This is a genomic window from Streptomyces sp. NPDC001157, assembly GCF_053598255.1.
Genome location: NZ_JBSFJW010000003.1, coordinates 380,879 through 475,049 on the forward strand (window position 1 = coordinate 380,879; position 94,171 = coordinate 475,049).

Genomic DNA, 94,171 nt, shown 5'->3' on the forward strand with positions numbered 1-94,171 from the left:
GGGGATGGTCCCGGCGCGTTCGTCTCTGCAGCGTCCTCGGCCAACTGCTCCCCGCCCCTGCGGAGATGGTCCCCGGCGCGAATTCGTCGACGCCACCCGGCTGCCCTGCTCCCTCGGGGACGGTCCCTGGGAGCGAAGTTCACGGGGCTTGAGCTATTTCTGCTCCCCGCACTCGCGGTACGGTTCCCAAGGACCGTCATAGGGCCCAATTGGCACCGACCGCTCCCCGCGCCCGCGGGGGATGATCCCACCGTGCAGACGGCTTACGACAAGCGTTTCGACTGCTCCCGGCGACCGCGGCGATGGTCGCACGAGTGCTTCGTCTTCCAGCAGCCCGTAGACCTGCTCCCCGCACCCGCGGGGTTGGTCCCGACGTCGGCCGGTTCCTGGGCACGGTGTTCAACTGCTCCCCGCACCGACGGGGATGATCCTGCGGGGATGTGGTTCGGGATGGCGCTGGATCTCTGCTCCCCGCACCCGCGGGGATGGCCCCAAGCGCGGGTAACTCGGCAGGCCGCCGGGTCACTGTTCCCCGCGCTCGCGGGGATGGTCCCCGCTCAACGTGGATCGCCATGGAGGGTGCCAACTACTCCGCGCGCCCGCGGAGATGGTGGGTGGGATCGCCGCCCTTTGCGCAGTGCCTGCTCCCCCGCGTCCGCGGGGTTGGCCCTTACTCTTGCGCCATTGCAACTCGGCATTGCGCTGCTCCCCGCGCTCGCGGGGATGGTCCCTCGACAAGGTCGCTGAGGATGCCCTTGATCTTCTGCTCCCCACACCCGCGGGGATGGTCCCAGCAGCTCCTCCAGGGCGTCGAACACGGTCGACTGCTCCCCGCACCCGCGGGGATGGTCCCCCCGCCTTCAGCACGTCCGCGGTCTTACGCCCGTGCTCCCCGCACCCGCCGGGATGGTCCCGGGTGGTCGATCGGGTCGAACTCCACCGTGGCCTGCTCCCCGCGCCCGCGGGGATGGTCCCAGGGCTTTGGCCGTCTGGACGACGGCGTCGGCCTGCTCCCAGCGCCAGTAGGGATGGCCCTCACCCGGAGGCCGAACTCTGGATCGCCGACCTCTGCTCCCCGCATCCGCGAGAATTGTCCCTTGGCGGGGTCACCCACGATCGGCACCACGTCCTGCTCCCCGCACCCGCGGGGATGGTCCCAGGGCTATGCCGTCGACGATGGGCTTGCCCGTCTGCTCCCCGCACCCGCGAGGATGATCCCACCGTGCAGACGGCGTACGACAAGCGTTTCGACTGCTCCCGGTGACCGCGGGGATGGTCCCGTGGCGGGCACGGCGAGCGCGGTGTAGCGCACCTGCTCCCCGCACCCGCGGGGATGGTCCCGCGAACGACATCTCGTCCATGTCGCCGCGCTCGTGCTCCCCGCACCCGCGGGGGTGGTCCCTGGGCGGACCCCGTTTACATCGTGCTCGACGAGTGCTCCGCGCCCACGGGGATGGTCCCCAGGAGATCGGCACCCCGGACATGGTGGCCTCGTGCTCCCCGCACACGCGGGGATGTTCCCGACGACACGACGACTTCGTGCCCAAGGGACTGGTACTCCCCGCACCGGCGAGGATGGTCCCAACCTCGGCGTACTCGAAAAGAAGCAGGAGCACTGCTCCCCGTGCCCCCGGGGATGGTCCCGGCCGCGTACGCAGTCACCTCACCCCCGACGGCTGCTCCCCGCGCCAGCGGGGATGGTCCCGAGGTCCTCGGTGCGATGGCCACGATGACCGCGTGCTTCCCGCACTCGCGGGGATGGCCCCTCGATCGCCGCGAATCGATCGCCGCGAACGTGATCTCGAGGAACGACTGCTCCCCGCACTCGCGGCAATGGCCCCACGCAGGTCAGCGCGGGGGAACCGGCCCGGAACTGCTCCCCGCACCCGCGGGGATGGCCTCCAGCCGATCATTACGGCGCGGCCTTGAGGGTTGCGCTCCCCGCGCCCGCGGGGATGGGTCCTCGGCCAACGCGGTCGCGCCGGCGCTCACGGTCTGCTCCCCGCGCCCGCGGGGATGGTCCCGGAAAGGCCGAGCAGAGCATGGCTGCACAGCCCTGCTCCTCGCGCCCGCGGGGATGGTCCCAGCTGGTACCAGCCCATGCCGATCTGGAACTTCTGCTCCCCGCGCCCGCGGGGATATGGGCCCCGCAGTCACCCCGCGCCGCGAAGGAGCCGAAGCTACTCAATCGCCCCAGGGGGATGGTCCCTCGGCGAGGTAGACGCCAGAGTGGTGGGCGAGTTACTCCCCGCGCCTGCGGGGTTGGTCCCCGGGTGTTCCCATCCGTGTTGGCCTCATTGGGGTGCTCCCCGCACCCGCGGGGATGGTCCCGTCGCGCGCGGCGAATCCTTCTCCGCCCGCAAGTGCTCCTCGCACACGCGAGGATGGTCCCACGTAGTGGAGCACTGCCCAGATTCCGAGGATGTGCTCCCCGCGCCTGCGGGGATGGTCCCAACCTCGACGTGCTGGAGAAGAAGCAGGAGCAGTGCTCCCCGCACCCGTGGGGGACGGTCCCACCGACCGCAACTACCGGTCCCAGCGCGGCATGTGCTCCCCGCGCCCGCGAGGATGGTCCCCGGATCGGTGTGGTTATGGACGCGCCGTATCGGTGCTCCCCGCACCCGCGGGGATGCTCCCAGCCCGCGAGAGGTCGCCGCGCGGCTCGCCGCGTGCTCCCCGCACCCGCGGGGGGGGTCCCAGCAGTGCACGGGCGTCCGGACCGCCGTACACCTGCTCCCCGCACCCGCGGGGATGGCCCCCTGCGCGCCACCTTCGGGGCGTCCCTGTCCATCTGCTCCCCGCACCCGCGGGGATGGCCCCTCGCGGCCGTCGCCGGTCTCGATGCCCTCCACCCGCTCCCCGCACCCACGGGGATGGTCCCTCCACGATCTCGGTGGTCATGGCTCTCCGTTCCTGCTCCCCGCACCCGCGGGGATGGTCCCGCGGCCGGATCCGGCGCGGGCATCGTCACCGTCTGCTCCCCGCACCCGCGGGGATGGTCCCCCGGGCGCATCCCTCGTCGACGAACTGCTCGGCTGCTCCCCGCACCCGCGGGGATGGTCCCGTGTCGGCCGCCGCGGTGCCGGTGTCGGCCGGCTGCTCCCCGCACCCGCGGGGATGGTCCCGTGTCGGCCGCCGCGGTGCCGGTGTCGGCCGGCTGCTCCCCGCACCCGCGGGGATGGTCCCTGCTGCCACGGGTCGAGGGTCAGTCCGGCACGCTGCTCCCCGCACCCGCGGGGATGGTCCCCGCTCAACGTGGATCGCCATGGAGGGTGCCAACTGCTCCGGGCGCCCGCGGAGATGGTTGGTCGGTTCGCCGCCCTTTGCGCAGTGCCTGCTCCCCGCGTCCGCGGGGTTGGCCCTTACTCTTGCGCCATTGCAACTCGGCATTGCGCTGTTCCCCGCCCGCGGGGATGGCCCCGAGCCCCGTCCGGTACGTAGTTCAGAGTGTGGCTGCTCCCCGCACCCGCAGCGATGGTCCCACCGGCCGTTCCTCGATGCCCTGATGACTGTCGTGCTCCCCACACCCGTGGGGATGGCCCCTTCATGGCCGGCGTGCTGGCGTTCCTCGTCATGTGCTCCCCGCAACCGCGGGGATGGTCCCGGCTCATGCGTTGAAATCGCCGAACCCGCGCCGGGCTCCCGGCATCCGCTGGGATGGTCCCACCGACCTGCGGTTTCAGGCCTACTTCCTGCACTGCTCCCCGCGCCTGAGGGGGTGGTCCCGAGTCCGAGATCGCGCGCCGCATTGGCGTCGCCTGCTCCCCGCACGCGCGGGGATGGTCCCCTCGCCATGCAGGCCCGCCTCTACGGCCGCCACTGCTCCCCGTACCCGCAGGGATTGCCCCCCCCCGCAACGCGCGGGGCTATCGGCCATGCTCTGCCGAGACTTCTGTCGAGCTCGTGGACCGCACCGAGTTGAGTGAAGCTGAGTTACTGGCGAGAACATCAAGGACACGCCAGGGCTCCTTCTCCGGCACGGTGCCCTGCTGCACCATGCGGTCGATCACTGCCCGTATGGCGACCGCCGTTTCCACTGGGATCACCCGTACTCCGAACACCGTCTCCAGAGGTGCCGTGCCATTACGGCTTGGCTCACCGGAGGCCGCATCGAACCAGCCATCGGCGAGCTGATCCAAATGCCGTTCGAACACAGCGAGGATCACTCCGAGCGCCGTCGCACTGTTGCCGATCTTGTACGCGGCCCGCGAGGTCTCCAGCGCATCAAGCACCGGCTCGTACTGCTCCAGCCCAGCCACCCACCGCTGGTCCGCCGCCGCCGTCGACCTAGCCGCGTCGAACGCGGCCTCCGCCTGCTCCAGTTCATCGGGCAGGAACATGAACTGCACGCTGGCGAAGTCGAGGTTCGCTTCGCCCAGGGAAGCGACATCGACCTTCTCCAGCAGATCCAGGGTCTTGTCGTCCAGGCCTGTGTACTGGCGCCACTCCACTGACTCCAACTCGTCGTACAGCTCCTTGAGGATCGCCGGATCGTCCTGGCCCGCGATGGCGTTGTGCGAGAGCTGGAGCGCGATCTGCCGCTGGCGAGGCAGCGGCTCGTCGATCTGCATCCACCAGATCTGCTCCAGGCCGGCCTCGATCGCAGCGAGCGTCCGGTGATTGCCCGACAGCACCACCAGCCGCCCCGACGCGGTGTCGTTCCACACCAGCGGCGTCGAGGTCAGGCAGCCGTCGCGCTCGATGTTCACCACGAGCTGCCGGAACTGCTCATGCGGCAGGAACCTCGCGTTGACGTCGAGCAGAGTCAGCGTGCGCGGGTCCCCCTGCACCATCTGCGGCGGGGCGAGGCGGTTGGTGTCCTCCATAGTCAGACTCCCGTCTTCGTCGTCGGGGCGCCCCACCGCTTCGCCCATATCTCCAGGACTTCGGCCAACGTGTGCTGGCCCATGGCTCCCTGGTACTGGAGCTGGAACTTCCAGCCCTCCTCGTTCGACGGGCTGCGCTTATTCAGCCGCAGCAGCCCGCGGTACTTCATCGACACCGGGTTGTTGCTGAACGCCGTCGTCGCCACCCGCCGGATCCGCCGCGAGAACGCCCGCTGACACAGCAACTGCGCCTCCGCACTCGTGGCCGCCAGCACGATCAGCTTCGACAACCGCGGGTAGTCGGTCGGCGCGACAGCGAAGTCCGAGAGCAGGTACGCCTCGTCCGGCGTGAACGTGCTGGGCGCCATGGCGAACACGCCGAGGAGCCTCCCGCCGCCGTCCCGGACCGCGACCGCCAAGTTGGCGGCGCCGGGCGCGATTCTCGGGTTGAGGTACCGGGAGCGCAGGGCATTGAACTGGCCGGGCTTGAGCAGCGACAGGGTGAGCGGGCCCACCAGTTCGTCGCCCTCCCGCAGGCGAGGAGCCTTCACCGGTTCGATCGGCTGGCGCGGGGCGACGATCCGGGTCCGTGCTTCGCTGGCATACACGTAGAAGGGAGCGGCACGCGGCGTCGCCTTGATCACCCCGCGCAAGTACGGGTGCAGCTCGGGCACGTCGTGGTTAGAGGCCGTCAGCCAGTACGGCCGGTCCGTGATCGCGCCGAGCACACCGACCACATCCGCGTCCGACAACGGCTCATACTCCGGTGCGTCCCAGGTGAAGTGGGCTTCCAGCGGCTCATACAGCTTCTCGTACCCGCCGCCGTAGAAGGGAGGAAAGCTGCACACTGGAGCCTCGCGGGGCACCCTCTGCAGCCAGGACCGCACGTCCCCCACTTCGTAGGAGGCGAGTTCGATGTCTGAGCCAGACAGCCGCTCAACCGTCTCCGCGTGCTTGGCCTTCCACTGGTCCCGGTAGGAGCGCACTACCCGTTCGTGCCACAGGCCGTCGCGGCCGACGCTGGCGAGGAACCGGGTGCCGAGCATGAGTGTGGCGACGGTTCCGACGCCGTCGTCCAAGGAGTCCGCGAGCCATGCGAGTTCACCTCGGCTCTCCTCGCGGAGCCGGATGCCGACCGGCTGCCGGGTGAGCCACCGGCCGACCGCGCTCGTGTAGATCGAGACGTCCGAGGAGTGCAGCTCGAAGCCCATGCCGGCCAGGGAGCGTTCGATGGTGAAGTTGCCGCAGCACGGCACGTACACCGGGCCGCGCGGCCAACTACCCGCGGTTTCCCGCACGATGGAGCGCATGGGGCCGGGGATTGTGCCCTGGAACATCTCGCCTCCTGCACGAACGACAACGCCCGGACCGGCGGGGTGCCGGGCCGGGCGCTGCGCTGAGATCCAACACGAGGAGCATGCAGCCCCTTGAAATAATGTCACCTATCTTGCCGGAAAGGTTCACCCTTGCCAGTCACTGGGTTCGGGTTGGGGTGGCCGGGCGCTCGCTCCAGCACGAGATGGCGTTCTCACACCCCGACACCCGGTCGTGCGACCAGGCGGCCCGTTTACAACAGCCTCCCCTGCTCGTAGGGGCCAGCGACCGTTCCCAGTTCGCGCACCTCGTCTCCGGTGACGTCCTTCCACCAGGTGGCGAAGATCCGCCGGTGGCACCATTGCTGGGGGTCGGAGAGGTCCTCGAAGCAGAGCAGGACCAGCCGGTGGTCCTGCTCTGCGTTCACGATCTCCCGGAGCCGCTCGGCGATCCTTGCCGGGCCGAGCTGGTCGAGGTCGGCCCGGTATGCCGCGGTGAACTCGGGCAGCGGCTTGCTGAAATACCGCTTTTGCGGTGCGAGTTCACGGACCGAATGGGTGAGGGTGTAGGGGAGTTTGAATCGTGGGGCCCCGAGGGTGATGCGGACGGGCACTCCTTGCGCCGGCTGGAATTGCTGGTACCGGTTCGTGAAGAGGGTGAGCAAGCTGCTTCCTTTCGTGGGTTGCACATCATGCGTCAACGCCCGGAATTCTCCGGGCGTTGATTGCTGAAGGAGTTGAGGGAACCGATATCCAGCCCCTCAGCCCTCCTTACTTGCCGGCCGGGGCGGCGGTCTTCTTGGCCGCCGGGGTGGCGGGCTCAGCCTGCTTCTGGGCGGGGGCCTTGCGGGCAGGGGGCTTGGCCGCTGCCGCGGTCTTGGACCGAGGAGTTGCGGGCTTCGGCGCCGCCTTCTTGGCCGCGCCCTCGGGCTTGGCTCCGCTTTCGGGCTTGGCCGTCTTCTGCTGTGCGGCCTCCTGCTGTACCTCGGTCGCCGCCTTGTTGAACTCGGCCGCCATGGCCCGCTGGACGCCCTGGGCCTTGCTCAGCAGGTTCCGCACCTGCTGCACCTGGCTGTAGATCTTGCCGACGACGCGCACGTAGCGGTCGAGGTCGGTGCCGAGGATGACGGCCAGGTCCTCAGGCTTCTTCGCGCCCAATTCCTCAAAGAGGGGAATCAGAATGTCCTCGGCCTTACCCAAGCCGTCCTTGGCCTTCGCCCTGGCCTTCTTCCGCTGCTCCTGCACCTCCTCGCTGGGCGGCTCCTCGTTGGTGAGGGAGGTCTGCTTCTCCATCATCTTCAGCCCGTTGGCGAAGTGCTGGGCCTCGGCCTCACTGTCGAAGTCGCCGCGCACGTACCGCATGGCCGCCACCATTTGATTGGCCGGGCTGAGCTGGGCGATGTGCCAGGCCAGGTTGTTCTTGATCTGGCCCTCGTCGACCATCTTGGCGACCTCGGGGCGCAGGGTGAGCAGGCCGAGGCGCCAGGTGATGTGGGTCTCCGTCTTGCCGAACTGCTTGGCAATCTTGGCTGGGGTCCAGCCGGCCGCCTTGAGGTCGGCGTACGCACCGGCCTCCTCCATGATCGTCATGTCCTCGCGGTTAACGTTCTCAGCGATGCTGAGGACGTACGCCTTCTCCTCGCCAGCGTCCTTGATGACCTTGGCCGGGATGGTCTCCAGGCCGGCCTCCTTGCAGGACCGCCACCGCCGCTCGCCCGCGATCAGCACGTAGGGAGCCTCGGCGCTCTCGGTCGGGCGGACGACGACCGGCTGCAGGAGGCCGTTCTCCTTGATGCTGCCGGCCAGCTCCTTCAGCTTCGCCTCGTCGAAGAACTTGCGGGGCTGGTCGGGGTTGGGGACGATCTCCGAGATCTTGAGGTTGACGAACATTTCCCACGCCTTTCCGAATTCGAAGGAAAGCCGCCCTTTTTGGCTTCCCCTTTTTCCTTGCACTTATATCTTAATCGCATACACCCCTAAAGCAAGTGGGTAATTCTTTTTGATTCGAGGAATTCAATTCGGAATTCGCGAACTTGATTTCCCCGAGCGGGAGCCCGTGCGAGCAGCCGCACCAAAAGGCGTCACCCGGCGCGGCGCCAGAAAACGGAGCGAGCCCGCCGCGGCCTTGCGACCGCGACGGGCTCCGCTCCCATCCGCACACCCCGATGGCCGCGCCGATGCGGCCGCTCCTCGCGGGCGGGGCGCGGGGGGTCGGCCACCCGCGAGGAGCAGGGAAGGACGCCACTCGCGCGACGCCGCCGATACAGGGTTCCTGCGACTGCTGGGCCCGTTCGGCACGCCTGAACATACATGAACACTTCAACAATGTCATCTATCTCTGGAGGTAGGTGAACCAGCAGGAAGTTCGAGGGTGTCACTCGTCACGCAACTCGCCGTCCAGATCCTGACGGCCGATCGCCGCTTGAGCCTCCAGCACCCTGCGCGCTTCCGTCACCGCCTTCGCACTCACCCCGCCCCGCAGCACCTGTGGCGGCCTCTTGGCCAACTCGGCGATCCGCCGCTCGTCCAGCTCGGACATGAAATTCCTCCCGTAAACGGCGAACACGCCGCCATGACCCCGCGATCGGGCCTTCCCGCGCGGCCGTGAGCGGCGGGCGGCGAGGAGTGGATGGGGCGCCCACCCCGCCCACCTCACTCCTTCACGGAAACCATCCAGCAAACCGCATAACCCATCCGACCTGCGATGTACTGTAAATGTCAAGCGGTTACTATGCGTTGAGCATATGCCGGAGAGGGGAGCGGGGACATGGCAGACACCTCGGGTTCGCACGAACTCATGAGCCTGAGCGCGAAGTTGATGGCCTTGTTCCGTCTGCGCCGCGACCCGGACGGGTTCATCCCCAGCGCCCACGACGTTGCAAAGGCGACGTCAAAGCCCCGGCCCGGCAAACCAGTTGTGTCCCACGGGCAGGTCAACAGCCTTCTGAACGGCTCTAGTTGCAACCCCCGGTCCTCCACCGTCACCGCACTCTCCCTGGCGCTCGACGCCCCGGCCGCTTTCCTGCTGCCGGGAACCGAATGGGACGACCTCACCGCGCTGACCGTCTACCGGCAGCGACCTGAGGCGCGTGAAGTACTGCGCTTAATGCAGGACCTCGAAGTGCAGGACATCGTTGAAATCATGTCGATGCTCAGGAAGATGCGCCGGGATGCAGGACTGTCCGAAGACGTCCCGGCGCTCCCCCCTCCACCTCCTGGTGTCGACCAACCTCGCGAGGGCCGGCCACGCCGCCGCCTGAGCCTGAACGAAGCCGCTGAGAGGGCAGCGGCCGACCTGGAAGGACGCTGAACCCTTGGACACCCCCCTCTTCAGCGCGAGCGCCCTGCTCATCGCACTCGCCACGGCCACCTACCTCACCTACGCTCCCCACCCCCCACACGGGGAGCCGGACCCCGCAGCCCTCCGCGCGCGCGTCGTGCTGTGTGCGAGTGCCTTCGCCAGTGCCTTCCTGCTGGTTCCCCCCGTCGCCGAAGCCGTGGACGAGGTGACCGGCCACGGCGGTGCGGGCGCTCTCCTATGGGCTCTGACCAGCGGACTGACCATTCTCAGCATGCAACTTGTGACGGTGAGCTGGTGGCTGCCCACCATCGGCGTGCGCAGAGCCGTTGTGGCCCACATCATCTTCTTCTGCTGCGTCATGGCCGTGCTGGTCTGGGAGTTCCAGTACATCCGCGCCTCATCCGCCCAGCTGTTCTCCGCACCCCAGGGCGACGGCATGGAGGCCGCCTTCGTGCTGACGCACCTCGGCTTCCTGGACGTCATGGCCATCGCTGTCAGCCTGCAATACATCCTCCTGGCCTACGCCGCCTGGCGGCGCAGACCCGTCGCAGCTGCCGGCCTCGCCGTCACTGCCGTGGGATCCGTGCTGGGTCTGGCCTACTCCGGCACCCGCACAGGCATCACCATCGCCCACCTCGCGGGATGGACATGGCCGTCCATCGTGGAAACGCACATCGTGCCCATCACCGGCGCCCTGGCGGCGCTCTTCGTCACCGTGGGAATCACGCTGCCCACGGTCGCGAAGCGGGTTCTGCCGCCGCGCGTCAGATCGGCAACGGACAGGGGCGTGAAGGACAGAGCCGTCAGGCGGATTGCTCTTCCGTAGAAGGCGCCGAGTCCCACGTCCGCCACTTCAAGGTCACCCGGTCGTCGTCCACGGTGCGCGAGCCCCTGGACGCGGCCGGGTACACAAGCACCTGCTCCAGCATCAGGGCCACCACACCCTGCTTCGCCACCAGCGGGGCGTGCTTCCACCAGCGCACCAGATCCGGCACGACCCCCACTGGCACGTGCTTGACCCGCTCCAGGACCCGCGCCCGCGCCCGGAGCGCGTTGCCCTGCGCCGCCAGCTCCTTGTCGGCCGCCTTGAACGCGCTCAGCGACAAACCTGAGGAGCGGGCGTAGTCCTCGCCCAGCTGCGTCTGCCGACGTTTGACGTCATCCGCCTTCTCACGCAGCTCTACCGCCTCGGCCAGCAGCTGGTCGCGTGCCTGCTCGATCAGCGCGCTGACCTCCGGCTTGGCCAGCTCAGCCAGCACATGCTCGGCGACGTACTCCTCCAGCAGGTCCGCTTTGATCCGTACCCGCCCGCAGCCGCCGGGATGCTGCCTGGTGCTGGGCTTGCAGCGGTAGCCGCGGCTGCCCGCGTTGGAGGGAGAGGCACCAAGAGGGTGCGCGCACAATCCGCACGAAGAGTTCTCGCCGCTGAGCAGGTACTCCTGCTGCGGCGCCCGGCTCGCCTCTGATTGGTATTTGGGCCGCATCTGGCGGATCGTCCGGAATTGAGCGGGCGGGATCAGCTCCGGGCCCCCGGAGGGCAGCAGGTTGCCCTCCTCGTCCTCGTAGAGCCCGGCGATGGACGGGTTGTCCAGGACATTGGCCAGGCCGACCGGATTCCACTCATTGCCCAGGGTCGTGCGGTGCCCCTCCGCGTTCAGCCAAGTCGTGATCGCCTCGTAGGGCTGGCCAGCCTCCCGCCGGTTCGCAGCCTCCTGCAGCGACGGCACTTCGTCGCCCTTCGGCCTTCTGCATGCCGCATCCGCGAACCCGTACAACCTCGGCACAGAATCTCCCCAGCCTTCTCCGACCCCGATGCACCTCGCATGCTAACGAAGATAGGTCACTTTGTTGCAAAGGGCATACCTATACCAGCAAGCCGACGCGCGCACCCGAGCCCCGAGACACCGGCTACGCCTGGGTGCTCTCAACGCCGAGGAGCTTCCACAGCTCCGCCGTCGGCACCCGGGTCTTCCCGCCCAGCGCAAGCGTCCGGACCGGGAAAGTCCCGTTGCGGATCAACTCGTACGCCTTGTCCCGGCCGATCCCGAGGGCACGGCTGGCCGTCACCACGTTGACCGTGGCCGGAAGAGACAGCAGCTCCTCCAGGCCCATCGCCCCGGCAGAAACCTGCCCGCCCGCTTCCTGAGCAGTCATGTCGTTGGTCGCAATCTCCCCCGCGCCAACGTGCAGGCGACTTTACCTCAGTGTCCGACAACCCCGGCAAGATCAAAAAAGAGCACGCAAGACACGTACACACACGCACAACAACGACTGGTTGCGGGCCAGTCGACAGCAGGGGGTCGGATGTTCGAGCCGAGCTACTACCGGCGATGCCAGTGCAAGGGGCCACTCAAAGACAAGGACGGCAAGCCCAAACTCAACCCAGACGGCTCCCCCAAGATCGGATCCATCGGCACCACCTGCCCAAAACTCGGGCCGAAGCACGGCACATGGGCCTTCTACTTCGAACTCGAACCCGACGAGAACGGCGACCGGCAGCGCGTACGCCGCGGAGGCTTCGCCAAGAAGGACGACGCCAAGGCGAAAGCGAAGGAACTCTACGACGCCGCCATGGCCGGCACCGATGTGCTCTCCGACGAGACGTGCGGCACCTTCTTCCTGCGCTGGATCAAAGCGAAGAAGTCCCTTGCCCGCACAACCCGCCACGGCTACGAGGAGCACATCAACAACTACCTCCTCCCCTACCTCGGACACATCAAGCGCCGCGACCTCAAGGTCCGCCACCTCGACCGCATGTACGACGCGATCGAGAAGGACAACGCCGAGCGGATCCTGCACCGCCTGCGAGTCCAGGAACTTCAGCAGGCCCGCGACGAGGCCCACCGGGCCTGGGCCAGAACCGCCGGCTACGCCAAGAGGGAAGAGCGGCGCGACAAGCGCAAGGCCTACCTCGAAGCCAACAAAGCCCTGCGCGAGGGCCGTAAGGGCCTGCGCAAGGTCACCTCCCCCGCGACCATGCACCGCATCAACGACACGCTGTCCTCAGCCCTCTCCTGGGGCATCAAGAGCGAGCAGGCCTTCGCCAAGAACTGGGCACAGCTCGTAGAGCTCCCCCCGGTCACCCGGCCCAAGCCCCTGGTCTGGACGCCCGAGCGCATCGAGCACTGGAAGCGCACCGGCGACAAGCCCGGCCCGGTCATGGTCTGGACGCCAGAACTGACCGGCCAGTTCCTCGACTTCGTCAAGAACGACTGGCTCTACGAGCTCTGGCACACGTTCATCTTCGTCGGCCCCCGCCGCGGCGAGATGGCCGCGCTGCCCTGGACGGAGGTCAGCACCGATGCGCTCTGGATGCGGATCTCCCAGCAGATCGTGGAAGTCGCCTACCAGCTGTACGGCGAAACACCGAAGGCCGACAGCGTCCGCACCGTCACCCTGAGCCTGGAGTCCGGCGAGAACCTCGCCGCCTTCCGCGCCAAGCAGCAACGCATGCGCCGCGAGTGGCACGACGCCTACGTCGAATCAGGCCGCGTGTGGACGCACGAGAACGGCGAGGCACTCCACCCCGACTGGATATCCCGACGCTTCACCCGCCTCGTCGAGCTGTCCGGCCTGCCCCCGGTCCGCCTCCACGACCTGCGCCACCTCGCCGCCACCCTGTCCCTGCTCGCCGGCAACGACATCAAGGTCGTCCAGGAGAAACTCGGCCACTCCTCACGCCAGATCACCTCCGACACCTACACCAGCGTGCTGCCCGAAATGATGCGCGCCGAGGCCGAGTCCGTCATGGCCGTCGTTCCCCGCGACATCCCCTTCGACGTTCGCACCCCTCTGCTGGTCCCCGAGACGGCCTGGCAGGACGGCCTTGCCACCCTCTTCGCACACGGCGCACGCCAGTCGGGCAACACCTGGGCCGTCGGAGCACGGACCCGGCCGGACTCCGACCTCCTCGGCATGGTCACGCTCACCGGCCGCGGCCAGGACGACGCCGCCAACGCGGCCGTGCGGTGGATACGCGATCACTGCGTCGCGAACGGCCTCGAGCTGATCCGAGTCGAGAACTTCAACGACCGCTACCCGCCGGAGCAGCAGGCGGACTTCTCGCTCACACGCTTCACGGTCGGCCGCCCCGACTCCCCCGACGCGGAGGGCTGGGCCCTGCCGACGGGCCTGCCGACGGGCCTGCCGACGGAAGGCACACGGGTCGGCCGCCGGTCGCGCAAGAGAGCTCAGAAGGCCGCCTGATGGCCACCTCGTCCACTGATCCTGCTCCGCGTCCACTGTGCGTCCACTGGATCTTGATCTGAACGTATGAACGGGGGTCACCACCCTGGAGTGGCGACCCCCGCTCGTACGTTTGTGCAGGTAGAAACGGTTCTGCCCGCGTAGCGACTGGTGGGGCGGGTGGGACTCGAACCCACGGCCGACGGATTATGAGTCCGCTGCTCTAACCGGCTGAGCTACCGCCCCATAGCGGCGTGTCGCGCACATTTGTGCGCGCCGTCTGCCGCAGCATAGCCGCTCATACGATCTCCTGCTTCGGATGGTCGACTTCGCACGCCCATGGAGACTGCACCGCCGCCTGCGCGGTTCCCGCCCACATGAAAAAGGACCCCAAGGGGGTCCTCTTCTTGTGCTCCCCCGACTGGACTCGAACCAGTAACCTGCCGGTTAACAGCCGGCTGCTCTGCCAATTGAGCTACGGAGGACCGAGCTCCCCCGACTGGACTCGAACCAGTAACCTGCCGGTTAACAGCCGGCTGCTCTGCCAATTGAGCTACGGAGGAATGCCTCGTTGCATCGAACGTACCTACCTGGGTATTCGCCAGGGGGCGGGCGCTCGCTGCGACACATACATTAGCGCAAGCAGGGGGGTGCTCCGCCAATCGGTACTCCCCAGGGACGGAAGGGTGGCTCCGCCATGCGCTACAAGCTCACGTTCGTCGTCGGACTGGCTCTGGGTTACGTCCTGGGCACACGTGCCGGTCGCGAGCGCTACGAGCAGCTGAAGAAGTCCGCACGTCAGGTCGCGGAGAACCCGGCCGTCCGCAACACCGCGGAGTCGGCCGCCCAGCAGAGCCGCGAGTTCGCCGGCAAGGCGTACCACGTGGTGAGCGACAAGGTCGGCGACCACGTTCCCGCCTCGGTGGCCCAGCGGGTCCGCTCCCTGCGGGAGCGCAACACCAACGGCGCAGCACAGGACGACTGGGGCACCAGCAACACGTGACAGCTCACCTGCCACGACGCGCCCGCACACGGCGAAGCGCACACACCCCTGCGGCGCAGGGCCCATAGAATTTTCGCCATGGGGATAGTCGCCGGGTTGGACAGTGCGCCCGATTTCACTCGCATCGTCGTCTGCGACACGGACACGGGCACCGTGCTGAGGCAGGGCTATGCCCCGCATCCGGTGGACGGCGACCGGCCCGCCGACGTCGACCCGCAGGCCTGGCTGCTGTCCCTCGGCGAAGCGGCCGGCGGCGGGCTCCTCGAGGGCGTGCAGGCCATCGGCGTGTCGGCGCAGCAGAACGCGGTCGTGCCGCTGGACGCGCAGGGCGGCACGGTCCGCCCCGCGATGGTCGGCGGCGACAAGCGCGCGCAGGTCGCGGCGGCCGATCTGATCGACGCCCTCGGCGGGCGTGAAGCCTGGGCGCAGGCGGTGGGCTGTGTGCCGCAGGCCGCGCAGCCGGTGACGAAGCTGCGGTGGCTCGCGAAGAACGAACCCGATGCCGCCCTGCGCACCGCGATGTTGATGCAGGCGCACGACTGGCTGGTGTGGCAGTTGCTGGGGAGGCCGGTCAGACGGACCACCGACCGGGGCGGCGCCTCCGGCACCGGGTACTGGTCGGCGGCGACCGGCAGCTACCGTTCCGATCTCGTCGAGCTGGCGCTCGGCCACCAGGCGATGCTGCCGGAGGTGATCGGACCGGCGGACGCCGCGGGTACGACCCCCGAGGGGCTGCTGATCTCCGCCGGGACCGGGGAGACCATGTCCGCCGCCTTCGGGCTTGGCATCGGGCTCGGTGACGCGGTGGTGTCGCTCGGCGCCTCCGGGTCCGTCATGGCCGTACACCCCGAGGCCCTCGTCGACAGCACCGGGATGATCACGTCCCTCGCGGACGCGACCGGCATGCATCTGCCGGTCGTCACCACGCTGAACGCCGTACGGACCCTGCGCGGGACCGCCGAACTGCTCGGGCTGCCCGATCTGGAGAGCCTGTCCGAGCTGGCGATGAAGTCGACCCCGGGCGCCCACGGGCTCGTACTCCTGCCGTATCTGGAGGGTGAGCGGACGCCGAACCTGCCGCACACGGCGGGGTCGATCGCGGGGCTGCGGCGGGAGTCGATGAAGGCCGAGCATCTGGCGCGGGCGGCGTTCGAGGGCATGCTGTGCGGGCTCGCGGACGCGCTGGACGTGCTGCGCGGCCGGGGTGTCGAGGTGCGGCGGATCTTCCTCCTGGGGGCCGCCGCCGAACTGCCCGCCGTGCAGGCGGCGGCGCCCATGCTCTTCGGGGCGCAGGTCGTGGTGCCGCGGCCCGCGGACTACGCGGCGATCGGTGCCGCCCGGCAGGCCGCCTGGGCGCTCGGCGTCTCGCAGGGCACGCTCGATCCGCGCAACCCTCCCATCTGGCAGGGCGCGACCGGACAGGTGCTGGAGCCCGGCGACGAGCTGGCGGTGGGACAGGCGGTCAGGCAGCAGTTCGTCTCCGTCCGGGAGCAGACGCACCCCGGCGCTTTCCGCCCATAAGGCGGTAAGGAGCACTGCTGTCGGCTTAATCGGTTGAGGTAACACGGGTGGAGTGCCCGACGATAGGAGCCTGGGGCATCAAGCCCGCCCCGCCGCCGACTCCGAGAGACGTAGCGTGCTCATACGACTTCTGCGGTCCTACCTCAGGCCCTACAAGAAACCCATCATCCTGCTGGTGCTGCTGCAGTTCCTGCAGACCTGCGCCACCCTCTACCTGCCCACGCTGAACGCGCACATCATCGACAACGGTGTCGTGAAGGGTGACACCGGCTACATCCTCTCCTTCGGCGCCCTGATGATCGGCATCTCGCTGGCGCAGGTCGTCTGCAACATCGGCGCCGTGTACTACGGCGCCAAGACCGCCTCCGCGGTCGGCCGGGACATCCGGGGGGCGGTGTTCGACCGGGTGCAGTCCTTCTCGGCGCGGGAGGTCGGGCAGTTCGGGGCGCCCTCGCTGATCACCCGTACGACCAACGACGTACAACAGGTCCAGATGCTGGCCCTGATGACGTTCACGCTGATGGCGTCGGCGCCGATCATGTGCGTGGGCGGGATCGTGCTGGCACTCGGCCTGGACGTGCCGCTGTCCGGGGTGCTGGTCGCCGTGGTGCCGACGCTGGGCATCTGCGTGACGCTGATCGTACGGCGGCTGCGGCCGCTGTTCCGGTCCATGCAGGTGCGGCTCGACACGGTGAACCGGGTGCTGCGGGAGCAGATCACCGGCAACCGTGTGATCCGGGCGTTCGTACGGGACGACTACGAGAAGGATCGTTTCCGTAAGGCGAACACCGACCTCACCGAGATGCAGCTGGCCACCGGCAACATGCTCGCGCTGATGTTCCCGATCGTGATGACGGTGGTGAACCTGTCGTCGATCGCGGTGGTGTGGTTCGGCGCCCATCGCATCGACAGCGGGGGGATGGCGATCGGTGACCTGACCGCGTTCCTCGCCTATCTGATGCAGATCGTGATGTCCGTGATGATGGCCACCTTCATGTTCATGATGGTGCCGCGCGCGGAGGTCTGCGCCGAGCGGATCGAGGAGGTCCTGGGGACCTCGTCGAGCGTGGTGCCGCCCGTCGCGCCGGTCACGGAGCTGCGCCGGCACGGGCATCTGGAGATCCGGGGCGCCGGGTTCCGCTATCCGGGCGCCGAGGAGCCCGTGCTCAAGGGCATCGACATGGTGGCGCGACCCGGTGAGGTGACCGCCGTCATCGGCTCGACCGGCAGCGGCAAGTCCACGCTGCTCGGGCTGGTACCCCGCCTGTTCGACGCGACGGACGGGGAGGTCCTCGTCGACGGGACGGACGTGACGACCATCGAACCGAAGCTGCTGGCGAAGACGGTCGGGTTGGTGCCGCAGAAGCCGTACCTGTTCGCGGGGACGGTGGCGACCAATCTGCGCTACGGCAATCCGGACGCCACGGACGAGGAGCTGTGGCACGCGCTGGAGGTGGCACAGGCCAAGGAGTTCGTCGAGCGGCTGGAGAACGGCCTCGACTCCCCCATCGCACAGGGCGGCACCAACGTCTCCGGTGGTCAGCGGCAGCGCCTCGCGATCGCACGGACGCTGGTGCAGCGCCCCGAGATCTACCTCTTCGACGACTCCTTCTCGGCCCTCGACTACGCGACCGACGCGGCGCTGCGGGCCGCGCTCGCGCAGGAGACCGCGGAGGCGACCGTCGTGATCGTCGCCCAGCGGGTGGCGACCATCCGGGACGCGGACCGGATCGTCGTACTCGACGAAGGACGCGTCGTCGGGACCGGCAAACATCACGAGCTGATGGCGGACAACGAGACCTACCGGGAGATCGTGCTCTCCCAGCTGACGGAAGCGGAGGCTGCCTGATGGCCGGGCCCATGGCGCGGATGATGGGTCAGGGCGGAGGCCCCGACAGCCGTTCGATGGACTTCAAGGTGTCGGGCAAACGCCTGATCTCCCAGTTCAAGCCGGAGCGGCTGACCATCTACGTACTGCTGCTCTGCGTGGTCGTGAGCGTCGGTCTGAACGTGATCGGGCCGAAGATCCTCGGCAAGGCCACCGACCTGGTCTTCGCCGGCATCATCGGGCGGCAGATGCCGGCCGGGGCCACGAAGGACGAGGTCCTCGCTTCCATGCGGGAGCGAGGGCAGGGCCAGGTCGCCGACATGCTCCGCGGCACCGACTTCACTCCGGGCAAGGGCATCGACTTCGGCGCGGTGGGTGACGTACTGCTGCTCGCGCTGGGCACGTTCTTCGTCGCCGGTCTGCTGATGGCGGTGGCGACACGGCTGGTGAACCGGGCCGTGAACCGGACCATGTACCGGCTGCGCGAGGACGTGCAGGCGAAGCTGTCGCGGCTGCCGCTGTCGTACTTCGACAAGCGGCAGCGCGGTGAGGTGCTGTCCCGGGCGACCAACGACATCGACAACATCGGGCAGACGCTGCAGCAGTCGATGGGCCAGCTCATCAACTCGCTGCTGACGATCATCGGTGTGCTGGCGGTGATGTTCTGGGTGTCATGGCTGCTCGCGCTGGTGGCGCTCGCCACCGTGCCGCTGTCGTTCGTGGTCGCCACGCGCGTCGGCAAGCGGTCGCAGCCGCACTTCGTTCAGCAGTGGCGCACCACCGGCAAGCTGAACGCCCACATCGAGGAGATGTACACCGGCCACACCCTGGTGAAGGTGTTCGGGCGGCAGGAGGAGTCGGCGAAGCAGTTCGCCGAGCAGAACGACGCGCTGTACGAGGCCGGGTTCAAGGCGCAGTTCAACAGCGGGGTCATGCAGCCGCTGATGATGTTCGTGTCGAACCTCAACTATGTGCTGGTGGCGGTGGTCGGCGGCCTTCGGGTCGCGTCCGGCGCGCTGTCGATCGGTGATGTGCAGGCCTTCATCCAGTACTCGCGGCAGTTCTCGATGCCGCTGACGCAGGTCGCGTCGATGGCGAACCTGGTGCAGTCGGGTGTCGCCTCGGCCGAGCGGATCTTCGAACTCCTGGACGCGGAGGAGCAGGAGGCGGATCCGGTGCGGGGCGAGCGGCCCGAGGAGCTCAGGGGACGGGTGGAGCTGGAGAGCATCTCCTTCCGCTACGACCCCGAGAAGCCACTGATCGAGAACCTGTCCCTGAAGGCGGAACCCGGACACACGGTCGCGATCGTCGGCCCGACGGGAGCGGGCAAGACCACACTGGTCAACCTGCTCATGCGGTTCTACGAGGTCTCCGGCGGGCGGATCACCCTCGACGGCGTCGACATCGCGACGATGTCCCGGGACGAACTGCGGGCCGGGATCGGCATGGTGCTGCAGGACACCTGGCTGTTCGGCGGCACGATCGCGGAGAACATCGCGTACGGCGCCTCGCGGGACGTCACGCGCGGCGAGATCGAGGAGGCGGCGCGGGCGGCCCACGCGGACCGGTTCATCCGGACGCTTCCCGACGGGTACGACACCGTGATCGACGACGAGGGCACGGGCGTCAGCGCCGGTGAGAAGCAGCTCATCACCATCGCTCGGGCGTTCCTGTCCGACCCGACGATCCTGGTGCTGGACGAGGCGACCTCTTCGGTGGACACCCGGACCGAGGTGCTGATCCAGAAGGCGATGGCGAAGCTGGCGCACGGGCGTACGTCGTTCGTGATCGCGCACCGGTTGTCGACCATCCGGGACGCGGACACGATCCTGGTGATGGAGAACGGGTCGATCGTGGAACAGGGCGCGCATGCGGAGCTGCTGGCCGCGGACGGGGCGTATGCGCGGTTGTACAAGGCGCAGTTCGCGCAGGCGGTGGCCGAGGTGGACTGAGCGGGCCGCCCCACGTCGGGGCTGAGGCCGGGTGGGTGCGCTTGCCCGCGCTCGCGGGGTGCCGCTCTCTTTGGGACGGGCGGCGCCCCTAGCGGCACGACTGCCCGCAGCTAGCGGCGGCTGCAGCGGCTTTTGAGGGGCGCGGGGAACTGCGCGACCAGCCCCCCACCGGCCCGCAGACGGCGTCAGTCCAGATAGCCCCTCAGCTGGTCCGCAAAAGCATGGTCCCGCAGCTTGTTCAGGGTCTTCGACTCGATCTGACGGATGCGTTCCCGGGTCACGCCGAAGATACGGCCTATCTCCTCCAGTGTGCGGGGACGCCCGTCCACCAGCCCGTAGCGCAGCTGCACAACCTTCCGCTCACGCTCGCCGAGCGTCGAAAGCACCGCCTCCAGATGCTCACGCAGCAGCAGGAACGCCGCCGACTCCACCGGCGAGGTGGCGTCGCCGTCCTCGATGAGGTCACCGAGGGCCACGTCGTCCTCCTCGCCCACCGGGGCGTGCAGGGAGACGGGTTCCTGGGCCAGGCGGAGGACCTCGCTGACTCGCTCGGGGGGCAGGTCGAGGTGGTCGGCGACCTCTTCCGGCGTGGGCTCGTAGCCGCGCTCCTGCAGCATGCGGCGCTGGACGCGGACGACCCGGTTGATCAGCTCGACGACGTGGACCGGGACCCGGATGGTCCGGGCCTGGTCGGCGAGGGCCCGGGACATGGCCTGGCGGATCCACCAGGTGGCGTACGTGGAGAACTTGTACCCGCGGGCGTAGTCGAACTTCTCAACTGCCCTGATCAGGCCGAGGTTTCCCTCCTGGACCAGGTCGAGCATGGTCAGCCCGCGGCCGACATACCGCTTGGCCACGGACACGACGAGCCGCAGGTTCGCCTCGATGAGGCGGCGCTTGGCCATCCGGCCCATGACGACGAGTCGGTCCAGGTCGAGGGCGAGCTGGCTGTCCAGGTCGGGCGCGGTGCTGAGCCTCTCCTCGGCGAACAGGCCGGCCTCGACGCGGCGGGCGAGCTCGACCTCCTCGGCCGCGGTCAGCAGGGGGATACGGCCGATCTCACGCAGGTACTGACGGAACAGGTCCGAGGACGGGCCGCCGGTGTCGGCGGAGCGGGCACGCGGCGGTGCCACCGGCTCGGGGTCCTCCGCGGCCTCCAGCGCCTCTGCGGGCGGTTCGGCCGGCTCGGGCGGGCTCTCGGGGTCCGCCTCGGGGTGGTGCGCGACACGGGTCTGCGGGGGGACCGCGACGAGAACATCGGTCGCGTCCGGCTCCGTGCCGTCCGTACTGGTGTCGGTCTGGGTGAGGGTCTGGGTCTGCACGGGGGCGACCTCCAGGATGATCGCTGCTGAGGTGTGCGGCAGCGCTGCTTCGGGAGCGGAGTCGACGGCCTCGCCGCTGTCCGTCCCGTACGCGATGAGCGGAACCGCGGGGGTGTGGGATCCGCTGGGGACGGATCGGCCGCGCTCCGAGGACTCAGGCACCGGACCCAGTGTGGAGTACGACACATCGTCGCCACGAGGGGCGTGCGGTGACTTTTTGCAATCGGCCCGTGACCGCGCGGTTACCGCGGCGTACGCGAACGGCTCAGAGAGCTGCGGCTCCGTGCTCGCGCAGCGCCTGGTCGTACTGCTGGAGTACCCACAATTCGTTCTGTACCGCAGCCAGTTGTGCCGGGTCCGAGTGGGTGCCGAGGCGGGTGAGGGTGCTCTGGATGTCGCGGACGCGGCGCTCCACGGCCCGGCGGCGGACGGTCACGAGCTGTTCGCCCGCGTAGTTCTCGTCGACCGTGCGGCGCATGATCGCCTCGACGGCCAGTTCCGTGACCATGGCGCGAACCGTGTCGTCGGGTGCGGCCTCGCGGACGCGGACGAGGTAGTCCTGCGCGTCCTGCACGCCGTACTCCGCGCCGCCCGCCTCCATGATCGCCTGGCGTACGGCGGCGTAGGGCGCGGCGGTGAACTCGTCCATGCCGTAGGCGTCGAAGGCCGGGGAGACCAACTCGGGGCGCTGAAGGGCGAGTTTGAGGAGTTCGCGTTCGGTGGCGTAGACGGGGTTGCGGAGGTTGAGGGCCGGGCCGGACGGACCGGAGGAGCGGGGCGCGGCGTCGTAGGACTGGGGGCCGCGGACCGGAGCCGGGCCCTTCCCGCCGCGGTCGCGGGCCCAACGGGCCAGCTGGGCCACCCGCTTGACCACGAACTGGGTGTCGAGGATGCCGAGCATGCCGGCGAGCTGGACGGCGACCTCGTGCTGGGCGCCGCTGTTCTTGATGCGGGCGACGATCGGGGCCGCCTCGTCCAGCGCCGCCGCCCGGCCGGCCGGGGTGTCGAGGTCGTAGCGGACGACGATCTGGCGCAGGGCGAACTCGAAGAGCGGCGTACGGGGCTCGACCAGGTCCGCGACCGCCTCGTCGCCCTTGGCCAGGCGGAGTTCGCAGGGGTCCATGCCGTCCGGGGCGATGGCGATGTACGTCTCGGCGGCGAACTTCTGGTCGTCCTCGAAGGCGCGCAGGGCCGCCTTCTGGCCGGCCGCGTCGCCGTCGAAGGTGAAGATGACGCGGGCGCTGCCGTTGTCCATCAGCAGGCGGCGCAGGATCTTGATGTGGTCGCCGCCGAAGGCCGTGCCGCAGGTCGCGATCGCGGTCGTGACGCCGGCCAGGTGGCAGGCCATCACATCGGTGTAGCCCTCGACCACCACCGCGCGGCTGGCCTTGGCGATGTCCTTCTTCGCCAGGTCGATGCCGTACAGGACCTGGGACTTCTTGTAGATCGCCGTGTCGGGGGTGTTGAGGTACTTGGGGCCGTTGTCCGCCTCGTACAGCTTGCGGGCGCCGAAGCCGACGACGTCTCCGCCGATGTCGCGGATGGGCCACATCAGGCGGCCGCGGAAGCGGTCGATGGGGCCGCGGCGGCCCTCCTGGGAGAGGCCGGAGAGGAGGAGCTCCTTGTCGGTGAAGCCCTTGCCGCGCAGGAAGCGGGTGAGGTGGTCCCAGCCCTGGGGGCTGTAGCCGACGGAGAAGTGCTCGGCGGCCGCCTGGTCGAAGCCGCGCTCGGCGAGGAACTTGCGGCCGGTGTCCGCCTCGGCGCTGGTGGCCAGCTGTTCCATGTACCAGTCGGCGGCGATCTTGTGGGCCTCGACCAGGCGGATGCGCTCGCCGCGCTGGTGGGCGGGGTTGTAGCCGCCCTCCTCGTAGCGCAGGGTGATGCCGGCCTGGCCGGCCAGGCGCTCGACCGCCTCGGAGAAGGAGAGGTGGTCGACCTTCATCACGAAGGTGATGGTGTCGCCGCCCTCCTGGCAGCCGAAGCAGTGGAAGAGTCCCTTGCTCGGGCTGACCTGGAAGGACGGCGACTTCTCGTCGTGGAACGGGCAGAGGCCCTTGAGGTTGCCACCGCCCGCGTTGCGCAGCTGGAGGTACTCGGACACCACGGCGTCGATCGGGACCGCGTCCCGTACCGCCTTCACGTCCTCGTCGTTGATCCGTCCTGCCACGTGGTGATTCTACGGGGCAGGACCGACACTCAAGGGACGAGGCTTTCGAGCGGAACGTGCGGGTCCGCCAGCGCCTCCGTGTTCACCTGTGTCTTCGAGCGGATCAGTTTCTGGATGGGGTCTGTGACGTCCCACACGTTCACGTTCATCCCGGCCAGCACCCGGCCGTCCTTGATCCAGAAGGAGATGAACTGACGCTTGCCCGCGTCCCCCCGGATCACCACTTCGTCGTAGGAACCCGCGGGTGCCCACCCGCTGTACTCCATCCCCAGGTCGTACTGGTCGGAGAAGAAATAGGGCACGCGGTCGTAGGTGACGTCCCGGCCGAGCATCGCGCGGGCCGCCGCCGGGCCGCCGTTGAGGGCGTTGGCCCAGTGCTCGACCCGGAGGTGGGTGCCGAAGAGGGCGTGCGGGAAGGACGCCACGTCGCCGGCCGCGTAGATGTCGGGGTCGGAGGTGCACAGGCGCTCGTCGACCACGACGCCGGCGCCGTGGGCGCGGTCGGCGATCTCCAGGCCGGCGGCTTCCGCGAGGCCGATGCGGGGGGCCGCGCCGATCGCCGCGAGGACGTCGTGCGCGGGGTGCTCCTCGCCGTCGTCGGTGCGGGCCGCGAGGACCATGCCGTCCTGACCGACGATCTCCGTCAGCTGCACGCCGAAGTGGAAGCGGACGCCGTGCTCGCGGTGCAGCTCGGCGAAGAGGTTGCCGAGCTCGGGACCGAGGACCGCGTGCAGCGGGGTCTGAGCGGGTTCGACGACGGTGACCTCGGCGCCGTACTCACGGGCCGCCGCCGCGACCTCCAGACCGATCCAGCCGGCGCCGGCGATCACGATGTGCCCGTTGTCCCGGCCGAGGGCGGTCAGCACGTGCTTGAGCCGCTCGGCGTGGGCGAGGCGGCGCAGATGGTGGACGCCCGCCAGGTCGGTCCCTGGGATGTCGAGGCGGCGCGGCTCCGCGCCCGTCGCCAGCAGGAGCTTGTCGTAACGGACGAGCGTGCCGTCCTCGCCGAAACGGACCGTCTTCGCCGCACGGTCGATGGCGTCGACCGTCTCGCCGAGGTGCAGCTCGATGTCGTTCCGCGCATACCAGGCCGGCTCGTGGACGAAGACGCTGTCGCGCTCCTCCTTGCCGAGCAGAAAGCCCTTGGAGAGGGGAGGGCGCTCGTACGGGTGGTCGCGTTCGTCGCAGATCAGTATCACGCGGCCGGTGAAGCCCTCCGCTCGGAGCGTCTCGGCCGCTTTCGCGCCGGCGAGACCGCCTCCGACGATGACGAATGTCTGATCCGCGTCGACCACTTGATGCCTCCTACGGGGTGTCTGAGGGGTGTCCCCTCGGAAAACACTGTGCGTGCCGCCATATGCGAGCGTCCCGCACGGAGTGTGATGGGGGAAGAGGGAGTGGCCCGATCAGGCCACGGAGGGTCACAATCGGGCTCGTTCGGCGTCCCCCGCGTCCCGTCAGTCTCACAGATGCCCCGTCAGACGCGCATGAAGTGAACGGGCCGATGCGTCGGTGAGGGAGGCGATCTGGTCGACGATCACCCGCTTGCGGGCGCGGTCGTCGCCTGCCTGGTCGAACAGAGCGCGGAACTGGGGGTCGAGGCCGTCCGGGGCACGGGCGGTGAGCGCCTCGGCGAGCTCGGCGACCACGATCCGCTGGTCGGCCCTCAACAGCTCCTGTTCGGCACGCTGCATGACGTACCGGTCGGCGACGGCCTTGAGGACCGCGCATTCCAGCCGCGTCTCGTGCGGTACGACGAGTTCGGCGTCGTAGCGGGTGAGGCGGCCGGTGCCGTACGCCGCGCGCGTGGCGGTCTCGGCGGCGAGGCAGAAGCGGCCGATGAGCTGGCTGGTGGCGTCCTTGAGGCGGGCCTGGGCGACCGCGGTGCCGTCATAGCCGTGCGGCCACCACTCCTGGTCCTGGAGGCGGTCCAGGGCGGCGGCGAGTTCGGCCGGGTCGGTGCCGGCGGGGACGTAGCGTCCGACGGCGACCGCGAAGACCGCCTGGCGTTCGGGCTCCGCGTGCAGGCAGTTGGGGTCGATGTGGCCGGCGTGCAGGCCGTCCTCGACGTCGTGCACCGAGTACGCCACGTCGTCGGACCAGTCCATGACCTGCGCCTCGAAGGTGGTGCGGGTGCCCGGGGCGTCCTTGCGGACCCAGTCGAAGACGGGGCGGTCGTCCTCGTAGACACCGAACTTGGGGGAGGCCGGGTCGGTGGGGTGGGCGCCTCGCGGCCAGGGGTACTTGGTGGCGGCGTCCAGGGCGGCCCGGGTGAGGTTGAGGCCTACGGAGCCTTCCGGGGTGAACCGTTTGGGTTCGATGCGGGTGAGGAGGCGCAGGGACTGGGCGTTGCCTTCGAAGCCGCCGCAGTCCTCGGCGAATTCGTTCAGAGCCTGTTCGCCGTTGTGGCCGAAGGGGGGGTGGCCGAGGTCGTGGGAGAGGCAGGCGGCTTCTACGAGGTCGGGGTCGCAGCCGAGGGCTGCGCCCAGTTCGCGGCCTACCTGGGCGCACTCCAGGGAGTGGGTGAGGCGGGTTCTGGGACTGGCGTCCCAGGCTTGGCTGCGGGTTCCTGGGGTGACGACCTGGGTCTTGCCTGCCAGGCGGCGGAGCGCTGAGCTGTGCAGGATGCGCGCGCGGTCGCGTTGGAAGGCTGTGCGGCCGGGGCGTTTATCAGGTTCTGGGGCCCAACGTTCGGTTGACGACAGGTCGTACGGCATGTCTCGACAGTAAGGGCAAGGACTGACAATCCGCGTATTCGTCTGCCGAGATCTGTTGATTGGCGCGTGCGGGTCGTTTGTGGCTTGTCGCGCAGTTCCCCGCGCCCCTGGGGGCTGCAGTCACTCTTGGCGTCACGCCGACGCCAGGGCCGGTTCCGTGGTCGTTGCCGGGGTTGCCAGGGCCTGGTCGTAGCGGTGAAGGACGAGCTTCGCCATCGCCGGGTGTGTGCCGAGGGGGGCCGACGCGATCCATGGGGCTACCTCTGCCGACTCCGTGGCAAAGCGGCCGGGGGCTGTGAAGTAGGAAGCCACTGCGACCCGGTGACGGCCATTGGCCGCCAGGGCTCGGACGGCGTCTGGGACCGTGGGGGCGGCCGTGGTGGCGTAGGCCGGGACCACCGGGACTCCCAGGCGCTCCGACAGCAGCTGGGCCGTGCGGTTGGTGTCGATTTTCGACTCCGGGTCGCGGGAGCCTGCCGCGGCGAGGACGATCGCGCTGGTGCGGCGGGTGGCCTCGTCCATGCGGGTCTGCCATCCGGCCTCGACCAGGCGGGCGTGCAGAGTCTCCACCAGGAGGGGGTGCGGGCCGAGGGCACCGGCCACGCGCGCGCGTACCTGCGACGCTGCGGCCATCTCGGGGATGTCCCGCTTGATGTGGTAGCCGCGGCTGAGGAGGAGGGGGACGAGGACGGCCTCTCGGGTGCCGAGCGACGCGAGGGTGTCGGGGAGCAGCGGATCGTTCAGTTCGATGTGGCCGAGGTGGACCGGCAGGCCGGGGCGCTGCTCGCGGACGCGGTCCAGGAGCGTACGGACGGTGCTCAGTGCGCGCGGGTCGCGGCTGCCGTGCGCGACGACCACGAGCGCGGGCGGACCGGGGCGCCGTCTGCCGTTCAGGGAGACGAGGCTGAGCTGGCTGGCGAGCTGGCTGCTGATCCGGTTCATGAGGTGCGCCGTACTGTCTAGGTGGGCGGTCGGGGACTCGTCGCGAGGAGGGTTCGACGGCGTCATGGACCGATGGTGGCGGCGGGAGGTTGCCACCCCGTTGCATGAGAATGACAGGTGTTTTCGGGCCGTTCACGGTGGGGTGCGCGGGGTTTGTGAGGAGATCTGACCTGCGGTTTCACCTCTCGTAGTGAACCTGGTCACGTATCGTCTGCCGAACCGCGGAGCCTGACAGGGCGTCTCTGACTGTCGAAAAGCAGGCCGGAGAAGGGGGACCGATGCGCAGACCACGCCTGCCACGCACGCGTGCCGGGCAGCGCAGGCTGGTGCAGGCGGTGATGGCCGGGTGTGTGCTGGCGCTGCTGCCGGTGACCTGGTTGTACGTCACGATGGGCGACCGGCTGCGTACGCCCGCCGACGCGCCCCGCACCGAGGTCGCCGTGGTCTTCGGCGCCGGACTCTGGAACGGCGAGCCCTCCCCGTACCTCGCGAACCGTCTGAAGGCGGCCGCCGAGCTGTACCGCGAGGGCCGTGTCGAGGTCGTTCTCGTCACCGGTGACAACAGCCGCAAGGACTACGACGAGCCCGACGCCATGCGCACGTATCTGAAGAAGCACGGTGTGCCGGAGGGGCGGATCGTCAGCGACTACGCGGGCTTCGACACCTGGGACTCCTGCGTCCGCGCCAAGAAGATCTTCGGCGTCGACCGGGCCGTGCTCATCAGCCAGGGCTTCCACATCCGGCGGGCGGTCGCTCTGTGCGAGGCGGCGGGAGTCGACTCGTACGGCATCGGGGTCGACGCCAAGCACGACGTGACCTGGTACTACGGCGGCACTCGTGAGATCTTCGCGGCCGGCAAGGCCGCCCTGGACGCCGTGTTCCACCCGGACCCGCGGTTCCTCGGGCCGAAGGAGGAGGGGGTCGCGAAGGCGCTCGCCGACGCCCGGTGAAAGACGCCTCACCGCCGCTCCCGCCCGGCCGGGAGGTCACCGTGCCGCCCGCGTAACAAGGAGCCGTCCCGCACGTAACACAGCCGAAGCACGCTGAGGGGCATGCCGACCTCCGCGACGCCCACGCACTGCCCGTACTGCGCCCTGCAGTGCGGGATGAATCTGACGCCCGCGCCGGACGGCACGGTCGAGGTGAGCGAGCGCGCGGACTTCCCGGTGAACCGGGGTGCGCTGTGCGGCAAGGGCCGTACCGCCCCGGCCGTGCTCTCGTCCCGGGTGCGCCTGACCTCCCCGTTGGTGCGTTCCGAGGGCACTCTGACGCCCGCCACCTGGGACGAGGCACTGGACCGTGTCGCCGAGGGACTGCGCCGGACGCGTACGGAACATGGCCCGGACGCGGTCGGCGTCTTCGGCGGCGGCGGTCTCACCAACGAGAAGGCGTACACGCTCGGCAAGTTCGCCCGGGTGGTGCTGGGCACCTCGCAGATCGACTACAACGGGCGCTTCTGCATGTCGTCGGCCGCGGCGGCCGGCACCAAGGCGTTCGGCCTCGACCGGGGGCTGCCGTTCCCGCTGGAGGACATCCCGAAGACGGGCTGCGTGATCCTGGTCGGGTCGAACCTCGCGGAGACCATGCCGCCGTCGCTCCGGTTCTTCAACGAGCTCAAGGAGAACGGCGGCACTCTGATCGTCGTCGACCCGCGCCGCACGAAGACCGCCGAGCAGGCCGATCTGCATCTGGCACCCAGGCCCGGTACGGATCTGGCGCTGGCGCTCGGTCTCCTGCACCTGGTCGTCGCGGAGGGCCGGGTCGACGAGGAGTACGTGGCCGGGCGCACCACCGGCTGGGAGGACGCCCGGGCTGCGGCGATGGCGCACTGGCCGGAGTACGTGGAACGGATCACGGGGGTGTCCGTTCCCCAACTGCGGGAAGCCGTACGGATGTTCTGCGAGCCGGAGCACGCGATGGTGCTGACCGCGCGCGGGCCCGAGCAGCAGTCCAAGGGCACGGACACGGTCGGCGCGTGGATCAACCTGTGCCTGGCGACCGGCCGCGCGGGCCGCCCGCTGTCCGGGTACGGCTGTCTGACCGGGCAGGGCAACGGGCAGGGCGGACGCGAACACGGCCAGAAGGCCGACCAGTTGCCCGGCTACCGCAAACTGGACGACCCGGCGGCGCGCCGGCATGTGGCCGAGGTGTGGGGCGTGGACCCGGACTCGCTTCCCGGGCCGGGGCGCAGTGCGTACGAGCTGCTGGACGCCCTGGGCACGGACATCAGGTCGCTGCTGCTGATGGGGTCCAACCCGGTCGTCTCGGCGCCGCGTGCCGCGCACATCGAGGAGCGCATCAAGTCGCTGGACTTCCTGGCGGTCTGCGATGTCGTCCTGTCGGAGACGGCGGCGCTGGCGGATGTGGTGCTTCCCGTCACGCAGTGGGCGGAGGAGACCGGCACGACGACCAACCTGGAGGGCAGGGTGCTGCTGCGGAGGCGCGCGATCACGGCTCCCGAAGGTGTCCGCAGCGACCTCGACGTCATGCATGAACTGGCCGACCGGCTCGGTGTGGAGAAGGGCTTCTCGACCGACCCGGAGGAGGTCTTCGAGGAGCTGCGACGGGCCAGCGCGGGCGGGCCGGCCGACTACTCGGGGATCACCTACCGCAGGCTGGCGGAGGAGAACGGGGTGTTCTGGCCCTGTCCGAACGCGGAAAGCCAGGGTGGGGGCCGGAGTGAGGGCCACCCCGGCACCCCCCGCCTCTTCCTCGACCGCTTCGCCACCCCGGACGGCCGCGCCCGCTTCGTCCCCGTCTCGCACCGGGCGTCCGCCGAGGAACCGGACGACGAGTACCCGGTGCTGCTGACCACCGGCCGGGTCGTCGCCCAGTACCAGTCCGGCGCCCAGACCCGCCGCGTGGACGAGCTCAACGCCGCGGCGCCCGGCCCGTTCGTGGAGCTGCACCCCCGGCTGGCGGCGCGACTCGGGGCGGCGGAGGGCGACCCGGTGGCGGTGGTGTCCCGCCGGGGACGGGCCGTCGCACCGGCCCGCATCACCACCTCGATCCGCCCGGACACGGTCTTCATGCCCTTCCACTGGCCGGGCGAGGGCCGCGCCAACACCCTGACCAACCCGGCTCTCGACCCGACGTCACGCATGCCGGAGTTCAAGGTGTGTGCGGTGCGGGTGGAGGCCGTGCAGTCGTAGAGGCGGGCGCGGGCCGGACGGGACGAGCGTGATCGAGGGCACATGTTCTCGCCATAGTGGCCTGATATGTTCGCTCCCGATCATATGACCGGAAGGGCTGACCACCCTTCCGACGCTTCCATGCATTTGCTGCACTTTTCCGGCGCACGCCTTCTGCCTGTGCGCCCCGAGGGGAATTCGCATGACCGCGAGGAAACTCGCCGCGCCCGCACTGGGCACCGTTGCCGTTGCCGGCCTCGTCAATGTGCCGGTGTCCCAGGCGGTGACCGGAGATCCGGTGGCCTTCACGGGGACAGTCGACAAGCAGATACCGCTGGACCGGGCCCGGTTCACGCTCCGGGCCGACCTGCCCGCCACCGAGACGGCCGATCTCGCCGACGGCGCGAGGGTCGACATGCTGAAGCCGCCCACGACGGGGATCAGCACCACCGGCAACTCCTTCACCGTCGCGGTCGCTCCAGCCGACGTACCGGACCGCTACGTCGGCGCGAACGGCCTGGTCTCGCTGGAGCTGGAGATCTACGACCCGCAGAGCGACAGCTACGCGTGGACGACCCAGTCCGTGCGTCTCGTCGGCGGCGAACGGACGGCCATCCGGTCCGCCCCCGCCCGGAGTTGGGCCGATCCGCTCGTTTCCGGCGGGACCGCGATCGCCCGCTCCGCCGCGAGCCGGGCGCCCAAGGTCAAGGTGCACCTGGGCAAGGCACCGAAGGGGTTGAAGGCCGCCTTCCTGCCGCGCACCGACACCTGCAAGACCACGAAGATCGGCCAGACCGACGTCTGGGCCACCATCGGCGAGGGCTTCCCGGCCGCCCCGGGCTACGGCACGAAGCGCGGCACGGCCTGGATGACCCACAGCAACGGCTCCGAGGTCACCTACGGCGCGGCGATCACCACGAACGGCACCAACTGGTCCGCGTCCGGCAGCGCCTCGGTCGCCGACACCAAGGGCTTCGACTTCGAGTGGGAGCCGGGCACCAATCCGAACATCTCGTACCGGGCCGAGGTCCGCTACTTCAAGTACAAGTACGACTGCGGCGGCGTGATCATCAACCGCAAGGTGAAGGCCGTCTCGGAGACCGGCGGTGTCAAGACCGTCCACGTGGACGCCAACCCGCCGCACTGGCTTTCCCTTGCAAACTGCATCTTCGACATGCCGGTCGGCACGTGGAAGAAGACCACCGGCAAGGCGTACTCCAACTCCGGCGGCGTCAAGATCGGTTCGGTGATCGGCATCGGCCTGAGCTCCGCGCGGAACTACACCAAGGGCTCCACACTCAGCTACAAGATGGACGCCGGGCACGACCCCCTGTGTGGCAACACGGACAAGCCGGCCCACGCCCCCAAGGTGCAGCAGTACTACAACCGCATCCAAGAGGAACTGTGACCAGCGGCTCCACGCGAAAGAGCGTGCTGGTCCTGGCCGCCGCCGCGGCAGCCGTGGCGGTAGCGGCGTCCCTGCTCGCCGGTTGGCCGTTCGGTGACAAGCGCGTGGAGCACGTCAGCCGGGACGGCCCGCTGCAGTCCCACACCGACGCCGGCACTACCTCGGTCTACGCGCCGAAGAAGACGCCGTGGGCTGTGACCTTCGGCAGCTATCTGCTCTGCTCGACCGACGGGGCCCCGATCACCATCGACGGCATCCGCTATCGCACGCCGGTGAAGCCGAAGTCGGTCTCCCTGAAACTGCGGACCGTCACCCCGCAGTTGTGGAAGGCAACCGTCGACGCCGGCCCGATCGGTGCCGCTCTGGGTACACCGCCGCACTTCCAGAACCGCAAGGCACCCGGCGATTACCGCGACGCCCGGGCGGGCAGTCGCATCACCCAGAGCTGCGCCGACCAGGACAAGGAGGGCTCGGGCTTCACCGAGCTGCTGTTCGTCCTGGACGTGGGTCGCCAGGGCGGCTACATCGACACCGCATGGATCGACTACCACGTGCACGGAGACCCGTACACACTGCGGCTCGAATGGGAGATGGTCGCCTGCGGCTCGCGGGTCCCGCGCGCGCTGGACGGGAGCGCGGTCTGCGACGGACAGCAAAGCTGACGGGAGAACCGGCAACTGGCGGGCGGGAGCCCTACCTGACCCGCCAGTCCCCGCTCTCGATCAGTTTTCCGTGGGCTCGCAGGCGGGCCTCGACAGTGGGGGCGGCCACGTACACCCAGGCGCGGGTGGGTGTGCCCGTGCTGTCCTGGATGACCTCGCGGGCGATGCGCTCGTAGAGGTTGCGCGGATCCCCTGGGACGTACTCCTCCAGCCGGTCGAGGGCGACGAGCAACTCCTCGTACCTCTCCGGCAGTGCGGTCACGAGTTCCCCGTACACCACCCCGCCCGGTTCCTCGACGGCGTACGGATAGCCGGGTCCGTCGTACAGGACCGCGCCGTTCAGCCTCGCCGGCTTTTCAGCCCCTGTGCAACCGCGCAGGAACAGGTCGTGGTTGACCTCTCCGGGGAGGAGGGTTCCGTAGACGAAGAACGGGAGTCTCACAAAAACGATTCTCTCTCCTCACATACCTCCTCCGTACCTCCCAGTACGCGCTATGGACCTCGCCGTGTCATGGCCCCTTAAATCGTCGTCAACACCTGCGCAGTCCCCCCACGCCCCCACGCGCCCCCACGCGCCGTTCGGCGCCTTCTCGAGGAGACCGATGAGCCGAATACGTATCGACGTCCGAGGTTCCCGTCGTCTCGCCGCTCTCGGCGTGGCCGCCACCACCGCCAGTCTGCTTGCCGCAGCACTCTCCCCCGCCGCCGTGGCGGACGAACAACCGACCAGGGCAGGCGCGATCGCGAACGCGGCGTCGGCGCTCCTGGCGCACGCCGCGAGCCTCGGGCTCACCTCCGAAGAGGGCACGAAGGTGCGGGACGTGATCGTCGACAAGGACGGCACGCAGCATGTGCGTTACGACCGGACGTACCGTCAACTTCCGGTGCTCGGCGGCGACTTCGTGGTCCATCTGGCCTCGGACGGGACGTACCGCAGCGCGAACCGGGCGACGCGGAGCGAGATATCCCTCGCCTCGATCGTCCCCTCCATATCGGCCCCGAAGGCCGCCGACCTCGCGGCGAACGCCCTGCGCGCGGTCAACCTCGGCGAGACGCTGAGGAAGCTGACGGCCAGGCCGGAGCTGGTCGTCGACGCCCTGCACGGAACGCCGAAGCTGGCGTGGCGGACGCAGGTCGCGGCCAAGGACTCCCTGGGCAACCCGGTCTCCCGCACCGTCCTCACGGATGCCCGCACCGGCCGTCAGATCGACGCCTGGGACGACATCGAGACGGCTACGGGCGACGGCAAGTCGCTGTACAGCGGGACGGTGCCGCTGGAGACGACGCAGTCGGGATCGACGTACCAGCTCAAGGACCCGACGCGCGGCGGCACGTACACGGGTGACGCGGCGAACCAGTCGGACCTGTGCTTCCTGACCAGCATCTGCATCAGCCGCGCCCCGTCCACGGTGTTCACGGACGCGGACAACCACTGGGGAACGGGGACGGACACCGACCGCGCCTCCGCCGCCGTGGACGCCCAGTACGGCACCAACATGACCTGGGACTTCTACAAGAACTCCTTCGGCCGCAACGGCATCGGCAACGACGGCAAGGGCTCGTACAACCGCGTCCACTACGGCAACAAGTACAACAACGCCTTCTGGGACGACAGTTGCTTCTGCATGACGTACGGCGACGGTGACGGCACGAGCCTCGGCCCGCTGGTGGGCCTGGACGTGGCCGGCCACGAGATGACGCACGGCGTCACCTCCAAGACCGCGGCCCTGACGTACTCGGGCGAGTCCGGCGGCCTCAACGAGGCGACGTCCGACATCCTCGGCACGCTGGTGGAGTGGTACGCCAACAACGCGTCGGACCCCGGTGACTACCTGATCGGCGAGAAGATCGTACGGCCGGGATTCGGCCAGGCCGCCCTGCGCTACATGGACAAGCCCTCCAAGGACGGCAAGTCGGCCGACTACTGGAGCTCGTCGGTGGGCAATCTCGACGTCCACTACTCCTCGGGCGTCGCCAACCACTTCGCCTACCTCCTGGCGGAGGGCAGCGGCGCGAAGACCATCAACGGCGTCAGCTACGACTCCCCGACGTCCAACGGCAAGACGGTGACGGGGATCGGGCGGGAGAAGCTCGGGAAGATCTGGTACCGGGCGCTGACGGTCTATATGACGTCTTCGACGAACTACGCGGGGGCGCGTACGGCGACGCTCAGCGCGGCCAAGGACCTTTACGGCGCCGGGAGTACGGAGTACAACGCGGTGGCGGCAGCCTGGAGTGCCGTCAACGTGAACTGAGTTTGCACCGGTTGCACGATGCGGCCGCCTCGGTCTTCGGGCCGGGGCGGCCGTCGCCCCATGCGCCTGTCAGTCGACGATCCGACGCACCGGCTGTCCCGTGACGCGGGCGATGGTCTCGAAGTCGGAATCCTGGTGCAACAAGGTGAGTTTGTGGTGCTGAGCGGTGACGGCGACCACCAGATCCACAGGACTCGCACACTGATGCCAACCCCGATCAGCAAGGTCCCGCTGGAGCGCAGCGGTGTCCTCCCAGGCCGTGTCACGCATTGGGTAGTACGGAAACGTCTCCCGGAGCAGCCCGTCCGCTTCGTAATACGCCGGACGCCCTCCGACCGCGCGAAGAAACTCCTGCCGCACGGGCTCACACAGCCCGACCAGGCCGGAGCCCACGAGCTGGTCCCACTCCGCGCCGGTCCGACCGCGGTAGAAACGGATCAAGGCACTGGTGTCGATGAGGAAGGCCTCGCTCACGCCGCGTGGTGCTCCGCTCCAGAGGCCGACTCGGGCGTGGTACGGGCGGCGTCGGCGGGCTTCTCAATGACCGAGAAGTCGATCTCCCCCTCAGCCACCATCTGACGCATCCGCTCCACTGCGGCCGCACGCCGCCGTCTGTCCGCGATCTCCCGGAGCGCGGCATTGACCGTGTCCTTTTTCGTGCTCGTTCCCAGGTGGCGGGCGGCCTCGGCGAGAGCCTCGTCGTCAAGGTCGATCACGGTGCGGGACATGACGCCTCCCGGATTCGTATATACACTTTCAGAAAAAGATATCACGCTGATCTGCCGGGCACGGCAGCAGGCAGAGCCCGCAACGACCGCCGCCATCCGTGACGCCTGCACAGCTCAGGCGGCGCCCCGCCGCTCGACCTCGACAGCGGCGAGACGCCCCAGCAGCGCCTCGGCCTCCGGGCCGGGAACGACCTCCGGCATCCAGTGCCGCATGACGGCGTGGATGTCGTGCACACCGGCCTCGTTGATGGCCCGGTCGAATTCCTCGCGCCGCTCTTCGGAGAGCGCGGCGCGGATGTCGGGGATGCTGCTGGGGACCTCGACGCCGTTGACGAAGGCCTTGAGTGGTTCGGCCATCGTCGTCCTCCTCTGGGGCGGGGGGGTTGTCGGGGTCACGGCAGTAGGCCGGGCGTACCTGGCGTACGACATCCAGTTCGCACCACACGGCTTTGCCGACGCCGAGCCCGTGGACACCCCACCGGTCGGCGATCTCGCGAACGATGAGCAGTCCGCGGCCGAACATGTCGCCGTCCCCCGCCGCGCGCACCGCGGCTTCTGTACCGCACTGCACCGGTACGCCTACCCCCCGTACGGCCGCCTCTCCCGCGCCTCCCGCAACCCCCTCCCCCACCACACCAGCTGATCCAGCATCACCTTCGCCGCCGCCTCCGGGCCGGACGGATCCTTGAGGCGGCCCTCGCCGAAGGACGCCCCCGCGTTGTGGAAGGACACCGTGTCGCGGATCGTCACCGCGTGGAGTTCCGCGAAGACCTGGCGGAGGTGTTCGACCGCGCGCAGGCCGCCCGAGACGCCGCCGTAGGAGGCGAGGGCGACGGGCTTGGCCTGCCATTCGGTGAAGTGCCAGTCGATGAGGTTCTTGAGGCCGGCCGGGAAGGAGTGGTTGTACTCGGGGGTGAGGACGACGAAGGCGTCCGCGGCCGCGAGTTTCGGGGTGACCGAGGAGCGCGCCGCCATCGCCTCGGCGGTCGGGGCGAAGGTCGTGGGCAGGTCCGCTTCGGCCACGTCGACGACCTCGGGGAGCAGGTCGTCGCGGTCGCGCATACGGTCCAGGAGCCAGTCGGCCACGACAGGGCCGAAGCGGCCGTGCCGGTTGCTGCCGACGACGAGGGTCACGGCGAGCGGGGCTTCGGTATCGAGGGGTGCATCTGTGATCTGCATGCGGCCCAGCCTCGTACCTCAATCTTTCTTGAGGTCAAGAACAACCTTCCTTCCGGTCACGGTGGCTGCCGCGATCACCGGGGTCACCCGTTCACACGCGCACCCCTGCGCCCATCGGGTGCTGTTCCGTGCAGCCTCCGCCATACGCCGGTGACCTGCTGAAAGTCCGCCCGAGGGACCACGCCGCACCCGGATCTGACACCCATTCACCGCATTTCTGACAGACCTTCAGGAAGCGGGCTCGCGCAGCTGGCACTTACCTCGGAAGGGCAGGGACACCGAAGAGAGCTCGGAGGAGCATAGATGCGACGTACCGCCCGTCTGCTGACCGGTACCGCCCTCGCCGTCGCAGCCGCGGGCTTCGTGGCCGCGCCCGCGTACGCCGACGACGACGGTGGCGGCGGAGGTCTGGAGGTGTTCCCGTCCCAGGCCGTGCCGGGCACCCAGGTCACGGTGAACACCGCGGAGTGCGGCACGGAGGGTGCGGCGACGGGCGACGCCGGAGCGGTGGGGGCCGGTGTCTTCACCCTGGCGCCGAGTGCGCACGACGGCGAGGCGGTCGGGCAGTTCCGCGTGCCGCCCAGCGCGCAGCCGGGGACGTACGAGATCGTCGCGAAGTGCGCCGAGGGCGACCGGCAGGTCACGGGCGACCTGGTGGTGACCCTGACCGCGGGCCACGCGCAGGAGCCCCACGGCAGTGTGAAGACGGGGGTCGGCGGCGCCCTGGGCCCCGATCCCGTGCAGACCGCGGCCGGCGTGGCGGCTCTCGCCGTCGCCGCCGCGGGCGGTACCTGGCTCCTGCATCGCCGGGCGAGAGGCGACGGGATCTGACGGACACCCTCCGCTGTCCGTCCACCGGTACCGCATGTCCCTCCCCCTCCGGGTCCGATGCCCCTCGCGGCTCGGAGGGGGCCGGGTACGACCGCTCGAGTCAGGTAGGAGGCTCGCGTGCGCAGAGTCAGCAACGGCGCGATAGGGACCGTCACCGTGGTCGCCCTGTGCTCCGGCGCGTGGCTGCTCGGTGGGGGCGCGGGGACGCACGCCCCGCCGCAGCCGTCCGCCGCGCAGGCGGCCCGCACCGGCCAGGGCGGCCAGCCGCGCGGTGCGCCCGCGCTGCCGCCGTCCCCGCCCGACCGCATCCGCATCCCGTCGATCCATGTCGACGCCCCCCTCATGGGCCTCGCGCTCACCCGGTCCGGCAGCCTCGACGTGCCGCCCGCCGCGAAGCGCAACCTCGCGGGCTGGTACGAGGCCGGCACCACCCCCGGGGAGAGGGGCACCGCCGTCGTCGCGGGCCATGTCGACAACGCCGACGGCCCCGCCGTCTTCTACGACCTCGGCGCCCTGAAGAAGGGCAGCCGCATCGAGGTGGACCGGCGGGACGGCAGCACGGCGCTCTTCTCGGTGGACGCGGTCGAGGTGTACGACGCCGCGCACTTCCCCGACGAGAAGGTGTACGGCCCCGCGGACCGCCCCGAGCTGCGGGTGATCACCTGCGGCGGGGGGTATTCGCGGTCGACCGGCTACGAGGGGAACGTGGTGGTGTTCGCGCACCTCACCGCGAGCCGCTGAGCACCGCCTCCGCGATGGTCCGCGCACGGTCCAGCCACTCCGGGCGCGTGATGCCCACCTCGACGCCGGACCATCACCGATCGACCGGCCACGCGAACGTCGTCCGCGCACACCTCACCGCGAGCCGCTGAGCACCGCCTCCGCGATGGTCCGCGCGCACTCCAGCGACTCCGTGTGCGTGGTGTCCACCTCGACGTCGTACTCCACATCCCGGTGGACCAGCTCCGCCTGCTGCTCGGCCATCCCCCGCGCCCGGTCTCCCCGCGCGATCTCCCGGCCCGCGGCCACCGCGGCCTCGCAGCGCACCCCGACCCACAGAACGTCCAGACCGGACAGGGCCTTCCGCCAGCCCTCCTGGGACTCCCCGCCGCCGAGGAACACGTCGTCGACGATGACCGGAGCGCCCGCGCGGACGGTCGCCGCGACGCCCTCCCGCCAGGCGTCCTGCAGCATCCGGAACTCCGGTCCCACGTTCACCGCACCGTCCGGCGAGACGAGCGCGGCCTGCATGGACGCGGGCGTCGACTCGACGAACGTGTCGATCGCGAAGGCCAGCCACGGCTCGGGCAGGACCGCCTGCAGACATCGCACGATCCCCGACTTGCCGGAGCTGGAGCCGCCGTTGAGCACGATCACCTGGGTCGCCATCAGGTCACCGTAGAGGAACGAGCGGAACGCTCCCCACCCGTTTTCGGGCTGCCCGTGACCAGGGCGTCGTAGACGATGGTGCCTGCACGGAACCCGGCGGGCGGCAGTGCCGAGGCCGTCGGCACCCCCACCTCACATCACGCCCCCGACCTGCACTCCGAACCCTCACACCCTCGGCGAGGCTCAGCTGAGGGCAGCGTTCCTCGCGGGAAACAGATGTGATGCTGCCGGGTAACACCGGCATCGCACGCTCCTGGACATGACCTCGAATACGCGTGTGGTGGTGATCGGCGCCGGGCTCGCGGGCGTCCGGCTCGCCCGGCGGCTCGGTGAGCTCGGCACACCCGTGACGGTGATCGGCGAGGAGGAGCACCGCCCGTACAACAGGGTGCTTCTCGCCGAGGTGCTGGCGGGACGGTACAGCCCCGAGGTGATCGCGCTGCCGGCGCCCGCGGAGCTGACCCGCGCCCGGGTCACCGGCATCGACCGCGACGAGCGGACCGTCGAGTGCGCGGACGGCTCGAAGATCGCATACGACACGCTGGTCCTGGCCACCGGCTCCAACCCGGTGCTCCCGCCCCTGCGCGGACTGTTCACCCCCGACCACGTGCTGCCCGAGGGCGTGCACGCGTTCCGGACCATGGACGACTGCCTGGGACTTTCGAAGGCCGTACGGCCGGGGGTGAAGGCGGTCGTCATCGGCGGTGGGCTCCTCGGGGTCTCCGCGGCCCGCGCGCTCGCCCGGCGCGGCGCCCAGGTCGTCCTCGCCCAGCAGGGCGAGCGGCTCATGGAGCGCCAGCTCGACCCGAGCGCCTCGAAGCTCGTGCAGCGGCACCTGAAGGACCTCGGCGTCGAGATCCACACCGAGTGCCGGGTGCGCGACGTGCGCTGCGTGGGCGGCGCGGTCCGCTCGGTCGAGATGCACGACGGGTACGCCCTCGACGCGGACCTGGTGGTGCTCGCCTGCGGGGTGCACCCCCGCGTGGGCCTCGCGCAGATCGCCGGCCTCGACGTGCGCAAGGGGATCGTCGTCGACGACGAGCTGCGCACCTCCGACCCGCACATCCGGGCCATCGGCGACTGCTCCCAGCACGACGGCGAGGTGTACGGGCTGGCCACCCCGGCGCTCGAACAGGCGGAAGTCCTCGCCGAGTTGCTGTCCGGCCGCACGAGCGCCCGCTACACCGGCACCCGTGCGCTGACCCGGCTCACGCTCGCCGGGCACGACGCTCCCCTGGGAAGTTTCGACCTCGCCGCGTTCGGCGAGACGGAGGCCCGGCCCGGCGACGACGTCGTCCAGCTGGCCGACGCCACCCGTGGCACCTACCGCAAGGTCGTCGTCCGCGACGACCGCCTGGTCGGCGGGGTCCTCGTCGGCGAACTCGGCACCGTCGGCGCACTCGCCCGCGCCTGGGAGGGGGCAGAGCCGCTCCCCGCCGACGGTGCCCCTCTGCTCCACCTGCTCACCAACGATGGAGGCTCCTGATGTCCGCCACCCCGGGGGCTACCCCCACGATCGTGCTCGTCGGCCATGGCATGGTCGGCCAGCGCTTCCTCGAAGCGCTCGCCGCGCGCGGCCTGACCGCCACGCACCGCGTGGTCGTGCTGTGCGAGGAGCCGCGTCCGGCGTACGACCGAGTGGCGCTCACCTCGTACTTCTCGGGCAGGACGCCCGATGAGCTCTCCATGACCGACATGGAGTTCATCAACGACCACGGCATCGAGCTGTACGTCGGCGACCCGGCCGAGACGGTCGACCGCGAGGCGAAGACGGTCACGGCGAAGTCCGGCAAGATCTTCGCGTACGACACCCTCGTCCTGGCCACCGGCTCGTACCCCTTCGTACCGCCGGTCCCGGGCAAGGACGCCGAGGGCTGTTTCGTCTACCGCACGATCGAGGACCTGCTCGCGATCGAGGAGTACGCGAGGACGAAGGCGACGACCGGTGCGGTGGTCGGCGGCGGTCTGCTCGGCCTTGAGGCGGCCGGTGCGCTGAAGGGGCTCGGACTCACCTCCCACATCGTGGAGTTCGCGCCGCGGCTGATGCCGGTGCAGGTGGACGAGGGCGGCGGCGCCGCGCTCCTGCGCACCATCGAGGAGATGGGCCTGACCGTCCACACGGGCGTCGGCACCCAGGAGATCGTCGTCGGCGAGGACGGTGCCGTCACCGGCATGAAGCTCTCCGACGGCTCCGAACTCGCCACCGACCTGGTGGTGTTCAGCGCCGGTGTCCGCCCCCGCGACCAGTTGGCCCGCGCCTCGGGCCTGACGGTCGGCGAGCGCGGCGGCATCACCGTCGACGAGCAGTGCCGTACCGTCTCCGACCCGCATGTCTTCGCGATCGGCGAGTGCGCGCTGGCCTGCGACGGCCGGGTGTACGGCCTGGTCGCCCCGGGCTACGAGCAGGCCGAGACGGCCGCCGCGACGATCGCCGAGGACGAGACCGAGCAGTTGACGTTCACCGGCGCCGACCTCTCCACCAAGCTGAAGCTGCTCGGCGTGGACGTGGCCTCCTTCGGCGACGCGCACGGCACCACCGAGGACTGCCTGGACGTCGTCTACTCCGACTCCCGCGCGGGCCTGTACAAGAAGCTGGTCATCGGCCGCGACGGCACGCTGCTCGGCGGCATCCTGGTCGGCGACGCGGAGGCGTACGGCACGTTGAAGGCCTTCACCGGTTCGGTGCCGCCGGTCACGCCCGAGTCGCTGGTGCTGCCCGCCGGCGCCGGCGAGTCGGCGCAGCTCGGCCCGACCGCGCTGCCGGACGACGCGATCATCTGCTCCTGCAACAACGTCCGCAAGGGGACCATCCGCGGCGCCGTCACCGAGCACAACTGCACCACTGTGCCCGAGGTCAAGAAGTGCACCAAGGCCGGTACGACGTGCGGCAGTTGCGTCAAGGTGCTGGGCCAGCTGGTCACGGCCGAGCTGGAGGCGTCCGGCGTCGAGGTCGACAAGGGCCTGTGCGGCTGCTTCTCGCAGACCCGCGAGGAGCTCTACGAGATCGTCCTCGCCCTGCGCATCAACACCTACCAGGACCTGCTGGACCGCTACGGCCGCGACGGCGCCAAGGGCGGCGACGGCTGCGAGATCTGCAAGCCGGCCGTCGCCTCGATCATCGCCTCCCTCGCCCCGACGATCGGCGCGAGCGGCTACGTCCTGGACGGCGAGCAGGCGGCCCTGCAGGACAGCAACGACCACTTCCTCGCCAACCTGCAGAAGAACGGCTCGTACTCGGTCGTCCCGCGCATCCCCGGCGGTGAGATCACCCCCGAGGGCCTGATCGTGATCGGTGAGATCGCCCGTGACTTCGGCCTCTACACGAAGATCACCGGTGGCCAGCGGATCGACATGTTCGGCGCGCGGGTCGAGCAACTCCCGCTGATCTGGGCCCGGTTGGTGGACGCGGGCTTCGAGTCCGGGCACGCCTACGGAAAGGCGCTGCGCACCGTCAAGTCCTGTGTGGGCCAGACCTGGTGCCGCTACGGCGTCCAGGACTCCGTCCGCATGGCGATCGACCTGGAGCTGCGCTACCGGGGGCTCCGCTCCCCCCACAAGCTCAAGTCGGCGGTCTCCGGCTGCGCCCGCGAGTGCGCCGAGGCCCAGTCGAAGGACTTCGGCGTGATCGCCACCGCGGGCGGCTGGAACCTCTACGTCGGCGGCAACGGCGGCGCCACCCCGCGCCACGCGGACCTCCTCGCGCAGGACCTGACCGATGCCGAACTGATCCGCCTGATCGACCGGTTCCTGATGTTCTACATCCGCACCGCCGACCGTCTGGAGCGCACCTCGACCTGGCTGGAGCGCCTCCCCGGCGGCCTGGACCACGTACGCGACGTGGTGGTGGAGGACTCCCTCGGCATCTGCGAGGAGCTGGAGTCCCTGATGGCGGACCACGTGGCGAACTACGCCGACGAGTGGGCGACCACCATCAACGACCCGGACAAGCTCGCCCGGTTCGTGTCCTTCGTGAACGCCCCCGACACCCCGGACCCGGTCGTGGGCTTCGTCCCGGAGCGCGACCAGATCAAGCCCGACCTGCCGCTGCTGTCCATCGGCATGCGCCCCTCTGAAGACCTCCTGGAAGGAAGCGCCCAGCGATGACCCTGGCACCCGAGACCACCGACCTGAAGGTCGAACTGCGGCTGGGGAACGACTGGTTCGCGGTCTGTGAACTGAACCAGCTGGTCCCCGGCCGCGGAGTGGCCGCGCTGCTGCCCGACGGCCGCCAGGTCGCCCTGTTCCGGGACCGCAACGGCGAGCTGTACGCCATCGACAACCGCGACCCCTTCGGCGGCGCGGCGGTTCTCTCCCGTGGCCTGACGGGCACTCACCAGGGCCGCCCGTTCGTCGCCTCGCCCCTGCTGAAGCAGCGGTTCGACCTGCTGTCGGGGCAGTGCCTGGACGACGAGTCGGTGCGGATCGCGACGTACGAGGTGCGGGCCGCGTAAGCTCCCGCCTCGGGTTTTCTTGACCGTTCGTTCTCGTTGGATCTAGGCTGCACCACATGGCCAGGACCAAGGAGTTCGATCCGGACGCCGTGCTGCAGGCAGCCGTGGAGCTGTTCTGGCAGCGCGGCTACGAGGCGACGTCGATGGCCGACCTGGTGGACCATCTCGGCATCGGGCGCGCCAGCATCTACGCCACCTTCGGCAGCAAACACGAGCTGTACCTGAAAGCGCTGGAGCGCTACGACCGGGCGGGGCTCCCGCCGATCGTGCGGGAGCTGTCCCAGCCGGGGCCGGCCCTGCCCGCCGTACGGGCGCTCGTCCGGCGCTACGCCACCGAGGCGGCCGACGAGCAACTGCGCCTGAACGGCTGCCTGGTGACCAACACGGCGAGCGAACTCGCCCCGCACGACCCGGCGGCCGCCCGGCGCGTCGAACGCAACTGGGACCATCTCGAAACCGTGCTGCACTCGGCCCTGGTCCGCGCGCAGGCCCAGGGCGAGCTGCCCGCCGGCCGCGATCCGCTGACCCTCGCCCGCATGCTGCTCGTACTGCTGCAGGGCCTGCGGGTGGTCGGCAAGGCGTCCGCCGATCCGGCCAGGGTCCGGGACGCGGCGGAGCAGGCACTGGCCCTGCTCGACTGAGACTCCGGGAACGCCCTTCCCTCCGAGGGGCGTTTTCTACGCCTCCATACTGAACCGATCGGTCAAGAAAAGGGGAGATCATGACCAGCACTGCTCACACCACCGGCGGACGCTTCGTGGACCGGACCGCGCTTGTCACCGGCGCGGGCTCCGGCATCGGACGGGCGATCGCGCTCGCGTTCGCGGCGGAGGGCGCCCGGGTCGTCGTGGCGGGACGCCGGAGGGAACCGCTCGACGAGACGGTCCGGCTGATCGAGGACCAGGGCGGCAAGGCGCTGGCGGTCACCGCCGACGTGTCGGCCGCCGCCGACAACCAGGCGCTGGTGGAGGCGGCCGTCGAAGCCTTCGGCTCGCTCGACGTGGCGGTCAACAACGCGGGCGTGTTCCGGGGCGGCCCGCTCGCCGACCTGCCGGAGGCCGACTGGCACACCCAGCTCGACATCAACGTCACCGGTGTCTTCCTCGCCCTCCGGGCCCAGATCCGCCAGATGCGCACCCAGCCGTCCGGCGGCGCGATCGTGAACGTCGCCTCCACCTTCGGTGCGCACGCCCGCATCCCCGGGGCCACCGCGTACGCCGCCTCCAAGGCCGCCGTCACCGCCCTCAGCAAGGGCGCCGCCCTCGACCACATCCGCGACGGCGTCCGCATCAACGTGGTCAGCCCCGGCGCCACCGACACCCCGATGTCCCTGCGCCCCGGCGAGACGGAGGCGGACCGGGCCGTCCGGGCCGACGCCACCCTGCCCCTCGGCCGCATCTCGGCCACGAGGGAGATCGCCGCAGCGGTCCTGTACCTGGCCTCGGACGACGCGGCGTCGGTGGTCGGCACGGACCTCGTGGTCGACAGCGGAGCCACAGCCTGACCGGCAGATCACGCAAACAGCCCGCCCGCACGACAGAGGCGGACCACGTCGAACACGTGCGGGCCACCCTGCGCCTCAGCCACCTCCCGACGACGGCAGAGGCGGGCACGGACCTGGTGGTGGACAGCGGCGCGACGGCCTGAGCGGTGGGGTCACTGGATCGGCTCGTCCGGAGGCGGGAGTTGGACGGTGAGTTCCCTGTCGACGGCATCCACGCCGTCGACCGCTTCCAGGGCGGGGATCCCGTCCTCCGCGACGGTGCCGGAGAGCGTGCCGAGGATCGGCTGCTCGCCCGTGACCGTGAGCCCGGCCCGCCGCAGGGCCTCGACGACCTCCGCGAACCGGTCGGGGTCGACCGCGAGGACGACCCCGACCGGAGCGGAGCGGGACGACTCGGTCACGGGGCCTGGAGGAGGCCCGCGCCGACGTCCTTGCTCGACTGCATCAGCGGGTAGGCACCGGCCCGCAGCGCGTCCCACAGCTCCTTCGCGGAGGCGTTGGGGTTCGCCTGGGCGAGCAGTGCCAGGACGCCCGCGACGTGCGGGGTGGCCATGCTGGTGCCGCTCATCTCCTGCTGCCCGCCGCCGGGCTTGGCGGAGATCACCTGCCAGCCGGGGGCGGCGATGTCGACCTCGCCGCCCTGCCCGTTGATGGCGGCGTTGGAGAAGAACGTCGTCCTGATGGCCTTGTCCAGCGCGCCCACCGCGAGGATGGAGGGACAGTTGGCGGGCCGGCCCACGGGCCTGACGTCCGTCGGCCGGTGGCTCTCGTTGCCCGCGGCGGCGACGATCACCGTCCCGCGCTCCATCGCGCGCTGGGCCAGCCTCTCGTACGTCTGCGGGAAGAGCTCACCCGGCTGGACCGCCGCGCCCAGCGACATGGAGATCACCTTCGCGCCGTGGGCCACGGCCCAGGCCATCCCCGCCAGGATCTGGCCGTCGCTGCCGGTGCCCTGGTTGTTGAGCACCTTCCCCGCGAGGATCCGGGCCTCACAGGCCACGCCGTAGCGGGGTCCCTGCTGGGGGTGGGCCGGGCCGGCGGCGGTGCCGATGCAGTGCGTGCCGTGGCCGTGGCCGTCCTTGACGGGCTCGCCGGGGACGAACGAGGCCGTCGCCTCGATACGGCCGGCGAAGTCCGGATGGTCGGTGTCCACGCCGGTGTCCAGCACGGCGATCTTCACGTCGCGTCCGGTCAGCTGGGACAAGTGGGCCCGGATCGCCTGCAGGCCCCAGGTGCAGCTCTGCTCGTCCCAGGCCGGGCCCTGGGCGGCGGCCATCTCGGCCCTGGAGTGGCGGCCGACCACGTCCTCGTCACTGCGGTAGGCCGGGTAGAACTCGGTCGGCGCCTGCGTCGGGGCGGTGACCGGGAAGGCGTACACCTTGCGCTCCGGCTCCGCCGCGATGATCGAGGACTCCCGCTCCGCCGTGGTCACCAGCGCATGACGCTGCTCGGGCCGTACCTCGACCACGGCCGCGCCGAGTTCCTCGAAGTGCACCGAGACGTCAGGGCGCTCCAGGAGTTCGGCGACGTTCTCGACGTCGGTTCCGCGGACACGTTCGACGGACGCGATGTCTGCGGAGGAACGCAGCGCGTTCAACCCGCTCTCCTGGTTGCTCTGGTCGAGCAACACCACGTACCGGCCGGTGTACTCCGCTCCCTGTCCTTCGAATCGGGGGTGGGGCCGGTCGGGGTGCTCGCCGAAGGCGCGCCTGTCCATGGGTCCGTTCGCCATTGAATTTCCCGCTTTCTGTGCGCTGTTCCCCCCGTTCGTGGACACGCGTCGGGACACGGAGAGTCAGCGCCTGACAAAGGGGGCGCGGATCGGTCGTGTGGATCGACGTGTACTGCCGTGACCTGCAAGGATTCCCTTCGCCAGGCCGTCGGCATCGCCCCCTGGACAACCGTCGCATCGAGCACGGAGGCCCGCAACACGAAAGCTCGCAGGTGTGCCGGTCACACCTTCAACGCGTCGTACTCCACCCCGGTGAGCCGCTCGGATGCGGCCCAAAGCTGCTCCCCCGCCGCGTCGTTGAGCGTCCACGGCGCCCGCCAGGACGGGGCGGGCGCGCCGCGCCACATCATGAACGACGGTCCGGTGAAGGAGTCCGGCCGGACATTCGGCGCCGTGGCCGCGTACAGGACGGGCAGCGCGCCGGCCTCGGCGGACTGCGCGACGACCCGGTTGCCGAGCTCCACCACCCGCCCGGCCAGCCTGCGCCCCTCGATGCGGGGCGCGGCCCCCTGCAGGTTGGTGGCCGCGTACCCGGGATGGGCCGCGGCCGCCAGCACGTCCGCGCCGTGTGCCGCGAGCCTGCGTGCGAGTTCGTGGACGAAGAGCAGATTGGCGGTCTTGGACCGGGCGTACGCGATCCAACGCCGGTACCGGCGCTCGCTGTTGAGGTCGTCGATGTCGATGTTGGCCACCGCGTGCATCCCGCTGGAGACGCTCACGACGCGGGCGCCGGGAGTGGCGAGCAGTGTGGGCATCAGCAGCCCGGTGAGCGCGAAGTGCCCGAGGTGGTTGACCCCGAACTGCGTCTCGAACCCGTCGGCCGTGGTCCCGTAGGGCAGCGCCATCACCCCGGCGTTGTCGACCAGCAGGTCGAGGTAGTCGTAGCGGTACGACTCCGCGAACTCCCGTACGGAGCCCAGGTCCCCGAGATCGAGCCGCGCGAACTCCGCTATCGCTCCCGGAACTTCGGCCACGATCCGGTCCGCCGCCGCGTTTCCCCGCACCTCGCTCCGGCACGCGAGCACCACCCGCGCCCCTCTGCGCGCCAGTTCCCGCGCGACGACGTACCCGAGTCCGCTGTTGGCCCCGGTGACGACGGCGATGCGCCCGCTCTGGTCGGGGACGGCCTTCTCGTTCCAGCCGGACATGGGTGGGCTCCCTTCGCGTGCGGTGCTTCCCAGCGTAGGAGAGGGCTCCGGGCATGTCGTCCGAGGGGGTTCGGCAGCCATCCGGTACAACTTTTTCCGCTGGGCACTCATCCAACAGAACAGCCACATTCACCCATTCGCCCGACGGAGGCGGATATGCCATGTTTGTTCACTCTCAGCGACGTCCCCGACCCGGTATAGCCGCCCTCCTGTCCGCCGGCCTCCTCGGGCTCGCGGGCGCAGGAGCGGCATGGAGCGCGACGGCGGCAGCGGGGACGGCGGCGCACGGACCGCGTACCTGCGCCGTGAGCGACCTCTACCTCTCCATGGGGCGCAAGGAGGGCGCGGCGGGCTCGGTGTACTGGCCGATCCGGTTCACCAACACCAGTACGACGAGCTGCACCCTGCGCGGTTATCCGGGCGTCAGCGCCCTGGACCCGGCGCACCGGCAGATCGGCCCGGCGGCCACGCACAGCGGCCGGCCCTACGCCACTGTCGTACTCGCCCCCGCCCACTCCGCCTCCGCGGTCATCCGCACGACCAACGGCCCCATCGGCGGGCCCTGCCTGCGCACCGGCACCTATCTGCGGGTCTATCCCCCGGCCTCGTTCGACGCGGTCCTGGTCCCGGCTCCCTGGACGATCTGCTCCCACCTCTTCCAGGTCGGGCCGGTGAACACGCAGAACGCCCTCTGAGCAGCCCGAAGGGGCGGCACCTCCGCACAAGGTGCCGCCCCTCCTTTGGTGATCCGGAGCCGCCGCCCATCGGTAGTGAGGGTCGGGGACGGGCGGCGGCTCCGGGGCTTTTGCGGCCGTAGGGCCTACCGGTGGTCGCTGCCCGCGGACTGCGTGGCCGCGCGCCCCGCCTCCAGGCGGGCCACCGGGATCCGGAACGGCGAGCAGGAGACGTAGTCGAGACCCACCTCGTGGAAGAAGTGGACCGACTCCGGGTCACCGCCGTGCTCGCCGCAGACGCCGAGCTTCAGGTCGGGACGGGTCTCGCGGCCCGCCTTCACCGCGGCCGCGACCAGCGAGCCCACGCCGTCCTTGTCGATCGTCTCGAAGGGCGACACCCCGAAGATGCCCTTCTCCAGGTAGGCCGTGAAGAACGAGGCCTCCACGTCGTCCCGGGAGAAGCCCCACACCGTCTGGGTGAGGTCGTTGGTGCCGAAGGAGAAGAACTCCGCCGCCTCCGCGATCTGACCGGCCGTGAGGGCCGCACGCGGGAGCTCGATCATCGTGCCGATGGCCAGCTTGAGCTGCGTGCCCGTCGCCGCCTCGACCTCCGCGATGACCTGGTCGGCCTCCTCGCGGACGATCTCCAGCTCCTGGACCGTGCCGACGAGCGGGATCATGATCTCCGCCCGCGGGTCGCCCTTGGCGTTCTTCCGCTCGGCCGCGGCCTCGGCGATCGCCCGTACCTGCATGGTGAACAGACCGGGGATGACCAGGCCGAGGCGTACGCCGCGCAGGCCCAGCATCGGGTTCTGCTCGTGCAGGCGGTGGACCGCCTGCAGCAGCCGCAGCTCGTTCTCGTGCGGGTCCTTGCGGGACTCGGCGAGGGCGACGCGGACCGAGAGCTCGGTGATGTCCGGCAGGAACTCGTGCAGCGGCGGGTCGAGGAGGCGGACCGTCACCGGCAGGCCGTCCATCGCCGAGAACAGCTCGACGAAGTCCTGCTTCTGCAGCGGCAGCAGCTCCTTCAGGGACTCCTCGCGCTCGGCGTCCGTGTCGGCCAGGATCAGCTTCTCCACCAGCTCACGGCGGTCGCCGAGGAACATGTGCTCCGTACGGCACAGGCCGATGCCCTGGGCGCCGAAGCGACGGGCGCGGTTCGCGTCCTCGGCGTTGTCCGCGTTGGCGCGTACCCGCAGGCGGCGCTTGCGGTCGGCGAACGCCATGATCCGGTGCACGGCCTCGACGAGCTCGTCGGCGTCGTTGGCTCCGGCGTGCATCCGGCCCTCGAAGTACTCGACGACCGGGGAGGGCACGACCGGGACCTCGCCCAGGTAGACCTTGCCGCTGGAGCCGTCGATGGAGATGAGGTCGCCCTCCTCCACGACATGCCCGCCGGGCACGGTCATCCGGCGCCGCTTGGTGTCGACCTCCAGCTCCTCGGCGCCGCAGACACAGGTCTTGCCCATGCCGCGCGCGACGACGGCCGCGTGGGAGGTCTTGCCGCCGCGCGAGGTCAGGATCCCCTCGGCGGCGATCATGCCGTCGAGGTCGTCGGGGTTGGTCTCCCGGCGGACCAGGATGACCTTCTCGCCGGAGCGCGACCACTTCACCGCGGTGTACGAGTCGAAGACGGCCTTGCCGACCGCCGCACCCGGAGAGGCCGCGATGCCCCGGCCGACCTGCTCGACCTTGGCCTCCTCGTCGAACTTGGGGAACATCAGCTGCGCGAGCTGGGCGCCGTTGACGCGCTGCAGGGCCTCGGTCTCGTCGATCAGCCCCTGGTCCACGAGCTGTGTGGCGATACGGAAGGCCGCGCCCGCCGTGCGCTTGCCGACGCGGGTCTGCAGCATCCACAGCTGGCCGCGCTCGATGGTGAACTCGATGTCGCAGAGATCCTTGTAGTGGTTCTCCAGGGTCTCCATGATCTGCATCAGCTGGTCGTACGACTTCTTGTCGATCTGCTCCAGCTCCGCGAGCGGGACGGTGTTGCGGATGCCCGCGACCACGTCCTCGCCCTGCGCGTTCTGCAGGTAGTCGCCGTAGACGCCCTGGTGGCCGGAGGCGGGGTCGCGGGTGAAGGCGACGCCCGTGCCGGAGTCGGGGCCGAGGTTGCCGAAGACCATGGAACAGACGTTGACGGCCGTGCCGAGGTCGTGCGGGATGCGCTCCTGGCGGCGGTAGAGCTTGGCGCGGTCGCCGTTCCAGGAGTCGAAGACCGCCTTGATGGCGAGGTCCATCTGCTCGCGCGGGTCCTGCGGGAAGTCCCGGCCGGCCTCGGTCTTGACGATCTTCTTGAACTTGGTGACCAGCTTCTTGAGGTCGGCCGCCTCCAGCTCGGTGTCGACGGTGACCTTCTTGGCCGTCTTCGCCGCCTCCAGCGCGTCCTCGAAGAGGTCGCCCTCGACGCCGAGGACCGTCTTGCCGAACATCTGGATGAGGCGCCGGTAGGAGTCCCAGGCGAACCGCTCGTCGCCGGCCTGCTCGGCGAGGCCCTTCACGGACTGGTCGGAGAGCCCGATGTTGAGGACCGTGTCCATCATTCCGGGCATCGAGAACTTGGCGCCGGAACGGACCGAGACGAGCAGGGGGTTGTCGGCCTGGCCGAGCTTCTTGCCCATACGGGCCTCAAGGGCGTCGAGGTGCGCACTCACCTCGTCACGCAGTGCCGCCGGCTCCTCGCCGCTGTCGAGGTAGACCTTGCAGGCTTCTGTCGTGATGGTGAAGCCAGGAGGAACGGGGAGTCCCAGGTTGGTCATCTCGGCGAGGTTCGCGCCCTTGCCACCCAGGAGGTCCTTGAGGTCCTTGTTTCCCTCGGTGAAGTCGTAAACGAACTTCGCTACGTGGGGTTCTTTGTTTTCCGACACGGTCTCGACTCCCTCGAGGACGCGGTGGCTGCCCTGACGGCGAGGAACATACCCAGATCAAAGGCGTCTGGGTACGTCTACTCGCGTGTCATGCGCCCGTAACCAGTCGTCCGCCAGCGGATCGAAAGTCAAAGCTTGGCAAGCGGTGACGGGTAGATGTTTTCACTTCTTGAACGCATGACCGCCCATGAGCGGGGGATTCCGCTCAGATGAGCGGACATCCTGCACGTCTGATTTCGATCGATGAACGATCAAGGGGTGGCACCGAGTGCCACCCCTTGGAGAAGTGCAGTCGCTCAAGATCCGCTCATCTGAGCGCAGCCCTTATCAAGGGTGGCAAGAATCACGCTCCCACAGAGGGCCGGATTTCACCATGCGGACGTGTTCTGGGACGGAAACCGGGACAGAACGCGGACGTCACATGCCCATCGCCAGCAGCCGTTCCTCCACCCGCTCCGGCGCGTACAGGTACTCCACGACCAGCGCACCGGCTCCCACCAGCCCGGCCCGCTCGCCGAGCCGCGAGGTGACGACGTCCAGGTGGGCCGTGGAGCGGGGCAGCGCCCGCTGGTACAGCAGCTCCCGTACGCCGGTGAGGAATGCAGTTCCGGCCAGATCTCCCGCGATCATCAAAACCCCGGGGTTGAGCAGCGTGACGACGGTGGCGAGCACGTCCCCGACCTGCCGCCCCGCCTCCCGCGCGAGCCCGACCGCCTCCGGATGCCCGGCCGCCAGCAGATCCCGCACATCCGATCCGGACGCGGCCGGGACGCCGGCCTCCGCGAGCCGCCGCGCCACGGCGCCACCACTCGCGACGGCGGCCAGACAGCCGTACGACCCGCACCGGCACAGCGCCTCCGCGCCCACCCGGATGTGCCCGATGTCGCCGGCGCCCCCGTCGATGCCGCGGTAGATCGAGCCGTCGACCACGACCCCGGCGCCGATGCCGGTCGACACCTTGACCAGCACGAACGCCGAGCAGTCGGGGTATCCCGTGCGCTGCTCGCCGTACGCCATCAGGTTCGCGTCGTTGTCCACCAGCACCGGCACGGGGCCGGCGCCGGTGTGCTCGCCGAAGGATCTGGCGAGGCGGCCTCTTATGTCGTAGCCGTCCCAGCCGGGCATCATCGGCGGCTGCACGACCCGCCCGGTCTCGCGGTCGACGGGCCCCGGCACCGCGAGTCCGATGCCGCAGACCGGCTCCGCCCGCCGCCCGGCCTTCTCCAGCAACTCGGCGAACCAGCGGCCGAGTTCACCGAGTACGGCATCCGGTCCGTCCTCGATGACGAGCGTGCCGGAGTGCTCGGCGAGGATCTCGCCGGTCAGGGTGAGGACGGCGGCGCGGGCGTGGCGGGTGTCGAGGTCGGCGGCGAGGACCACCGCGTGCTCGTCGTCGAACTCCAGGGTGATGGAGGGGCGGCCGCCGAGGGGCGAGTCGACCGGGCCGCCGGCGCCCTCGCGCAGCCAGCCCGCACGGAAGAGCCGGTCGAGGCGCTGGCCGACGGTGGCACGGGACAGTCCGGTGGCCTGCTGGAGCGCGCCGCGCGTGGTCGCACGCCCGCTTCGCACCAGTTCGAGCAGATCTCCGGCGCTGGCCTGGCTCCGTCCGGTCATGCGCACCCCCTTGTGTTTCTCAAGCTTGCATTACATCCTGGGTTTTGCGTGTTAAATAGACGTAACTCTACGGTAGCTACGACCGAACCGGTCGACCGCATGTCTTTCGGGGAGCCCCGAGTGGATCGCACTGCCCAACTCGCCAGCCGTGCCGCACAGCACCCCATTGCATACGATCCACCCCCCTTGCCGGGTTCGCTGCACGTCAGGGCCGCCCGGGTACTGGAGGACAACTGGACGGGAGCGTCCACGGTCCCCTCGCGCAGCCTGTACCCCCACCAGTGGTCGTGGGACTCGGCCTTCATCGCGATCGGCCTGAGACACCTGTCGCCGTTACGGGCCCAGACGGAGCTGGAGACGCTGCTCGCCGCCCAGTGGGAGGACGGGCGCATCCCGCACATCGTCTTCAACCCCTCCGTACCGCTCGACGCGTACTTCCCGAGCCCCGACTTCTGGCGCTCCTCGACCGCGGGGCGCGCCGCGGGCGCCCCGCGCACCGTACAGACCTCCGGCATCGTGCAGCCACCGGTGCACGCGCTGGCGGCCTGGCTGGTGCACTGCGCCGACCCGGGGCTGTCCCGTGCGCGCGGCTTCCTCACCCGGATGTACCCCCGGCTGGCAGCCTGGCACCGCTATCTGCTGCACCGCCGGGACCTGGGCGGCGGCGGCCTGGCGTCCGTCGTGCACCCCTGGGAGCAGGGCATGGACAACAGCCCCTGCTGGGACGCCCCCCTGGCCCGCATCACCCCCGCCCCGCCCCGCTCCTTCCGCCGCGCCGACCTCGACCACGGGGCCGCCGAGGACCGGCCGACGGATCTGGACTACGGGCGGTACGTGCGGCTGGCGACGGACTACCGCGATCGCGGTTACGCCGACGGGGGCGCCGAGTTCGCGGTCGAGGACCCGTCCTTCAACGCCCTGCTGATCGCCTCCGAGCACGCCCTGGCCCGGATCGCGCACGAGCTGGGCGCGCCGGGCACGGCCCGCCACGCGCGCGCGGAGCGGCTGACGAGCGCGCTGCTCGAAAGACTCTGGGACCCGGCGGAGGGGATGTTCTTCTGCCGGGACGTGCGCGGCGGGCAGCTCATCCGGGAGCGGAGCGTCTCGGGTCTCGTCCCGCTCCTGCTGCCCACGCTCCCGCGCGAGACGGCCGCCGCCCTCGTCCGCACGGCAGGCGGCCCGCACTTCGGCCTCGGCGGCGCGACCCGTCTGGTCCCCTCCTACGACCTCCTCGGCGAGGCCTTCGACCCGCACCGCTACTGGCGGGGTCCGGCCTGGTTCAACACGAGCTGGCTGCTGGAGCGCGGGCTGCGCACGCACGGCGAGCAGTCGCGCGCCGACGCGCTGCGGGAGGCCGTCCTGGACATCGCCGGCACCTCCGGGTTCGCCGAGTACGTGGACCCGTTCACCGGCGAGGCGTGCGGCGCGAGGGGGTTCGGTTGGACCGCCGCGCTCGCGCTGGACCTGCTCCATGAGCGCCCCGGACGCGGCGTGTCCCGCACGGGCATCGGCACGTTCGACAGAAGTGACGTCGGCAGCAGCGACAAGGAAGTCAGGGGAGGCGACCGGGCATGACGGACCGGCATCATCTGCTCGTCCACGGCGGGACGTTCGCGGCCGTCGGCGACGGCGGGGACATCAGCGGCGTGCGGGGGGCGGGCTCCCCCGACGGGTTATTCGTACGCGACGCCCGGCATCTGAGCCGCTGGCAGCTGACGGTCGACGGCGCGGTGCCCGAGTCGCTCACACCGGTGACGGACGGCGACACGGCGCGCTGTGTCCTCGTCCCGCGCGGCGGCCGCCAGGAGCCGCCCGCGTACACGATCTTCCGTGAACAGGCCGTCGGCGACAGCGCGTTCGTCGAGTCCCTGCGGGTGACCAGCAACCGCCCGGTGCCGACCACGATCCGCCTCGCGGTCACCGCGGACGCCGACTTCACCGACCAGTTCGAGCTGCGCTCCGACCACCGCACCTATACCAAGATCGGCGCCACCCGCTCCCGCCAGGTCCTCGACGACGGAGTGGAGTTCAGCTACCGGCGCGGCGAATGGCGTTCCTGTACGACGGTGACGGCCGAGCCCGCCCCGGACGGTGTCGAGGAGACGGGAACGGGCGCCCGGCGCCTCGTCTGGACGCTGGAACTTCAGCCGCACGGCACCGCGGAACTGGCGCTGAGGGTGGCCGCCCGTCCGCACGGAGCGGCGCAGAACCCCCGTATCCCCGACTCGCCCGCCGCCGCCAACGCCCAACTCCTCGCGCTGGAGGGCGAGTTCGCCGAAGGCGTGCCCTTCCCGACCGGCTGGCCCGAGCTGGCGGCGGCCTGCGCACGCGGTCTCGCTGACCTGGCCTCGCTCCAGGTCACCGCGACCGGCCCGGACGGCGAGGAGCTGCGCGTACCGGCCGCCGGTGCGCCCTGGTTCCTGACCCTGCTGGGCCGCGACGCCCTGCTCACCTCCCTCTTCGCCCTCCCCTACCGCCCGCAGCTCGCCGCCGCCACGCTGCCCGCCCTCGCCGCCACCCAGGCGACCGAGACCAGCGTGGACTCGGTGTCCCAGCCCGGCAAGATCGTGCACGAGGTGCGGCACGGGGAGCTGGCGCACTTCGGACAGGTGCCGTTCGGGCGCTACTACGGGTCGGTTGATGCGACGCCGCTGTTCCTGGTGCTGCTGGGTGCGTACGTCGAGCAGACCGGGGACCTGGCACTCGCCCGCCGGCTGGAGCCCCACGCGCGTGCGGCGATCGGCTGGATGCTGGACCACGGCGGGCTCACCTCCCGCGGCTACCTCGTCTACCGCGCCGACCAGGGCGGCCTCGCCAACCAGAACTGGAAGGACTCCCCCGGCGCGATCTGCTCCGCCGACGGGACCCGGGCGAGCGGGGCCGTGATGGCGGCCGGCGCCCAGGGGTACGCGTACGACGCGCTGCGCCGCACGGCGTGGGTCGCGCGCACGGTCTGGGAGGACGAGGTGTACGCGGCACTTCTTGAGCAGGCGGCCGGTGATCTGCGGGACCGTTTCCAGCGGGACTTCTGGATGCCGGACCGGTCCTTCCCGGCGCTGGCTCTGGACGGCGAGGGCAACCAGGTGGACGCACTGGCCTCGGACGCCGGGCATCTGCTGTGGTCGGGGCTGCTGGACAAGGAGTACGGCGAGCTGGTGGGCCGGCGGCTGCTGGAGCCGGACTTCTTCTCGGGGTGGGGTGTACGGACGCTGGCCGCGGGCCAGGCGGCGTATCACCCGCTGTCGTACCACCGGGGTTCGGTGTGGCCGCACGACAACGCGCTGATCGCGTTGGGGCTGGCGCGGTACGGGCTGCATGACGAAGCCCGTACGGTGGCCCACGCCCTGGTCGACGCGGCGACGGCCGCGGGGCATCGACTTCCGGAAGTCATTGCCGGGTATGGGCGGGACACCCATGCGGAGCCGGTGCCGTATCCGCACGCGTGTGTGCGGGAGTCTCGGTCTGCGGCGGCCCCATTGGCGCTGCTCACTGCCGTGGGGGGCGCGTAGGAGCTCGGCCGGTCCGGTCGTGTGGCGGGTGCGGGTCCGTTGTGGCTTGTCGCGCCCACGCGGCGGAGCCGCAGATCGACACCGCCCCGCGCCCCTAAAGACGTGCAGTTGCCCGCGCTCCTGAAAGCCCGGCAGCTGGCGGCGCCCCTTGAAAGGCGTCAGTCGCGCCGTTGACCAGGCGTTTGCCCGGTGTTTGCCTCGTCCCCCTGAACAGGGGGACGAGGCAGCCCGTACGGAATGGCGGCGGGCCAAGCGGGTCCTGAAGTGGACCGCGTAGCCTCCCCAGCGTGGCCCGCCGCCTTTCCACGGGTCTCGCACGGAAGGACCTTCGGGTGCCTGTCTTCACGCGCGTTCGTCAGCAGCCGGATACGGCCGACACCATCACGGAGGACACGGCACCCAAGGCCGGTCTGCGCGCCCGCCTCGCCGGGTGGCGCGACCGGCACCCCAGGGCCGTCCGCAACACCCGGTGGACGGTCACCGTCCTCGCCGCCCTCCTCGTCCTCGGTGCGCTGCTGCTGCCGAACCGACTGACCACGCTGGAGGCCGGCCGGTGGGTCACGCGGATACCCGTGGAGGCCATCATCGGGGCGGCCGTCGCGCTGGCGTTGCCGCGGCGGCCCAGGCTGGTGGTGGCGGCGCTGTCGGGGGCGGCGCTCGGGGCGATGGTGGTCCTGAACCTGCTGGACATGGGGTTCGTGGAGTACCTGGGGCGGCCCTTCAACGTCGTACTGGACTGGGAGCTGCTGCCCGACGCGCAGTCGTACATCGCGGACTCGATGGGCAAGGCGGTGGAGGTCGGGGCGACCATCGGGGTCTTCGTGCTCATCTTCGTGGTCCTCGGCGTGATGGCGCTGGCGATGGTGCGGCTCAGCAACCTGCTCGCGCTGCACAAACAGATCGCGACCCGGGGGACCCTGGCCGCCGCCGTCGTCTGGGTCACCTGCTCAGCCCTGGGGCTGCAGATCGCCGGGGTTCCGCTAGCGTCCGACCGTACGGCCGGGGCCGTCGCCGTCCAGGCGGTCCGGGTGCGGGACACGCTGCGGGACGAGGCGGAGTTCCAGAAGGTCGCCAAGGTCGACGCGTTCGGCAACACGCCGCCCGGTCAGCTGGTGCCGGACCTGCGCGGCAAGGACATGATCTTCACCTTCATCGAGAGCTACGGCCGCAGCGCGATCGAGGACCCGGTCGAGGCGCCCGGGGTCGACAAGACGCTCGACGCACGCACCGAGGCCCTCGCGAAGGCGGGCTTCCACGCCAAGAGCGGCTGGCTGACGTCGGCGACGTACGGCGGCAGCAGCTGGCTCGGTCACTCCACCACCATGTCGGGCCTGTGGATCAGCAACCAGCAGCGCTACCGCACGCTCATGGCGAGCGACCACATGAGCCTCACCGAGGCGTTCAAGAAGACGGGCGACTGGGACACGGTCGGCATCATGCCCGGGGTGCAGAAGAGCTGGCCGGAGTCGAAGTTCTACGGCCTGGACAAGTACCGCAACGCCTTCCAGATGGGCTACAAGGGCCCGAAGTTCAGTTGGTCGACGATGCCGGACCAGTACGCACTCCAGCAGTTCCAGAACCTGGAGCACAGCAAGAAGCGCAGCAAGCCGCTGATGTCGCTGGTCATCCTGACGTCCAGCCACCAGCCGTGGGCGCCGATCCCCAAGATGGTCCCCTGGGACGACCTCGGTGACGGGTCGGTCTTCAAGGCCATCCAGAAGGCCGGCAACAAGCCGTCGGACATCATCGCCAGCTCGCCCAGGTCCCAGGCGGAGTACGGCAAGTCCGTCCAGTACTCGGTGACGGCCCTCACCCAGTGGCTGGAGCGCTACGGCAACGACAACACCGTCCTCGTGTTCCTCGGCGACCACCAGCCCATCGCCCGCGTCAGCGGCAACCACGCCAGCCGTGACGTGCCGATCTCGATCGTCGCCAAGGACCCCAAGGTCCTCGACAAGATCGACGGCTGGGGATGGACGGACGGTCTGCGGCCCGCGCACAACGCCCCGGTGTGGAAGATGAGCGCCTTCCGCGACAAGTTCCTGACGGCGTACGGCTCGACCCCGAACCCGAAGAAGGGCTGAGGAGGCGGGCGGCTCAGCCGCCGGAGGTGTCCAGCTCCGCGTCCTCGCCGATCCCCGCGCAGTCGTACGGGTCCTTCAGCCAGCCGTCCGGCAGGACCACCCGGTTGTTGCCGGACGTGCGGCCGCGGGGGCCGTCGGCGCCGGTGGGCCAGGGCTGGTCGAGGTCCAACTCGTCGAGCCCGGCCCGGAGTTCGGCCAGGGAGGACGTGATCGCGAGGCGCTTACGCATCTCACTGCCGACCGCGAAGCCCTTCAGATACCAGGCGACGTGCTTGCGGAAGTCGACGACACCCTTGGACTCGTCGCCGATCCACTCGCCGAGCAGGGTGGCATGGCGGACCATGATGTCGGCGACCTCGCGGAGCGCGGGGCGCGCGATGTCCTCCGTACGGCCCTCGAAGGCGGCCACCAGGTCCGCGAACAGCCACGGCCGCCCCAGGCAGCCGCGGCCCACGACCACCCCGTCGCACCCGGTCTCCCGCACCATCCGCAGCGCGTCCTGGGCCGACCAGATGTCACCGTTGCCCAGCACCGGAATCTCCGGCACATGCTCCTTGAGCCGCGCGATCGCGTCCCAGTCCGCCGTGCCGCCGTAGTGCTGGGCGGCGGTGCGGCCGTGCAGGGCGATGGCCGTCACGCCCTCCTCGACGGCGATACGGCCGGCGTCGAGGTAGGTGATGTGGTCGTCGTCGATGCCCTTGCGCATCTTCATGGTGACCGGGAGGTCGCCCGCGCCGGAGACCGCCTCGCGCAGGATGGCGCGCAGCAGGTTGCGCTTGTAGGGCAGGGCCGAGCCGCCGCCCTTGCGCGTCACCTTCGGGACCGGGCAGCCGAAGTTCAGGTCGATGTGGTCGGCGAGGTCCTCCTCCGCGATCATGCGGACGGCCTTGCCGACGGTGGCCGGGTCCACGCCGTACAGCTGGATGGAGCGCGGCTTCTCCGTCGCGTCGAACTGGATCAGCTGCATGGTCTTCTCGTTGCGCTCGACCAGCGCCCGGGTCGTGATCATCTCGCTCACGAACAGGCCCTTGCCACCGCTGAACTCTCTGCACAGGGTGCGGAAGGGTGCGTTGGTGATCCCGGCCATCGGGGCCAGGACGACGGGCGGCGCGACGGTGTGCGGGCCGATCTGCAAGGGGGACACGGGCGTGGGCATTGGCCCATTGTCGCGCATCGGCAGGGACCAGGTAGCAGCCGCCAGAGTGATCATGTAGCGGCCATTAGTTAGCAGCACTATTAGTTAGACACACTATCGATGCGAGCGTAGAGTGAAACGCATGCCCGAGCTCAGCCACCGCCGACGCTTCCTGGTCCTGGCGATCTGCTGTATGAGCCTGCTGATCGTGAGCCTCGACGTCACCGCCCTGAACGTCGCCCTGCCGTCGATGCAGCGGGAGCTGCACGCGAGCACCGCCGGACTGCAGTGGACCATCGACGCGTACACGCTGGTCCTGGCCTCACTGCTGATGCTCGCCGGCTCCACGGCCGACCGCATCGGCCGCAAGCGCGTCTTCATGGCGGGCCTGATCATCTTCGCTGCGGGCTCGCTGCTGTGCTCCCTCGCCCCGAACCTCGACTCGCTCATCGCCTTCCGCATGATCCAGGCGGTCGGCGGTTCGATGCTCAACCCGGTCGCCATGTCGATCATCACCAACACCTTCACGGACCCGGCCGAGCGCGCCCGTGCGATCGGCGTCTGGGGAGGCGTCGTCGGCATCTCCATGGCCGCGGGGCCACTGGCCGGCGGGCTGCTGGTGGAGTCGGTCGGCTGGCGCTCGATCTTCTGGGTCAACCTGCCGGTGGGGCTCGCGGCCCTGCTGCTCACGCTCCGCTTCGTGCCCGAGTCCCGCGCGCCCAAGGCCCGCCGCCCCGACCCGGTCGGCCAGCTCCTGGTGATCGCCCTCTTCGGCTCCCTGACATACGCGATCATCGAGGCCCCGAACTCGGGCGCGGCCTACGTGCTGCCCTTCGTCGGGGTCGCGCTGGCCGCACTGGCGGGGCTGCTGTGGTACGAGCCCCGTCGCACCGAACCGCTGATCGACCTGCGGTTCTTCCGGTCGGTTCCGTTCAGCGGGGCGACGGTGATCGCGATCAGCGCGTTCGCCGCGCTCGGCGGGTTCCTCTTCCTGTCGACGCTGTATCTGCAGAACGTGCGGGGGTACGACGCGCTGCACGCGGGGCTGTGGATGCTGCCGATGGCGGTGCCGACGTTCCTGTGCGCACCCCTGTCCGGGCGGCTGGTGGGGAGCAGGGGGCCGCGGCTGTCGCTTCTCGTCGCCGGGGCGGCGATGACGGCGAGCGGGGTGCTGTTCGCCGGGTTCGAGGCCGAGACGTCGAACGTGACGCTGTTCGTCGGCTACCTGCTGTTCGGTATCGGGTTCGGGTTCGTGAACGCGCCGATCACCAATACCGCGGTGTCCGGGATGCCTCGCGCCCAGGCGGGGGTTGCCGCCGCCGTCGCGTCCACCAGTCGGCAGCTCGGGCAGACGCTCGGGGTCGCTGTGGTGGGGGCGGTGCTGGCCTCGGGGGTCGGCTCGTCGTCGTACAAGGACGTGTTCGTCTCGGCCTCCGTGCCGGGGTGGTGGGTTCTCACGGGGTGTGGGGCTGCGGTGCTTGGGCTTGGGGCGCTGAGCAGTGGGCGGTGGGCTCGGCGCAGTGCTGAGCGGACAGCTGCGGAGCTTTCGTCTGCGGAGGTGCGCCAACCCGCAGGGGTTCGTACGTAGTTCGGCGAGTGCGGGCTTGTGGGGGCTTGTCGCGCCCACGCGGCGGAGCCGCACATCGACACAGCCCCGCGCCCCTGAAAGCAAAAGCCGCTGCCCTTAGGCAGGCTGAGAAACGTTCCTCTTGAGGGCCAGCTCGTGCAGCCTCTCCAGCCGCACCCTCGACTCCTCGTCCGCCGGTACGTACGTGACCATCCGCGATCCCAGCTCCGGGCCCAGCCACAGTTCGGACTGGTCCACGACCAGGCGGCCCACCAGGCGGTTGAGGAACTCCTTGCGTCTGCTGTGGGCGGCGACCACCTCGTGGCGCTCCCAGGCCTCGCAGAACTCCGGGTACTCGCGCAGGCGCTTGAGGAGCATCTTCCAGGCGGGTTCGGTGAGATGGCCGGCCATGGCGGCGCGCAGGCGGGCCGCCATCAGGCGGCGGGCGTCCTCCAGGTGCACGATCGAGTTGCGCCAGTCGTCGTTCGTGTAGGACAGCAGGATGCAGTTGCGGTCCTCGGGTGGTACCGCCTCCATGTCGCACAGCAGCAGCCCGAAGGTGCGGTTGTGGGCGAGGATGTCGTACCGGCTGTTCTGGATGCTGGCGGGGTACGGCTCCAGTTGCTCCAGCATGGCCCGTAGCGCGGGTGTCACCGACGGGCACAGCAGCGCCGGTGTCGGGTCCACCGCGCCGGACAGCTGGAACAGGTGGGCGCGCTCGGTGGCGTCGAGCATCAGGGTGCGGGCGAGGGCGTCGAGGACCTGGACGGAGACCTGGATGTCACGGCCCTGTTCGAGCCAGGTGTACCAGGTGACGCCGACCGCGGAGAGCTGGGCGACCTCCTCACGGCGCAGACCGGGCGTGCGGCGCCGGCGGCCACGCGGGAGCCCCACCTCCTCCGGGGTGATGCGCTCGCGGCGACTGCGCAGGAAGGCCGCCAGCTCATGGCGCCGTACCTCGGCGCCCGTGCCGTGCGGCGGCGCGGGGGTGTTCTCCTGGATCGTCACTTGAGCCATCGTCGCCATGTCTCCAGCCTGCCGCCCTGCGGACACTGTTTCCAGGTGGTTCTTCTACCAGGATAAAGAGACTCTGGTACCAGCTTGAGCGGGGGTGCACGCTCGGAAGCGTGACCGAAACCATCGCTCCACGCACCGTCCGATCGCCCGCCGCGCCACCCTCGCTCGGCGGCCTCGGGCTCTTCACCGTGCTGCTGGCAGCGGCACTTCCTCTCATCGACTTCTTCATCGTCAATGTGGCTCTGCCGACCATCGGCAAAGATCTCCACGCGAGTGAGGCCGTACTTGAACTCGTCGTCGCGGGGTACGGGCTCGCGTACGCCGTCCTGCTCGTCCTCGGCGGACGGCTGGGTGATCTGTTCGGGCGGCGACGCTTCTTCCTCGGCGGCGTGGCGGCCTTCGGGCTGACGTCGCTGGCCTGCGGGCTCGCACCCAACGCCTGGGCCCTGGTCGCGGCGCGGGTCGCGCAGGGGGCGGCGTCCGCCGCGATGCTGCCGCAGGTCCTCGCCACCATCCAGGCGGCGACCTCGGGACAGCGGCGCGCGAAGGCCATGGGCCTGTACGGCGCCACGGCCGGGCTGTCCATGGTGGCCGGGCAGATCCTCGGCGGGATCCTGGTGGCGGCCGACATAGCCGGCACCGGCTGGCGCTCGGTGTTCCTGGTGAACGTGCCCGTGGTGATCGCGGGCCTGGTCCTCGCGGCCCGCGCCGTCCCGGAGACCCGCTCCCAGCACCCGGAGCCGGTCGACGGCCCCGGCACCGTACTGCTCACCGCTTCTCTCCTCGCCCTGCTGGCCCCGCTCACCGAGGGCCGCTCGGCGGGCTGGCCGCTGTGGACGTGGCTGTCGCTGGCGGCGTTCCCGTTCGTCGCGGCGGCGTTCTACGCGGTGGAGCGCCGGGCCGACCGCCAAGGCCGTACCCCGCTGGTCCCGCCCAGCCTGTTCGCCCTGACCTCGCTCCGCCGCGGCCTGGTGATGATCGTGCCGTTCGGCGTCGGCTTCAGCGGCTTCATGTTCGTCGTCGCGGTGGCGCTGCAGCGGGGCGCGGGACTCGGGCCCGTCCCGGCGGGGCTGGCGCTCGCACCGATGGCCGTCGTCTTCTTCTTCGTCTCGCTCGCCGGGCCACGGCTGGTCGCGCGCTACGGCACCCGGGTGGTGACTGCCGGCGGACTGATCCAGGGGGCGGGCATCGGCCTGATGGCGCTGGCCGCCTGGCGGTCCTGGCCGGACCTCGGCTTCGTCGAACTGCTCCCGGGAGCGGCTCTCGCCGGCGCCGGTCAGGCGCTCCAACTCCCCATCATCTTCCGGGTCGTACTGTCCGAGGTGGAGCCCGCGAGGGCCGGTGTCGGCAGCGGCGTGATGATGACGACCCAGCAGTCGTCGCTGGCCCTCGGGGTGGCGGCCCTCGGCACCCTGTTCCTGTCCCTGGTCCCGGGCATGGGCATGCGGGACGCCCTGGTCACCACGCTCCTCACCCAGTTGGGCTGCGTGGCCCTGACCTGCCTGCTCAGCCTGCGCCTGCCGCGCACCATCGGCTGACAAGTGCGCACGATCCTGTGTGGAATCGGCCACGGCTTGGTCAACTCGCCGTGCGGAAGTCCCTGTTGATGTTGGTCTTGCTGCACACTCCTGTGCCGGAGGCGAGACATCATGCTGGAGATCAACACGAGCAAGGTGAGCCGCTGGGACCGGCACGGACGCGAGCACGTCGTCCGAGTGCAGCGCAAGGGCGCGCAGCGCATCATCAGATGTGACACGTGCGGCTGGCGGAAGGGTGCGCAGTTCCTGCCCTGGCTGAAGGCGGAGGAGCATCTCGCCCAGGAGCACCAGGCGACGGTGGATCCTGCGGGGGCGTCGGAGGCGTAGGGCTCCCGGGAGCGAGCGGTCCGATGACTTTCCGCCGTCCCGGGAGTCGTACTCAGGACGACCGCCTAGACCGGAAGGCCGAGCCATGAGCGCTCTGTACGACACCCTGCAACGGCACGTCGACGACGGGTCCGTGCCCGGCGCCGTCGCTCTGGTGGCACGCGGCGACGACGTCGAGGTGGTGACCGTCGGCTCGGTGGACACCGAAGGCACCGCCCCGATGGCCCGGGACTCCCTCTTCCGTATCGCCTCCATCACCAAGCCGATCACGGCGGCGGCCGTGCTGATGCTGGTGGAGGACGGGTTGCTCGGACTGGACTCACCGGTGGAGGAGTGGCTGCCGGAGCTGGCGAAGCCGGTCGTGGTCCGCACTCCTGACGCCCCCGTCGACGACGTGGTCCCGGCGGCCCGCCCGATCACCGTCGAGGACCTCCTCAGCTCCCGCACCGGCTGGGGCTTCCCCGCCGACTTCTCGCTCCCGGCGGTGCAGTCCCTGTTCACGGTGCAGAAGGACGGCCGGCACCTCCAGGACTGGCCGGACCACGACACCTGGCTGCGCCTCCTCGCCCAGGTGCCGATGCTCCACCAGCCGGGCGATGCCTGGCTCTACGGCACCTCGTCCGATCTGCAGGGCATCCTGATCGCCCGGGTGTCGGGCCGTACGCTCCCCGACTTCCTCGCGGAGCGGATCTTCGAGCCGCTGGGCATGCGGGACACGGCGTTCGAGGTCCCGTCGTCGAAACGGCACCGCTTCACCTCGTCCTACGCCCCGGCCGCGGACGGCACCCTCCACCTGGCGGACACCCCGGACGGCGACTGGAGCCGCGTCCCGCGCTTCCACTCCGGCGGCGGGGGCCTGGTCTCCACGGCCGACGACTGGCTCGCCTTCGCCCGCATGCTGCTGAACTCCGGCGGAGGCCTCCTCTCCCCCACCTCGGTCAGCCGCATGACCACCAACCACCTCACGGCCGAGCAGCGGAACGCCGTCCCCCTCTTCCTGGAGGGCCAGGGCTGGGGCTACGGCGGCCAGGTCGACGTCACCCCGGCAGACCCCTGGAACGTCCCCGGCCGCTACGGCTGGGTAGGCGGCACCGGCACGACGGCGCACATCATTCCGGCCACGGGGACGGTGGCCATCCTGCTGACCCAGGCAGCGATGGCGAACCCGACCCCGACACCGGTGATGCGAGACTTCTGGGCCTGCGTGGCGGGAGGCTGAAGCGGCCTCAGTGAAGCCGCTACGGTGCGTGCGACCGCGCCCCGAAGGGGCGCGGGGCTGTATTGAATTTGCGGCTACCGCCGCGCGGGCGCGACCAGCCACGACCGGCCCGCGGCCGACCGGCAGCCCGTCAAGGCACCCGGCGGCGCTCAGCGCCGCAGTCCCCGCACCAGCAGATCCACCACCGCCTCGAACTCCCCCTCCACCCCCGGCCGTTCCCACTCCTTGGCGTAACCCGGATCATGGAAGCGGCCGGTGGCCTGGAAGAGCGCACGGGCAGCAGTCGCCGGGTCCGCGACAGCGAAGACGCCCGCTTCGACTCCCGCCCGCACGATCTCGGTCAACTGGCCGGTCAGCTCGGCGATATGACCGCTGACCACCCCACCCGCATCACCGACCAGGACGGAGTACGTGGCGAACAGCTCGGGATCCCCGCCCGCCTTGCGGCGCTTGGCCGCGAAGAGCACCGCCAGCCATTCCCGCACCCGGGCCTCCGGGTCCCGCTCCGCGTCCGCGGCGATACCTGCCAGCTCCTGAGTCGTACGGTCCAGCCACCGCTTCGTCACCGCCTCCCGCAGCGCCGCCTTCGTACGGAAGTGGCGGTAGACGCTGCCGTGGCTGACGCCGAGCGCGCGGGCCACGTCGACCACCGTGGCCTTGGCCGGGCCGTGGCGGCGCAGCACCTCCTCGGTCGCTTCGAGGATGCGCTCGGCGGTCAGGGTCTCGGAGGTCGCAGGCATGCCTAGACGGTACCGTTCCTAGGGTTGTTGGCCGGTACTGGCCAACTCGCCATAATCCGGACGCGCGGTCCGGTGGCCCCCCGAACGGTCTTGGGGGCCGGGGAACAGCGCGAGCTGGTCACCTTGGCACAGTCGGGTCGTGCCGCCCTGGGTGGGCGTGCCCGCTGTCCTGGGTGGGCGTCCCACCCGGCACGGTGATCAGCGCTCGCTGTCGAGCATGGCCATCTGAGCGGGGGCATACCGCTCGCCGGCTGCCGCGTCCGCGGGTACGGCGGACTCGATGGCGGCGAGGTCGGCCGCGTCCAGGGTCACGTCCAGGGCACCCAGGGCCTCCCCGAGCCGCTCGCGGGTGCGGGCGCCGACCAGCGGCACGATGTCCTCGCCCCTCGACAGCACCCAGGCGATGGCGATCTGCGCGACGGAGACACCCTTCTGCTCGGCGACCTTGCGCAGGGACTCGACCAGCGTGAGGTTGTGATGGAGGTTGTCGCCCTGGAAGCGGGGCGTGTGGGCGCGGTAGTCGTTCGCGGCGAACCCCTGGCCGGGTACGACATGGCCGGAGATCAGCCCGCGGGAGAGCACGCCGTACGCGGTGACGGCGATGCCCAGCTCACGCAAGGTGGGCAGGATCTCCCGCTCGGGCCCCCGGGAGATGAGCGCGTACTCGATCTGGAGGTCGGCGATCGGGGCGGTGGCGGCGGCCCGGCGGATGGTGTCCGCGCCGACCTCGCTGAGGCCGATGTGGCGGACGTATCCCTTCTCGACCAGTTCCGCGATGGCGCCGACGGTCTCCTCGATCGGCACGTTCGGGTCGAGCCGGGCGGGGCGGTAGACGTCGATGTGGTCGACGCCGAGGCGCTGGAGGGAGTAGGCGGCGAAGGTCTTCACGGAGGCCGGGCGTCCGTCGAAGCCGTACCAGTCGCCGTCCGGGCCTCGCTGGGCGCCGAACTTTACGCTGAGCAGCGCGTTCTCCCGCAGGGCGGCCGGGGCCGTGCGCAGGGCCTCGGCGATCAGCAGCTCGTTGTGGCCCATGCCGTAGAAGTCGCCGGTGTCGAGCAGGGTCACGCCGGCCTCCAGGGCGGCGTGGATGGTGGCGATGGACTCGGCGCGGTCCGAGTCGCCGTACATACCGGACATGCCCATGCAGCCGAGGCCGAGGGCGGAGACCTGGGGGCCGGTGGTTCCGAGGGATCGGGTTCGCATCGTCATGCCCCCACCCTGACATGACAGCTGACAGATTTCAATATCTGTCATTCCAACTTTGCCACCCAGCTCCACCCGCCGGACTGGTCCAGACCCATTGACGAAAGGTCTGGACCAGAGCACTGTCATGCCTACGACACCTGCACCCCCTCACCGATCCCCCACCGGGAGGCCCGATGCTCCGCCGCACCCTGGCCCTGCTCGCCACCGCGCTCGCGACCGCGGCCGCCACCCAGTTCCCCGCCGCCCCCACCGCCTCCGCCGCCGACACCTGCGCGGTCAGGTCGAGGCCCGCCGGAAAGGTCATCCAGGGCTATTGGGAAAACTGGGACGGCTCCGCGAACGGCGTCCACCCGCCCTTCGGCTGGACCCCCATCACCGACTCCCGCATCCCCGCACACGGCTACAACGTCGTCAACGCCGCCTTCCCGGTGATCCGTTCCGACGGAACGGCCCTCTGGGAGGACGGCATGGACTCGGGTGTGAGGGTGGCGACGCCCGCCGAGATGTGCGCGGCGAAGGCATCCGGCCGGACGATCCTGCTGTCGATCGGCGGAGCGGCGGCGGGCATCGACCTCAGCTCGACCGCGGTGGCCGACAAGTTCGTCTCGACGATCGTCCCGATCCTGAAGAAGTACAACTTCGACGGCATCGACATAGACATCGAGACGGGCCTGGTGGGCAGCGGGACGATCTCCCAACTCTCCACGTCCCAGGCAAACTTGGTCCGCATCATCGACGGAATCCTGGCGCGGATGCCGTCGAACTTCGGCCTCACCATGGCTCCGGAGACGGCCTATGTCACCGGCGGCAGCATCACCTACGGCTCGATCTGGGGCGCGTATCTGCCGATCGTCAAGAAGTACGCCGACAACGGCCGCCTGTGGTGGCTGAACATGCAGTACTACAACGGCAGCATGTACGGCTGCTCGGGCGACTCGTACCAGGCCGGCACGGTGGCGGGCTTCGTCGCCCAGACCGACTGCCTCAACAAGGGACTGGTCGTGCAGGGCACGACGGTCAAGGTGCCGTACGACAAACAGGTCCCCGGCCTCCCCGCCCAGCCGGGCGCCGGCGGCGGCTACATGTCACCGTCCCTCGTCTCCCAGGCCTGGAAGCACTACGGCACCGCGCTCAAGGGCCTGATGACCTGGTCGATCAACTGGGACGGCTCGAAGAACTGGACGTTCGGGGACAACGTGAAGGCGCTGCAGGGACGCTAACGCGCCGTCAGCGCCAGCTTCGCCCCCAGCGCCACGAACGACCCCGCAAAACCGCGCCGCAGCCATGCCATCACCCGTGGTCGCGAGGTGATGCGGCTGCGGACCGACGCGGCGAGGATCCCGTACGAGGCGAAGACGACGAAGGTCGCCAGCATGAACACGCCGCTCAGTCCCAGCATCCGCGGCAGCGCATGCGGCTCACCCGGATCCACGAACTGCGGAAGGAACGCGAAGAAGAAGATCGTCAGCTTGGGGTTGAGGAGGTTGATGAGCACCCCGCGGACGATCACCCGCCCCGCCGAACTCGGCGCGGCCGCCTCGTCCACGGCGATCGCCGCCTTGTCCCGCACCGTCGCCCACGCCATGTAGAGGAGGTAGGCGACACCGCCGTACTTGAGGACCTGGAAGGCGGCCGCGCTCGCGTTGAGCAGCGCGGCGAGCCCGGTGACGGTGGCCACCACATGCGGCACGATCCCGAGCGTGCAGGCGAAGGCCGCGACGACACTCGCGCGACGCCCCCGGGACAGACCGGCGGCAAGGGTGTAGACGACGCCGGTGCCGGGGGTGGCGACGACGACGAGGGTGGTGAGGAGGAAGGCGAGGCTCATGGGTGCAGCCTTGCGTGGCCGCGGCACGGGATACAGGGCCAATCGCCTGCGGTGCTCGGGGACCACTGGTCGAGGCCGCTCCATTGGACAGCGCCCGGCCGTGCTCGGAGAATTGGGAGTGTCGGCGAGCAGTCTCCCCCGGCGGCGCCTGCCGTCGGCCCCGCGGCACTCCGCGCCGCCTTGGGAGGCGCGTCATGACCATCCGTATAGCCACCTTCAACACGGAGAACCTGTTCCGCCGCCCCACAGCCTTCCGCCTCGCCGAACCGGCGCAGCGCGAGAAAGTCCTCAGCGACTTCGCCGAGTTGGTGGCCCGTCTCGACCACGCGGTGTACACGGACCAGGACAAGCAGGAGATCGCACGGATCGTCGAGGAGCACCGGGCGTACGACATCGACCCGAAGAACCCTCCGCCGATCTACGTCAACCAGTCCCGCCCCGGCAAGGGCTCCGGGCTGTTCAAGACGACCGGCACCGGGAAGAGCACGCGCGTCGAGGTCACCGCCAAGGGCCGTGCCGCATGGTCCGGTTGGGCCGAACTGGGGCAGGACGACCTCGATCTGGACGTGGTGCGCAACACCGGCCGCGTGGTCTCGGAGGTCGACGCCGACATCCTGCTCACCGTGGAGGTCGAGGACCGGCTCACCCTGGAACGCTTCAACACCCAGGTCCTGGCGGGGGCGCTGGGCAGGCGGCCGTACCCCTACAACCTGCTGATCGACGGCAACGACCCCCGGGGCATCGACATCGGCATCCTCAGCCGTCACCCGATCACGTCTGTGCGGTCCCACATCTTCGACACCGACCCGGAGCGCCCCGAGGACCGCCTCTTCAGCCGGGACTGCCCCGAGTTCGAGATCGGACTCGACGGCACGCCCCTGGTGATCCTCGGCAACCACCTCAAGAGCAAGTTCCACGACGACCCGGAGCTGCGGCTGGCCCAGGCGAGGCGGGTCGTGGAGATCTACCGGGCCGCGCTGGAGCGCACCCCGCACGTCATGGTCGCCGGAGACCTCAACGACGACCCGAACAGCGCACCGGCCGTGGAGCTGGGGGAAACCGGTCTGCGTGACGTGATGAGTCACCACGCCTACCGCGGTGCGCCCGGCACCCACGGGGAGTGCAGGAGCGAGAGCGACAAGCTCGACTACCTGCTGCTGCCGCCGCCGCTGTGGCAGGAGGTGCAGCACGTCGGCCTGGAGACCCGCGGGATCTTCGCGGACGGCATCAAGTCCTTCGACACCGTGACGGCGAAGACCAACGCAGCATCCGACCATGCGGCCCTCTACGTGGACCTGGATCTGTAGACACGACGGTGCCGGGCCCCCGGAGGGACCCGGCACCGGCAGCGAGGAAGGTCAGGCGCCGATCAGGCGGCCCGCGAGGTACCCCTCGATCTGGTCCAGCGACACCCGCTCCTGCTTCATGGAGTCACGCTCACGCACCGTCACGGCGTTGTCGTCCAGCGTGTCGAAGTCGACCGTCACGCAGTACGGCGTACCGATCTCGTCCTGGCGGCGGTAGCGGCGGCCGATGGCGCCCGCGTCGTCGAACTCGATGTTCCAGTTCTGCCGCAGCGCCTGGGCGAGGCCCTTCGCCTTCGGGGACAGCTCGGGGTTGCGGGACAGCGGCAGCACCGCGACCTTCACGGGCGCCAGACGGTGGTCCAGACGCAGCACCGTGCGCTTCTCCATCTTGCCCTTGGCGTTGGGCGCCTCGTCCTCGACGTAGGCGTCGAGCAGGAAGGCGAGCATCGCCCGGCCGACACCGGCCGCCGGCTCGATGACGTACGGGGTCCAGCGCTCGCCGGCCTCCTGGTCGAAGTAGAAGAGGTCCTGGCCGGAGGCCTTGGAGTGCGAGGAGAGGTCGTAGTCGGTGCGGTTGGCGACGCCCTCCAGCTCGCCCCACTCGTTGCCGCCGAACTGGAAGCGGTACTCGATGTCGGCGGTGCGCTTGGAGTAGTGGGAGAGCTTCTCCGCCGGGTGCTCGTACCAGCGCATGTTCTCCTCACGGAGACCCAGGCCCGTGTACCAGTTCCAGCGCTGCTCCATCCAGTACTCCTGCCACTTCTCGTCCTCGCCCGGCTTGACGAAGAACTCCATCTCCATCTGCTCGAACTCGCGGGTGCGGAAGATGAAGTTGCCGGGCGTGATCTCGTTGCGGAAGGACTTGCCCATCTGCGCGATGCCGAACGGGGGCTTCTTGCGCGAGGTGGTCTGCACCTGGGCGAAGTTGGTGAAGATGCCCTGGGCGGTCTCCGGGCGCAGGTACGCGATCGAGCCGGAGTCCTGGGTCGGGCCGAGGTGCGTCGACAGCAGGCCCGAGAACTGCTTGGGCTCGGTGAACTGGCCCTTGTTGCCGCAGTTCGGGCAGTTGATGTCCGCCAGCCCGTTCTCCGGGAGGTGGCCCTTCTTGGCCTCGTAGGCCTCCTCCAGGTGGTCCGCGCGGAACCGCTTGTGGCAGGAGGTGCACTCGGTGAGCGGGTCCGTGAAGGTGGCGACGTGGCCGGAGGCGACCCAGACCTCGGGGGCCAGGATCACGGACGAGTCGATACCGACCACGTCCTCGCGCGACGTCACCATGTAGCGCCACCACTGACGCTTCAGGTTCTCCTTGAGCTCGACACCCAGCGGCCCGTAGTCCCAGGCGGCGCGCTGGCCGCCGTAGATCTCACTGCAAGGGAATACGAAGCCACGGCGCTTGCTCAGGCTGACGATGGTGTCGATCTTGTCGGCGGCCACGGTGCTCTCTTCATTACGACGACGGGCGACGAAGCGAGACGCTTCAGAGCGAATGCTTCAGGGTACCGGCGGGGGCTCCCTCTCAATCAAATCGGTTCGGCTTACGGGCACCGCACAGCCCTTCCGTCCGCCTTGTCCGAGCCTTTACCGAGGTTTGTTGACAACGGTTTCCATGTTTGTTGAAAATGACTGTCATGAACGTACGACGACGCCTCATATCCACCGCGGCCACGGCCGCAGTCACCGCCCTCGGCCTCACCACCCTCTCCGCCTGCGCCGGCGCGAGCGCCGCCACCGGCAACACGGACAAGTTCGACGTCGTCGCGTCGTTCTACCCGCTGGAGTTCCTCGCCGAGCAGATCGGCGGAAGCCATGTGCACGTCACCAACCTGACCGAGCCCGGGCAGGAGCCGCACGACCTGGAGATCAGCGCCCGGCAGACCGCGCAGCTCCAGGAGTCGGACGCGGTGCTCTACCTCAAAAACCTCCAGCCCGCCGTCGACGACGCGGTGGCCCAGTCCGAGGTCAAGACGAAGATCGACGCCGCCTCCCTCGTCTCGCTGGAGAAGCACGGCAACGAGGTCGGGGGCCACGCCGCCTCCCACGACAGCTCCAAGAACGAGGAGCTGGCCGGCCTCGACCCCCACATCTGGCTCGACCCGGTGAGGTACGCCCAGGTCGCCCAGGGCGTCGGCGCCGCCTTCGAGAAGGCGGACCCGGCTCACGCGGCCGACTACAAGAAGAACACCGTGGCCCTGGTCAAGAAGCTCGACGCGCTCAACACCCGGTTCAAGGACGGCCTTTCGGGGACCAGGTCCAAGGTCTTCATCACCACGCACGCCGCCTTCGGCTACCTCGCCGAGCGCTACGGCCTGACCGAGGAGGCCATCAACGGCCTCGACCCGGAGTCCGAGCCGAGCGCGGCCCGGGTGAAGGACCTTGAGAAGATGGCGAAGGCCGACGGCGTCACGACGGTGTTCTACGAGACGCTCGTCAGCGACAAGACCGCGAAGACCGTCGCCGCCGACGCCGGACTGAAGACGGACGTCCTCGACCCGATCGAGGGCATCACGCCGAAGTCCCGCGGCAAGGACTACTTCTCGGTCCAGGAGGCCAACCTCAAGGCGCTGCAGACGGCCCTGGGATCCAAATGACGTTTACGGAGGACGACATGGGCGTGGGCGCACCGGACGAGCCCGTCATAGCGATGCGCGGGGTCCGCGCCGACCTGGGCTCGCGCCCCGTCCTGCGCGGGATCGACCTCACCGTGGCACGCGGTGAGGTCGTCGCGCTGCTCGGCGCGAACGGCTCCGGCAAGTCGACCGCGATCCGCACGATCATCGGCCAGGTACCGGTGAGCGCCGGCGAGGTCGAGCTGTTCGGGACGGAGCGCAGGCGGTTCCGGGACTGGGCGCGGGTGGGGTACGTACCGCAGCGCACGACCGCCGCGGGCGGTGTCCCCGCCACCGTCACCGAGATCGTGTCGTCGGGGCGGCTGTCCCGGGCCCGTTTCGGTGTGCTGCGCAAGGCGGACCACGCGGCCGTACGCCGGGCCCTGGAGCTCGTCGGCATGGCGGACAGGGCGAAGGACTCGGTGAACGCCCTCTCCGGCGGCCAGCACCAGCGCGTGCTGATCGCCCGCGCGCTCGCCGCCGAACCCGAGCTGCTGATCATGGACGAGCCGATGGCGGGCGTGGACCTGGCCAGCCAGGAGGTGCTCGCGCAGACGCTGCGCGAGCAGGTCGCGGCGGGTACGACGGTGCTGCTCGTCCTGCACGAACTCGGGCCGCTGGAGCCCCTGATCGACCGCGCGGTGGTGCTCCGCGACGGCTGCGTCCTGCACGACGGCCCGCCCCCGCAGGCCGTCGGCCAGCACGCGCTGCCGGGCCACGACCACGTACACCCCCACGAGCACACGCCCGTGCGCACAGGCCTGCTGAGCTGAGGGACCGGTAATGGACTTTCTCGACTTCGCCTTCATGCAGCGGGCCCTGCTCGCCGCCGTCCTCGTCGGCATCACCGCCCCGGCGATCGGCATCTACCTCGTGCAGCGCCGCCAGGCCCTGATGGGCGACGGCATCGGCCATGTGGCGATGACCGGCGTCGGCCTCGGCTTCCTGCTCTCCGCGTCCCCGGTCTGGATGGCGACCCTCACCTCCGTGCTCGGCGCGGTCCTGATGGAGCTGATCCGCTGGTACGGCCGCACCCGCGGCGACATCGCCCTCGCGATGCTCTTCTACGGCGGCATGGCCGGCGGCGTGATGTTCATCAACCTCGCGCCGGGCGGCTCCAACGCCAACCTGACCTCGTACCTCTTCGGCTCGCTGTCGACCGTCTCGCAGTCGGACGTGACGGCGATCTGCCTGCTCGCGGGCTTCGTGGTGCTGGTCACCCTCGGTCTGCGCCGGCAGCTCTTCGCGGTCAGCCAGGACGAGGAGTTCGCGCGCGTCACGGGCCTTCCGGTGCGCGCCCTGAACCTTCTCACCGCCGTCACGGCGGCGGTGACGGTGACGGTCGCCATGCGGGTGGTGGGCCTGCTGCTGGTGAGCGCCCTGATGGTGGTGCCCGTGGCGGCGGCACAGCAGTTGAGCCGCAGCTTTGCGGCGACCTTCGTGATCGCGGTGGCGATCGGGGTGTCCGTGACCATCGGCGGCACGATCACCTCGTACTACCAGGACGTGCCGCCCGGCGCGACGATCGTGCTGCTGACCATCGCGGCCTTCATGGCGCTGACCGCGCTGGCGGCCCCGCTGGCCCGCCGCCGCGCCCGTGCCGCGGCGGCCGGACAGCCCGCCGGCGACCCGGCGGAGTGCACAATTCCGGCCGCACGGACCCCCGAGGGGAAGGTCGGCGTCTGACTGCGCACGGGCCGGGCTGGCACAATGGCCCGGCAAGCGCAGATGTAGGAGGAGGCAACCGGTGACGACCGCTGGACCGCCCGTGAAGGGCCGCGCCACCCGGCAGCGTGCCGCTGTGGCGGCGGCGCTCGACGAGGTCGACGAGTTCCGCAGCGCCCAGGAACTCCACGACATGCTCAAGCACAAGGGCGACTCCGTGGGCCTGACCACGGTCTACCGCACCCTCCAGAACCTCGCCGACGCGGGCGAGGTCGATGTCCTGCGCACCTCCGACGGCGAGTCGGTGTACCGCCGCTGCTCCACCGGCGAACACCACCACCACCTCGTCTGCCGTGTCTGCGGCAAGGCGGTCGAGGTCGAGGGCCCGGCGGTGGAGAAGTGGGCGGAGGCGATCGCCGCCGAGCACGGGTACGTGAACGTGGCGCACACGGTGGAGATCTTCGGCACCTGTGCGGACTGCGCCTCCGCCGGGAACTGACGCTCAGACGCGGGTCAGGTTGCGGTCGAGGATCTCCCGCAGCCGGTCCGCGTCCGCGGGGTCCGCGAGGCCCCGCTTGGGCAGCACCGTGAAGCAGCTGGCGTTCTTGTCGTCGCTGTAGGTGAAGAACGCGTCCTTGGTCTCCCGATAGCGGGGCTGCGCGGCCCACTTGACCGACGTGGTGCTGTTGTCGGTGGTCATCGTCAGGCCGGTGTCCGCGACGGTCGCGTGGTAGGTGCCGTTGCGGGCGGCGAGCTTCTGGAAGGCGCGGGCCTGGAGCCGGGGTGCGAGAACCAGCAGGAACACCAGGAGCAGGGGCAGCCAGATCAGCAGGAACCAGTCGGGGTCCTCCCTCCCCGCCACCGCCAGCGAGGCTTTCAGCACGAAGGCGAACGCCACGACACCTACGGCCCAGCTCCGCAGCCACCTCCGCGGCCTCACCCGGCCACGTTCCCGCAGCGCCCCGACGAAATCGCCCACGACCGGCTCGTACGCCAGCTCCACCACGCCCTGTTCGGCGTCCCGCCCCATGTCCATGACCATGAGGCGGGATCGTACCGGCAGTTTTCAGCCGCGCCCGAAGCAGGCCTCCAGCTCGTCAAGGTCGTAGAACTTGCTGCCCTCGGCGATCGGAGTGCAGCCCGCCTTGAAGGCCGTCTCCTTCTCGTTGTAGAGCATGCGGACCAGGTAGCGGTCGCCCTTCTGGAAGACGTCCCACTGGATGTTCGCGCCCAGCGGTGACACGTTCGCGCCGCGCCACGGGTTGTCGGCGTAGGTGTACGGCTGTCCCGGTGTCGCCGGCTTCGTGCTGCCCGGCAGGCCCATCAGGGCGGCCAGCGGGATGATCTCCTCGGCGTGGGTGAAGCGGAGTTCGGCGCCGAGGGTGCTCGTGCCGGCGCGCCTGGCCTCGGTCTGCTGGAAGAAGTCGTCGAGCAGGACGCCGGCCATCGTGTACGTGATGTCGCTGTCCGAGAAGCCGGGGCCCTTCTTGTAGAAGTCCTCGGCGTCGGCGAGGTAGCCGAACCAGGCGGCGTCGGAGTGCGAGAGGTAGCGCTCCATGTCCCAGCCCCTGCCGTCCGGGCTCTCCTCGCTCATCGCCGGGGCGATGGCGTACAGGTTGTAGACGGCCTGCGCGGCGGCGACCTGGTCGGTGCCGCTCAACCGGTCCACGAAGGCGGCCTTGAAGAGCCTGCGCAGGACGCTGTACGCGGCCTGGTGCGTCCTCGGCTGGTCGGTGATCGACTCCAGGGTGTCGGCCAGCCGCTTGTCGTGCGCGATGTAGTCGCGGTAGGCCGCGCCGCCGGCCGCCTTGTGGAAGTACAGCAGGTCCTTGTCGGTGCGGGTCGCGCCGATGAGGGGCTTCAGGTCCGGGTCGGTGTCCGCGAGGGAGGCCGCGTACAGGTTGCCGCTGTCGACGGCCCGCCCCTGCCCGGAGCTGACGACGTCGATCTTCTCGCCGTCCTTCGCGATCCCGGCGAAGAGGGAGGGCAGCCGCTTCGCCATGCGTACGGCCGTGTCGTGGATCTCCGCCTTGCCGCGGCCGCTCAGTTCGCCGTGGCCCACCTTCGCCATCGCGGCCTGCAGGGCCCGCACCTTCGGCCCGAACTCCTCGCCCCTGCCGGTGAGTTGGCCCGCGTCCTGCGCCTTGTCCCAGAGGGCGAGGATCAGGTCGCCGTCCTCGCTGTCCGTCGCGGCGCGGGAGCCGTGCCGGGAGACGTTCTCCGTGAAGACGGGCGTGAAGCCGACCGGGGGCTGCTGGTAGGTGCGGGGGTTCTGCTCGGGGGAGTACGGCGCCTTGGTGCCGTAGCTGTCGCGGTGTGCGGGCCGGTGCTGGTCGGCGGCCTGCGCGGGCAGGGCCGCGACCAGCAGGGTGCACAGCGCGAGGGCGGGGGTGACACGCTTCATGGCCGGATCGTCGGCGATGTTCGTGAACCCCCGGCCCTCACGGGGTTGAACCCCGGGTGGCTACGAGGTGGCCGGACCGCCCTGCATGTCCCGCTCCATGGCGAGCAGTTCCTCGTTCGGAACGGCGCCGCCGAAGCGGCGGTCGCGGGAGGCGAACTCGACGCAGGCCCGCCACAGGTCGCGCCGGTCGAAGTCCGGCCACAGCACGTCCTGGAAGACCATCTCGGCGTAGGCGCTCTGCCAGAGCAGGTAGTTGGAGGTGCGCTGCTCGCCGCTCGGCCGCAGGAACAGGTCCACGTCCGGCATGTCCGGGTAGTAGAGGTACTTGGCGAGGGTCTTCTCGTTGACCTTGGAGGGGTCGAGCCGCCCCGCCTTCACGTCCTCCGCCAGGGCCTGCGCGGCGTCCGCGATCTCGGCCCGCCCGCCGTAGTTCATGCAGAAGTACAGCGTCAGCCTGTCGTTGTCCTTGGTCTGCTCCTGCGCGACCTGGAGCTCCTTGGCGACCGACTTCCACAGCTTGGGCATGCGGCCCACCCAGCGCACCCGGATGCCGAGTTCGTCGAGCTGGTCGCGGGTCTTGCGGATGAAGTCCCGGTTGAAGTTCATGAGGAAGCGGACCTCTTCGGGCGAGCGCTTCCAGTTCTCGGTGGAGAAGGCGTAGAGGGAGATGTTGCCGACGCCCATCTCGACGGCGCCCTGCAGCACGTCCAGGACGCGCTCGGCGCCCACCTTGTGGCCCTCGGTGCGCGGCAGCCCGCGCTCCTTCGCCCACCGTCCGTTCCCGTCCATGACGATCGCCACATGGTTCGGGACGAGCTCGCCCGGCAGCTTCGGCGCGCGGGCACCGGACGGGTGCGGCTCCGGTGCCTTGTACTCGCGGCGCTGGCGTCCCAGGATCCCGCGTACGACCATGTGCTTCTCGTCTCCTCTTCGGGCTTACGTCTCTACGGGCCTATTTCTCTACGTAACGCAGCGAACGCAGCCCGCGTTCCAGATGCCAGTGCAGATAGGCGGACACCAGCCCGCTCCCCTCCCTGACATACCGCGGCTCGCACGCGTCCGCGGTCTCCCAGTCTCCCGTAAGCAGGGCGCCCAGCAGTTCCAGGGTCTGCGGCGAGGGTACGACGCTGCCGGGCACCCGGCAGTCGACGCAGACGGCTCCGCCGGAGGCCACCGAGAAGAACCGGTTCGGCCCGGGCATCCCGCACTTCGCGCAGTCGCTGAAGGTGGGGGCGTAGCCGTTGACGGCGAGGGAGCGCAGCAGGAAGGCGTCGAGGACGAGGTGCGGGGCGTGCTCGCCGCGGGCGAGGGTGCGCAGGGCGCCCACGAGCAGGAGGTACTGCTGCACCGCCGGCTCGCCCTCGTGGTCGGTGAACCGCTCGGCGGTCTCCAGCATGGCGGTGCCCGCGGTGTAGCGGGCGTAGTCGGCGACGATGCCGCCGCCGTACGGCGCGATGGTCTCGCTCTGTGTGCACAGCGGCAGTCCACGCCCGACCAGCTCACTGCCGCGCGCGAAGAACTGCACGTCGACATGGGAGAAGGGTTCGAGCCGGGCACCGAACTTGGACTTGGTACGACGAACACCACGAGCCACGGCACGCACGCGGCCATGACCACGGGTGAGCAAGGTGATGATGCGGTCTGCCTCACCGAGCTTCTGGGTCCGCAGCACGATGCCGTCGTCCCGGAAAAGACTCATCGCCGGCCCCCGCGGGGTTCCGGTCGGCCTTCGTCGCGGAACTGACTCATGAGGTCCATTCTCGCGTACGGCCGGGCTCAGCGGGCACGGTCGGGGTGACTGATGGTGTCCCAGGGGGCCAGGTTCCACGGGCTGGCGCGGTTCGCCGGGTCCAGGAGGGCGCGCAGATGTGCGTCGGCGGCGGACCGGGGGGCGGGGAAGGCCGCGTCCTGGGTGGTGCGCAGACCGTCCCGCCACACGGTCCGCCCCAGCAGGTAGTGCTCGGCGTACTCCTGCCAGGAGGCATACGTCCCCACCACGGCCGGCACGATGTTCTTCAGCGCGGTCCAGGCCTCGGCCTCGGTGATCATCCCGCCTCCGAAGCCGAGCCGGGCCATGTCGGCGTAGAGGGCGGCGTCCCAGGCGAGCGGCGAGACGCCGAGGAGCTGCTGGGCCCGGGCGCGGTAGCCGCTGCGTGCCAGTCCGTCCAGCCGGTCCGTCAGCTCCGTGCGCGAGGTGATCTCCCACTGCCCGGCAAGCCGGCCGCGGGCGCTGTCGTCATCGATCCGCGTGAACGGGTACAGGGTGGTCCGCGAGGCGCTGCGGTCCCGGCTGACCGGCGCGCTCAGCGACACCATCCACAGCTGGTGTGCCGTGAGCGGGTCGGGGTAGCGCGGCGGCCCGCGGCCTCCGCCATCTCCATATGCTCGACAGACTCATGCGCCCGCACCCTACTCAAGGCACTTCACCCCGGCTGCGGGCGTTGGCGTACGCGGTCGCCGCGCTCAGCCGCTCCGCCTGGGTGGCCCCGCGCACGGCAGCGGGATCGGCGTCCCACTCCCTGCCGCCCCCGTACGGTCTCAGTTGCACATACGGCCCCTCGTGCCCCATGACGATTCCCACCTTTCCAGTACGCGTGTCCACGACATGAGTCCCGACGGGCGGTTTCATTTCCTCTCCTTAACGACCGTAACGAACACGACTCATAATTGCGGGCACCGTGTTCGTTGCGCCTACAGCGTGCTCCCCTTTCCTTTTGAGTTTCACGCTTTTCGTCTCCGGCGCGGGTCGCTGCGCCTACACTCGGCTGGAGTCTGTGCTCCACAAGTGCTGGCCAGGGAGAGGTGGTTGGGCCATGGCCAACGCTTCGCACGCGTCATGGCTCGCAATCCGGGAGTTCGAGCAGGCCTTTCGAAAAGGCTCAGCCCGAAATCGCGATGCGCATTGACCAGGCCCTGCAAAACCGACGGTATTTTCGAGCGGTTGACGGAAAAAGCAGTCAGTCGGCCACCCGGCGCAGCCGGCGGCGGACGCTCCCCTGATCCGGCTCGGGTTCATGGTCCGGCTCCGTCGCCGCCCACAGCTCGTTGAACAGGTTGACGCGGTCCTCGACGTGCTCGTGCTTCATCCTCAGCATGGTCATGTCCGGCCGGACGTGATTGTCCGGCCGGGTCTCGTAGCTCAGTTCCCCGTCGAAGATGATGAAGTCCATCACCGTGCCGCCCGGATCAAGCTGCGACTGCACGCCTATACGCGCGTCGATGCCGTACCTGCGCTGGCGCGCACAGAGTTGTTCGAGGGCTTCGGTGACCTCCTCCGGCTCGTCCACGAGGAACAGCCGCCGGACCTCCACACCCCGGGTCTTGATGGCCTTCTCCTGCGCGCTGAGATACCGCTTCGCGGGCTCACTGGACCAGAAGTCCCGGTCGACGGTCGTGCTCGTGGCGTACAGGGTCTTCTTGACGCACAGGGCGAGGTCGATCAGCCACTCGTGGTTCTCGAACGAGGAGTCCGCTCTGCCGCTGATGAGGTCCTCCATCAGCTCGGCGAGACGTTTCAGCTCCTCCTCGGCGAAGCTCTTGACGATCCCCGGCGCCTCGTCACCGACCTGGGTGTACGCCTTGACCAGCCGGGTCACTTCCTCGGAGCGCAGGACGGAGCCGTCCACCTTGCTGAACAGCTCCGTCGCCTCGTTGATCTTGGCGAAGCTCTGGTCGACCGCGGCGCGCATCTCCGCATGGTGGTTGGCCAGGCTCTGCTTCATGTCGTCGATGTGCCGGCGCTGGCTCTCCTCCACCACCTCGAGGCGCTCCCCGAAGTCCACGAGGTACTGGACGATCAGCGTGGCGCTGCCGAGGACGATGGACGCCACCCACTGCCAGATGTCGTTGTTGTCGCCGTTCAGCAGGATGGTCAGCAGGAAGGCACCGCCCGCCGCCGACGCCGTGATCAGGATCTTCCAGAACAGCTTGGGTATGCCCTGCCGCTGCAGTCCCGCTCCGTGGTCCCCGGACCCTAACGACGCTCCGCTCATGTCTCTCCCCCGTCGGGTATGTGGTTGGTGCCGCCCCGCCCCTCAGCTCGTGCTCAGCGCCTGGTGCAGCAACGGTATGGCCTGGACGGCCAGTTGGTCCCGGATGCGCTGGACCAGGTTCTGCCACTGGCGTGTGAACCCCGGTTCCCGCTCCAGCACTTCCCACAGGTGGACCAGCGAGCGGTCCACCTGTGCGTGCGGCATCCACAGATGCAGCAGATGGTCGACGGCCGGGCGCAGCGCCTGGACCGCGGCGCGCCCGTCCGCCGCGGCGAGCCGACTGCTGTCCAGCATGTGCACCACCGTCGTCAAAAGCCAGTCGTGCAGCGCGAGGTCCTCGCACAGACCCGCGGCCGCGGACACCGGTGTGTCCTCCGGCAGCCGCAGCTCCACGGTCCGCAGCCCGTTCTCGGCCAGGGTGAACCTCGTCAGTTCCGCCCGCTCGCCCGCCGGGATCCGACGGGCGGCCCAACGCAGGTGCGTGCGACGGGACTTGAAGGGGACCTTGCGGTCGAGGAGCGGATGGCGCAGCAGCCGCGTCAGCAGGGACTCGGCGATCATCCCCAGGTCGAGTTCGCCGCGCCCGGCGCCACGCAGCACGCCCTGCGCGGTGGCCTGTTCGGGCAGCTTGCCGAAGGGCTCGACCACACCGGGCCGTACCAGGTAGTGCCCCCAGGGGCGGCGGGTGTCGGGGCCCGCGGCCGGTGCGCTGAAGTACGCGGTGGACTGCAGCAGCCGGCCCTCGGTGAGCGCCACGCGGGTGGCGACCGTGCCGACGGCCCGGACCTTGGCGCCGCTGGAGGTGGGCAGCCGGCAGTCCACCCCGGTCAGCACCTCCGGGGACAGGGCGTACAGGTTGGGCCGCTCGGAGACCCGGACGTGTTCGTCGGCGCGCAGCCTGAGCAGCTGGGCGGCGGCCCGGCCGTCCAGCGCCTGGAAGGACGGCAGCAGACAGGTACGTACCTCGCCGCAGGCGAGGACCGGGCGCGCGGGCTGTCCCGGGGCCGTCGTCATGTCAGGGTCCCTCGGTGGCAAGGGTGTTGACCGGCTCCTCGTAGAAGACGTACGTCGCGCGCTGGGCGACCGCGGCCGGGACCGCGAGCCCCTCCCGGGCCGAGCGCTCCGCGACCTGCCTGAGCGCCCCGGAGTCGACTTCCGTCTGGTCGAGGATGAGCCGTACGGCGTCCTCGACGGCCAGGAAGCGGTTCGGCATCAGGGTGCAGGTGCGGTAGGCGCTGAAGGCCGCCGCCTGCGGGTTGAGCTGGAGCAGGGGCGGCAGCCGGTCCCAGTCCTGCGGGAAGTCCTCGCCGTTCCAGGGGCGCGGGACGAGCACCGGCTCACCGAGGTGTCGTAACAGGCCCAGCCTGGCCAGCTGCCATACGGCGGCCAGGAACGGGCAGGACCACAGCCGCCGGCCGTCCTTCTCCGACCACAGCTCGACGTCCATGAAGACGGAGTGGTTGCGGGCCGCGGTCTCCTGGGGCGGCTGCCAGCCCCTGACCTCGCCCAGGGCGGCGCGCTTCGTGGTGGGGGTGCGCTGTCCGTTGGCGAGCCAGCCGGTCTGGCTGACGGAGGGGCGGGAGCCGTAGCTGCCCGGCGGCGGCGACTCGACCAGGCGGTGCATGACGGACTCGGCGAGTTCGATCCGGTCGGCGACCGCGCAACCCGACTCGCGGGCCAGGTAGTCGACGACCAGGCCGGCCTTCTCGGCCTCCTTGAGGACCAGCGGGACGAGCTCGGCGGGGGTGGAGAAGCGCGTGAAGTAGTCGTCGATGAGGAAACAGGTGCTGATACGGGGGCGCTTGCCGCCGGTGCGACGGGCGGCGGAGGCGCGGGCGGCGTCCACCCACAGCCGCACCTCGGCGAAGTGCTCGCGCAGTCGCTCGGGGCCCGCCTCGAAGTCCTCCATGTAGAGGTGGCCCAGCTCCAGGGAAAGATGGGCCAGCGGCACGGACTGGGTGCGGAGCTCCGCCGTGGTCTCCCGGAAGACGGCTTCGGTCACGCCTGCTCCCAGTACTTGTCGTCGGTGAGCCGGGCGGCCAGCCGGTTCAGCGCCCGCCAGGTCTCCATGTTGGCGATCTGGCTGTCCAGCACGTCCTCGTCGGTGATCAGCTGCTCCCGCCACTGCAGGACCGGTTCGAGGGGAATCGAGCCGAGGACCTGGCTGTAGCCGATGCCCTGCGTGGAGGCGAGTTGCTTGAGGTCGCTGTCGGTCTTGCGCATCCACGCCGACTGGGTGGGCGAGACCTGCGACCACAGCGGCGACTCGGGATCGGGTACGGCGGCCCGGACGAAGCGGATGGCGCCGCGCAGCGCCTCCTCCTCGTGGCCGCGGTCGACACCGCCGGCGACGATGCCGCGCTCGCCGAAGACCAGGCTCGCGGCGGCCGCCACATGCTGCCGGGTCCAGCGGTGGAAGACCAGCCAGCGGGCGGTGATCTCCCGCATCTCGGGCTGTGCGGTGGCCTCCAGGACCATGTCGACGGCGTAGGAGCGGCCGGCGCTGAGGTCCACGACGACCAGGTCGAACTCGTAGTAGAGCTTCATCAGCAGGTCGACGCAGAGCCGGACGTGGTCGCCGGTGGTGGCGAACTCGCCGCCGCCGACGTCGCCGGGCATCAGCACCAGACGGCCGCAGCCGGGCGGCGGATCGCGCAGCACCTGGTGCTCGGTGCTGGCCCACACGTCGATGCGCTCCGGTTCGCCGACCTCTCCTATCAGGTAGGAGTGCAGGCCGCGGTCCTCGACGGCCTCGCGGGCGTCGGCCACGTCGAAGACGGCCGAGGCGGTGGGCGAGCCGAAGTCGAAGTCCAGGTAGCAGACGTCGTCCCCGGCCAGCGCACGGTGGTAGGCGAGGTTGGCGCTGGTGACGGAGCGGCCCGTGCCCCCCTTGTCGGAGGCGGCGAAGATCAGCACGCGGTCACCGTCCCTGGGCCGCGGCTTCACGCGCCCGGGTGAGCGAGTCGAGCTGTCCCAGCACGTCGAGCGCCAACGCGTAGGCGGTGCCCGGCTGTTGGTCCAGGAGGCTGCGGGCGCGGCGCAGCTTGACCTCGATGTTCCTGAGTTGCATGCCGTGCCGGCCGTCGTCGGTGGGCGCGGGTTCCATCTGTTCGTTGCCGAGCAGGTGGGCGGACTCGCTGAGCAACGCCCCTGCCAGCTCGGTGAGTTCGGGGCTGCGGACCGGGGGCTGCCGGTACATCTGGTGGACCTGGACCATCACCTCGGCGACGCGCTCGGTGATGTTCCACGACACCGGCACCTTGCGTGTGACGATCTCCGCCTCGGGATAGGCGGCGTGGACGTAGTCCCACAGGCCGGTGCCCTCGCCCTCCCGGATACGGCGGCGCCACATGTGGTCGAAGACGTCCTCGGCGAGCCTGAGCAGCCGGTCGTGCGAGTCGAGGTTGCGGGAGAGCGCACGCAGCTGGATGGTCCGCTTCAGCAGCTGGGCCGAGAAGTCGTGCAGGGACCACACCATCGGCGGGCCGAGCCGCTCGCTGCCCTGCAAGGGCAGCTTGACGCCCGCGTTGTGCAGTTCGAAGACCGTGCGGTCGTCGCGGGTCATACGGCTGGTGATGCGGCCGCGCTCGGCGAGGCGTTCCATGACGGCGACCGTGCGGGCCAGGTCGTCGTCGGTGGCCCGGCGGCGCATCAGGTCGTGGACGAGGATGGCGGCGACGGAGAGGGAGAAGTACTCGGACTCCAGTTCCTGTCCCGTCGTACGCCAGGGGATGTCCTCCAGGGGCCAGCGGTCGGCGTCGAAGCGGGCGATGCCCGACCAGTACTGCTGGGTCAGCTCCCAGCGCAGCCGCAGCGCCTCGGCGAGCTTCTGCTGTTCGGCGTTGAGCAGGCCCAGGGTGAGGGTGCGGTCGGAGAACAGGTCCTGGATACCGTCCAGGGCGACCACGGTGAAGTAGAGATACGGCACCGGGTCCGCGGCGCCCTTGGGCTGCGGCCCGATGGGTTCGTCGGTCTCGACCTCGGGGGCGTCCTTCACCAGGCTCCAGGACCAGCCGCACTCGAAGAACTGGTTCTCGTCCTTGAGGCCCGCCTGGACGTCGATACCGAGGGTGAGGCTCTCCGCGATCGCGGCGCGCAGCGCACGGAAGCGGCTCTGGTACATGCTCAGCACCTGCCGCTGCGACAGCCGTCCCTGGCCGAGGAGTTCGACCAGGTTGCGGCCCTGGGCGGAGTCGGCGTCGAAGGCGTTGACGGTGAAGGAGCGCAGCAGGCTCACCATGGCGGCGGTGAGCCGGTTGCTGGTGGCCGCGCGCAGCTCGGCGATCGTCTCCTGGATGTCGGTGCGTCTGGTCCTGGTCTCGTAGACCTTGAGGAAGCCGAGCGTGGCCAGGCAGAGGGTGATCGACATGGAGAAGGAGTCGACCACGCCGAGCTGACGCTGTTCCTCGGTGGGCTCCCCCTGGGCCTTGTCCTGGGATCCGAAGTAGTAACCCCCGGCGAAGGTGGGCCTCTTGTCCTCGCCTGTGTGGGTGCGCATGAACTCGGACGCGGCCTTGACGAGGTTGGCCGGGAGGTCGAGCCGCCCACCGGCCTTCCTCAGGGCCTGCTGGACGTCCTCCTGTGTGGTGTCGGGGTCGTCCAGCCGGAAGGCCGGGATCTCCGTGGCCGGGTACAGCAGGCAGAGCAGCCGCTCGGCATCGGCGACGCTGCTCTGTCCGCCCCACTCGCCCCAGTCCCACTGCTCCCGCTCGAAGGAGTGGCGGGCGATGGCCTGCCAGATGTCCAGCAAATGCTGGCGTGGCTTGATCTGCATCCCATGCCCCTCACACAGGCCGCACTGCCGTCACTTGAGGAATATCCCTTTTCTGTTGTGAAGATTCTTCGCCATGGAGAACCCCGATCGGACAACCACTGGTCAAGCGGCCGGAATGCCTGCGTCCGTATTCCGTCGCCAACCGTAGGCCAGGATCATTCCCGAATACCCGTCGCGCACACCTGCCGCGGACTTGAGCCGGTGCACCTCGAAGTCGTCACGCGCGAATGGTGCGAGACTCGCACGCACCCGGGACTCTCCCACGTCACAGGCCGGGAAGAACTCCTCTCCGGCGTGATAGCCCTTCGAATGTTCCATGAAGGCGGCGGCGAAGGGGGCACCGGGGGCCAGGGCGCACATGAAGCGCTTGACTCCCAGGTCGAACTCCTGGTGAGAGGTGGTCATCGACTCGGCGACGAAGAACATGGTCCCCACGGACCAACGCCCGCCGAAGCGCTCCAGCCCGAAGATGTTGCCCTGCTCGACCTTGACGACCTTGCGGAACCGCTCGCGGGGGTCCAAGTAGAGGGAGCCGTACGCCTCGTGCTCGCACAGGACCTTCCAGAACGGGTCCCAGTTCTCGTCGTAGCCGCCCGCCTGACGCTCCAGGTACTCCACGTTCGCGAGCGAGTGCTCGAAGAGTGTGATCTCGTCGCACCAGGGCAGCATGGAGAGCGCGGGATAGAGATTCGCTCCGGCGCCCACGTCGATGCCGTAAACCGGCCCGACGCCCTGCTTCCGGAAATGAGCGCCGAAATGACCTCGGATGATATGCAGGATCTCCTCGTCCTCCGCCTGTAAGAAGCGGTAGTTGTGCCGAACGTAGGCGATCGGGTCGAATGAGTCCCAGGGCGCGTCCGCATTTTTCACCTGGGCATCCCCCGACGATCTCAAGGTCATTTACCTACGGTACCAACACCGGGGGCCCTCCGGATCCCCCTGAGGTCAATGTCCCGAGAATTACGTCATGTCCCCGGCAGGACGACGGGGCGCACTGGGGGCGCACCGTGGCGAATGCATTCCCGCGGCCTGATCCGGCCTTGAACGGCCGGATTGTCCCGCTCAAGATGGTCGGAACTCTGCCGAACACACCAGAAAGGCAGACACCAGGCGTCTCACCCGTACCACTCGTACGGGTGTCAACGTACCCTTGACTCCCAACCCGCAGGGGGCGGTATGACGGCTCTTCCAGAGAAACGTTTTCCTTCCACGGCCGACCGCACCGACCGCCCCCTGACCATGAGGGGCGTCGTCGAGGCCGACCTGCCGGAACTGCACCGCGTCGACCGGGAGGCCTTCCCCGAGGAGCCGTACCACTACTTCGAGCTGCGCCAGAGTTACGACATCCACGGCGACCGCATCCTCGTTCTCGACGACGGCCGGAACCTGCACGGCTACGTCCTGTTCGTCACCACCTCGGACGGCTACGTGAACTGGATAAAAAGCCTCGCCGTCACCCCCGAGCTGCGCGGACGCGGGCTCGGCCGGCGGCTGATGCTGGAGGTGATACGCCGGTTGCGCACCGAGGGCGTCCACCAGGTCCGCCTGACGGTGGAGCCGACGAACGCGGCCGCGATCACGCTGTACCGGTCGCTGGGCTTCTCGTTCGAGGGCGGCGTCCGCAAAGGCTACTTCGGGCCCGGGGAGGACCGCTTGATCATGGCGCTGGGACTGTGAGTCGGGAGATCAGGGGGAATTAGGGGGAACCAGGGGGGATCAGGGGGACACGAGTCCCGCCTCGTAGGCCATGATCACCAGCTGGACCCGGTCCCGCGCGTCCAGCTTGGTGAGGAGGCGGGTGAGGTACGTCTTCGCCGTGGCCACGCTGATGCACAGCTCGGCGGCTATCTCGGCGTTGGACATCCCGCTGCCGACCAGGGTGAGGACCTCGCGTTCACGGTCCGTGATGGCCTTCAACTCCCGTCGTCCTAGGGCCGGTTCGGGGCGGGAGGCGAAGTCGTGGATCAGGCGGCGGGTCACGCTCGGCGCGATCAACGCGTCGCCCGCCGCCACCACCCGTACCGCGCCGATGATGTCGTCCAGCGCCATGTCCTTGACCAGGAAGCCCGCCGCACCGGCGCGCAGCGCCCCGTAGACGTGGGCGTCGTCGTCGAAGGTGGTCAGGACGACCACCCGCACCTCGGTCTGTGTCTCCGTGATGCGGCGCGTCGCCTCGATGCCGTCCATCCCCGGCATGCGGATGTCCATCACGACCACGTCGGGGGCGAGTTCACCGGCCAGCCGTACCGCGTCCTTCCCCGTCGCCGCCTCGCCGACGACCTCCACGTCCTCGATGTCGGCCATGACCATGCTCAGTGCGGTGCGGATGAGTTCCTGGTCGTCGACGAGGAGGACCCGGATCGTCGGGGCCGCGGTCATCGGACGGCCACCGGGAGCGGCAGGCGGGCCGTCACGCGGAAGCCGCCCTCGGGGCGCGGGGCCGCCGTGAACTCACCGTGCAGCAGGGCCACGCGCTCGCGCATCCCGGCCAGGCCGAACCCGGTGTCGGTGGCACTGCCGTGCCCCTGCCCGTCGTCCGTGATCTCCAGGGCGAGTTCGTCCTCGCGGTAGTCGAGGGTGACCCGGCACGCGCGTGTGCCCGCATGCCGTACGACGTTCGTGACCGACTCCTGGACGATGCGGAACGCCGACAGGTCGATGTCCGGGGGGAGTTGGCGTGTCTCGCCGAGGCGCCGCACCTCCACTCGGACCCCCGCCGCCGTGGTCGTGGCCGCCAGTCGGTCCACGTCCGCCAGGCCCGCGGGGACGGCCTCGGGAGTCTGTCCCTCGTCCGCCGCCCGCAGCGCGACCAGCATGCGGCGCAGGCCCGCCAGGGTCTCGCGGCCCTCGTTCTCGACCGCCCGCATGGCGTCGAGCGCCGCCTCGGGGCGGGTCGTCGCCACGCGGGACGCCGCACCCGCCTGGAGGGCGATGATCCCGATGCTGTGGGCGACGGTGTCGTGCATCTCGCGGGCTATGCGCAGACGTTCGGCGGTGACCGCCTGGGCCGCATGCTCGGCGCTGAGGCGTTCGGCGTGCACGCGGGACTGGTGCGCCGAGTTGCCGAGCAGCCAGACGATCACGGTGACCAGGGCGACGGCCAGTTCGGCGGAGGTGCCGGCGGGCCAGTGCCGCAGCATCCGTACGGCTATGTACGTGATCAGGGTGCCGATCGCCATGGCGAGGGCGATGAGGGCGATGCGCCGAGGGTGGGCGACCGCGACGAAGTACAGGACCACCATGGTCGTGAGGTACTGGTTCATCGGCAGCAGGTCGACGCCGAGGGTGGTCGTCTCGAAGACTCCGGCAAGGATCGCCAGAGTGGTCGCGAGGAGCGGCCTGCGCTGCAGCAGCCGACCGGCCTGGAACGCCAACGCGGTCGACACCGCCAGGAACGACAGGCCGTCCCAGCGGTACAACTGGGCCGCCGGCCACTGGGACGGCACCGACTCGCCGGGCAGCCGGACGGTCGTCAGCAGGGTGAACAGCGTGCTCGCGGTCCACACGATCGCCGTCCACCCGGCCGGCGACACGCGTTTGAGCAGGGGCGGCGGAGGCGAGGTGGCGGGCATGCCGTGATCGTAGGCGCCGGCCGCGGTGCGGTCATCGGACCGTGGACGTACAACCAGGGTCGACAGTCGCCTCGTACGAGTGTCAGCGACCGGCCGATGCCCGGGACGGGCCGTCCACGCAACCGTGGTCCACATGATCGAAGTCGAGCAGCTCACCAAGCGGTACGGCCCCACGACCGCCGTACGCGATCTCTCCTTCACCGTCCGCCCCGGTCATGTCACGGGCTTCCTCGGCCCGAACGGCGCGGGCAAGACGACGACCCTGCGGATGCTGCTGGGGCTCGTCGAACCGAGCGCCGGTACCGCCACGATCGGCGGACATTCCTTCCGCCGCCACCCGCGCGGGCTGCGGCATGTCGGCGCCCTCCTCGACGCCCATGACGTGCACGGCGGGCGCAGTGCGCGGGCGCATCTGCACGCGCTGGCCCGCAGCAACCGCATCCCGCGGGCGCGGGTGGACGAGGTGCTCGCCGAGGTGGGGCTCACCCAGACCGCCGCCCGGCGCCGGGTCGGCTCGTTCTCGCTGGGGATGAAGCAGCGGCTCGGCATCGCGGCCGCGCTGCTCGGGGATCCGCCGGTGCTGGTGTTCGACGAGCCGCTCAACGGGCTTGATCCTGAAGGTGTGTTGTGGGTGCGCGGGCTGTTCAGGAGGCTCGCGCACGAAGGCCGTACCGTCTTCGTCTCCAGTCATCTGATGTCCGAGATGGAGAACACCGCCGACGAGCTGATCGTCATCGGGCGCGGGGAGCTCATCGCCGCCGAGAGTCTCGTCGAGTTCGCCGCGCGCGGGACCGCGCCGACCGTGACGGTGCGCTCGCCGCACGCGGGCGCCCTGGCCGTCGTACTGGAGTCGGAGGGTGCGGTGGTCGCACCGTACGACGAGGAGACGCTGAAGGTGGACGGGGTGAGCGCCGTCCGGGTCGGTGAGCTGGCGCACGAACACCGCTTTTTGCTCTGGGAGTTGACCACGCAGGTGGCCTCGCTGGAGACGGCCTTCATGGAACTGACCGCCGACAGCGTCGAGTACGCGGCTGGAGAGACCCGATGACCACCTTCGCCCTGCCAGCCTCCCGCTTCACGGACCTGCTGGCCGCCGAGTGGATCAAGCTCCGTTCCCTGCGCTCCACTTACTGGGCCTTGGGCTGCGGTGCGCTGGCCGTCGTCGGCTTCAACGCGAACGCGGCCCGCGCCGACTACGTCAACTATCCGGAGTACGGCGGGCCGATCCGCGAGGACTTCGTGTACTGGGCGCTGCGGGACGCCTTCACCGCGGGGTCCGCCATGATCCTGGTGCTGGTGTGCGCGAGCATCGGCGCGATCACGATCGTCGGGGAGTACGCGACGGGCCTGGTCCGTACGACGTTCACCGCCGTGCCGGACCGACGCGCCGTGATGGCGGCCAAGGTGGTCGTGCTGACGGCGGTCATGACGGTGTTCGGGGCGCTCGTCGCGGCCGCCTCCTACGCCTCCTCACAGGCCATCCTCGACGGGCGTGGCCTGGGCGTGCCGATCAGCCATCCCGGCGCCTGGCGGGTGGTCGTGGCGTCGGCGCTGCTCGCCCCGGTGTGTGCGCTGGCCGGCATGGGGCTGGGCGCGGTCATCCGGCACAGCGCCACGACGATGGTGCTGACGACGTTCGTCCTGCTGCTCCTGCCGTCCTTCGTCACGGACCGCTACCACTGGACGGCGTCGGTCCGCCACGCCTTTCCGCTCAACGCGTGGGAGCGGATCGTGGACGTGGGCTTCGGGCGGTCCCACATGCTGGTCCCGAAGTATCCGGCGACCGTCGGGGGCGGGTGGGTCGTGTTCACGGTGTGGGCGGCGGTGGCGGCCGTCGTGGCGGTGGTGGTCGTGGACCGCCGGGACGTATGAGAAACCCTGCGTACGGTCGGGGGTAAACCCCCCTGTCGACAAGGCAGTTGACCGGATGGGATGCGAAGTCGGCATCCGGGAGTCTCGTGTCCATGAAGGAGATCACGAAAAGCGCGGCCCTGATCGCCGCCGCCTCCGGCATCGTCTTCGGTGCCCTCACGCCCCTCACCGCGTCCGCCGCCGAGGAACCGCTCAAGTGGACCAGGTGCGCAGGCAGCGGCCTCGACCCCCGTCAGCAGTGCGCGACCCTCGAAGTCCCCCTGGACTACGCCCACCCCGGCGGCCGCACGATCGACATCGCCGTCTCCCGCATCCCCGCCGAGAAACCGTCCGCCCGCCGGGGCGCCCTGCTGCTGATCGCCGGCGGGCCGGGCGGCACCAGCCTGGCCGACCCTTCGGGAAAGGGGCAGAAGCTGCCGCAGGACGTCCGGGACGCCTACGACCTGATCGGGTTCGCACCGCGCGGCAACGCGCCCTCCACGGCGGTCGGTTGTGGCCTCGACCATGGCGATCTGGCCCTGTCGAAGCTGCGCCCGTGGCCCGCCCCGGACGGGTCCGTCACCGAGAACATGACCACCGCCCGACGGGTGGCCACCGCCTGCGCGGCGGGCGGCGGCGAGCTGATGCGCCACATCACCACCAAGGACAACGCCCGCGACATCGACCGGATCCGCGCCGCGCTGGGTGAGCGCAGGTTGTCCGCCTGGGGCGTCTCGTACGGCACCTATGTGGGCGCCGCGTACAGCGAGATGTTCCCGCGGCGCACCGACCGCATCGTGCTGGACAGCAACGACAACCCCGACCCGGTACGGGCGGAGCGGGCCTGGGTCGCCGCGTACGAGGTGGGTGTCGAGGACAACTTCCCCGAGTTCGCCAAGTGGGCCTCCGCGCCCGGCAACCCGAACCGCCTGGCCGGCACGGCCGCCGAGGTCCGCCCGCTCTTCCTTCGCCTCGCCGCCCGCCTGGACCGCGAGCCGCTGCCCTGGCCGGGCGCCAACCCGGAGGAGCTGAACGGCAACGTGCTGCGCCAGACGATGCTGGACAGCCTCGCCGACCCCGGCGGCTACCCCGCCCTGGCCAAGCTGATCGCAGCCGCCCTGAAGGGCACCGTCCCGCCCGCACCGGCGGCCCCGCCGGAGGGGGCCATGCAGAACCGCGTGGCAGTGAGCGCCGCCACCATCTGCAACGACGCCGCCTGGCCGCGTGATGCCGCCACCTACCGGAAGGGCGTCGCCGAGAGCCGCGCCAAGTACCCGCTGACCGCGGGCATGCCGAGGAACGCGCTGGTGTGCGCCGCCTGGCCGTGGCAGCCGAAGGAGCCTCCGGTACGGATCACCGACCGGGGCCCGTCCGACGTCCTGCTCGTCCAGAACGAGCGCGACGTCGCGACCCCCCTGAGCGGCGCCCTGAAACTCCGCGAGGCGCTCGGCCGCCGCGCGGTCATGGTCACCAACCACGCCACCGGCCACGAGGCCTACCTCGCCAACGGCACGAGGTGCGGCGACGAGACGGTCTCCCGCTTCCTGGCGACGGGCGAACGCCCGCGGCAGGACGTCTACTGCCGCTGAGCACTCCCCTGCCCCACCGCAGCTCCGGACGCCCGGACCGCACCTCCTGATCGCCGCCCTGAACCTTCCTCGCCATCCGGTGGACGCCGTGGACGGCCGGTGGCAACCGCACCAGCCAGTACCAGGAGCCGGTGAGGACGGTCAGGACAAGCCCGATGATCCCGGCCGCCGGAAGCACCGCACCCGCCAGGACGGCGGCCATCCCCGCCCTGAAGAGGTCGCGCGGATCCGCCTGCGAGACCGCCCGGTACGCCACGTCGACGCGGGCCTCGAACTCCTCCCCCCGTCAGCAGCTTTGTGCCCGGCGTGCACAGGTCCTCCCGTACTGACGCGCCAGCGCGTGGAACGCCTCCTTCGGCTCCCAGTGCCAGCCCGAACGGGGGTCGTCGGGGCGGTCCTTGATGGTCTTCGTGATGCTGTAGCTCGCCATGTCGAGGTCGTAGCGCGGGTTGTCGGTGCGGTGCGGGGCGTCCGGGGCGACGAACTCGAAGGCCATCGCCGCGTACAGGCCCATCGACTCGAAGACGTCCAGCAGGCCGGTCAGATAGGTGGCTTGGGTGTGTTCGCTGCGGACGAGGTGGCCCTTGATCTCCTCGGGGTCCTTGTCGTGGTCGACGACGTTCCAGCCCATGCCGCCCGCCTCCGGGGCGCCGACGTAGGTGCAGGTCCCGAACTCGGTGATGGCGAGGGGCTTGCCCCAGCGCAGGTATCGCCTCAACTCCCGTACATAATCGGAGTGTTGACGGAAGTACGAGTAGTAGTCGATGCCGATGATGTCGAAGAGCCGCCAGTCGACCTTGTCGTCCTGGGCGGCGGCATAGCTCAGTCTGCCGTGGAAGACGGACCGGCCCACCGCCGCCGCCTTCGCCGTGAAGCGGTCGAGGCGGCGCTGCATCTTCACGGGGTCGAAGTCGCCGTTCAGCATGTTCTGTACGCGCTCCAGGACCGTCTCCCCCGGCACGATCCCGGGCACCAGCAGCCAGAACTCGCAGCCCACGCTGAAGTCGACGCTCGCGCCCTGCCGCCGCAGCCGCTCCGCGAACCGACCGCACTCGGCCAGGTGCTCCAGGGTGTCCCGCTGCGGGGCGTCCGCGAGGGTCGGCTGGAGCCAGACGTGCAGCCCCCGCTCGGCGGCCTCGGCGGCGGTGGCGGTGAGGCGTTCGACGCCGTCGCCGGTGACGTCGACGGTGTCGGCGTGCAGCCGGTCGCGGATGGCGCGGATGTCCCGGCGCATCCGGGCCGCGCGCCACGCGGTCCCCGGCGTCTCGCCCTCGCCGACGGTGTAGACGACACCGCGGTGCCGCAGACCACGGCCGGTCGCCGCGGCCGGGCCGGCCGGCAGCACCGCCGCCGACAGACCTAGGCCGTTTCCTTTGGATCACCTCGCCGACCAGATGAAGATGGCGGCGAGGTGGAGTCCCGCGAGGTAGACGGTCGCGGTCTTGTCGTAGCGGGTTGCCAGGCCACGCCACTGCTTGAGTCTGTTGATGCAGCGCTCGACCGTGTTGCGTTGCTTGTAGGCGTCGCGGTCGAAGGCCGGTGGTCTGCCGCCGTGGCTGCCGCGCCGTTTGCGGTGGGCGGCCTGGTCGGA

81 protein-coding genes, 3 tRNA genes and 1 pseudogene are annotated in these 94,171 nt (G+C 69.9%); 37 read left to right on the plus strand and 48 right to left on the minus strand.

Translation table 11 applies throughout. From position 1 onward, the window contains the following. Positions 1-3,866: 3,866 nt before the first annotated feature. From ACWDAG_RS07850 to ACWDAG_RS07870, 5 genes are all read right to left on the minus strand, one after another. On the minus strand, positions 3,867-4,826 hold the full coding sequence (locus ACWDAG_RS07850; protein ID WP_450694713.1) for a ParB/Srx family N-terminal domain-containing protein: 960 nt from the start codon (positions 4,824-4,826) through the stop codon (positions 3,867-3,869). 2 nt (positions 4,827-4,828) lie between these two features. Further along, positions 4,829-6,163 carry a putative antirestriction adenine methyltransferase gene (locus tag ACWDAG_RS07855; protein ID WP_450694714.1) on the minus strand — a complete coding sequence of 445 codons (1,335 nt, stop codon included), beginning with the start codon at positions 6,161-6,163 and terminating at the stop codon, positions 4,829-4,831. 230 nt (positions 6,164-6,393) lie between these two features. Then, on the minus strand, positions 6,394-6,804 hold the full coding sequence (locus tag ACWDAG_RS07860; RefSeq protein ID WP_450694715.1) for a hypothetical protein: 411 nt from the start codon (positions 6,802-6,804) through the stop codon (positions 6,394-6,396). A 106-nt stretch (positions 6,805-6,910) separates the two neighbouring features. After that, positions 6,911-8,029, minus strand: coding sequence for a ParB/RepB/Spo0J family partition protein (locus tag ACWDAG_RS07865; protein WP_450694716.1), 1,119 nt, complete (start codon positions 8,027-8,029; stop codon positions 6,911-6,913). 484 nt (positions 8,030-8,513) lie between these two features. Next, on the minus strand, positions 8,514-8,678 hold the full coding sequence (locus tag ACWDAG_RS07870; protein ID WP_450694717.1) for a hypothetical protein: 165 nt from the start codon (positions 8,676-8,678) through the stop codon (positions 8,514-8,516). 228 nt (positions 8,679-8,906) lie between these two features. On the opposite strand from ACWDAG_RS07870, the gene ACWDAG_RS07875 reads away from it, so the two are divergent. Next, positions 8,907-9,449 (plus strand): hypothetical protein, encoded by a 543-nt coding sequence (locus ACWDAG_RS07875; protein ID WP_450694718.1) that lies wholly within the window; start codon positions 8,907-8,909, stop codon positions 9,447-9,449. A gap of 4 nt (positions 9,450-9,453) precedes the next feature. Further along, positions 9,454-10,266, plus strand: a complete 813-nt coding sequence (locus tag ACWDAG_RS07880; RefSeq protein WP_450694719.1) for a hypothetical protein — start codon at positions 9,454-9,456, stop codon at positions 10,264-10,266. On the opposite strand, the gene ACWDAG_RS07885 is transcribed toward ACWDAG_RS07880, so the two are convergent. Both ACWDAG_RS07885 and ACWDAG_RS07890 read right to left on the minus strand, forming a co-directional pair. After that, positions 10,244-11,167, minus strand: a complete 924-nt coding sequence (locus ACWDAG_RS07885) for a recombinase zinc beta ribbon domain-containing protein (RefSeq protein WP_369258923.1) — start codon at positions 11,165-11,167, stop codon at positions 10,244-10,246. The two genes, ACWDAG_RS07880 and ACWDAG_RS07885, sit on opposite strands and share 23 nt — an antisense overlap. Before the next feature lie 181 nt (positions 11,168-11,348). Next, a complete protein-coding gene (locus ACWDAG_RS07890; RefSeq protein WP_369258925.1) occupies positions 11,349-11,594 on the minus strand; it encodes a DNA-binding protein in 246 nt (81 codons plus the stop codon). A gap of 150 nt (positions 11,595-11,744) precedes the next feature. Between ACWDAG_RS07890 and ACWDAG_RS07895 the strand changes: the two genes are divergently transcribed. After that, complete coding sequence (locus ACWDAG_RS07895) at positions 11,745-13,646, plus strand: tyrosine-type recombinase/integrase (RefSeq protein ID WP_450694720.1); 1,902 nt, start codon at positions 11,745-11,747, stop codon at positions 13,644-13,646. Positions 13,647-13,794: 148 nt separating this feature from the next. Here the strand turns inward: ACWDAG_RS07895 and ACWDAG_RS07900 are convergent. The 3 genes from ACWDAG_RS07900 to ACWDAG_RS07910 all read right to left on the minus strand — a co-directional run bounded on the left by ACWDAG_RS07900 (position 13,795) and on the right by ACWDAG_RS07910 (position 14,188). Then, positions 13,795-13,871: transfer RNA gene (locus ACWDAG_RS07900), tRNA-Ile, on the minus strand. A 166-nt stretch (positions 13,872-14,037) separates the two neighbouring features. Then, positions 14,038-14,110, minus strand: a tRNA-Asn gene (locus ACWDAG_RS07905). A 5-nt stretch (positions 14,111-14,115) separates the two neighbouring features. Continuing rightward, a tRNA-Asn gene (locus tag ACWDAG_RS07910) sits at positions 14,116-14,188 on the minus strand. A gap of 134 nt (positions 14,189-14,322) precedes the next feature. Between ACWDAG_RS07910 and ACWDAG_RS07915 the strand changes: the two genes are divergently transcribed. From ACWDAG_RS07915 to ACWDAG_RS07930, 4 genes are all read left to right on the plus strand, one after another. Further along, positions 14,323-14,628 carry a YtxH domain-containing protein gene (locus ACWDAG_RS07915; protein ID WP_450694721.1) on the plus strand — a complete coding sequence of 102 codons (306 nt, stop codon included), beginning with the start codon at positions 14,323-14,325 and terminating at the stop codon, positions 14,626-14,628. 78 nt (positions 14,629-14,706) lie between these two features. Further along, positions 14,707-16,149, plus strand: coding sequence for an FGGY family carbohydrate kinase (locus tag ACWDAG_RS07920; RefSeq protein WP_450694722.1), 1,443 nt, complete (start codon positions 14,707-14,709; stop codon positions 16,147-16,149). A 115-nt stretch (positions 16,150-16,264) separates the two neighbouring features. Further along, a complete protein-coding gene (locus tag ACWDAG_RS07925) occupies positions 16,265-17,998 on the plus strand; it encodes an ABC transporter ATP-binding protein (RefSeq protein ID WP_450694723.1) in 1,734 nt (577 codons plus the stop codon). Next, complete coding sequence (locus ACWDAG_RS07930) at positions 17,998-19,929, plus strand: ABC transporter ATP-binding protein (RefSeq protein ID WP_450694724.1); 1,932 nt, start codon at positions 17,998-18,000, stop codon at positions 19,927-19,929. The genes ACWDAG_RS07925 and ACWDAG_RS07930 overlap by 1 nt, the downstream gene beginning before the upstream one ends. A 185-nt stretch (positions 19,930-20,114) precedes the next feature. Here ACWDAG_RS07930 and ACWDAG_RS07935 read toward each other — a convergent pair whose 3' ends face one another. From ACWDAG_RS07935 to ACWDAG_RS07955, 5 genes are all read right to left on the minus strand, one after another. Then, positions 20,115-21,413: an RNA polymerase sigma factor gene (locus ACWDAG_RS07935; protein WP_450694725.1), complete on the minus strand. Its 1,299-nt coding sequence runs from the start codon at positions 21,411-21,413 to the stop codon at positions 20,115-20,117. Positions 21,414-21,516: 103 nt separating this feature from the next. Continuing rightward, complete coding sequence (gene dnaG, locus ACWDAG_RS07940; protein ID WP_450694726.1) at positions 21,517-23,418, minus strand: DNA primase; 1,902 nt, start codon at positions 23,416-23,418, stop codon at positions 21,517-21,519. Between the two features lie 29 nt (positions 23,419-23,447). Further along, positions 23,448-24,713, minus strand: a complete 1,266-nt coding sequence (locus tag ACWDAG_RS07945; protein WP_450694727.1) for an NAD(P)/FAD-dependent oxidoreductase — start codon at positions 24,711-24,713, stop codon at positions 23,448-23,450. 168 nt (positions 24,714-24,881) lie between these two features. Next, positions 24,882-26,135, minus strand: a complete 1,254-nt coding sequence (locus ACWDAG_RS07950) for a deoxyguanosinetriphosphate triphosphohydrolase (RefSeq protein ID WP_450694728.1) — start codon at positions 26,133-26,135, stop codon at positions 24,882-24,884. A 132-nt stretch (positions 26,136-26,267) separates the two neighbouring features. Then, complete coding sequence (locus ACWDAG_RS07955) at positions 26,268-27,143, minus strand: sirohydrochlorin chelatase (protein ID WP_450694729.1); 876 nt, start codon at positions 27,141-27,143, stop codon at positions 26,268-26,270. A 212-nt stretch (positions 27,144-27,355) separates the two neighbouring features. Here ACWDAG_RS07955 and ACWDAG_RS07960 point away from each other — a divergent pair, with 212 nt between their 5' ends. From ACWDAG_RS07960 to ACWDAG_RS07975, 4 genes are all read left to right on the plus strand, one after another. Beyond that, entirely contained in the window at positions 27,356-28,027 is a 672-nt protein-coding gene (locus ACWDAG_RS07960; protein WP_450694730.1) for a SanA/YdcF family protein, read from the plus strand. 102 nt (positions 28,028-28,129) lie between these two features. Further along, entirely contained in the window at positions 28,130-30,229 is a 2,100-nt protein-coding gene (locus ACWDAG_RS07965; protein ID WP_450694731.1) for a molybdopterin oxidoreductase family protein, read from the plus strand. Between the two features lie 181 nt (positions 30,230-30,410). Next, the gene (locus ACWDAG_RS07970; protein WP_450694732.1) at positions 30,411-31,616 is read left to right on the plus strand and encodes a hypothetical protein; all 1,206 of its coding nucleotides are present in this window, start codon (positions 30,411-30,413) and stop codon (positions 31,614-31,616) included. Further along, positions 31,613-32,278 (plus strand): hypothetical protein, encoded by a 666-nt coding sequence (locus tag ACWDAG_RS07975; protein ID WP_450694733.1) that lies wholly within the window; start codon positions 31,613-31,615, stop codon positions 32,276-32,278. Before ACWDAG_RS07970 ends, ACWDAG_RS07975 begins: the two co-directional genes overlap by 4 nt. A gap of 31 nt (positions 32,279-32,309) precedes the next feature. Here ACWDAG_RS07975 and ACWDAG_RS07980 read toward each other — a convergent pair whose 3' ends face one another. Further along, the gene (locus ACWDAG_RS07980) at positions 32,310-32,720 is read right to left on the minus strand and encodes a gamma-glutamylcyclotransferase family protein (RefSeq protein ID WP_450694734.1); all 411 of its coding nucleotides are present in this window, start codon (positions 32,718-32,720) and stop codon (positions 32,310-32,312) included. Between the two features lie 160 nt (positions 32,721-32,880). Here ACWDAG_RS07980 and ACWDAG_RS07985 point away from each other — a divergent pair, with 160 nt between their 5' ends. Continuing rightward, positions 32,881-34,533, plus strand: a complete 1,653-nt coding sequence (locus ACWDAG_RS07985; RefSeq protein ID WP_450694735.1) for a M4 family metallopeptidase — start codon at positions 32,881-32,883, stop codon at positions 34,531-34,533. Between the two features lie 69 nt (positions 34,534-34,602). Here ACWDAG_RS07985 and ACWDAG_RS07990 read toward each other — a convergent pair whose 3' ends face one another. From ACWDAG_RS07990 to ACWDAG_RS08005, 4 genes are all read right to left on the minus strand, one after another. After that, complete coding sequence (locus tag ACWDAG_RS07990; RefSeq protein ID WP_450694736.1) at positions 34,603-35,007, minus strand: PIN domain-containing protein; 405 nt, start codon at positions 35,005-35,007, stop codon at positions 34,603-34,605. Then, positions 35,004-35,261 (minus strand): type II toxin-antitoxin system VapB family antitoxin, encoded by a 258-nt coding sequence (locus tag ACWDAG_RS07995; RefSeq protein WP_450694737.1) that lies wholly within the window; start codon positions 35,259-35,261, stop codon positions 35,004-35,006. The genes ACWDAG_RS07990 and ACWDAG_RS07995 overlap by 4 nt, the downstream gene beginning before the upstream one ends. A gap of 114 nt (positions 35,262-35,375) precedes the next feature. Next, complete coding sequence (locus tag ACWDAG_RS08000; protein ID WP_450694738.1) at positions 35,376-35,618, minus strand: hypothetical protein; 243 nt, start codon at positions 35,616-35,618, stop codon at positions 35,376-35,378. 222 nt (positions 35,619-35,840) lie between these two features. Further along, complete coding sequence (locus tag ACWDAG_RS08005; protein ID WP_450694739.1) at positions 35,841-36,440, minus strand: NADPH-dependent FMN reductase; 600 nt, start codon at positions 36,438-36,440, stop codon at positions 35,841-35,843. Between the two features lie 303 nt (positions 36,441-36,743). Here ACWDAG_RS08005 and ACWDAG_RS08010 point away from each other — a divergent pair, with 303 nt between their 5' ends. Both ACWDAG_RS08010 and ACWDAG_RS08015 read left to right on the plus strand, forming a co-directional pair. Continuing rightward, positions 36,744-37,271: a hypothetical protein gene (locus ACWDAG_RS08010; protein ID WP_450694740.1), complete on the plus strand. Its 528-nt coding sequence runs from the start codon at positions 36,744-36,746 to the stop codon at positions 37,269-37,271. 117 nt (positions 37,272-37,388) lie between these two features. Beyond that, a complete protein-coding gene (locus tag ACWDAG_RS08015) occupies positions 37,389-38,012 on the plus strand; it encodes a class F sortase (RefSeq protein ID WP_450694741.1) in 624 nt (207 codons plus the stop codon). 114 nt (positions 38,013-38,126) lie between these two features. Here ACWDAG_RS08015 and cpt read toward each other — a convergent pair whose 3' ends face one another. Beyond that, the gene (gene cpt / locus ACWDAG_RS08020) at positions 38,127-38,660 is read right to left on the minus strand and encodes a chloramphenicol phosphotransferase CPT (RefSeq protein ID WP_450694742.1); all 534 of its coding nucleotides are present in this window, start codon (positions 38,658-38,660) and stop codon (positions 38,127-38,129) included. Positions 38,661-38,919: 259 nt separating this feature from the next. Here cpt and ACWDAG_RS08025 point away from each other — a divergent pair, with 259 nt between their 5' ends. The 5 genes from ACWDAG_RS08025 (at position 38,920) to ACWDAG_RS08045 (ending at position 44,615) form a co-directional block, all read left to right on the plus strand. Continuing rightward, positions 38,920-40,146, plus strand: a complete 1,227-nt coding sequence (locus tag ACWDAG_RS08025) for an NAD(P)/FAD-dependent oxidoreductase (protein ID WP_450694743.1) — start codon at positions 38,920-38,922, stop codon at positions 40,144-40,146. Next, positions 40,146-42,764, plus strand: coding sequence for a nitrite reductase large subunit NirB (gene nirB, locus ACWDAG_RS08030; RefSeq protein ID WP_450694744.1), 2,619 nt, complete (start codon positions 40,146-40,148; stop codon positions 42,762-42,764). Before ACWDAG_RS08025 ends, nirB begins: the two co-directional genes overlap by 1 nt. Beyond that, positions 42,761-43,111: a nitrite reductase small subunit NirD gene (nirD, locus tag ACWDAG_RS08035; RefSeq protein WP_450694745.1), complete on the plus strand. Its 351-nt coding sequence runs from the start codon at positions 42,761-42,763 to the stop codon at positions 43,109-43,111. The genes nirB and nirD overlap by 4 nt, the downstream gene beginning before the upstream one ends. Positions 43,112-43,167: 56 nt before the next feature. Further along, positions 43,168-43,752: a TetR/AcrR family transcriptional regulator gene (locus tag ACWDAG_RS08040; RefSeq protein ID WP_450694746.1), complete on the plus strand. Its 585-nt coding sequence runs from the start codon at positions 43,168-43,170 to the stop codon at positions 43,750-43,752. An 80-nt stretch (positions 43,753-43,832) separates the two neighbouring features. After that, entirely contained in the window at positions 43,833-44,615 is a 783-nt protein-coding gene (locus ACWDAG_RS08045) for an SDR family NAD(P)-dependent oxidoreductase (protein WP_450694747.1), read from the plus strand. Positions 44,616-44,767: 152 nt separating this feature from the next. On the opposite strand, the gene ACWDAG_RS08050 is transcribed toward ACWDAG_RS08045, so the two are convergent. From ACWDAG_RS08050 to ACWDAG_RS08060, 3 genes are all read right to left on the minus strand, one after another. Then, complete coding sequence (locus ACWDAG_RS08050; protein WP_450694748.1) at positions 44,768-45,016, minus strand: hypothetical protein; 249 nt, start codon at positions 45,014-45,016, stop codon at positions 44,768-44,770. Beyond that, positions 45,013-46,347, minus strand: coding sequence for a S8 family peptidase (locus tag ACWDAG_RS08055; protein ID WP_450694749.1), 1,335 nt, complete (start codon positions 46,345-46,347; stop codon positions 45,013-45,015). The genes ACWDAG_RS08050 and ACWDAG_RS08055 overlap by 4 nt, the downstream gene beginning before the upstream one ends. A gap of 221 nt (positions 46,348-46,568) precedes the next feature. After that, a complete protein-coding gene (locus tag ACWDAG_RS08060; RefSeq protein ID WP_450694750.1) occupies positions 46,569-47,495 on the minus strand; it encodes an oxidoreductase in 927 nt (308 codons plus the stop codon). Positions 47,496-47,656: 161 nt separating this feature from the next. Here ACWDAG_RS08060 and ACWDAG_RS08065 point away from each other — a divergent pair, with 161 nt between their 5' ends. After that, positions 47,657-48,190: a DUF4232 domain-containing protein gene (locus ACWDAG_RS08065; RefSeq protein ID WP_450694751.1), complete on the plus strand. Its 534-nt coding sequence runs from the start codon at positions 47,657-47,659 to the stop codon at positions 48,188-48,190. Between the two features lie 125 nt (positions 48,191-48,315). Here the strand turns inward: ACWDAG_RS08065 and ppdK are convergent, their stop codons facing one another. Both ppdK and ACWDAG_RS08075 read right to left on the minus strand, forming a co-directional pair. Beyond that, positions 48,316-51,036 (minus strand): pyruvate, phosphate dikinase, encoded by a 2,721-nt coding sequence (ppdK, locus tag ACWDAG_RS08070; RefSeq protein WP_450694752.1) that lies wholly within the window; start codon positions 51,034-51,036, stop codon positions 48,316-48,318. 417 nt (positions 51,037-51,453) lie between these two features. After that, positions 51,454-52,650: an ROK family protein gene (locus ACWDAG_RS08075; RefSeq protein ID WP_450694753.1), complete on the minus strand. Its 1,197-nt coding sequence runs from the start codon at positions 52,648-52,650 to the stop codon at positions 51,454-51,456. A gap of 120 nt (positions 52,651-52,770) precedes the next feature. Between ACWDAG_RS08075 and ACWDAG_RS08080 the strand changes: the two genes are divergently transcribed. The 3 genes from ACWDAG_RS08080 to ACWDAG_RS08090 all read left to right on the plus strand — a co-directional run bounded on the left by ACWDAG_RS08080 (position 52,771) and on the right by ACWDAG_RS08090 (position 58,243). Further along, the gene (locus ACWDAG_RS08080; RefSeq protein ID WP_450694754.1) at positions 52,771-54,225 is read left to right on the plus strand and encodes an MGH1-like glycoside hydrolase domain-containing protein; all 1,455 of its coding nucleotides are present in this window, start codon (positions 52,771-52,773) and stop codon (positions 54,223-54,225) included. After that, the gene (locus tag ACWDAG_RS08085; protein WP_450694755.1) at positions 54,222-56,159 is read left to right on the plus strand and encodes an amylo-alpha-1,6-glucosidase; all 1,938 of its coding nucleotides are present in this window, start codon (positions 54,222-54,224) and stop codon (positions 56,157-56,159) included. Before ACWDAG_RS08080 ends, ACWDAG_RS08085 begins: the two co-directional genes overlap by 4 nt. A 332-nt stretch (positions 56,160-56,491) precedes the next feature. Further along, complete coding sequence (locus ACWDAG_RS08090) at positions 56,492-58,243, plus strand: CDP-alcohol phosphatidyltransferase (RefSeq protein WP_450694756.1); 1,752 nt, start codon at positions 56,492-56,494, stop codon at positions 58,241-58,243. A 13-nt stretch (positions 58,244-58,256) separates the two neighbouring features. Here the strand turns inward: ACWDAG_RS08090 and dusB are convergent, their stop codons facing one another. Next, the gene (gene dusB / locus ACWDAG_RS08095; protein ID WP_450694757.1) at positions 58,257-59,399 is read right to left on the minus strand and encodes a tRNA dihydrouridine synthase DusB; all 1,143 of its coding nucleotides are present in this window, start codon (positions 59,397-59,399) and stop codon (positions 58,257-58,259) included. A 121-nt stretch (positions 59,400-59,520) separates the two neighbouring features. Between dusB and ACWDAG_RS08100 the strand changes: the two genes are divergently transcribed. Next, positions 59,521-60,966 (plus strand): MFS transporter, encoded by a 1,446-nt coding sequence (locus ACWDAG_RS08100; RefSeq protein WP_450694758.1) that lies wholly within the window; start codon positions 59,521-59,523, stop codon positions 60,964-60,966. A gap of 96 nt (positions 60,967-61,062) precedes the next feature. On the opposite strand, the gene ACWDAG_RS08105 is transcribed toward ACWDAG_RS08100, so the two are convergent. Beyond that, positions 61,063-61,962, minus strand: a complete 900-nt coding sequence (locus tag ACWDAG_RS08105; RefSeq protein ID WP_450694804.1) for a helix-turn-helix transcriptional regulator — start codon at positions 61,960-61,962, stop codon at positions 61,063-61,065. 110 nt (positions 61,963-62,072) lie between these two features. Here ACWDAG_RS08105 and ACWDAG_RS08110 point away from each other — a divergent pair, with 110 nt between their 5' ends. The 3 genes from ACWDAG_RS08110 (at position 62,073) to ACWDAG_RS08120 (ending at position 65,046) form a co-directional block, all read left to right on the plus strand. Further along, entirely contained in the window at positions 62,073-63,500 is a 1,428-nt protein-coding gene (locus ACWDAG_RS08110) for an MFS transporter (RefSeq protein WP_450694759.1), read from the plus strand. A 111-nt stretch (positions 63,501-63,611) separates the two neighbouring features. After that, complete coding sequence (locus tag ACWDAG_RS08115; protein ID WP_450694760.1) at positions 63,612-63,827, plus strand: hypothetical protein; 216 nt, start codon at positions 63,612-63,614, stop codon at positions 63,825-63,827. Positions 63,828-63,912: 85 nt separating this feature from the next. Next, positions 63,913-65,046 carry a serine hydrolase domain-containing protein gene (locus ACWDAG_RS08120; protein WP_450694761.1) on the plus strand — a complete coding sequence of 378 codons (1,134 nt, stop codon included), beginning with the start codon at positions 63,913-63,915 and terminating at the stop codon, positions 65,044-65,046. A 149-nt stretch (positions 65,047-65,195) separates the two neighbouring features. Here ACWDAG_RS08120 and ACWDAG_RS08125 read toward each other — a convergent pair whose 3' ends face one another. Both ACWDAG_RS08125 and ACWDAG_RS08130 read right to left on the minus strand, forming a co-directional pair. Then, positions 65,196-65,786, minus strand: coding sequence for a TetR family transcriptional regulator (locus ACWDAG_RS08125; RefSeq protein ID WP_450694762.1), 591 nt, complete (start codon positions 65,784-65,786; stop codon positions 65,196-65,198). Between the two features lie 198 nt (positions 65,787-65,984). Continuing rightward, on the minus strand, positions 65,985-66,995 hold the full coding sequence (locus ACWDAG_RS08130; RefSeq protein WP_450694763.1) for an aldo/keto reductase: 1,011 nt from the start codon (positions 66,993-66,995) through the stop codon (positions 65,985-65,987). A 170-nt stretch (positions 66,996-67,165) separates the two neighbouring features. Here ACWDAG_RS08130 and ACWDAG_RS08135 point away from each other — a divergent pair, with 170 nt between their 5' ends. Further along, positions 67,166-68,212, plus strand: a complete 1,047-nt coding sequence (locus tag ACWDAG_RS08135; protein WP_450694764.1) for a chitinase — start codon at positions 67,166-67,168, stop codon at positions 68,210-68,212. Here ACWDAG_RS08135 and ACWDAG_RS08140 read toward each other — a convergent pair. Further along, positions 68,209-68,820, minus strand: a complete 612-nt coding sequence (locus ACWDAG_RS08140; RefSeq protein ID WP_450694765.1) for a LysE family translocator — start codon at positions 68,818-68,820, stop codon at positions 68,209-68,211. The genes ACWDAG_RS08135 and ACWDAG_RS08140 overlap by 4 nt on opposite strands. 194 nt (positions 68,821-69,014) lie before the next feature. On the opposite strand from ACWDAG_RS08140, the gene ACWDAG_RS08145 reads away from it, so the two are divergent. Next, on the plus strand, positions 69,015-70,127 hold the full coding sequence (locus tag ACWDAG_RS08145; RefSeq protein ID WP_450694766.1) for an endonuclease/exonuclease/phosphatase family protein: 1,113 nt from the start codon (positions 69,015-69,017) through the stop codon (positions 70,125-70,127). A 51-nt stretch (positions 70,128-70,178) separates the two neighbouring features. Here ACWDAG_RS08145 and ACWDAG_RS08150 read toward each other — a convergent pair whose 3' ends face one another. Next, on the minus strand, positions 70,179-71,561 hold the full coding sequence (locus ACWDAG_RS08150) for a glycine--tRNA ligase (RefSeq protein ID WP_450694767.1): 1,383 nt from the start codon (positions 71,559-71,561) through the stop codon (positions 70,179-70,181). Between the two features lie 194 nt (positions 71,562-71,755). Here ACWDAG_RS08150 and ACWDAG_RS08155 point away from each other — a divergent pair, with 194 nt between their 5' ends. The 4 genes from ACWDAG_RS08155 (at position 71,756) to ACWDAG_RS08170 (ending at position 74,897) form a co-directional block, all read left to right on the plus strand. Continuing rightward, a complete protein-coding gene (locus tag ACWDAG_RS08155) occupies positions 71,756-72,715 on the plus strand; it encodes a metal ABC transporter substrate-binding protein (protein ID WP_450694768.1) in 960 nt (319 codons plus the stop codon). Then, the gene (locus ACWDAG_RS08160; RefSeq protein ID WP_450694769.1) at positions 72,712-73,506 is read left to right on the plus strand and encodes a metal ABC transporter ATP-binding protein; all 795 of its coding nucleotides are present in this window, start codon (positions 72,712-72,714) and stop codon (positions 73,504-73,506) included. The genes ACWDAG_RS08155 and ACWDAG_RS08160 overlap by 4 nt, the downstream gene beginning before the upstream one ends. Positions 73,507-73,516: 10 nt before the next feature. Further along, on the plus strand, positions 73,517-74,419 hold the full coding sequence (locus tag ACWDAG_RS08165) for a metal ABC transporter permease (protein WP_450694770.1): 903 nt from the start codon (positions 73,517-73,519) through the stop codon (positions 74,417-74,419). Between the two features lie 61 nt (positions 74,420-74,480). Further along, complete coding sequence (locus tag ACWDAG_RS08170; RefSeq protein WP_232646388.1) at positions 74,481-74,897, plus strand: Fur family transcriptional regulator; 417 nt, start codon at positions 74,481-74,483, stop codon at positions 74,895-74,897. 3 nt (positions 74,898-74,900) lie between these two features. Here ACWDAG_RS08170 and ACWDAG_RS08175 read toward each other — a convergent pair whose 3' ends face one another. The 12 genes from ACWDAG_RS08175 to ACWDAG_RS08230 all read right to left on the minus strand — a co-directional run bounded on the left by ACWDAG_RS08175 (position 74,901) and on the right by ACWDAG_RS08230 (position 86,468). Beyond that, on the minus strand, positions 74,901-75,440 hold the full coding sequence (locus tag ACWDAG_RS08175; RefSeq protein ID WP_450694771.1) for a YcxB family protein: 540 nt from the start codon (positions 75,438-75,440) through the stop codon (positions 74,901-74,903). A 24-nt stretch (positions 75,441-75,464) separates the two neighbouring features. Beyond that, positions 75,465-76,802, minus strand: coding sequence for a histidine-type phosphatase (locus ACWDAG_RS08180; protein ID WP_450694772.1), 1,338 nt, complete (start codon positions 76,800-76,802; stop codon positions 75,465-75,467). Positions 76,803-76,862: 60 nt separating this feature from the next. Continuing rightward, on the minus strand, positions 76,863-77,714 hold the full coding sequence (locus tag ACWDAG_RS08185) for an isoprenyl transferase (RefSeq protein ID WP_450694773.1): 852 nt from the start codon (positions 77,712-77,714) through the stop codon (positions 76,863-76,865). A gap of 40 nt (positions 77,715-77,754) precedes the next feature. Next, complete coding sequence (recO, locus tag ACWDAG_RS08190) at positions 77,755-78,501, minus strand: DNA repair protein RecO (RefSeq protein WP_344402374.1); 747 nt, start codon at positions 78,499-78,501, stop codon at positions 77,755-77,757. A gap of 77 nt (positions 78,502-78,578) precedes the next feature. After that, complete coding sequence (locus ACWDAG_RS08195) at positions 78,579-79,118, minus strand: DUF1266 domain-containing protein (protein ID WP_450694774.1); 540 nt, start codon at positions 79,116-79,118, stop codon at positions 78,579-78,581. A gap of 97 nt (positions 79,119-79,215) precedes the next feature. After that, positions 79,216-79,431, minus strand: a complete 216-nt coding sequence (locus ACWDAG_RS08200; protein ID WP_030933991.1) for a hypothetical protein — start codon at positions 79,429-79,431, stop codon at positions 79,216-79,218. Between the two features lie 328 nt (positions 79,432-79,759). Beyond that, on the minus strand, positions 79,760-80,794 hold the full coding sequence (locus ACWDAG_RS08205; protein WP_450694775.1) for a DUF6879 family protein: 1,035 nt from the start codon (positions 80,792-80,794) through the stop codon (positions 79,760-79,762). Between the two features lie 42 nt (positions 80,795-80,836). Further along, positions 80,837-81,808 (minus strand): SCO2521 family protein, encoded by a 972-nt coding sequence (locus ACWDAG_RS08210; protein WP_450694776.1) that lies wholly within the window; start codon positions 81,806-81,808, stop codon positions 80,837-80,839. A 1-nt stretch (position 81,809) separates the two neighbouring features. Then, complete coding sequence (locus tag ACWDAG_RS08215) at positions 81,810-82,796, minus strand: SCO2522 family protein (protein WP_450694777.1); 987 nt, start codon at positions 82,794-82,796, stop codon at positions 81,810-81,812. Further along, positions 82,793-83,710, minus strand: coding sequence for an SCO2523 family variant P-loop protein (locus ACWDAG_RS08220; protein ID WP_450694778.1), 918 nt, complete (start codon positions 83,708-83,710; stop codon positions 82,793-82,795). The genes ACWDAG_RS08215 and ACWDAG_RS08220 overlap by 4 nt, the downstream gene beginning before the upstream one ends. 4 nt (positions 83,711-83,714) lie before the next feature. After that, positions 83,715-85,568 carry an SCO2524 family protein gene (locus ACWDAG_RS08225; protein ID WP_450694779.1) on the minus strand — a complete coding sequence of 618 codons (1,854 nt, stop codon included), beginning with the start codon at positions 85,566-85,568 and terminating at the stop codon, positions 83,715-83,717. Positions 85,569-85,670: 102 nt separating this feature from the next. Next, the gene (locus ACWDAG_RS08230) at positions 85,671-86,468 is read right to left on the minus strand and encodes an SCO2525 family SAM-dependent methyltransferase (protein ID WP_450694780.1); all 798 of its coding nucleotides are present in this window, start codon (positions 86,466-86,468) and stop codon (positions 85,671-85,673) included. 276 nt (positions 86,469-86,744) lie between these two features. Here ACWDAG_RS08230 and ACWDAG_RS08235 point away from each other — a divergent pair, with 276 nt between their 5' ends. Continuing rightward, complete coding sequence (locus ACWDAG_RS08235; protein WP_450694781.1) at positions 86,745-87,245, plus strand: GNAT family N-acetyltransferase; 501 nt, start codon at positions 86,745-86,747, stop codon at positions 87,243-87,245. Between the two features lie 39 nt (positions 87,246-87,284). On the opposite strand, the gene ACWDAG_RS08240 is transcribed toward ACWDAG_RS08235, so the two are convergent. Further along, positions 87,285-87,947 carry a response regulator gene (locus ACWDAG_RS08240; protein ID WP_450694782.1) on the minus strand — a complete coding sequence of 221 codons (663 nt, stop codon included), beginning with the start codon at positions 87,945-87,947 and terminating at the stop codon, positions 87,285-87,287. Beyond that, positions 87,944-89,140 (minus strand): sensor histidine kinase, encoded by a 1,197-nt coding sequence (locus tag ACWDAG_RS08245; RefSeq protein ID WP_450694783.1) that lies wholly within the window; start codon positions 89,138-89,140, stop codon positions 87,944-87,946. The genes ACWDAG_RS08240 and ACWDAG_RS08245 overlap by 4 nt, the downstream gene beginning before the upstream one ends. 133 nt (positions 89,141-89,273) lie before the next feature. On the opposite strand from ACWDAG_RS08245, the gene ACWDAG_RS08250 reads away from it, so the two are divergent. From ACWDAG_RS08250 to ACWDAG_RS08260, 3 genes are all read left to right on the plus strand, one after another. Next, the gene (locus tag ACWDAG_RS08250) at positions 89,274-90,188 is read left to right on the plus strand and encodes an ABC transporter ATP-binding protein (RefSeq protein ID WP_450694784.1); all 915 of its coding nucleotides are present in this window, start codon (positions 89,274-89,276) and stop codon (positions 90,186-90,188) included. Then, the gene (locus ACWDAG_RS08255) at positions 90,185-91,012 is read left to right on the plus strand and encodes an ABC transporter permease (RefSeq protein ID WP_450694785.1); all 828 of its coding nucleotides are present in this window, start codon (positions 90,185-90,187) and stop codon (positions 91,010-91,012) included. The genes ACWDAG_RS08250 and ACWDAG_RS08255 overlap by 4 nt, the downstream gene beginning before the upstream one ends. Positions 91,013-91,104: 92 nt before the next feature. After that, positions 91,105-92,580: an alpha/beta hydrolase gene (locus ACWDAG_RS08260; RefSeq protein ID WP_450694786.1), complete on the plus strand. Its 1,476-nt coding sequence runs from the start codon at positions 91,105-91,107 to the stop codon at positions 92,578-92,580. Between the two features lie 286 nt (positions 92,581-92,866). On the opposite strand, the gene ACWDAG_RS08265 is transcribed toward ACWDAG_RS08260, so the two are convergent. Both ACWDAG_RS08265 and ACWDAG_RS08270 read right to left on the minus strand, forming a co-directional pair. Next, positions 92,867-93,937, minus strand: a complete 1,071-nt coding sequence (locus ACWDAG_RS08265) for an abortive phage infection protein (RefSeq protein WP_450694805.1) — start codon at positions 93,935-93,937, stop codon at positions 92,867-92,869. A gap of 21 nt (positions 93,938-93,958) precedes the next feature. After that, positions 93,959-94,171, minus strand: a pseudogene (locus ACWDAG_RS08270) (IS5/IS1182 family transposase); the annotation flags it as partial.

Coding starts and splice junctions, on each gene's coding strand:
- ACWDAG_RS07865 (WP_450694716.1), bottom strand. CDS start 8,029: ATGTTCGTCAACCTCAAGATCTCGGAGATCGTCCCCAACCCCGACCAG.
- nirB (WP_450694744.1), top strand. CDS start 40,146: ATGTCCGCCACCCCGGGGGCTACCCCCACGATCGTGCTCGTCGGCCAT.
- ACWDAG_RS08125 (WP_450694762.1), bottom strand. CDS start 65,786: ATGCCTGCGACCTCCGAGACCCTGACCGCCGAGCGCATCCTCGAAGCG.
- ACWDAG_RS08040 (WP_450694746.1), top strand. CDS start 43,168: ATGGCCAGGACCAAGGAGTTCGATCCGGACGCCGTGCTGCAGGCAGCC.
- ACWDAG_RS08240 (WP_450694782.1), bottom strand. CDS start 87,947: ATGACCGCGGCCCCGACGATCCGGGTCCTCCTCGTCGACGACCAGGAA.
- ACWDAG_RS07955 (WP_450694729.1), bottom strand. CDS start 27,143: ATGACGCCGTCGAACCCTCCTCGCGACGAGTCCCCGACCGCCCACCTA.
- ACWDAG_RS08060 (WP_450694750.1), bottom strand. CDS start 47,495: ATGTCCGGCTGGAACGAGAAGGCCGTCCCCGACCAGAGCGGGCGCATC.
- ACWDAG_RS08205 (WP_450694775.1), bottom strand. CDS start 80,794: ATGAGCGGAGCGTCGTTAGGGTCCGGGGACCACGGAGCGGGACTGCAG.
- ACWDAG_RS07855 (WP_450694714.1), bottom strand. CDS start 6,163: ATGTTCCAGGGCACAATCCCCGGCCCCATGCGCTCCATCGTGCGGGAA.
- ACWDAG_RS08075 (WP_450694753.1), bottom strand. CDS start 52,650: ATGACCGGACGGAGCCAGGCCAGCGCCGGAGATCTGCTCGAACTGGTG.
- ACWDAG_RS08055 (WP_450694749.1), bottom strand. CDS start 46,347: ATGGCGAACGGACCCATGGACAGGCGCGCCTTCGGCGAGCACCCCGAC.
- dusB (WP_450694757.1), bottom strand. CDS start 59,399: ATGCCCACGCCCGTGTCCCCCTTGCAGATCGGCCCGCACACCGTCGCG.
- ACWDAG_RS08175 (WP_450694771.1), bottom strand. CDS start 75,440: ATGGTCATGGACATGGGGCGGGACGCCGAACAGGGCGTGGTGGAGCTG.
- ACWDAG_RS08115 (WP_450694760.1), top strand. CDS start 63,612: ATGCTGGAGATCAACACGAGCAAGGTGAGCCGCTGGGACCGGCACGGA.
- ACWDAG_RS08045 (WP_450694747.1), top strand. CDS start 43,833: ATGACCAGCACTGCTCACACCACCGGCGGACGCTTCGTGGACCGGACC.
- ACWDAG_RS07850 (WP_450694713.1), bottom strand. CDS start 4,826: ATGGAGGACACCAACCGCCTCGCCCCGCCGCAGATGGTGCAGGGGGAC.
- ACWDAG_RS08245 (WP_450694783.1), bottom strand. CDS start 89,140: ATGCCCGCCACCTCGCCTCCGCCGCCCCTGCTCAAACGCGTGTCGCCG.
- ACWDAG_RS08135 (WP_450694764.1), top strand. CDS start 67,166: ATGCTCCGCCGCACCCTGGCCCTGCTCGCCACCGCGCTCGCGACCGCG.
- ACWDAG_RS08005 (WP_450694739.1), bottom strand. CDS start 36,440: ATGCAGATCACAGATGCACCCCTCGATACCGAAGCCCCGCTCGCCGTG.
- ACWDAG_RS07965 (WP_450694731.1), top strand. CDS start 28,130: ATGCCGACCTCCGCGACGCCCACGCACTGCCCGTACTGCGCCCTGCAG.
- ACWDAG_RS08000 (WP_450694738.1), bottom strand. CDS start 35,618: ATGGCCGAACCACTCAAGGCCTTCGTCAACGGCGTCGAGGTCCCCAGC.
- ACWDAG_RS07950 (WP_450694728.1), bottom strand. CDS start 26,135: ATGCCGTACGACCTGTCGTCAACCGAACGTTGGGCCCCAGAACCTGAT.
- ACWDAG_RS07960 (WP_450694730.1), top strand. CDS start 27,356: ATGCGCAGACCACGCCTGCCACGCACGCGTGCCGGGCAGCGCAGGCTG.
- ACWDAG_RS08225 (WP_450694779.1), bottom strand. CDS start 85,568: ATGCAGATCAAGCCACGCCAGCATTTGCTGGACATCTGGCAGGCCATC.
- ACWDAG_RS08155 (WP_450694768.1), top strand. CDS start 71,756: ATGAACGTACGACGACGCCTCATATCCACCGCGGCCACGGCCGCAGTC.
- ACWDAG_RS08195 (WP_450694774.1), bottom strand. CDS start 79,118: ATGGTGTCGCTGAGCGCGCCGGTCAGCCGGGACCGCAGCGCCTCGCGG.
- ACWDAG_RS07870 (WP_450694717.1), bottom strand. CDS start 8,678: ATGTCCGAGCTGGACGAGCGGCGGATCGCCGAGTTGGCCAAGAGGCCG.
- ACWDAG_RS08010 (WP_450694740.1), top strand. CDS start 36,744: ATGCGACGTACCGCCCGTCTGCTGACCGGTACCGCCCTCGCCGTCGCA.
- ACWDAG_RS07920 (WP_450694722.1), top strand. CDS start 14,707: ATGGGGATAGTCGCCGGGTTGGACAGTGCGCCCGATTTCACTCGCATC.
- ACWDAG_RS08235 (WP_450694781.1), top strand. CDS start 86,745: ATGACGGCTCTTCCAGAGAAACGTTTTCCTTCCACGGCCGACCGCACC.
- ACWDAG_RS07895 (WP_450694720.1), top strand. CDS start 11,745: ATGTTCGAGCCGAGCTACTACCGGCGATGCCAGTGCAAGGGGCCACTC.
- ACWDAG_RS08065 (WP_450694751.1), top strand. CDS start 47,657: ATGTTTGTTCACTCTCAGCGACGTCCCCGACCCGGTATAGCCGCCCTC.
- ACWDAG_RS08140 (WP_450694765.1), bottom strand. CDS start 68,820: ATGAGCCTCGCCTTCCTCCTCACCACCCTCGTCGTCGTCGCCACCCCC.
- ACWDAG_RS08210 (WP_450694776.1), bottom strand. CDS start 81,808: ATGACGACGGCCCCGGGACAGCCCGCGCGCCCGGTCCTCGCCTGCGGC.
- ACWDAG_RS07985 (WP_450694735.1), top strand. CDS start 32,881: ATGAGCCGAATACGTATCGACGTCCGAGGTTCCCGTCGTCTCGCCGCT.
- ACWDAG_RS08165 (WP_450694770.1), top strand. CDS start 73,517: ATGGACTTTCTCGACTTCGCCTTCATGCAGCGGGCCCTGCTCGCCGCC.
- ACWDAG_RS08145 (WP_450694766.1), top strand. CDS start 69,015: ATGACCATCCGTATAGCCACCTTCAACACGGAGAACCTGTTCCGCCGC.
- ACWDAG_RS08130 (WP_450694763.1), bottom strand. CDS start 66,995: ATGACGATGCGAACCCGATCCCTCGGAACCACCGGCCCCCAGGTCTCC.
- ACWDAG_RS08160 (WP_450694769.1), top strand. CDS start 72,712: ATGACGTTTACGGAGGACGACATGGGCGTGGGCGCACCGGACGAGCCC.
- ACWDAG_RS08260 (WP_450694786.1), top strand. CDS start 91,105: ATGAAGGAGATCACGAAAAGCGCGGCCCTGATCGCCGCCGCCTCCGGC.
- ACWDAG_RS07890 (WP_369258925.1), bottom strand. CDS start 11,594: ATGACTGCTCAGGAAGCGGGCGGGCAGGTTTCTGCCGGGGCGATGGGC.
- ACWDAG_RS08185 (WP_450694773.1), bottom strand. CDS start 77,714: ATGGTCGTACGCGGGATCCTGGGACGCCAGCGCCGCGAGTACAAGGCA.
- ACWDAG_RS08100 (WP_450694758.1), top strand. CDS start 59,521: ATGCCCGAGCTCAGCCACCGCCGACGCTTCCTGGTCCTGGCGATCTGC.
- ACWDAG_RS08105 (WP_450694804.1), bottom strand. CDS start 61,962: ATGGCTCAAGTGACGATCCAGGAGAACACCCCCGCGCCGCCGCACGGC.
- ACWDAG_RS08200 (WP_030933991.1), bottom strand. CDS start 79,431: ATGAAACCGCCCGTCGGGACTCATGTCGTGGACACGCGTACTGGAAAG.
- ACWDAG_RS08085 (WP_450694755.1), top strand. CDS start 54,222: ATGACGGACCGGCATCATCTGCTCGTCCACGGCGGGACGTTCGCGGCC.
- cpt (WP_450694742.1), bottom strand. CDS start 38,660: ATGGCGACCCAGGTGATCGTGCTCAACGGCGGCTCCAGCTCCGGCAAG.
- ACWDAG_RS08255 (WP_450694785.1), top strand. CDS start 90,185: ATGACCACCTTCGCCCTGCCAGCCTCCCGCTTCACGGACCTGCTGGCC.
- ACWDAG_RS07930 (WP_450694724.1), top strand. CDS start 17,998: ATGGCCGGGCCCATGGCGCGGATGATGGGTCAGGGCGGAGGCCCCGAC.
- ACWDAG_RS07915 (WP_450694721.1), top strand. CDS start 14,323: ATGCGCTACAAGCTCACGTTCGTCGTCGGACTGGCTCTGGGTTACGTC.
- ACWDAG_RS08120 (WP_450694761.1), top strand. CDS start 63,913: ATGAGCGCTCTGTACGACACCCTGCAACGGCACGTCGACGACGGGTCC.
- nirD (WP_450694745.1), top strand. CDS start 42,761: ATGACCCTGGCACCCGAGACCACCGACCTGAAGGTCGAACTGCGGCTG.
- ACWDAG_RS08025 (WP_450694743.1), top strand. CDS start 38,920: ATGACCTCGAATACGCGTGTGGTGGTGATCGGCGCCGGGCTCGCGGGC.
- ACWDAG_RS08250 (WP_450694784.1), top strand. CDS start 89,274: ATGATCGAAGTCGAGCAGCTCACCAAGCGGTACGGCCCCACGACCGCC.
- ACWDAG_RS07875 (WP_450694718.1), top strand. CDS start 8,907: ATGGCAGACACCTCGGGTTCGCACGAACTCATGAGCCTGAGCGCGAAG.
- ACWDAG_RS08180 (WP_450694772.1), bottom strand. CDS start 76,802: ATGAAGCGTGTCACCCCCGCCCTCGCGCTGTGCACCCTGCTGGTCGCG.
- recO (WP_344402374.1), bottom strand. CDS start 78,501: ATGAGTCTTTTCCGGGACGACGGCATCGTGCTGCGGACCCAGAAGCTC.
- ACWDAG_RS07995 (WP_450694737.1), bottom strand. CDS start 35,261: ATGTCCCGCACCGTGATCGACCTTGACGACGAGGCTCTCGCCGAGGCC.
- ACWDAG_RS07970 (WP_450694732.1), top strand. CDS start 30,411: ATGACCGCGAGGAAACTCGCCGCGCCCGCACTGGGCACCGTTGCCGTT.
- ACWDAG_RS08230 (WP_450694780.1), bottom strand. CDS start 86,468: ATGACCTTGAGATCGTCGGGGGATGCCCAGGTGAAAAATGCGGACGCG.